Origin of the sequence: Persicitalea jodogahamensis (genome assembly GCF_014651615.1) — a bacterium.
GTDB classification, from domain to species: Bacteria; Bacteroidota; Bacteroidia; order Cytophagales; family Spirosomataceae; genus Persicitalea; species Persicitalea jodogahamensis.
This window is the reverse complement of record NZ_BMXF01000001.1, coordinates 1585132-1700474: the sequence shown is the minus strand read 5'-3', so window position 1 is coordinate 1700474 and position 115343 is coordinate 1585132. Positions and strand designations below refer to the sequence as shown.

Below are 115343 nucleotides of genomic sequence, written 5' to 3'. Positions count from 1 at the left end.
CCTCCGAGTCGTTGATTACCCGTAGCGCAGTCGTGCGGTTTTCTATGGCCCAGGTCACAGTCGTGGGTGCCCAGGCCCCCTCCACCAGCCGCTTGTAGCTGTTCACTGTGGGCGCGAACATTGGCAAAATGTGCGGCAAGCAATGCAACTGCCCGGCAATGAAGTGCTTCATCAGCGTGCTCATCTTATGGGTGTCCTGCGGGTCAAAAAACAGATTTTGACTCCGGTCGGGCGACCAGAGACTCTGGTGGATATGGCCGCTACAGCCAGGTAGTTCGGCATTCCATTTGGCCATGAAAGTGGCAGCGATACCATGGCGGTGGCCAATTTCCTTCACGGACGATTTGAAAAGTGTCGCTTTATCGGCAGCTTTCAGAATTTCATCGTGGATAATAGCCGCTTCGTACACGCCTGGGCCCGTTTCGGTATGCAGCCCTTCCAGCGTTAGGTCAAAGTTGGCCAGCAGATCAAAAAGATCATTGTTGAAATCGCTCTCCTGTGAAGGCCGCAGAATGGAATAGCCGAACATTCCCGGCGTGAGCGGCTCCATGTCCCGAAACCCCTTTTCCTGCAGACTTTGGGGCGTTTCCCGAAAGTTAAACCACTCAAACTCCTGAGCATATTCGGCATGAAAGCCCAGTCCGGCACATTGCTCCACCACACGCTTTAGAAGACTACGCGGACAGGCGGCCAGATCATCGCCGTCAGGATTGCTGAAATCTGCCAAAAAAAACGGCAGATCACCCTCCCAGGGGATCTGCCGAAAAGTGTCAAGGTCAATGCGGGCGGTGGCATCGGGGTAGCCCGAGTGCCAGCCCGTGATTTTTACGTTGTCGTACAGTTCGTCCGAACTATCCCACCCAAACGTAACGTCACAAAAGCCGTAGCCGTTTTCCAGGCCGTCCAGAAACTTCCGGCGGTGAATGACTTTACCTCGCAGAATGCCGTCGATGTCGGCAAAAGCGAACTTTATTTTTTGAATATCATGCTGGTCGAGAAAGTCGGTGATTTGTTGCTTGTTCATCGCAAGATTGAGGTTGACGGGGCAAAACTACCAAACATATCTCGCTATTGCTATGTCCGCTATTGCACCGCCAGTACTTTAAACTCCGTCCGGCGATTCATCTGATATTGACTTTCCGTGCAGTTTTCGCCATCCACACAATCATTCACGGGCTGGCTTTCCCCATAGCCCCGTGCCACCAAACGCATCGGGCTGACGCCCCGGCGCACCAGATAATCGTACGCTGCGCGGGCCCGGCGTTCGGACAGTTTTTCGTTGTATTGATCGCTGGCCCGGCTGTCGGTATGCGAGCGTAGTTCCACGGTCATTTCAGGGTACTTTGCCAAAAGAGCTACGACGCGGTCGAGTTCTTTCGCGGCATCGGGACGGATGAAAAACTTATCGAGGTCGTAGTAGATATTGTCCAGCCGGAACACATCGCCTTCGCCGTAGATTCCGACATTGTTCTCAACCACTTCGCCCTTGCGGCGGGTCTTGATTTGGTTCTGGTCGCGCGTATACTTGTCCTTTTCCGTGGTGATCGTATAATTCGAGTTAGGGTCCATGTCGAACTCGTACCCCCCATCGGGTCCTGTCGTTACGGTTTCTTCGGAATTGTTTTTATCGTTGCGCAGCGTTACACGGACGCCATCGGCGGGTTTCAGGTCCACCTCCTTCCGGATGGTACCTTTCACGATGGAGGTATTCTCACTCCGATCCAGGTAAATTGACAGACCCATGCTTGGGTTTGACGACTGGGTCAGGGTAGAGAAGCGAACGCTGTTGGCGGCGTACCCTTCTTTAATTGCTTTAAACTCGTACTCTTTGGAGGTTTCAAGACACATTCTGACGCTGCCGTCCATACCCGTCTGCTGGAGTTGCTGATTGACACCACTCTTCACCACCCGTACGTCAGCAGCTTCGATCGGCTCCTTGGTTTTGGCGTCGTACACAAAAATGTTGAGTTGCTTGCACACGCGTCGGAAGCTATAAATATTGTCGTCGGAGGCACCACGCTTGCGATTTGAACTGAAATAGCCCGACATCCGGTTGGCATCAGCGATAAAACCGAAATCATCGTTGGCTGAGTTGATGGGAGCGCCAAGGTTTTCTACACCCTTCAGGGCAATATCTCCCCGCATTTCCGCCGAAAATACGTCGAGTCCGCCCAAGCCCTCGTGGCCGTCGGACGAGAAATACAGTGTACCGTTGGTATCCATATAAGGGAACATCTCGTTACCTTCGGTATTGACTTCCCGCCCCATATTTACCGGCGTACCCCATTCACCATTATTGAAATCCACCACATAAAGATCGGTCGAGCCGTATCCACCGGGCATGTCAGACACGAAATACAGCTTGGAGTCATCAGGTGAGAGGGCTGGATGTCCGCAAGAATAATCTTTACTATTGAAAGGCAGCTCTTTGATATTCACCCATTTGCCTTTGGAGTCTTGTTCAGCGTAGTAGAGTTTCAGTTTCCTGATTCCTTCACTACTGCTTTTTCCGGATTTGCCCTTATCATCATTGTTACGGGTAAAAATAATCCGCTTCTGATCTTTAAAAAAAGTCATCGGCCCCTCATGGTACTTGGTGTTGAGAGTACGGCTGAAAATTTCGGATTTAGTCAAATTCACCTCGGTGGGAGTTGCCGCATTGCGGTCGTCCTCGGCTGAGTTGATGTCTCCGCCACCTAAGGTAGAGGTAGTAGTTGAGATTGTTGCCTGGCGAAACTGATTGGTGTCCGGCTGAAAGTAAATGTCCAGGAAGGGGGTCTGATTAAAGTTAAAGACCCTCTTTACCACTCCGGATTCATTGCGGGCCGACACAAACGTCAAACCGCCCTGATAGTACATCGGACTGAAGTCAGCCTGGCGGGAGTTGAATGGCAGGTACTCTACCTTATAGGAGGATGAGTCCTCGTAGAATCGGTTCATATCCATGTATGAAACCGTAAACTTCTTACCCCGTAAATCCTCCGTTTGCTTTTCGCCATACTTGGCGTACATTTTCTGGGAGTCCCGGTACTTTTTGTTTTTTGCCAGTTCCTGAGCGTAATATAGATAGGTTTCGCTGGGCAGATCGGTGTACTTATCGACCAGTTCACCATAGACCCGCTCGGCATTCCTCGAATCCTGCAAACGACGGTAGCTGTAGCCCAGTTTGATCAGGGCTTCGCGGCGTTCCAGCGGATCGCCGCGCTTGTCGAGCCGCAGAAAGTCCTCGTAAGAACGCACCGCATTGAGGTAACTCATGTCTTCAAATTGCTTGTTGGCCGACCGAAGCCGGGCACTCTGGGCCATAGCACCTACCGAAAGAAGGGTTAGGGAAATCGCCAGTAGCAATGTTTTACGGCAGATTTTCATAGGTATTTTTCTTTTCTATTAGTATTGATTCAGTAGTAATGACTAGGGATTAGCAAAGAAAATGCCAGTTTTCTCGCCAAGTAGAAAAATAATGTCTGGCAATAAGTTTTTCGAAGTAAACTATTGAAAATAAGGTACTTTAAATCAAAAGGTTACAATTCTATATTGGAGTATATCGGTGGTGTCAGGTTTTACACCGAACCGGTCATCGGTTCTTAGGCCCAGTACCCAAAGTATATTCTGCGCGTTGTCTGTCAGCACCAGGCATTCTTTTTTTTGATTCACCGGTACTTTGGCATCAACGAGCAGATCGCTGACTTTCTTACTTTTTCCGCCCATCCCGAAAGGCTGAAACCGATCGCCCGGCCGCCAGGAACGTACTTTGAGCGGAAACTGAAGACAGGTGGCATCGAAGTAAGCCGTTTGTGCATTCGCAGACAGTTTCAGTTCGGGTGAGCGTGGCATCCGCCTCGCTACTAAAAATGAATTTTCGCGCAGAGCAACTTTGTCGGTGTCCTCCCGGAGAGGAATTGGGTCGAATGCCTCGGCTTCGCGTATTGGCTCGACGATCAATTCTTCCCGATCCTTAAGCAAGGAATGAGTGGCCGAAAAAAATTCTTTACCGCTGATTCCTTTAAGGGAAGCGACGATTTGCTTCGTCTGGGCGTAATTAAAATGGTACTTTTCCAGCACTCCGTGCAATACGGAAGTCGGCTCCTCGGCCATCAGAATCATCGGTATGGAAATATAAACCTTACCTTCTCCCGAACGTACAGCCCTGTTGCTCCATTTGGAGAGTTGTCGGTCAACGACCGAACTGACCGCTCGTAACCGCTCCAGATTTTGTTCAAAAGTCTTATGTAACGAGGGATTCATCTCCTGCAACACGGGAAGCACCTTATGACGCAGCAGGTTTCGGCGGTAGGCGTCGCTGGTGTTAGAACTGTCTTCCCGCCAGGTGAGTTTTTCCTTTTGGGCAAATTCCAGTATATCATTTTTCGGAACAAAAAGCAGCGGGCGGATGGTGTGTCCTTTGACAGGCGCAATCCCCAAGAGCCCCGGCAGTCCCGTTCCCCGGACCAGATTCAGCAGGACGGTTTCGATGTTATCGTCGGCGTGGTGCGCAGTGGCAAGGTAATCGTACCGGAACGCCTCAATTAGTTCTTCAAACCACGCATAGCGCAGATCCCGCGCCGCCATTTGGATTGAAATGCCTTGTTCCTCGGCCACGTGAGCCGTTTCAAATTTTCGGGTATGGAAAGTCACTCCTTGCTTATCTGCCCAGTGACGCACCGCAGCTTCATCACCATCAGACTCCGCACCGCGCAAACCGAAATTGCAATGAGCAATGGCAAATGAAAAGTCCGCTCGCCGGAAAAGCTCAGCCATAACCATCGAATCTACGCCACCGCTCACTGCCACCAGCGTTTTTTTTTCGGTAATGCCGGGAACATTGTCGTTAATAAAAGTTAAAAGAGCATGTACCATGGGATGAAGCGATGCTTTAACTGTAATTTTGATCCTGATTTTAGTATCAAAGATAGCGACAATGGGCCGTGGCCAGAATTTGTTTTAGAAATATTGCCAGCCTGAGGCAACCTTTTTAAACGGAACGAGGTCTATCCTATCGAAGAAGCCATGAAAAATATTCTATTGATGTGTTTTTTGTTAATATCTACCTGGGTAGCTGGGCAGGTTCGTCCGCCGGGCTTACCCAACGCAGCTTCCGGCGGGCAACAGGATATCGTTGAATTGCTGCCGGGTTCGGATAGTCTTACCTACAGCACCGAAAATGGGATAGAAATCCGACGGGTGGTCAACAATGTCCGCTTTAAGCACAAGGGCTCTATCCTTTATTGTGATCTGGCAATTCAAAATGTCGCCAGCAACCTGATTCAGGCCTATGGTCATGTGAAGGTTGTGCAGGGCGACACCATAACAGTCACCGGCGACACGCTTCTGTATTACGGCAATACGAGGTTTGCAATTGTGAGCGGGAAGAAAGCTGTTCTGACAGACAAAAACAGAACGCTCACTTCTAAAAAGCTTGAGTATGACATGGCCAATGGGCTGGCTTACTACCGGCTGCCGGGCCGTACGGTGGATTCCGCCAATGTTCTGACCAGTAAAGAAGGGATTTACAATACGCGCTCCAAGGTGTTCGATTACTACGGCGATGTGAAGCTTGTAAATAAGAAATACGTCTTGACGACCGATACGCTGATTTACAATTCGGTCACCAAGTGGTCGTACTTCAACGGACCGACCAAAATCGTCAATAGTGACGGGACACTTGTTGCCAAGCGCGGACAGTACAACACTGAAACCGAGGAGTCCAGTTTCAGCACCCGTACGATGGTTGAAAATGATAGTTACACGCTCACAGGGGATTCGCTCTTTTATGATAGTCAGAAACAGCTCGGCTTTGCGAAGGGAAATGTCGAGATTTTGGCAAAGGAAGACAAGACGATACTCACCGGCGATGAAGGTATCTACCGGGGTACGGAAGGTTTTTCCAAAGTGTTTGGCCACGCCCTGGTAAAGAGCCTAGTATCAGAGGACACCCTGTACATCCGGGCTGACACGCTTTATTCCGTTGAAAATAAGGCCGATAGCACCAGAAGATTAATTGGCGACAAAAACGTTTACATCTTCAAATCCGATTTCCAGGGCCGTTGTGATTCGGTACTTTACAACACTGCCGATTCTACCGTGTTCTTCTTCCGCGATCCGATCCTTTGGGGTCAGAACTACCAAATGGAAGCGGATTCGATTAGTGCTTTTTTGGTGAACAATAAAATTGATCGGATGCTCTTGCGAAGTAATTCATTTGTCATTTCGGAAGATACCCTGGTTGCGCAATTTAATCAGGTTAAGGGACGAACCATTAACGCCTACTTTAACAAAGAAAGTAACTTGAAAAGAGTTTTTGTGGATGGCAATGGTCAAAGCGCCTACTATGCATTGGACGAGGATGAAAAACTAATTGGTCTGAACCGTGTAGAGTGTGGGAAAATGAATCTACAATTTGAGGCCAATCGTGTGAATCGAATCGCGTTTTTGGGCCAACCTGTGGGTAGCTTGATTCCTCCGCAAAATATAAAAGCACCCCAACGGCAACTTGAGGGATTCAATTGGCGTATAGGTGAAAAACCCACTCTGAAACAAACAATTTGGGCCGAAGATACTCCCGCAAAACAGGCAGTCGAAAAGGCGAAAGAGGTAGAAACGGCTCGTTTACCAAAGAATTCGAAATAATCTTGGTGGTTCTAGCATAGTTTTTGTAAAACGTTTATGTACGAAATCAACCGATCAATAAATTTATATCACCTGTTGCACAATAATCTTTGATTCTCTGATTATAAATGTATATTTTTGTAGATCAATGGGATAATACGTTTCCCGGCGATCCCAACTTTGCCCCTTGCCATGAAAAAAACTATACTTTTTGTTTATACTTTTCTCATACTGGGTTGCTTTGCCACTCAGGCTCAGGTACCTGCCAACAGCAGCCGGTTAAATCTGCCAAATAAAACAAAGACGATGTCTTTTGACCGTCCACTTGTGCAGAAGCCTACCGTACTTTCGTACAAGCCGCTGGCCCTGGAAAAACCCCAGGCATTGAATGACTACTACCGTGCTTTGCTGTTTGCCAAGCCCGCCAGCAGTAGTGTCAACAACACGGTGGCCGTTGCAGAGAGCCTTGCGGTAAACCCCAATGTTCAGTTGGCTAAAGCGGATCGCCGGGCCAGCAATCTGGACCGTATTTCTGATGACCATCTTTTCTCGAACGAATGGCTGACGATCTCGAATATCTATCCTAATCCGGCCAGTGACTACGCAGAATTTGACTACTCTCTGAAAAGCTCAGATCGTGAGGCTAAAATTGTGATTTGTAATGTTCTAGGTAATCCGATTTCCGAATATAGCCTGGATAAAAACGATCGGAAGCTTCGCATCAACACACGTGATATGCCTACAAGCGTGTACTTTTATCGTCTGGCTATTGACGGCAATTCCGTAGCGACCAAAAAACTGCTTGTTCGCCATCAGCAATAGTCTGCCACCCGATACTTTCAAGGCTACCGGTTCGTTATGAATCGAGTAGCTTTTTTTATTACCTTTGCCGCCTTATGCAAAAAACACCCTTCGCGAATTATTTCTTTTTTCTAATAATCGCACTTTTCCTTACGACATCCTGCAGTAAGTTTGCCAAGCTGCAAAAGACCGGTACAGATAAGGAAAAGTACGCCGCCGCTCTGGATTATTACCAGGAAGGTGATTGGTACCGTGCCGGGCTTCTTTTTGAGGAGCTTATTCCTTTGTTAAAGGGTAGTACAGAGTCCGAGATGGCGCAGTTTTACTATGCCTACACGCAGTACCATCAGGAACAGTACAATATGGCACAGTTCCTGTTCAAGAAATTTTATGATACCTATGCCCGCAGCGATTACGCGCAGGAAGCACTGTACATGCACGCCTACTCGCTGTATAAGGATTCTGCTCCGCACACGTTGGACCAAACCAGCACTCTGACTGCCATTTCGGCCTTGCAGGATTTCATTAACTCTTACCCCGCAAGCCCTTTCAGGAACGAGTGCACGGGCTACATTCTGGAACTACGCCGCAAGCTGGAACTGAAAGCCTACGAAAAGGCCAAACTTTATTATAAAATCAGCGATTTCAATCTTGCCTCCCTAAAATCGGCGGTTATTTCCGTTGAAAACTTCCGGCGGGATTTTCCCGATTCGGAGTTCAATGAAGAACTGGCCTATTTGAAAGTGGACGCGCAATACACGCTTGCTAAAAGCAGTATTTTCAGCAAGCAGAAAGAGCGTTACGAAGATGCGGTGAAATTTTATAAAGCATTCATTGATAAGTACCCCAGCAGTGCCTATCTGAAAGATGCCGAGAAGCTTTATGCAAGCAGCGAGGACGAACTCGAACGCATCGCCACCCTGGAAAAAGCACAGAAAGACAGGCTGGATAAACTACCTGACCCTGCGCAGCCTGCTAAGGTAACCACATCGTCGATCAACAATTAATTACCCCAAAATTTAACCAGATAATTGTAACATGTCAGCCAACACGAATCCATCCATCATTACCCGCAATACAGATGATATTGCCGCAGTGACAGGGAATCTATACGAATCGGTTTCGATCATTTCCAAGCGTGCCCGCCAGATTTCGAGCAAGATGAAAGAAGAACTGAACAACAAGTTAGCGGAATTTGCTTCTGGGGTAGATAACCTGGAAGAAGTTTTCGAAAACCGCGAACAGATCGAAATTTCCAAGTTCTACGAACGGATGCCCAAGCCCGGCAGCATTTCCATTGACGAGTTCATGGAAGGCAAAACATACAATGCTTATCGTGAAGTGGAAGAGGGGAAGTAACCTACTTTTTGCGAGTCTTTTCTATCAGCCATACCAACGCCCGCCGCTGGTATGGCTGATTTCGTATCTGCCAGTCTACTTGAAACCATTTTGAATTTGAAAGGCAAAAAAATTATCCTCGGCGTGTCCGGCAGCATCGCGGCTTATAAGTCGGCCTTGTTGGCGCGGTTGTTGGTAAAAGCGGGAGCCGAAGTGCAGGTGATCATGACTGAGACTGCGGCTGACTTTATCACGCCGCTCACCCTGGCTACTCTATCAAAACGCCCTGCCCTATCTGCATACGTTCGAAATGAAGAAGGTGTCTGGAACAACCATATCGAGCTAGGACTTTGGGCAGATGTAGTATTGATCGCCCCCGCCACGGCACGCACGCTGGCCAAATGCGCACACGGCTTGTGCGACGACTTGCTGACGGCGGTCTATCTGTCGGCACGCTGCCCGGTTTTTTTTGCCCCGGCTATGGATGTAGATATGTATCACCACGGTTCTACCAGGGCTAATATTGAACGGCTGCAGTCTTATGGCAACCAGATAATCGAGGCTGAACACGGCGAATTGGCCAGCGGTCTCGTAGGCGAAGGCCGGTTAGCCGAGCCAGAGGAAATCGTCCGGTACCTGGAAAGTCACTTTTCCCGTCGTTCGGTGGCCACCGGTAAGCGAGTACTCATCACCGCTGGCCCTACCCAGGAGGCAATCGATCCCGTACGCTATATCAGTAACCACTCATCCGGCAAAATGGGATACGCTATTGCCCATGCCTTTGCCGGGGCCGGGGCACAGGTAACGGTGGTGAGTGGTCCCGTGAGCCTGGAAGTGACCGACCGGAGTATCAAAAGAGTCAATGTCCGTTCGGCGCAGGAAATGTTCCTGGCTACGGAAGCCCAATTCGACGGTAGCGATCTCGTGATATTTGCCGCGGCGGTGGCTGATTACGCTCCCGCCGAAGTAGCGGCGAACAAGATGAAGAAAAAGGAACAAGAATTTGGCCTGAGAATGACCCAAACCGTGGATATAGCCGGAACGTTGGGGGCACGCAAAAAGTCGGGTCAGCTGCTCATAGGGTTTGCTCTGGAGACTAATGATGAGGTGGAAAACGCCAGCAAAAAACTACAAACCAAACAACTTGACTATATTGTCCTGAACTCCCTGAATGATCCCGGCGCAGGTTTTGCGTACGATACCAACAAAATCACCGTTATTGATCGGGAAGGCGTGGAACGTCGTTTTGAACTAAAGTCCAAACAAGAGGTAGCGCAGGATATTCTCGAACTTATACTTGAAAAATGGAGCGAGGCATGAAAAAAAATCTTGCAGGAATCTTGGCTGTTCTCTTCCTGGCTATGCTGCTTGCACCCGGCCTTTCGGCACAGGAACTGAATTGTACCGTCACGCTAAACTACGATCAACTTGTAGCCCAGCAAAAAACCGACGAGCAGGCCATGGCTCAACTCCGAACTTACATCAGTGAGTTCATGAATAATACGCGCTGGACCAATGATCAATTCACTCAGGAGGAGCGTATCGGTTGTAAGCTTAACATCAATTTGGTCCGTTCGCTGAGTCAGGGGATTTACGAGGCCAATGCTCAGCTGATTGTCACACGGCCGATATTCAACTCCACTTACGAGTCAGTACTGTTCAGCTTTGTGGATCGCAATTTCAGCTTCAAGTTTCTACCCAATACACCGATGTTCTTCAACGAGAACAACTACACCGACGAATTGCCGTTCACCCTGGCGTTTTTTGCCAACATTGTCCTTACACTGGATTATGATTCATTTAGCAAATTAGGCGGTAGTCCCTACCTGCAGAAAGCTTTCAATCTGGCCAACATTGCCACCAACTCTTCGACTTTCAGTAAAGCCTGGCGCTCAAACGGCGACTCCCGCAACCGTTACGCTTTGGTAGAAAACCTGATGAGCCAGCAGTTTTTGCCTTTCCGTGAGGGAATCTATAACTACCATCGTCTGGGGCTCGATACTGCCACCGAGACGCCCGGTCTTGCCCGGAAGAAGGGGCTGGAGATGCTTACGACGGCTAAGCAGGTCGCTCAATTGCGCCCTGGCGCAGTACTTTTAAATTCGTTCTTCGATGCCAAGTCCGAGGAGTTCTACAACCTGATGCGCGAGGCATCCCCCGACGACCGCCAGCAGGCCTTCACGCTGCTCTCGGCGCTTGATCCCACCAAAACGGAACTTTATCGCAGGTTGATTCAGTAATTTTAGAAAGTACCTTCGAATACTTTTACGGCCGGGCCGATCAGGTAAATGTCATCAAACTGCGTAGCGGCAACTTCACGAAAAGCTACCTGCAGCTCCCCTCCGACCGTGTCGATTCTGACGGGGCTTTCCCAACCAAAATGCGCACGGGAGGATAAAGCGCATGCCGTGACGCCCGTACCACAGGAGTAAGTCTCATCTTCGACACCGCGTTCGTAAGTCCTTACTTTCAAGTGATTGGGCGATTTCACTTCCACAAAATTGACATTCGTACCACCAAGAGGGCCATAAGTTTCGTTATTTCGAACGGCCCGGCCGATGCTCACCACTTCGGTTTGGTCCACATTGTCGACGTAAGCAATGTAGTGAGGTGACCCGGTGTCGATAAAATCGTAGGTGTCGTGTTTTTCCAAATCTTTCACCGGACTCATTTTCAAATGAATAAGGTCAGGCGTGGCCGTAGCCTCGTGTGGTCCGTCTACGGCAAGAAAGATCGCCTTTTCTTTGAAAATGCCTAGGTCGTGCGCGAAGCGAACGGTGCAACGTCCGCCATTGCCACACATGCTACCCTCCCCCCCGTCGGCGTTGAAGTACACCATCTTAAAATCATAACCTGGCTCGTTGCGTAACAGGATCAGGCCATCTGCCCCGATTCCGAAGCGGCGATGACACAACTGCGCTATCTCCTTTCTGGACAAAGAAAAAATCCCGGCGCGGTCATCGATTAAAATGAAGTCGTTGCCAGTGCCCTGGTATTTGTGGAAGGGGGTTGATGAGTTCAAAATCTGTGAGTTTATGAACGCGTAAGACTACAAACAACGTACTCAGCGGTTCTCTGTTTTTGGAGTTTTTTGCCTTGGCAATTTAAACAAAAAGCCCCGCTGGAAAAATTCCGGCGGGGCTGCTGATATCAAAGCTCAAAAACTACTTTGAAGTTTTAAGCTCTTTAATCCGGGCAGCTTTACCCTGACGGCCGCGCAGATAGAACAGGCGGGCGCGGCGGACTTTACCACGACGGAGAAGTTCGATTTTGGCAATGCTGGGGGACAAAATCGGGAAAATACGTTCGACGGCGATGCCGTTGGATATCTTACGGACTGTGAATGTTTCACCGGCACTGTTGGGATTGCGGCGCTGCATCACGGTTCCTTGGTACAATTGGAGACGCTCTTTGCCGCCTTCGCGGATTTTTACGTGTACCACAATGGTGTCGCCCGATTTGAAATCGGGATACTCAGACTTACGGTTTTCATTCGTAGCCTCAACGAGTTTAATCAGTTCGCTCATGACGATTTTTGAAAAATAAATTAGGTAAAGAACTGTTCCCAGCGGACGGGGTGACGCCCCTTCATTCAAAACAGCCCCGCGAAAAACGAGTGCAAAAATAGACCTATTTTTTGTGATATGAAAGGTTTTGCTAGATTTACCAGATGAATATACTCAACGCTTCCCAAATCCGGAACCTGGACGCGCACACCATTCAAAATGAACCCATTAGTTCGCTCGATCTGATGGAGCGGGCGTCTCGCGCTTTTGTGCGCTGGCTCTGTGCCCGTTTTGACAACCGTCGACCGCTCGTATTCTTCTGTGGTAAAGGTAACAATGGCGGTGATGGCCTGGCGATTGCCCGAATACTTTCGGCCAAGGGCTACGGCGTAACAGTGTACGTAGTGGATTACACGGAGAAATCTTCTGACGATTTTTCTAAGAACCTGCAACGGCTGCAAGAACACCTAACGGTCCATTACATAAAGGAAGAAAAAGATCTTCCTAAGCTAACGGGTGAAGAAATCCTGATCGACGCCCTCTTGGGTTCGGGACTTACGCGTCCGGCGGAGGGTTTGCTGGCGGCCACAATCGAAACGATGAATGAGAGCCCGGCGCGGGTCATTTCGGTAGACATCGCCAGCGGTTTGTATATGGATAAGGTCAATGGTGACGACGATGCCATCGTACGGCCTGATTATACGGTAAGCTTTCAGCTCCCTAAGCTAGCCTTCATGATTCCGCAAAACGGGCCTTTTGCGGGCGACTGGCTGGTCGTGGACATTGGTTTGAACGAGACGTATATTGAGAAAACGAAGACACCCTATTTTTTTACGGACAAAAGAAGCGCCAGGAAACTAATCCGCGACCGGGAAAAATTTTCGCACAAGGGTACTTTTGGCCATGCGCTGCTGTTGGCAGGGAGCTTTGGCAAAATGGGTGCGGCTCAGCTTTGCGGCGGAGCCTGCCTGAGGTCGGGTGTAGGGTTGCTGACGTTACACGTGGCGGGCTGCGGCTACGAAATCATTCAAATCGCTCTTCCTGAGGCAATGTGCTCGGTAGATATCCACGAGAAGATGCTGACGACTTTGCCCGACTTAAACGCCTACTCAGCGATTGGCGTCGGACCGGGATTGGGTAAAGAGCCCCAGACACTGCAAATGCTGGAGAACCTGATCGGGGAAGCCAAAGTACCCATGGTCTGGGATGCCGACGCGCTTAACCTGCTTTCTGAAAATCCTGACTTACTCAAAAAACTACCCGAACACACTATCATCACGCCACACCCCAAGGAATTCGAGCGGCTTGCCGGGAAGAGTAAGGACGACTACGCCCGGCTGGAACTGGCCCGGAGTTTTGCCGGGGAACACAAACTGATCGTTGTTTTGAAAGGTGCCCATACTTCTGTAATATTCCCTGATGGCACTGTACACTTTAATGCGACAGGTAATGCCGGCATGGCTACGGGCGGCGCAGGTGATGTCCTCACGGGCATTCTTACTTCTCTGCTCGCTCAGAAATACTCCCCTCAGGACGCCGCACGATTGGGCGTGTATCAGCACGGCATTGCCGGCGACCGGGCCGCCAAAGCCCGTACCAAAACTGCTATGATTGCTTCGGATATTGTGGAAAATATGGGCTGGTAATCGGGGAAATCCTCAGGTGAAACGACCGTTCGATAAGTATTGGGGAATTTTTGGTTCTGTTTCCAACCATTTTGCAACTGGAATGGTCTTGTTTACGTAGATTCGAAAACAGGTAGCAATACCCATCCACTCGTCATAACAGGAACCACCACCATGAAGCAGACCATTTCCCGTAACTGGAGCGGACTAAACTCCGAAAAAAAAGACCACAAGTTCTCCCTCGACCAGGCATTTGTAGTAGGCGGACTTGCCGTCCTCATTTTTGCCTACATTATCTTCCGCTTTATCTTTCCTTTGATTGACAAAGGCGTCCTCTGGTAGGATCAACTCAACAGTTGAAAAGTGGCCCAGGCAGACACGTAAGCCAGTACCATCGTGTAAACGAGTTGTACCATCGGCCATTTCCAGCCATGGGTTTCGCGATAGACAATCGCCAGCGTGCTCATGCACATCATGGCGAATACGTAGAACATCAGCAACGAAAATGAAACCGCCGGGGTGTACATAGGGCCGCCCGTTTGGGGGTTTCTTTCTTTTTCCAGTCGCTGCCGGATCGTCACAGCATCCTCACTTGCTTCTCCGCCAATACTATAGATGGTCGACATCGTGCCTACGAACACCTCTCGCGCGGCAAAAGATGTAATGAGCGCAATTCCAATTTTCCAGTCGTATCCCAAGGGCGCAATAGCGGGTTCGATGAACTTGCCGAATCGCCCGGCATAGGATGTTTCCAGCTGGGCCGAGGCCACGGCGGCCTCACGTACTTGCTCCGGTGCATCGGACATTTCTTTCATCGTCTGCGCTTCTGCCTGTTCCATACTGTCGCCGGGACCATAGCTGGCCAACACCCACAGGACGATCGAAATGGCAACAATGATCTTACCTGCCTCAAGCACAAACGACTTTACACTATCGTACATCGTGATACCGAGGTGGCTCCAGCGGGGCCACTTGTAGGTAGGCATTTCCAGGATAAAATAACTAGGCTCGCGGCGTGGGACAAAGATTGAAAACAGCCAGGCCGACCCTAATGCACCGATTAATCCCAGCAAATACAACCCCAGCAAAACCAATCCCTGCAGATTCAGAATGCCCAAAACCGTATCGTCCGGCACGACCAGCGCGATCAGGATGGTGTAAATTGGCAGCCGGGCTGAGCAGCTCATGAGCGGCGTAACCAGAATCGTGAGCAACCGCTCGTAAGGATTGTTAATGCTGCGGGTAGTCATGATGGCAGGAACCGCGCAGGCCACACCTGAAATCAGCGGTACCACACTCCGACCGTTCAGGCCGAATTTTCGCATCAGTTTATCCATAATCACCATTACCCGAGCCATGTAGCCCGATTCTTCCAGCAATCCCACTAAGCCGAAAAGAAAGGCAATCTGGGGAATGAAAATAATGACTCCCCCGATGCCCGCCATGAGGCCGTCGGTCAGCAGATCGTTCAGGACACCTTGCGGTAGTGTAGTCTTCGTCCACTGAATAGCATTCGCCGTGGCTTGATCGATCCAGTCCATGGGATATTCGGCCCAGGCGAAGACTGCCTGAAATATCACCAGAAGTACCATTAGAAAAGCCACGTATCCCCATACGGGATGAAGCAGAATTTTGTCGAGTCGCCGCGTCCAGGCGGGTTGCTCGCTGTCGCCCTGGGAAGTGACTGTTTTCTGCACCAAAGGCCGTAGTCTTTCGTAACGGGTAATCGTTTCGTTGGCCAGAAAGTCAGTTTTATCGAATGCGTATTTAGTAATTAACCCATCCAGTTGCTCACGCTGACCTTGATTCAGAAAGGTGAAGGAATCGTGTTGGCACAGGTACTGAAGCGCCAGATAATTGTTTTCAAGCTGGTAGCGCGTTTTGACTTCCTCTATTATTTCCGGCTGCTTTTCAGCGGGATCCAGAAAATAAGCAGGAACAAGCCTTTCGGTGACCGCAACGCGCTGGATTGCCTCGCGTAGTAGGTCAACGCCATCACCGCTGCGGGCATTGATTTTTATCACCGGAACCTGCAATTGCATGGCCAGCTGTACGGCATTGACTTTCAGCTTCATGCTTTCGGCCACATCCAGCATATTGAGGGCCAGTACGGTAGGTAAGCCCAAATCAGCGATTTGGGTGAATAGCAACAGGTTCCGTTGCAGATTGGAGGCATCGGCCACCACTACCACCGCGTCAGGGTGATCGGGATGCTGCGGGTTGGCCAGGATGTCCATCGCCACCTGTTCGTCCCGCGACTTGGGATAAATACTGTAAATCCCCGGAAGGTCGATCAATATCGCCTCGGCGACAACCAGAGTTTCGTCAGAAGCAGAGGAATGGGCAGGAAAAGGCAGACGGAGCGTTCCGGATTTCTTCTCGACTGTGACACCGGGGAAGTTGCCGGTTTTTTGGCGCAGCCCCGTCAATTGATTAAATAACGTGGATTTACCAGAGTTGGGGTTGCCGATGAGGGCAATTTTACGGGGAGCGGGTTTCAATTCAAGTCGTCACCAAATAAATGCAGGAAATCATATTTACTCAACCACAATACTGGCGGCTTCGTTGCGGCGCAGCGAAAGACAGTAGCAGCCGCCTACACGCACACAAATCGGATCTCCGAAAGGAGCTATGGCATCCAACCTCACTTCGCAACCAGGCAGGCAGCCCATTTCAAGCAGTTTCAAAGACATATCACGGTCACTGAACGACTTGATGACGGCTCTTTCTCCCTTTTTAAGATCGGCGACGTTTCGGGTCAGTAGCATAGCTTATTTAGATTTAATATAATTAAATACAAAGAAAGGGTACAGCCGCGATATTCGCAAATGATTTTTATCATGTTTTTTATTTGGCAGGAGTTTATGCCGTAGTTTTGCGGGCAGATGCACGAATTAAGAACCCTCATCTGGAAAGAGATAACCCTCGAATGGCGGCAGCGTTACGCTTTGAGCGGAATGCTGCTCTACGTAGTGAGTACGGTCTTTGTCTGTTACCTGAGTTTCAACTTGAAGCGCAATGAACTGACACCAATCGTATGGAACACGGTATTTTGGATTATTCTGCTTTTTACTGCCGTGAACGCCATTGCCAAGAGTTTCATACAAGAGCGGCATAGCCGCTTGCTATACTACTACACGCTGGCAAATCCACAGGCGGTCATTATTTCCAAAATAATTTACAACAGTTTGCTGATGCTGGTGTTGGCGGGAATCGGTTTTGGATTTTACGTGTTTGTAATGGGAAATCCGGTTGCTGATTTGACGTTATACATTGCAGGAATTGCGCTTGGCTCAATAGGATTCGCCTCAGTGCTTACCCTGGTAGCTGGGATTGCTTCAAAAGCGGAAAACAGTAGTATGCTGATGGCCGTATTGAGTTTTCCAATGATCCTGCCGATGTTGTTAATGAACATTCGATTAGCAAAAAACGCGCTTGACGGTTTGGACAGGAGCGTTAGCCTTGACGAAATATCCACGCTCCTGGCCATCGATCTTATCGTTATAGCACTTTCGTATTTATTGTTTCCTTATTTGTGGAGAAGTTAAACTCAATCTGGAATAACGACATTCACTAAATGTTTTTTATGAAAAAAGCCTGGTGGAAAATACTGACGGTCATAATCCTTTACTACGTCATTTTTCAGGGATTGCTCGGGACGGTGCCCCGGCAGCCGATTTTGAACGAGACGATACGAAACTTATACTTTCATGTCGCGATGTGGCCTACCATGATTACGTTATTGTTGGTGTCAATGGTGTTCGCGATTCGGTATCTGCGCTCCAGCAACACAGTTGATGACGACAAATCAGCTGCCTTTGCCAAAGCGGGCATCCTATTCGGAATCCTTGGATGTTTGTCGGGCTCCTTATGGGCAAATTATACGTGGGGGGATTTTTGGCCCAACGACCCCAAACTGAATGGTGCCGCGGTGGGGATGTTGATTTATTTTGCCTACCTTTTATTGCGGAGTTCCTTTGAAGACGAGCAACGCCGCGCCCGCATCTCGGCAGTTTATAATATCTTTGCCTTCTTCGTGTTCATTCCGTTGATCTACGTCTTACCCCGACTAACCGACTCACTGCACCCTGGCAATGGAGGCAACGCGACTTTCAGCTCACTGGATATAGATAATAATTTAAGAATGGTCTTTTACCCGGCCTGCATTGGCTGGATTCTGCTCGGAACCTGGATTACGAGTATCCGTTACCGGTTAAATGTCATCAAGAGAGTTCAAGAGGAACGTGTGGCGGAATTGTCTGTAAATCATCATGGAGCCGCCCGCGCAGTTAATGATTAATGAATATTAAATTTATGAAACGTCTGTCTTTTTTCATTCTGGCTTTTGCCTTGATTTCCATAAACCTCTTTGCCCAGTCAGGCGTTAACTCTGAGGTGGCGATGGCCGACCAGATGCGCAATGATGGGAAAATTTGGGTGGTTGTGGGCGTGATTGCGCTTATCTTTGCCGGAATAATTGTCTACCTCATTCGTTTGGATAATAAACTGACCAAAGTAGAAAAAGAACTCAATATCAAATAATTGCTATGAAAAAGTCTCATATCTTCGGAATCGGTATTATCGCAGTGGCGATTGCTATCATTGTATCTACGGCAGGAGATGCCAGCACGTACGTTAATTTCACACAAGCCGAGCAGTTGGCTATGAATGGCAATGATGGCAGCATCCACGTGGTGGGAGTGCTCAAGAAAGACGCTGCGGGCGAAATTCAGGAAATGGCCTATCAGCCGGAGGTTGATCCCAACTACTTCATGTTTACGTTGCTGGATAACGATGGCCGGGAGCAGAAGGTAGTGTATCGTAGCCCCAAACCACAGGATTTTGACAAATCCGAGCAGGTGGTAGTTATCGGCAAGATGGAAAAAGATCACTTCGAAGCAGAGAAAATCCTGTTAAAATGCCCTTCAAAGTACAATAACGATAAGCTGGAAACGACTGAATATCAAGCCGCCCAATTATGATTCATACCATTTATGGCGACGCGGGTCGCTTGTTAGTGATTATAGCTTTTGTCTCGGCTCTGGTCGCGACATTCGCTTATTTTAAGTCCGTAGTTTCCTCCACCAGCCTGAACGACGTTCCGGTTTGGAAACGTTTCGCGCGGACGGCTTTTTTCGTCCACGCAGCGGCGGTGGCCGGGGTAGTTTTTTGTCTGTACTGGATCATCGGCAATCACTATTTTGAGTACCATTATGCTTGGGATAACTCATCTCTTTCATTGCCCACCGAGTACGTCATTTCCAGTTTCTGGCAGGATCAGGAAGGTAGTTTTCTGCTCTGGATTTTCTGGAATGTAGTGCTGGGCCTGGTCCTGATCGTCACGAATCGCTCCTGGGAGGGGCCAGTCATGGCCATTTTTGCTCTGGTTCAGGCTTTTTTGGCATCCATGATACTGGGCGTTGTCATCCCCGGTCTGGATTTAAAAATTGGCTCGACACCTTTCCTGTTACTGCGCGAGGCGCTGCCTGATATTGCAGTCTGGAAAACTAATCCTGACTTTATTCCCAAAGACGGCAACGGCCTTAACCCGCTACTGCAGAACTACTGGATGGTGATCCACCCTCCTACCCTGTTTTTGGGTTTCGCTACCACTTTGATCCCTTTCTCCTTCGCTATGGCTGGACTTTGGACCAAAAAGGTGAAGGAATGGATCCGTCCGGCTTTGCCCTGGGCTTTGTTCTCGGCCATGATCCTGGGTGTGGGCATCCTGATGGGCGCCTACTGGGCGTATGAAACACTCAATTTTGGCGGTTACTGGAACTGGGATCCGGTCGAAAACACCTCGTTTGTGCCGTGGCTGGTACTAGTCGGGACGATTCATGTCATGATTATTGGCCGCAAAAACGCCACTGCCCTCAAAACTTCGTTTATCCTGGCAATTGCCACGTTCGTGATGATTCTCTATTCGACGTTTATGACGCGGAGCGGGGTTTTGGGCAATGCTTCGGTTCACTCGTTTACGGACTTGGGCTTATCGGGACAACTACTCATCTACCTGATGACCTTTGTCGTACTTTCGGTCGGTCTGCTGATCTACCGCTGGAAACTACTACCCTCCGATGATAAAGAGGTTTCCACCTATTCACCCGAATTCTGGATTTTCATCGGTGCAACACTGCTGTGTTTATCTGGTTTCCAGATTCTGGCAACTACGTCCATTCCGGTATACAATGCTATCGCCGAAGGTTTTGGCAAGATTCTGAACCTGGCCTTACCGACCGATCCTATTGAGCACTATAACAAATTCCAAATCTGGTTTTTTGCCCTGATTACCATCCTGACGGGCGTCGGGCAGTACTTCTGGTGGAAGCGTACAGGCGAAGGACGGTTGAACACGCTTTACCCGCCCCTACTCATCAGTCTGATTCTTAGCGCAGTGTTCATCACTTTGGGCGAAGTCCGCACGATTTCCTACATCGTACTGCTGACGGCCGCGGTCTTTTCCATAGTAGCCAACGGTACTATATTGTTGAATATTATCGGTGGAAACTATAAGCTCTCGGGCGGTGCCGTGACTCACATCGGCGTGGCTTTGATGCTGATCGGCATCCTCTTTTCTTCGGGCTACACGCGGGTGGTATCGCTGAATAACTCCGGTCTGATGATTTCGCGTTCGGAGGAATTCACCAAAAACGATAATAAGGAAAACAAGGAGAACGTCACGCTTTGGCTCAACAAGCCTTCCCAGATGGGCAAGTTCATGCTGACCTGGCGTGATGTGCGCATAGAACCTCGCTATGTTCCCGGCTATATTCCCAAAGGCTGGGTGGAAATCATCGAAAACGACTTTCACGCAGTAGCCTTGCGCGACATTGTTGTTGAGGACAAAACCTACTACAAAACAGGCGACACGTTGGAAATCTACCCCGAGAATTTCTATTACGAAATTGAGTATCGCGAACCATCCGGTAAGATTTTCACGCTCTACCCGCGGGCCCAAATCAACCCGCGCATGGGGTTGATCTCCTCCCCCGACATCCAGCGCAAATACAATAAAGACCTTTACACCTATGTTTCGATGGTCACGAATCCGCTGGACGAAGGAAAATGGAGCCCAACGGAGGAATTTACCATCGCGATGAAAGATACTTTCTTTGTCAATGACTACGTCGCAATTCTCGACAATGTCGTCCGCACCGATCAGGTGGAAGGCGTCGAGTTGGGCGAAAATGACGCGGCGGTGAAGGCTATCATCCGGGTACTGGACACCGATCAAGAGTACATAATCGACCCCTCATTCGTCATTCGCGACCGCACGGTGGCACGGAAGGCGCAGGTCAACAACGAGTTGGGATTACGTATCCAATTCAACGAGATCAACCCTCAGACAGGCGAATTCACTTTTGCGGTAAACACTAAACAGCGCGATTTCATCGTGATGAAGGCTTTGGAGAAGCCACTTATCAATGTACTGTGGCTGGGTACTTTCGTCCTGGTCATCGGCTTCCTGATGGCCACTATTCGACGCTTCCGGGACTTCTTCAAATTCCAAAACCGGGAGGTAGTTACCACCTCGGTGAAGCCCAAGACAAGAAAGCCTGAGTTGCAGGGGTGATTTGGATGCAGCCATTGCTGTGTAATCCATAGCTCAGCTCTATCAGAAACGGGCCTGACGTTAATCGTCAGGCCACGATTTCCACGCGATTTCCATCAGGGTCGAGGATGACACTTTCGTAGTAGCCATCGCCGGTGGTTCTTGGTTCGCCGACTACCCGGTAGTTTTCGGCCCGCAACCTGTCGGTTAGCGCGTCGACTTCTTCCTTACTCCCTACTGACAGGGCGAAGTGCGTCAAGCCCAGGTACTCCGCGCCTTCGGGATTTGCCCCGTTTGCTACATTCACTTTTTGCATGATTTCCAGGCGAGCCCCACCGGCAAAGCTCAAAAAATACGATTCAAATCCTTTACGTGGGTTGATATACTTTTCGTTGGCATTCGCGCCGAAGTATTTTTCATAAAATTGCCGGATCACTTCAATTTGAGATGAATAGAGCGCGACGTGGTCGAGTCGGATCATTATCGTTTTTTTGGAGAAACAGAGGAACAGGCCCGTAGGGGTTTTGCTTGCATTTGAATGCTAGTGAGTAAGTACCTATTCTGTAAGAATATACTTCTTATTTCTGCTCTATACGTACTTTTTTCAAATTCCTCGGTTTGTTGCTGGGTATGCTCGCGAGAGTTTTGCTTTGAAACACCCTCCGGTATAAATCGGGGCAATTCACCGCCGTGCCGTCTATCTCAAAGATCGTGTTGGTCGGCTCAGCCATAAAAATTAACGACAGCCAACCTATGACGAAGCGGCTAGTATGCAAATGATCGTCGAACCTCCCATTATGCAGTTGGGCGTAACAGTTAATCTTCTTCCCATCGACGCTAAAGCCATTGTCAACTGTGGGTACTTACACTACCTGTGAGTCAAATTTAGTTTGTCGGCAAAAAACTTCTCAAAATGAGTATCATACAATTAATTTTTAACTTTTGTTTAGTGAAAATAGGTTTTTACTAAACAAAATTGTATCATTGGGCGAAATTTCAATTCAGGAATTATTTCTGCTTATTAAATAATATTTTTAATACTACGTGTGACGATTGACGGCTGATTCAGTCTCACTACTGGCACTACGATATTCAGCATACTATACACACACTGCTGTCATTAGTTGCTGAAATACTGGAAGCACCTCATCGCAAGATGGGGTGCTTTTCAGGTTAAAAAAACCTCCGATGAAAGGCCTGACTGACATCCTCCTGCTTGGTGATGCACGACTTTATCAAAGCTGCGAACCCCTGTCGCCTGATGACTCTGACCTCATTGCCAGCATGACACGCGACCTGCACAATGCCCTGGTAGAGTTCAGGGACAAATATCGGGCGGGCAGGGCAATCGCCGCCCCTCAGTTGGGTTATATGAAACGGCTCGTCTATATGTATGTCGATGGCAAATCAACCATTTTTATCAATCCCAACATTATCGGCCGCAGTGAGGAAACCATAGTCCTTTGGGATGATTGCATGAGCCTGCCTAACCTTTTGGTACAGCTCCGGCGTCATCGCTCCATCCGACTGCAGTTTTATGATGAAAACTGGCAAGTCCAGGAATGGGAGCTTACCGACGACCTTTCTGAATTACTGCAGCATGAACTCGATCATCTGGATGGAATTCTCTGTACCATGCGGGCTATCGATGAGCGGTCTTTTCGCTGGAAACCTACGCCACACATGATGGAGTAAAGCCAAAGAGCGCCTACCTTTACCTCCTACATTCAATCCTCATCCACGTGTGTCGCTTTATATCAGTCTTATTTTTGATTTTAGGAATTTCGGGCTCGCTGCTGGCCCAGAAGCCAAATCAAAAGTACCAGTACCGCATTTACCCCACCCAATCAGAAGTAAAGATTGACGGCGTAGCCGACGAAGCGGTCTGGCAGGATGCGCAGGTGGCCACCGATTTTTTCATGGTACAGCCCATTGACACCAGCTTTGCGCGAACGCGGACGGAGGTGCAAATGACCTATGACCAGCAGAATATTTACATACTGGTCAAAAATTTCAAACCCGTCCCGGGATCGCTGGTGGTGGAGTCGCTGCGGCGTGACTTCAGCTTCAATAATAACGATAACTTCCTGCTGTTCATGGACACGTTCGGCGACCGCACCAATGGGTTCTCCTTCGGCTCCAACGCAGCGGGTGCACCCTGGGACGGACAACAGTACGACGGGGCATCGGTGAACCTAAGCTGGGACAACCGCTGGTTTACCGCCGTAAAAAACGACGACGAAAAGTGGGTGTGGGAAGCGGCCATCCCCTTTAAAAGTATCCGCTACAAGCCGGGTATTACCGAATGGGGCATCAATTTCAGTCGGCTGGAACTTACCGTAGCCGAAAAATCGGCCTGGGCTCCGGTACCCAGGCAGTTTCCGACTGCCTCGCTGGCGTATACGGGCGTGCTGGTGTGGGATCAACCCCCTCCCAAGCCAGGTGCCAACGTTTCGGTGATACCCTATGCCGCTGCCCGCCTTACCCGGGATTTCAGGAAAGAAGGTGGGTACAACCGGAGTTATGATGTAGGCGGCGATGTAAAGATCGGCATTACGCCCTCGCTTAACCTCGACCTCACTGTGAACCCCGATTTTTCACAGGTCGATGTGGACGTACAACAAACCAACCTGGATCGTTTTGAGTTATTTTTCCCCGAGCGACGGCAGTTTTTTCTGGAAAACGCTGACCTTTTCGCCAATTTTGGCTACGCTTCCATCCGCCCTTTCTTTTCGCGGCGCATCGGCCTCGGTGTGCCGATTCTGTACGGAGCGCGGCTGAGCGGTAAATTAAATCAAAACTGGCGCGTGGGTGTGCTTAATGTCCAGACTGCTGCCCAGGATAGCCTTCCCGGTAACAATTTTTCGGTCGTAGCCGTGCAAAGGCAGGTTTTTGCCCGCTCCAACGTGCGGCTTATGATGGTTAATAAGGATGCCATCCGGTATACTCCCGAGGCGAACGGTGCTTTCAGTCGGTATAACCGCAATATTGGCGGCGAGTTCAATCTACTGTCGGTCAACAACCGCTGGTTGGGAAAGGCAATGATCTTAAAATCGTTCAGCCCAAACCGGAAAGGCGATGATTTCGCCCAGGCCGCCGACCTGAGCTACGACAATACCAACCTGTCGGTTCAATGGCAGCACGAATACGTAGGCAGCAACTACAATGCGGAGGTGGGCTACGTACCCAACGCTATCCGAAATGGATATTTTAAAATTAATCCGGGCGTCAAGTATTTGTTTTTTGTGAAGTCGAATTCGCTCATCAGCCACGGCCCTCGCCTGCAAACCACGCTTTTTTGGAATAAAAAGCTGGAATTGACCGACAACGAGACTTTCATCTCCTACAACCTTAACTTTAAGAGCCGCGCCACGGCTTTTGTGTGGGCCGCTACCAACTACGTGAGACTTCTCCGCCCCTTCGACCCTACCAACTCGGGGCGTGAGCAATTGGCCACTGGCACCGAGCACCGCTGGAAATCCACTGGCTTCGAGTTTAATTCGAGTCCCAAGCGCACTTTCACCTACTCGCTCTCCGGGCGGTTTGGCGGCTATTATCAGAATGGTGAACGCACTAACTTTTCTACCACTCTGGGCTACCGTTTTCAGCCTTATGTAGCTCTGACATTGAGCAGTAACTATAACAATATCCAACTACCTGCGCCCTGGAACCGGGTGGAATACTGGCTGATTGGCCCACGCGTAGATGTGACTTTTCGCAACAACCTGTTCCTGACTACCTTCCTGCAATACAACAATCAGGCAGATAACGTGAACCTGAACACGCGCCTGCAATGGCGCTACAAGCCCGCGTCGGATTTATTCATCGTATACACCGACAATTACCTGCCCGAAAACTTCCACGTCAAGACGCGGGCTTTGGTCATCAAGTTCACTTATTGGTGGAACGTATGACCTCCGGTTCGGGCTTAGCACGGATTTTTTAAGGCAATTCAACCATTCAGTAATTCAGCTTAACTTTCCGTCCTCTATGAATCCCAGAATATCCCTGTTATCCTTCTTCACGGCATTTTCCTTAATGCTTGTGTTGAACAGTTGTCAGAAAAAAGACCCGTTCAGCGTTACCGAAGCCGAAATGGTGACGGACATGAAAGAGAATCAGAACTACCAGAAAATAATCGCTTACGGGCAAAGCATCGGGCTGGGGCGGGATTCCACCCTGTACCGCGAGCGCGGTATGTTGAATTTTCTGGAAGAAATAGGGTATGGACACAAGCCCGCCCACATTCGCCATTTCGAGAAAGTACTCCCTGCTGACACGACCAGGATTCATATGGCGGGTTGGGAATTAGCGCAGGGAAGGGACATAGAAAAGGCAATGGAAAACCTTGAACCGCCTTACGAAGCTTATAAAGTTCTTAAAAAACACTATAAGCGTTTGGTGGATGCCAACCAGCCCGATAGTGCTGCCATGGTGGCCGAATCGCTCAATGCCTACCGCTGGATGCACCGGCAATCGAGGGGTTCGGAGCGCATGGTGCTGGTCAATATCAATGGAGCCTACCTGAAGGGGCTGGACTCGCTTGGGAATGAAGAGCTGTATATGAATGTAATCGTCGGTAAAGCAAATACCAAGACACCCGGTCTGGACACTTACGCAACAAACGTCATAACCTTTCCCTACTGGAACATTCCTACCAGCATTGCTCTGGGAGAGATGCTGCCGCGCATTCGCGAAAATGTATATTATCTGGAACGAAACGGTATTGAGGTACTTGATCGCAAGGGCCAGATCGTGGATCCCACCACGATCGACTGGGAAGACATTTCGGAGGATAATTTCCCCTACCGTTTTCGGCAGGATACAGGGGAAGGCAATTCGCTTGGCTTTATGAAGGTGAACATTCAGAATCCTTACGCCATTTACCTGCATGATACCGATGTACGCACACTTTTCGGAACCGATCAACGCTGGCGCAGCCACGGATGTGTCAGGTTAGAGAACCCCGCCGAACTTGCCAACTACATAGCTGGAGAAAAAATTGTGGAGGATAATTTTATAGAGGATGCCCTCGCCACTCCTGAAACGGACCGTAAGCCCAAGACTCATCCTTTGAAGAATAAAGTACCGACGTTCCTGTATTTCCTGCCTGCCGATGTGGACAAAGCCGGAAATCTGATTTACTACAAGGATGTCTACGATTTAAGGAAAGGAACGGTGTGAGTCGTGGAATCGGCCGCTGGAGTCTGGATGGCCGCTACGGCTGCCCGCTGCAGAATTCTTGACTGCGTAAGATAGGTCTCATCGGGATAGTACAAAAACAGGCCTGCCCCGTCATGCAATAATCGTATCAGACTTTCATGATCGGCCTGTGAAACAGCAGGGCAGCCAAGGCTGCGGCCCAGTCGACCCGTCTGCCGGATGAAGTCCTCACTAACGTAGTCTGCACCATGCATCACGATGGCTCTTGCCAGAGCCTGATCGTTGATGTTTTTTTCCAAACCCTGCAAGCGCAGCGAGAGGCCATGCTTGCCTTGATAAGTATTCATAGCGCGATAAAAGCCCAGGCTCGATTGATAAGAGGAGTTGATATTGGAGAATTTACTCGCAAATTCCTGGCCCGAATTGCGCCCATGGGCAACGTATGTGTTTAGTACTACCTGATTGGCGCTAAAATCGATGACGTAAAGCCGTTTATTTCGGGAAGACTGGCTAAAATCAGCGATGGCGAGAATGGGCTTGGAAAATCCGGCCTCCCGAAACCCGTACCAGGCATAGCGGAAGGCTTCGCGGGAAAGTCCGGCAGCTTCGAGCCGGAGCGAATCATAGAGATTGGCGCAAATTTGCTCGGTTTGCTCAGTCTCGCTCAGCTGTACTATTTGCACTTTCTTATTCGTGACAACCTGCTGGTTTATAGTATTCCCAACCTTCTTGAATCCGGCCAAAACGCCCAATGCAATCACTCCTGCCAACAGCACTCCCCCAATTTTCCGCATATTGTTTTCTTTCTTATTTCACATTTCTAAATCACTTACTTATACGCAGGTACTCACCTGAATAGTTCCATTGGCTCCTTCCCTTTCCCAAACGATTCCGGGGAAACCTTAATATCTTTGCCCAAAAAAAAATCGTATTTAATATTAAATGGGCACCTCTACTGCAACAATAAGTCCGTCGATTCTTGGCGCACTGTCTGCCTTTTTTGGTAACCCGCTGGCCCGGGCAGTCGGCCTGGTTTTTGCGGCAGACAGCTTCCTGTTCGGCAGTTGGGTAGCACGGATTCCGTACGTAAAGTACAATCTTGACATCAATGATGCCCAACTGGGATTTGCGCTTTTCCTATTGCCTATCGGTTCCATTGTGATGAATCCCTTCACGGGAAAGATCATTCAGCGCATTGGCTCAGCACGGGGCTGTCTCATCGGCGGACTCGGTTTTTTTGCCAGTGTGATGCTACCCATCATGGCCCCAAACTTACTCATTCTCAGCTTCGGGCTGTTCGTCATGGGCTTTTTTACTGCACTTTTGAACGTATCCATGAATACCTGCGCGGCCAATCTGGAGAAGGAGCAGAATCTCACCATCATGTCTACCTGCCACGGGATGTGGAGCTTAGGCGGAATGGCCGGCAGTGCGCTGGCGGGAGCATTGATCTGGATGGAGGTTCCCGCATCACTCCACTTGTTGGGGGTAGCCGTTTTCCTGATTATATTTCTCATTCTTATTCAGCAAACGCTGAAAAAAATCCACGAGGAGAAATCACCCAACAGTACCTCACTGGCCCGACCGACCAAAGCCCTGCTGATACTGATTTTTATAGGTATCGCCGTTTCCATGGGCGAAGGTGTGTCTTTTGACTGGAGCGCCATTTATTTGCGAGAGATCGCCCAATCTTCTGCGTCCTTTTCAGCTTTGGGGTTTGCCTTTTTCTCGCTGGCCATGACGATCGGACGGTTCGTTGGTGATACCGTTATTCCGCGATTCGGCCAAAAACGGCTACTGGCATTCGGAGGAATGCTTGCAGCGGCGGGATTGCTCATTGCAATTTTATTCCCTCATCCGTACGTCGTACTACTGGGATTTTTGGTGCTGGGCTTCGGCTGTTCGCTCGGAGCACCTATTTTATACGCTGCCTCCATGCGGTTGCCTGACACTACCCCTGCGGCGGGGTTAGCAACCTTTGCAACGCTGAGCTTTATCGGCTTCATGGCTGGCCCGCCCATTGTTGGCTTTATTGCCGAGGGGTTCGGACTTCCTTCCGGATTTCTTTTTGTAATGGTACTTTTGGCAATCAGCGGTATAGCCAGTCGCTGGGCAAAGATTTGACGAAGTACCTGAGTGCGGAAATCACTTTTCACAAGCGAAGTACCCCACTTGGTGGCCAGGTGCGGTGAGACCTGGAAGCAGACTGGTCTAAACATGCAAATCCTGAACGCCCCTACCCTCTCCTCTTGCCGAAAGATATCAGTACTACGCCCGCGAGGATGATTAGGGCGGAAACCAGCGATTGTCCAGTGAGTGCTTCCCCGGCAAAAGCCCAGCCCAGCAGCATGGCCACTACGGGATTGACGTAGGCATAGGTTGAGAGTATCTGAGGTGGCGCATTCCGGGCTAACCATGAGAAAGAAGAAAAGCCTATCAGGGATCCAAAAATGATGAGGTAGATCAAAGCGCCAATTGCCTTGGTGGGGGCTTGCCCAATGCTGGTGAGCGTAACGGGTTCGACGACCAGACTGACCAATAGCAGCAGGCCGCCTCCGACCAGCATTTGGACAGCAATGGAAACCATCTGGGTTGGTAGTTTCATCCGACCAGAAAGTAAAGTACCCGTGGCCCAGGCAAGGTTGCAAACCATGATCAGGCCGATCCCCACCCAGCTTTCGGTGGTGGTCGTCCTGAAGCCGCCCGGCTTGACCAGCAAAGCTATACCAACCAGCCCCACTGCCAACCCTGCCATCACCAGCTTGGTTGGCCTCACTTTACTGAAAGTGAGCCAGTTCAGTATCACGATAAACAGCGGCAACATTCCGGCCAGCAAAGCCGCAACACCCGTGGGGATATAGTGCACTGCCACGGTCATGCCACCGTTTGCCACGGACAACAGCAATATTCCGATAAGCCCTGCCGCCAGCCATTCCTGCTTGTTGGGTCGGGCGTGTCCGGTGAAACGGGCGAAAGGGTATAGGATAAGTCCGGCGGTAAGTAAACGACAGCCCGCCATGTAAAGTGGCGGCATGCGTTCGGTCATAAAGTGCATGAAGAGGTACGTCGACCCCCACAAAATATACACCGAGATAAGGTTCAGCACCAGTTTAGTGCGCTGAGGCGTAACTTTGGAAAGTTCAGCTTCACCAGAATTTTCAAGGCGAAACTTATCGTCGGACAAAGAAACCAGTGCCATGCCGTTTTGAGTTTATTCGGGATAAGTCTCCCGAACGATAACAATCTGGCGTAAAGTTCCGGCTTAAACTTCTATTATTCAAAGGTTTGCCAGAGCAATATCCATAGCCTGATATTTGTACTATTATTAGTTTTCAAAATGCTAAAATAGCGCAATCAACCGCGCTTCCGGATTAGGCCTTCCTGCACTACTGAGGCTACCAGCTGACCTTCCCGGTTGAAAATATTCCCCCGGGTGAACCCGCGCTCATTGGAAGCACTCGGACTATCGAGGGCATAAAGCAACCACTCGTCGACGCGGAAGTTCCGGTGGAACCACATGCCGTGATCGAGGCTGGCTAAAAACAATTCGTTGGGCATGACCTGATTCCAGTGCGGCAGCGTGGCCGTAGTCAGCAAATTGTAGTCCGAGGCGTAGGCTAGTACGGCCTGATGCAGCCGGAGATCGTCGGGCATGGGCCCGTTTGCTTTGAGCCAAACGTGCCGCATGGGTGCATATTCAGTTCCCGACAACGGGTTGAGTTGCTCAACCGGCCGGAATTCCAGAGGCCTCGGGAAGGTCAGGCTGCGGTAAATTTCGGGCGCAGCTTCTTTAAAAACCTCAGCCAGCTTTTCGTCCGAAACCAGTACATCGGGCGACGGCACATTCGGCATACTGATCTGGTGATCCAGACCATCATGTACTTCCTGAAACGATGCTCCCATGCTGAAAATGGGCGTTCCTTTCTGGATCGCCACCACGCGGCGGGTCGAAAAACTGCCACCGTCCCGGATACGGTCTACGTCGTAAATAATGGGCTGACCAATATCCCCGGCTAAAATAAAATAGGCGTGCATGGAATGCACCAGCCGCTCCTCAGGGACAGTGCGCTGGCAGGCGTGAAGAGCCTGGGCAAGTACCTGTCCGCCGAATACACGTTTCCAGGGCGCTTTGTAGTTTTGGCCCCGGTAGATGTTTTCTTCTATTTTTTCGAGATTGAGGAGGTCGAGGAGTTCTTGGATGTTTGTCATATCTGGTTTTCAGCGCTCTGGTTTTGGTAGTACTTGATGAATGATACGGTTATCAGTCATTATCAAGGTAGGAACCTTCTTCGGTTTTGGTGGAGTGAGCGATTAGTTGGTTGATGGTTTTCATTTCTTCTGAGGTCAGATTGCGCCATTTTCCGGTGGGCAAATTGGCGAGCGTGACGTTCATGATGCGGGTTCTTCTCAGGCGGGTCACGGAATAGTCGAGGTAGCTGCACATTCGTCGTATCTGGCGGTTAAGGCCTTGCGTCAGGATAATCGTAAACGTATAGCGACCCGTCTGCCTGACCAGGCATTTCTGCGTGACTGTATCGAGAATCGGCACACCGTTCTGCATTTTCCTGACAAATTCAGCAGTAACGGGCCGATCTACGGCCACCTCGTATTCCTTCTCATGCTGGTTGCCCGCGCGAAGGATTTTATTGACGATGTCGCCGTTACTGGTCAGGAAAATCAAGCCCTCCGACGGCTTGTCGAGTCGTCCTACCGGAAATATACGCTCGGGATGACCGATGTAGTCGATGATATTTCCCTTGATGTGCCGCTCCGTCGTGCAGGTAATCCCAACGGGTTTATTGAAAGCAAGATACACGTCAGCCTTTTCCTTGGAGGAAATAGCTTTCCCGTCAACCCTGACTTCATCTTCCGCCCTTGCCTGGTCACCCAGCCCCGCCACGCGGCCATTGATCGTGACCAATCCCTGGGCAATGAGCTTGTCAGCCTCCCGACGCGAGCAAAAGCCCGTCTGACTGATAAATTTATTTAGTCTTGTTGCAGAACTATCATTCATAATTCATCATTCACGACTCACTGCTTCCCAATCCCCTGCCATGTTTCCACATCGTGCAAAAAAACATTAAAATCCACGAATCCCCTAACTCCGTCGGCATAGCCCCGCTCGCTATGCTGCCAGAAAAGGACATTGGGACTATCGGCCAGATCGCCCAGATGGGCGCGCGTGTACCCCGCCAGCCAAAGAGGGTATTCGTCAAAATTACCGACAATGTATTTTTCGTAAAAATTGGGGTTAACGTAAATAATCGGTCGAACTCCATAGTGCTTTTCGATAAGTGCCAGCCAGTTCCCCACGCCTTTTATGATTATCTCCGGTGGCTTTCCGGCAGAAACTTCAAGGTCAAGTACCGGTGGCAAGTCGCCTTTTTGCATCTTCACCTGCCTGATAAAATTATCGGCCTGCCTGCTGGACAAAACCCGCGGATTGTAAAAGTGGTACGCTCCGCGCCGAATGCCCACGCGCCCGGCTTCGCGCCAGTTACGCGCAAACTCACGGTCGAGGTGAGTGGCGCCTTCGGTGGCTTTGAGATACACGAAGTCGATGCGGACATTTTCGCCTTTGGCCTTTTTCAGCTTGTTCCAGTCTACACGGGTGTTGTGATGCGAGAGATCGATGCCATGGATCGCGTAGCGCAGTGGTAGTCTGATACCAAACCGCCGAATGTACGTCCATTCATTTTCGTTTCGGCCATTCAACCACCAAATTCCCAGAAGGATACTTGCTACGACAGCCCCGAGAATGACCCAGCCTTTGCGGGGCAAAGGCTGTCTGGCATCACTTTTCACAGGAGTTGTCTTTCTTCTTTTTTGCGCCATAGCGCGGCAAAACTAACGAAAAAAGCCACTCCTTCCGGAGTGGCTCCCACGTTGAGAGATCAACCAAATCACTTGTTTGGCTGTGGCGTGTATCGCAGGTAAGGTTTTACCTCCGTTACGCCTTTGTTGAATTTCTTCTTCGCGTCCTCAGTGGTAATTGAAGGCACCACGATCACATCGTCACCATCTTCCCAGTTAGCCGGGGTGGCCACTGAGTAGTCGGCAGTCAGTTGGAGCGAATCCACTACGCGCAGCAATTCGTTAAAATTCCGGCCTGTAGAAGCAGGGTACGTCAGCATCAGCTTGATTTTCTTATCAGGGCCGATGATGAACACCGAGCGCACGGTGGATTTCTCACTGGCATTGGGGTGAATCATATCATACAACTCAGCCACTTTGCGGCCTTCGTCAGCGATGATGGGGAAATTCACTTCGGTTCCAGTGACGTCCTTAATGTCGGGCAACCAGCGGTTATGCGAGTCCAGATCGTCCACACTCACAGCCAGTACTTTGACACCGCGTTTCTCAAAATCACCTTTCAACAAAGCGGTTTTGCCCAATTCGGTGGTGCACACGGGCGTAAAATCGGCGGGGTGCGAAAACAGCATTCCCCAGCCATCACCCAGCCATTCGTGAAATTTAATGGGGCCTTGGGTAGTTTCAGCTTCAAAATCGGGGGCAACATCTCCTAATCTTAGTGACATGGTTGTTTTGGTTTAAGGTTTCTTACATTCATTATTTTCTGATCGCATGATCTGTTCATTTCAGAAACATGTGATTTCACAAATCTACCAAAGCGATAGACTATTTAAACAGTCAGTCTGTTCTTAACATTCCCCAGGGTAGTTTTTTTTTGAAAAATCCGGGGCTGAATGTGTGGCATTAGAGTGGACCAAGAAAGTAGAACCCATCAGCTCCAAATCATTTTCTACCGAAGGAAAAGTTTCGTGTCAGGCTCACAACAAGTGCCCTGCGCTGGTACTTGAAGCCTTCGAAACTACCCACCACCGGACCCGAGATTTCCATTTTGTTCTTAATGGCAAACGCCTCTGTGCCGTTTTTGCAATCCAGGTTCTGAGAGGTGGTTTCGTAGTAGCCGGGTTTCAGGTCCAGCCGGTACTTGCTTTCCTCGTTGCCGATGGCGCCGATGCTGGCCCCTCACACTAGGATGGCAGCGGTTCACCCAGGTAGTATTGACGGTTCCTTTTGACCCGGTCCCGGATTTTTGTGTTTGGGCAAAATAGGGAGGGAAATAAAAAAGAGTATCAAAAGGTAAAACCGGTCCATCATGGCTAAGCGAACGATAGGGAAAATATCCTGCAACCAAAGACCTGTTACAAGAAGTGAGCAATTTATCCCAAATGAGTAAAGTCGGATTACACAGTTGAGGTCTTTTTTCCCAATATACGTCGGCAGAATCAATAAATAAGTTTAGTATATATAATAATTATCATATACTATATAACTGATTTTTTATATAAAAGACACGAAAATCACCCGATTGGCGTACTCATTTCAGTATTGGCAAATCCTGGCATAGTTATGATGAAATAGCGGCAAAACTCATTCAATTTAATGACCGGCTATCCGCTTCCATACCTATGAAAGATCTACCCGAAAACCTGCTTTGTTTCTCCCACCTCCGATGGGATTTTGTCTATCAACGCCCCCAACATTTGCTCACCCGGCTTTCGGAATTCACTACGGTTTATTTCCTGGAAGAACCCGTATTCGATTCCTCCGAAACGGCTTGGGTGAGTTACTCCCAACGCCTGCCTAACCTATGGGTTTGCGTACCGCACCTGCCGCATGGTCTCGACAGGCAACAGATCAATGACTGTCTTCGGGAGTTGCTTGACGGCCTTTTGGTTGGAAAAGATTTGAAAGATTTCACTTTTTGGTACTACACGCCGATGGCCCTTGAATTTTCAGATCACCTGGTTCCCCGGCATACCGTTTATGACTGCATGGACGAACTCTCTGCTTTCAAATTTGCGCCTCAAGAACTGAAAGAATTGGAAGAAAAGCTTTTTAGCAAAGCCCATGTAGTTTTCACGGGCGGGCATTCCCTCTATGAATTCAAGAAAAAGCAGCATCTCAACACGCACTTTTTTCCCAGCAGCATCGACAAATCTCACTTTGTCAAAGCGCGGAAGCCGGGCAGCGAACCGGCCGATCAGGCCATTATCGCTGGACCCAAAATTGGGTTTTATGGTGTGATCGACGAGCGCTTCGACATTGAGTTGATCCGGGGTATCGCGGAGGCGCGTCCCGACTGGCACATCGTGTTGATCGGCCCGATCGTTAAGATCGATCCTGCGCACTTGCCTCAGTTGCCCAACATTCATTACCTGGGGTCAAAATCATATGACGAATTACCTGGGTATCTTTCGGGCTGGGAAGTAGCCCTCATTCCATTCCTTCGGAATGAATCTACCCGCTTCATAAGCCCTACCAAGACCCCGGAGTACCTGGCTGGCGGCAAGCCGGTAGTTTCGACTCCTATCCGCGACGTGGTCCATCCCTATGGCGTAAATCAATTGGTGGCCATCGGTGAAACTACCGAGGATTTTGTAACTATAATTGACAAATGGATGATGCCTGAGGACAGAACCGCCTGGTTACGGGGAGTGGATGAATTCCTGGACAATTATTCGTGGGATCTGACCGTCCGGGCCATGATCGACATCATGCACAAAGCACTCAATACGCATTACTCCATCCGACCCCTGTCTACCAAACTGCCCGAGCTGCAGGTCGGGGCGTAAATATAGCGTCCCATGCAGGAGATCACCAACCCTTTCGCATCGTTTTGGATGGGCGGCTACGAGTGTACCGATCAGCTCAATACCCACGGCGACCGCGTCGATTTTTTACATTTGACGGGCCATCTCGACCGGATTCGGGATGACTATGCCCTGCTGGACCGGTTCGGTATCAAAACGGTGCGTGAGGGACTACGGTGGAGCCGGGTGGAATTACGTCCTTATGAATATGATTTCCGAACATTGGGAATCATGCTGGAGGCAGGTCGCGATTGCGGCATTCAGCAGGTATGGGACTTATGCCACTTCGGCTATCCCGACGACCTGAGCCCGCTTCATCCCCATTTTACACGTCGCTTTGAAGCCTTATGCAGGGCTTTCGCCACCTATCACGCCACTCTTTTGCCCCATGAAACACTGATTGTCACTCCGATTAACGAGGTAAGTTTCATGTCGTGGCTGGGCGGCGATGTGGCTGGCACATCGCCCTACTGCCGCCATAATGGCTGGGAGGTGAAGTATGCACTCATGCGGGCCTACATTGCGGGTATCCGTGCCTTGCGGGAGATAAATCCCGGTATCCGCATCCTCACTACCGAGCCGCTGGTGAACGTCGTCCCAACCTTTGATGCCACCGACGAGCAGATTGCTGAAGCCGCCCATCATCATGATCTGCAGTATCAATCACTGGATATTCTTTGCGGACGGATTTGTCCTGAATTGGGAGGAACACCCGACTGCATGGATATGCTGGGATTTAACTTTTATTATGACAATCAGTGGGAATTAGGCACCAATCACACCCTTCACTGGAACGATTTGGTGCCGGATGAGCGCTGGCGTACTCTCGACGATCTGCTGGGGGAAGCCCATCGTCGTTACAATCTCCCTGTGGTACTTTCCGAGACCAGCCATCCCGGCATAGATCGCCCGATTTGGATTGAACGGATTGCGCAGGAATGCCACCGCGCCATCAGACTGGGCGTGCCCCTCTGGGGCGTTTGTCTCTACCCCATCATCGACCGCCCCAATTGGGACAATCCGGACGACTGGCATGAAGCCGGGCTATGGGATATAGATGACCCAGGCGGCCAAAAGGATAGAATTCTCCACGAGCCTTCCGCGCTGGCTCTGCGGATGGCGCAGCAAGTCACGGCTGATGCCATTGGGAATGCCGGGTAGGGGAATACCCGTTTTCTGCCTAATTTTGGACTGTGGTCGCTCCTACCAGCAAGTCCAACGCACGAATGAAGCTCATTGAACGATTCCTGACCAATCAGAAGGCCCAGCTGATTCTCCTTGCCGTTCTGGCACTATTTGCCGCTGCCCAGTCGTATTTCGGCTCGCTGATCACCATTGCTAATAGCGCTGATCTGTACACAAAGTACAACAACTATGTCATTTTCAAGCAGTCCTTCTTCCATTTAATCCAGGATCGGGACCTGTATATATTGTATCCAACCGAGCATTGGGATTTATTCAAGTACAGCCCAACGTTCGCGCTATTGTTCGGCACGCTGGCCTTTCTACCCGATCTATTGGGACTGACACTCTGGAACCTGCTCAACGCTGTCGTTTTCTTCTCCGGGCTTTATTATTTACCCAAAATAGACCTGCGCACCAAGGGACTTATCTTCGTTTTCATCGCCAGTGAACTGATGGGAGCTATGCAAAATGAGCAAAGCAATGGCCTGATTGCCGGGCTCCTGCTCTTTACTTTTGGGTTTCTGGAACGCGAAAAATACTGGTTGGCTGCCTTCTGCGTAGTAGCCAGCATTTTCATAAAACTGTTCGGAATCGTTGCCCTGGCGCTCTATCTTTTATACCCAAACAAATGGAAACTGGTCTACACCACGGCGGCCTGGGCGGCCATTTTCACGCTGCTACCCCTACTGGTAGTAAGTGCAGACCAGTTGATTTTTTTATACCAAAGCTGGGGAGATTTGCTGGCCAATGATCATGCTGATTCGAACGGATTGTCGGTGATTGGCTGGCTGAAGACCTGGTTCGGCTGGGAGCCGAACAAAATGGCGGTGGCGGCCATCGGTGTCGTGCTTTTCTGTCTGCCGCTGCTGAAAAGTAAGTCGTACAGCAACTACCCTTTCCGGGTCATGTTGCTGGCGTCGGTATTGGTGTGGGTTATCATCTTCAACCATCGCGCCGAGTCGCCCACTTTTATCATTGCCGTGAGCGGGGTAGCGCTTTGGTATTTCGTTCAGGCCCCCAAAACAGAAAACCTCGTTTTGTTGCTGCTGACTCTGGTGTTCAGCATACTTTCGCCGACCGACCTTTTTCCGCCTTTTGTCCGGCGTGAGTGGATGGAACCCTACGTAGTGAAAGCCGTGCCCTGTATTCTGGTCTGGGCGAAACTCACCTACGATCTGCTGGCTGGCCCTATCGAGCCCAGAATAAGGGGCGATGCGATTCAGACGTAAGGTTTTTCAGTAAGATTTCCTCTTTCTAATGCTTTACTGATTTTAATCAGAAAACAATGAAAAAGAGAGACTTCCTCAGAATCACCGGACTGGCCGGAATGGGCGGCATGGGTATGGGCTTCAAATCGGCTCGGTCGCCACGACCCGCCCCCCTGCCCCGCCGCCAAACTTTCAATATGTCAGGCTATGCCGCCCCGAAAATTGATACTGTCCGGATCGGCTACATTGGGTTGGGCAACCGGGGCAGTGGCGCAGTCAAACGGATTGTTCACCTTGAAAATGTGGACGTGAAGGCCATTTGCGACATCCGCCCTGAACAAGCTGCTGCCGCCGCCAAAACGTTTGCCGGTACTTCGCACAGCCCGCAGGTTTATTCCGGTTCGCCCGATGCCTGGAAGCAAGTCTGCGAACGCGACGATATCGACCTTATTTATATCTGCACGCCGTGGAGCCTGCACACGCCCATGGCCCTTTACGCCATGGAGCAGGGCAAGCATGTGGTCACGGAAATTCCGGCTGCCACTACCCTGGCCGACTGCTGGAAACTGGTCGAGACTTCGGAACGCACCCGGAAGCACTGCATGATGCTGGAAAACTGTTGCTACGATTTCTTCGAACTACTTACGCTCAACATGGCCCGCCAGGGGTACTTCGGCGAAATCGTCCACGTCGAAGGCGCCTATACCCACGATATTCTGGATTCATTTCTTGATAAAGACCGCCGTTACGACCTGTGGCGGCTACGCGAAAACGAGCGCAACGGCAACCTCTATCCTACCCACGGCCTGGGGCCAATCGCCCAGATTCTCAACATCAACCGCGGTGACAAAATGGAGTACCTGGTATCGGTATCCACCAACGATTTCATGCTTGCCCCGCGCGCCCACGCACTGGCCGCCAAAGATCCGGACTTTAAGGAATTCGCCGGAAAATCCTTCCGGGGTAACATGAACACAACCACGATTCGTACCAAAAAAGGCAAGACGATCATGCTGCAGCACGATGTCAGTTCGCCCCGCCCCTACTCCCGCATTCACCTCGTGAGCGGCACGAAGGGCGTCGCCCAAAAGTACCCTCTGGACGGGGAACGCGGGCGCATTTCACAAGGCCATGAATGGGTTTCCGACGCGGAGTACCTGGAACTTGAGAAAAAGTACCAGCCCGAAATCGTGAAGCGAATCGGCGAGCTGGCGAAAAAGGTTGGAGGTCATGGAGGCATGGATTTCCTTATGGATTGGCGGCTGATCGACTGCCTGCGCAATGGCCTGCCGCTGGATCAGGACGTGTATGATGCTGCCGCGTGGAGTTCCATCGTGCCGTTAAGCATCGAGTCGGTAGCCAATCGCTCCAACTCGGTGGACATTCCCGATTTCACGGATGGTGCCTGGAAAAACAACAAGCCCGTGGACATCTCGATGGTCAAAGGCGGAAATACGGGCGTGAAATCTTAACAAAATGGAACAAAAATCTCCTCCTGTCGCTATTATCAAGCCCGCCCGCCTGGCCTCCATCGACGCGCTGCGGGGCTTCGACATGCTGATGATTGCGGGCGGTGGCACGTTCATTCAGCTTATGGGCGGCAAAACCGGACTGGCCTGGCTAGATGCCGTGGCGGCCCAGTTTGAGCATCCCGAGTGGCACGGATTTGCTTTCTATGATTTTATCTTTCCGCTGTTCCTGTTTCTGGCGGGTACTTCCCTGCCATTCAGTTTACAGTCCGGACTCGCCAAAGGCTTTTCCAAAAGTACTCTGCTTCGTAAGGTTTTCCGGCGAATGCTGGTGTTGATCCTGTTGGGAATCCTGTACAAAAATGCCCCGGTCGATATTTTCGATCCCGCCCACATCCGATACGGTTCCGTGCTGGGTCGCATCGGCATTGGCACTTTCCTGACGGCGGTGCTGTACCTGAATTTTTCCCAAAATCAGCGCCTGTACATAGCTATCGGAATTCTGATTTCGTACTTTCTGGCTTTAAGGTTTATTCCCGTTCCGGGCTACGGGGCGGGCGATTTTTCGTTTGAAGGCAACCTGGTTGGCTGGTTCGACCGCCACTTCATGCCGGGGCGTCTTTTGCAGAAAACCTACGACGAACTGGCCCTGTTCACCCAACTTCCGGCGGTCTGCCTGGTTATTTTCGGCACCCTGGCGGGCGAGACGCTCCGCAGCCACATCACCCCTTCGGCTAAGCTACAGCGGTTGCTTATTTTTGGAGCCATCGGAATCGCCGCCGGGGTACTTTGGAATTTTATTTTCCCCATCAACAAACACCTCTGGTCCAGCTCATTTATTTTGCTGACTGCCGGGTTGGCTTTCTGGTCACTGGCGCTTTTCTACGCTATTATCGATGTGCTCGGGTTTATAAAGTGGTCTTTCTTCTTCCGGGTTATTGGCATGAATTCCCTGGTGATGTACCTGGGTTACCGCTTCATCGACTTCGACGATACCGCCCGGTTGTTATTTTCAGGAATTTACGGACATTTGGCCGATGACTGGCACGGGGTGTTCAATGCGCTGGGTGGATTGCTGGTAGCGTGGCTTTTCCTTTATTTTTTATGGAGAAAAAAAGTGTTCGTGAAGGTGTAGATGATTAATTGATCCGGTTACTCATTAATTTCTACGAACAGAATTTGGACACCAGGCGTTTGATCCTATGTACCCAAATTATGCAATCGTGAAAATAAGCTTTCTTGGTCTAATTGCGGCTTTATTCATCCTGACTACCAGCTTGGCAAATGCATCCAAAATGCACCTGGCGCTGGTGGATACGGTAAGGGTTTCTCCGTTTATACGGCAGATTGACAAGCCTATACAGCAAGTGATCCCGCAGGAAAATTTTCAACTGTCCAGCGTAGTCCTTCTCACTCCCGATGCTGCCCAGCTGGCTCAATTTTCGGAGGGCGACGGATCAAAATCTTTTATTTTCAGTCTGCCCGTAGCTGACAAAAAATCGCTTGAAATTTATCTGGAGCCCGCTCCTGCTACTGGTGGCTCGTTTGAGGTGATCACAAGTTCCGGCACACGCGGGGCGACGCCGAATGTACGAACGTACCGGGGAAAGGTACTTGGCGAAGCAGGTTCGACGGTGTCACTGACAAGTACCGCAGACGGGCTGGAAGGAATGATTTACGGAAAAGATTTTTCCTATACGCTCGGAAAAGTCAATGGAAACAATTCCGGTCAAACGCATGTGATCTACCGCAGCGGTGAGTATCCCGAAAAAAGAATTTTCAACTGCGAGGTTGACCAGGTTCTCACAATCGACACAGTTACTAATCCCGTAAAACCTTCCGGTGGACGACTGGCCGTGAACGACTGCCGGAAAGTGGAAATCTATTTTGAAGCGGACTATCAACTCTACCAGGATTGGGGAAACGACATTCCCTATATCACCAGCCGGATCACCAGTATTTTCAATAACGTGGCGACCATTTATGCAAACGAAGGGGTAAAAATAGCGTTGAGCGGACTGCTGATCTGGGACACGCCGGACCCGTATAGCGGAGCCGGCAACACAACTGCCGCTTTGAGCGCATTCAAAACGCGCTGGAACAATATGGGCAATGCGTTCAATGGTGACATCGCCCATCTTGTTTCGGCCCGCAACCTGGGCGGAGGGCAGTCTTCTCTGGCAATCAGAAAGAGTCCCGTACAGACTGTGTACGATCTGGGTTCGGTATTTGACAAGCCCTCGGGCCGCAGCATAGCCTACGGGGTGAGCGGAAATTTTAGCGATACCAACACGCCTCTCCCCGGTTTTTCCTATGAGGTGTACATCCTGGCCCACGAGTTGGGTCATAATTTTGGTTTACCGCACACGCATTCCTGCATTTGGGAGGGCGGAGCGATCGACAATTGCGCCACGAGAGAAAACGGTCCTTGTGCCGTGGCGCCGACACCTGCCAACGGCGGCACGATCATGAGTTATTGCGCTAATCTGGCCAATGGCTTCGGGCCACAGCCCGGTGCCAAGCTGAAATACGAAGTACTGGTAGCCGACAATTTGAGAAATCCGGGCGTGAATCCGCCTGCCATTGCACCCGCCCAAAGTACCATAGTGCAGGGAGAAAGCATTACGTTGAACGTTTCGAACTGCTCCGGTTCAGTAGTTTGGAACGACGGGGTCACAACGGGACTCAGCCGGACTATCACTCCAACTACTTCGTACACCTACGAAGCGGCCTGCTCGGTAAGCAACTGCCTGAGCGCACCCGCGACGGCTGTGGTTACGGTCACCTGCGCTACCCCCGTTGCCTGTGCGGTTGCGGCCTCCAAAGGACTGAGCTCTTTCTTTGGCATTGGCTCCTTTTCGCTGGATGCCATATCCACGAGCAATACCTATGGCTCCCCGGCCAACCTGGGCACGAACTACGAGGATTTGAGTTGTCAGCAATCGGCAGCACTGGTGGCTGGCACCACGTATGGGTTCAGCCTGGCAGGTACTTTTGGCAACAGCGCCTACGCCAGGATTTATATCGACTACAACGGCAATGGCCAGTTCGCAGATGCGGGTGAGCTCGTTTACAGCGGTGGAAATGCCTATTCTCATTCCGGCACCATCACGATACCCAACACCGCGGTGTCGGATTCCCCGCTTCGGATGCGGGTGATATTCGACCCCAACCCTTCCTCTTCCGCCTGCAACTTACTGGGAACCAACAATGGGTCAGGAAAAGCCAACGACTACGCCGTGACCATCACCGGAACTACCTGTCCGCCGGGGGTACGCGAAACCGTTCAATCCGGCGACTGGAACGATCCTGCGGTGTGGAGTTGTGGTACTTTGCCCATCTCCACTGACCTCGTAAAGATCAATCCAAACCATGTTGTTTCGCTGCCTTCGGACTACGTGGCGGATGCGGCATCGATAGAACTACTGGGAACGATTCAGTATGGGGCGAATGCAGTGGTGCGGCTGAATCAGCCGTGAGGTAGTTTTACAGAAAGACTTGGTAACCTTCGGCGCATTTTACCAACTTCTGGCTGACTGGTTTGACAGGGAAATTTTAATCGACTTTGGAAGCTCCATGCTCCGGCACTTTCAATTAGCGGGGAAGGCTTTGGAAAATCAAGTATTGCCGGGTCAGCCATTGCTGTGATGTCGAATAATCGGCAGTGTTCGCATTGCAAACGCGAGCAGATTTAGCTCTGATTTGACATTAAGGCAAGGGCAGAGGTTCAATAAATAAAAGTCAACAAATAACTGAAATACACTCATCTGAATTTATCTCTTATTATATCTTAACATTCCTCATTTTATTGAAAAAGCTTAAAACTAAACTAGCTTTGCTTTAAATATTCGGAATATTTACGATTGTACAAAAGTTATATGCAGATGCAGAAACCTGTTGATGTAAACATTGCATTTTACGGAAAGCCATACCAAGCTATTGTTACCATTGAAAGCCTGATGCGGCACAGCGGTCAGCATATCGACAAAATATACCTTTCCCGAGAACGCATCCAACCGCACGGTGATTGGGTCGGCATATTCAAAATCATTGATTTGTTTCGGGATCGAACCATCAACGGTCATAAAGTAAACCTGGTGGTGAGCTATCCTCATCATTTCCTTGGGCTGGGAGTGAATGATTACGAGCGAGCCCAGACCGATCATCGTTTCCGGCAAAGCATAATGTACCAGTACGCCCTGGAAACGACCGACAAAAAGTACATGTGCGTTATGCATAACGACATGCTTTTTCACGGCGACATGATTGGCGAAATGCTCAGAAAGTTTTCGAATGCGCCGTCCAATCTGGCGGGCATCGGCTCTATCGGGCAGTGCTGGAGTTGTCCGGCGGGACCTGATTGGGGGAATTTGTGCCATTCGGAGAAGTATGAACAGTACAAACCCACCATGGAGGAAGCCGTTATGTTACAGGAATCCCAGCCGACCCCGCGCCAAGCTATCAACCTGCGGGTATTGAAAAACAACCGGGTGCATCCGCTTCCCGAATGTCGGCTCAATGAATATTGTGCGCTGATCGACGTGGAAAAGTACCGCAAAAACACACTTCCTGATGGAACAATCGGCTGTTACGGCGGGGGGTGGAATGGTACCGACACCGCTACGGTGTGGTCGCATGATATGTACCAGCGCGGCTACACTTTCCAGCACCTAACGCTCGAAAACTACGTTCAGCACGCTGCCTTCGACGAAACGGGCAGCGGGACCAGTTCTAACTCAAATTCCGAGAACTATTTTCTGGCGGAAAAAAATGCCGAGAAATTTATAAAAGAAAATTATTACCCTCTCAATTTCAGCCCTTACGTGCGTATGGCCACTTTCTGGGATAGTGTCAAGCGCGACGGGTGGTTGACTATTATCCATGCCTACGGAGCTTTGAAAAGGGTAGCAGGAAAAAGCTGAATTGGCCACTAAAACAATTCAGTCCGGAAACCCAGACCGATCCAACCCCGGAATAATTTTCAAGGCATTCTTGTAATACAGTTTCTTAAGTACCTCATCCGATAATCCCAGGCCGTACATGCGCCAGAAAGCGTGGTACTTTTTGTGGTAGGGGAAGTACTCGTCCTCGGTTTCCAGCACGCGGAAGTAGGTCACGTACTCGGCGGGTACCCAGCTGTCCTTGCCGAAAAGTACCCTGTCCTGGTACTTATCAAAAAACTTTTTGGCTGCGCGGGGCTGGCGTCCCAGTTCGGCGATCACCGCGCCTATTTCCACGTAGGTATTCGGGAAAGCAATCATCAGACTGTCCAGCTTGCGGAGGTTGTTGGCGTACCAACCCATGTGGGCGTTGATGAAGGTAGTTTTGGGGTGCTTGCGGAAGATATCGTGCTGCTCGCCGATGAGTTCCTCGAACGAAACCCTGTCTTTGGCGCGGTTGCGGTTGGGGTGGGTTTTGATTTCCAGCCAGCGCTCGTTATAACGGTCGAGCGGATCCCAGAATGAAGGTACGTCGGCGGTATGGATCAGCACCGGAATGCCCAGTTCGCCGCATTTGGCCCATACAGGATCGAGCCGCACATCGTTCACGGCCACGCGCTCCCCTTTTTCGTCTACGATACCACTGAATCCAAGACTTTTGTAAATTTTTAGGCCCTTCGCTCCCATTTTCACGTCGGTGGCGAGTTGGGCCACGGCTCGGTCGGTCCAGTCGGGTTGGCCGAAGTCTTTGAATTGCAGATTGGTAAAGACCGCGATACGCTTGGGTTCGTTTTTCATCACGTTGGCCAGCGCGCCTTTCAGCTGGGCCGTGCCTTCGTCCCACTCCTGAAACCAGCCGCGCCCACTAAGGTTGACCATGATTTGCATATTCATCGTATCCATCACCGAAACCAATTCGTGCAGGTCCTGATCCGGCATCCGGTACTGGTGGTTATGGACATCGATAAAGGGGTACTTGGCGCGGGTCGGAATGTGCTCCTCTACTTTCAGCGTCGAAATCGGGTCGTATTCCTCGAAGCCAAGCGGGGCTTCCACGACCTGGCTATGGGCAGTAGTGAAAATAAAGAGCAGGCCGGGAATGAGCAGAATGTGTTTCATCTAAAAGTATTTGAGGCAAGGTTCAATATGGGTTCAAAGTCATCAAAACAAAAGTAGGTCATTTGCGGGGTTTTCGAGAGAACATATCGTAAAACCTGCCAACAATAGCTACAATAAAAGCAATTACTGGATTACGATCAATCTAAGCAGAATTGAGAAAAGTCAGTTTTCGGAATGATCTCGCGCATAAGTCATCCGGGATATCCTGGGTAGCTTTGAAAAATGCAATGCAGAAATGCTGCTTAATCAACTAAATCAACCCGACTCATCCATGAAAAACATCATCGTCCCCACTGACCTGAGCGCCGCAACCGACATCGCCCTTTCGGTTGCCGCCGACATTGCCCAAGCCCAAAACGCCACCGTCCTGCTGTTGCATATGGTAGTGCAACCCATCCGCTCGTTTGCTTATACCGGCACCGGTTCAACGGCCCCCGACGATCTGGTACGCCGTTATTATGACGCCAACAAGGAAGCCGAAGCGGCCATCGCTAAGCTAGTGGCCCAGGAAAAATACCGTGATAAGGACATCAAATATCTATTGGTGGAGGACAGTGAGGGATTAATTAAGGAATTGACCGAACGTGAGGCCGACCTGATCGTGATGCACACCAGGGGTTCATCGGGATGGGAAGAGTTCCTGCTGGGATCGAACGCCGAGGCGATTGTCCGTAATGCCACCTGTCCAGTGCTGGTCGTGCGGGAGCGGGTGGAGAATTTCAAGCCCGAAAAAGTGGTGAGGGCACTAGATCTGGATGAGCGCATGAAGGCCCGTTACGACTATCCTTTCCCGCTGAGCAACCAGGAAGTTCCGCAATGGCTCTACGTGATGACGCCAGACAACAGCCGGGTACCTGACGGAATCCGTAACTGGGTTCACACTTTTGCCACCGAACACGGAATCGATGAGTATAAATTCAACATTCACGAAGCAAAAACAGTCCCGGAAGGCATCATCGAATACGCCGAAGACAACGGGGCCGACCTGATCGTGCTGTATACCCACGGCCGTAAGGGTTTGCGCCACCTGTTCGCTGGCAGCGTGGCCGAAGACGTGCTGAACCACTCTAAAATCCCTGTGCTGGTGATGCGGCTGTAAGGCCACCTCCTGCCTCTGCTACGTTTTCGGCTGGTAGATTAAAGCCACGCAATGTGCGGCGATGCCTTCCTGCCGCCCCACAAAACCGATATGTTCGGAAGTGGTGGCTTTGATAGAAATAGCGTCTTCCCCGATATTCATTACCCGCACCAGGCATTCCTTCATGGCCGGAATATGGGGATTGAGCTTGGGTAGTTGCAGCACCACGGTCACGTCCACGTTGCCCACTTCATAGCCCTTTTCCCGAATCATCTCCAGTACTTTGGCGAGCAGAATCTTGCTGTCTACCCCTTTCCATTGCGGATCTTTATCGGAAAAATGGTAGCCGATGTTCCGCAGATTGGCCGCCCCCAATAGGGCATCGCAAAGTACGTGGCACACGATGTCGGCGTCGGAATGGCCCTTGGCCCCGTGGCTATGCGGAATCAGTATTCCGCCCAGCCAGAAGGGTCGGCCTTCTTCCAGCTGATGTACATCATAGCCCTGGCCAATGCGAAAAGGAAAAGTCATTCAATGGGTAGTTGACAATGGATAATGAACCACGCGGCGGAATGAGACAAAAAAAACGACTCATAGCGGAATGGACAACAACGGTTATTGTCCATTATCCCCTATTCACTGTTCATTGACTAAGGCGTGATAATACAGCGTGGAGCAATTTTCCGGCCGTAGCACCTGCCGCGCTACCCGCTGAATGTCGTCGGGCTGAATAACGCGGATTTTTTCCTCGTCTTCGTTGACCCACTCGGCGTTACCCGCATTAGCGGCATAGGCAAGGTTCATGGCGCGATTAAGCAACTCGACCTGTGAGAAAGCTAATGAAGCTTCCGCCTGGTTTTTGACTTTCTCCAATTCTTCGGCGGTCGTACCGTTCTCTACAAAATCCTGCAACAGATTTTCGATGGCTTCGTCGGCGGCTTCCATTGTCACACCGGGATTAAGATTCCCTTTGATGATAAGTAAGCCAGGATCGAGCGAGGGAATTACGCTGGCCGTTATGCTATTGAACAGTGGGATATTTTTCAGCAAAGCCTGATAAAGTCGTGAGGATTTTCCGCGCCCCAGAATATCGCTGATCAAGTCAGCCTCGTGAAAGTCGGTGCCATAACGGGCGGGAATATGGTAGGTTTTAATCAAAGAATTCAGCGGCACGGCGGCAGAAGTTTCCAACTTGCGAGGGGTAGTTTGTGTGGGTTCCTGCGGTACATTGCGCACGTACGGCTCGCCCGCCGGAATGGGCGCAAACCACTTGTCGGCCAATTGTCGTACCTGCGCCACCGTCACGGCTCCGGCCACTACCAGCACGGCGTTATTGGGGCGATAGTATTTGAAGAAAAAATCCTTCACGTCGTCGAGCGTGGCGCGTTCAATATGTTCGATATCCTTACCGATGGTAGCCCAGCGGTAAGGGTGCGTGGTATACGCCAGCGGGCGCAGCTTCAACCACAGATCGCCGTAGGGCTGGTTGAGATACCGCTGCTTAAACTCCTCGATGACCACTTTCCGCTGCACTTCCAGTACATTCGGGTCAAAGGAAAGGCTCAGCATCCGGTCTGATTCCAGCCAGAAGGCCGTTTCGACGTTTTCGGCCGGGAGCGTGAGGTAATAATTGGTAATGTCGGGCGAAGTGAAGGCATTGTTCTCGCCGCCCACCGACTGTACGGGCTCGTCATAAACGGGAATGTGTTTCGATCCGCCGAACATCAGGTGTTCGAAGAGGTGGGCGAAACCGGTCCGCTGCTCGTCTTCGTCGCGCGAGCCGACGTTGTACACGATGTTTACAGCGGCCATCGGCGTGGAAAAATCCTCGTGGACGAGTACCTTTAAGCCGTTATCGAGGGTGAATTGTTCGTAGTGGATCATTAGTGGCTTTAAGCAATAGGCCGTACGCTGTATGCTTTTTTCTTTTGAATAGTAAGTATCAGATGCTATAAACAAAACTACTGCTACGATAGCATACAAGCAAACTACCCTTTCAAAGCCATTCCATATGCCCGTCCGCTACGTACTTTTTTTTCTGGTTATCTTCTTGACTGGCATTGGCTTCCCGGCTAGAACCCAGATTCTGGACGACAAGGCGACGATGAGGGTAGTTCAGCAAGGCATCGACCATATTTACAACTACGAGTTCGGGGAGGCTGACGCGGTGCGGCGGCAATTGCAGAGCCGCTATCCCGGCCATCCGGTCACTTATTTTATTACTGCCTTTCAGATGTACTGGCAATACCTGCCCATCAAAGACAACAAAGCGAAAGTCGGCGAATACATCAGGCAGCTCGACCAATGTCTGGCGGCGGTGGAAAAGCAGTACGGCAAGAACAGCGAACACCCCGAAGCGGTCTTTTTCCGGCTGGCGGCGCGGGGCTATCTGGCTTTGATGTACAACTACCAGAACGAACTACTAAAAGCCGCCGGGGAAGGCCAAAAAGCGTACGGCAACCTCACCGAAGCCCTGAAACTGACCGACCAAAATCCGGAGTTTCTGTTCGTGGCGGGTACTTACAACTACTACGTGGAAGCTTATCCCGAAGACCACGCCATCGTGCGGCCGCTGATGATTTTCTTTAAAGATGGCAACAAAAGTCTCGGTCTGAGGCAGTTGGATTTAGCCACCAGGAAAGCGGTCATCACAAAAGTGGAAGCCGCCTATTTCCTGGCTCAAACCTACCTCGACCACGAATCAAGGCCCGACTTGGCCGTAAAATATACTACCCAGCTGACCTCGGCTTATCCCAAAAATCCCATTTTTCGGATGATTCATGTCCAGTCGCTACTATTGGCCGGACGCTATGCGGAAGCCGAACGGGAATTGCCCGAACTCAGGAAACTAACCAACGGATTCTTTCCCATCACCTGGCATTTCTTCGACGGCTATTTGCAGGAAAAAAAACACCGAAACGATATCGCCGCTCAAAACCAGTATCTTGCGGCCCTGAAAATCCCGCACGACGCCCAGTACACGAAGGAATACCACGCCATGGCCTACGCCGGCCTTGCCCGCATCGCCGACCGCAGCGGCAATCAGAAAAAAGCCAGAGAGTACTATAAAAAGTGTCTGGATTTGGCCCAATACAAAAGCGTGATCAGGGAGGCGAAGGAGTATTTGAAGTAAAGTACCTGAGTTCGCCACCGAGCGCCTGGCTGAGTTCCTGAGTTCCTGAGTTCCTGAGTTCCTGAGTTCCTGAGTTCCTGAGTTCCTGAGTAAAAATGATAGCCGGCTTTGCTTACTCATCAATTCGCAAAAACTTTGGCACTCTGGAACTTTGTCCCTTTGCCACTTTGTCCCTCTTAAAATGACCAAACAAGAAAAAATTATCGCCGCCCGAATGAAGCTACGGGCCCGATTTGAGGAAAAGATGCGGAACACGCCATCGGTGGCCGACGATCAGCCGCAGGGCAGCGGACCGACGAATCGCCACGGAATGCCCAAACTACCCGTTGGGCAGTTCGAAACTGAGAAGTGGCCCGTGCTGGATTTGGGTTATAAACCCGATATTTCGCCGGAACGCTGGCGACTATACATAGATGGTGAAGTAGAAAATCCGGTGACGCTGAAATGGGGTGAATTTATGGAACTTCCTCAAACCGAAGATGTCAGCGATTTTCATTGCGTCACTACCTGGTCGCGGATGGATGTACCGTGGGTGGGTGTCAGGATGCTGGATTTGGCCTCATTGGTCCAACCGAAGGAAACGGCCACGCACGTGATGTTTTACGGCTACGATACCTACGCCACCAACCTGTCGCTGGAAGAAGCACTGAAACCGGATGTGCTGGTAGTTCATACCGCCGACGGTGAGCCGCTGGCCCGCGATCACGGCGGCCCCGCCCGGGTCATCACGCCGCAGCTTTACGCCTGGAAAGGCGCGAAATGGATCAAGCGGATTCATTTCATGGCGCAGGATAAGCTCGGTTTTTGGGAAGGGCGCGGCTATTCAAACACGGCCTATCCGTGGCGGAATGATCGCTATGAAGACGAATGAGAGAATTTAATGTGATTTTCGGCGGTAAAAAAGTCATTTTGAATGAATAAATCCTTACTTCTCGACGAATTGGAACAGAAGGGTTTGCTCGAATCGGAGCGGCGGGTTCTGATTGAAGAATATGAAAAGCGTAAGCCCGTTTCGCTTTTTGTCTTCCTGCGGACATTGCTGTATGTTTCCATCTCAGCCTTTGTGGGCGGAGTGGGTGTTTTGATTTATCAGAACATCGATACCATTGGCCATTCGGTATTAATCGGTCTGATCGCCCTGGCCACGGCGGGTAGTTTTTTTTACGTTTTCAAAAACGGTGTAGGCTACCGACCCGAAAAAGTAGAACAGTCTGCGCCCTATTTCGATGTCGTGCTATTGCTGGGCTGTTTGCTTTTTCTGGCCTTAGAAGGGTACCTGCAGTATCAGTACGAGCTATTTGGCACCCGCTACGGACTGGCCGTCATGATTCCGGCGATTTATTTTTTCTTCCTCGCGTACCGATTCGACCACCAAGGGGTACTTTCGCTGGCTATCACCGCCCTGGCTTCGTGGGTTGGCCTTACTGCTACGCCCAGCAAACTGTTGGTTGAAAACGATTTCTCCGATCCGGAGGTGATTCGCAACGCCATCATTTTTGGCGTGGTGATGTTAGTGGGATCGTGGCTCCTCAAAAAGCAGGGAATCAAGGCGCATTTTATGTATACTTATGTGCTGCTAGCCGGAACGCTATACCTGCTGGCTTGCCTGGGCGGCATGTTCAATCAGGAGCGCTGGGAATTAGCATTCGGACTGCTTCTGGGGGTAGGTTGCTGGTACTTTTATAAAAACGCCCTTGAAGAAAAGTCACTGTTATTTCTCCTTCTGAGCACTGTTTTTGCCTACACGGGAATTACCTACCTGCTTTTCAATACTATGTTTGATGGCCTCATAGATGCAATCGCCTCGCTGTATTTCCTGGCTACCGCTGCTGGTATCGTCTGGTTTTTCCTGACCTACAAGAAAATCCTGGGCAAAAAATAAGTCCCCCCCCTTTTTCAAATACACTTTCTTGCCTTTTGTCCTTTCCTCCATCAACAGAATGAAAGCCTACAACGAAACCTTACTGAAAAACGAATGGGTGCAGAAACTGGCGCAGGACTGGACGCAAAAAAAACTCATCACCCAGCCGCAGCGGGAAAATATCGACAAAGTCTATTCCCCACTCCCCTACCGGCCCAATTGGTTCATTTGGATCGGCTTATTCATCTTTACAATACTTGGCCTTTCGGCAGCCACGGTGATTTTCCTGCCCATAATCGACACGCAGTTTGCCGAAACATTCCTGGGACCAATCTACGGCTTGGGGGTACTTTTCTTTCTGAATTTTTTGATCAAAGATCGCCGTCTGCACTTCTCGGGCATTGATAATGCCATGCTCTACGCCATAGTGCTATCCTTTGCTCCGCTGATTATGCAAATCGCTGATCTAAACTACCAAGCGCCCTGGCTTCTGGGCCTTGCTTATCTGCCGCTGCTGCTTTTCCTTATTTATTATTACGGGGAGCCACTCATCACCGTGGGTACTTTCCTGACCGGACTCTTCATCGTGGCTTCACTGGCGATGGAATTTGTCTGGGGAAAGCTCCTGCTACCCTTTATCGCTATGCTTTACGCCGGCGCTGTCTGGTACTTCGTGCACCAATTTTTGAAAAAAGAGCAATCGTTTTATTGGAAAACTGCGCTCGAATGGACTCATATCGCGGCTTTGTCCGTTTTTTACGCTGCGGGCAATTACTTTGTCGTCAGGGAAGGCAACGCTGCCCTGAACGACCTGCCCGATCCCTCGCCCGAAGTAGCTTTGGCGGGCATTTTCTGGCTTTTGACCTTCGTTATTCCCTTGCTTTATCTTTACGCGGCTATTCACTGGAAAAGTCTGACATTCCTGGTTTTGGGTAGCATTGCCTTGCTGGCTTCATTGATCACGCTGCATTACTACTACCCATTTATTCCCGGCGATTGGGCTACGGCTCTGCTGGGATTGGCGGGAGTTGTGCTGGTAGTTTGGCTGATGAGGTACTTGAAAGAAATCAAGAATGGATTTATCTACAAGCCAGAAGCAGACTCCGAATTGGCTATCTTAGCGGGCAATATCATCGCCACGGAAATCGGCCAGTCCGCTACCGACAGTCCGCAGGGGCCGAAATTCGGGGGAGGTGATTTTGGCGGTGGCGGAAGTGGAGAAGGATATTGAAAAGTCAAACTTTTTTACTGGTGATGGTGACTTATTTTCTCATTCATCACCAATAACTCACCATTCAAACAAGCTTACATGAAACACTTTACCTGGATTGCATTTGCCCTTATCGCCAGCTTCGCGCTTGGCTCATTCGTCACTACCAAAGCCCCCGAAATCACCACCGATATGGTGCAGCAGGCATCGCAGATCTTCGGCATTGACTTCACCGAGGCCGAGCGCGATTCCATGCTGGGTAACTTGGAGAGGGCACGGGAGGGTTACGAGAAAGTGCGAGCCATTCCGCTTACCAACGATGTAGCCCCGGCTTTGTACTTCAATCCGCTACCTACAGGTTTCATGCTCGACTCGGTGCAGAAGCCTTTCAAGTACAGCACGTTGATAAAATCCACTTTGCCAAAAAACAAAGACGACCTGGCTTTTTACACCATTTCGGAACTGGCCTCACTACTGCGTTCGCGGCAAATTACTTCCGTCGAACTAACAGAGTTTTTTTTGGCAAGACTAAAAAAGTACGACCCTCAGCTTCACTGTGTCATCACCTTCACCGACGAACTCGCTCTGGCGCAGGCCCGCAAGGCCGATGAGGAAATCAAAGCCGGAAAGTACCGGGGATTGCTGCATGGCATTCCTTACGGTGCCAAGGATTTGCTGGCTCGCAAAGGCTACAAAACTACCTGGGGAGCCGGACCGTACAAAGATCAGACGCTGGATCTGAACGCGACCGTAATCCAGAAACTGGAAGCTGCCAGGGCGGTACTTTGCGCCAAGCTGACGATGGGTGCCCTGGCCATGGGCGATGTATGGTACGGCGAAAAAACCCGCAATCCCTGGGATACGGAAAGTGGATCGAGCGGCTCTTCGGCGGGTTCGGCGTCGTCGGTTTCGGCGGGGCTACTGCCCTTCGCCATCGGCACCGAAACGCTGGGTAGCATTGTGTCGCCGTCCACTGTCTGCGGCACCACGGGCTTACGCCCTACCTACGGCCGGGTGAGCCGCCACGGAGCCATGGCCCTGAGCTGGAGCATGGACAAAATCGGGCCGATCTGCCGCTCGGTGGAAGACTGCGCGTTGGTTTTCAATGCCATCTACGGCCCTGATGACCTCGATCCGACCATTATCGACGCACCTTTCAACTACGCCCCCCTGAAATCGCTGAAAGGAATGCGGATTGGGTATTTGAAAAAAGCTTTCGAAACTGATTACAATAACAAAACGAACGATTCGCTGACGCTGGTTGAGCTCAAAAAACTGGGTGCGGAACTCGTGCCCATGGAACTACCCGACTACCCGCTCAGTGCCATGACGTCCATTATTTCTGTCGAAGGAGCGGCGGGTTTTGACGAGATGACCCGCTCTAATCGCGACGATTTACTGGTGCGCCAGACCAAAAATGCCTGGCCCAATTCCTTCCGGGCGGCCCGTTTCGTTCCGGCGGTAGAGTACCTGCAGGCCAACCGGCTGCGCACCAAACTCATTCAGGACGTTTACGATGTTCTTAAAAAAGCCAATGTGGAAGTCTACATTTCACCTTCTTATGGTGGCGGCAACCTTGGCACCACCAACCTTACGGGACATCCCTGCGTGGTACTTCCCAATGGGTTCAGCAGTCGGGGCACGCCGACGAGCATCACGTTCATGGGGCAGTTGTTCCAGGAGGGTAAGGTACTTGGCGTTGCCAAAGCATACCAGGACGCCACGGATTTCCACCGCAAGCATCCTACGTTATAGTGGAAAGTGGAGAATTGAAAGTTGAAAGTTATCCAAAAGCAGTAGTTATTCGAGGGTAACATCTTCAATGTCAATTAAGTTTTACAAAAAAAACCTAAACCCTCCCCGATGAAAAAGCGAACTTTCCTTAAACTATCCTCAGCACTTATGACCGCACCACTGTATTCTCCTCTGGTGAGCTGCCAAGCCGAAAGTAAAGCCGAAGTACTCAAAAACTGGGCGGGCAATATCATGTATAGTACTACCAAGTTGGATAAGGGTCAGTCGCTGGAAGAGGCTAAGTACTACCTTGGGAAATACGACAAGTTTAAAGTACTGGGTACCCGCCATTGCTTCAACACCATTGCCGATTCCGACAGTCGCTTTATGCAGATGGAAAATCGTCCTTCCTGGGGTATTCCCAGCGACGGAAAGTCTGTAACCGTCAATGCCAACAGCAGGTACGGTGATCTGAGTCCGTACATTCACGAGCAGGGGTATGCGCTACACAACCTGGCTTCGCTGCCGCATATTTCGGTAGCGGGGGCCATTGCCACGGCCACTCACGGTTCGGGTGAGAAGAATGGCAATCTGGCTTCGGCGGTGTCAGAGTTGGAAATGCTGACAGCCGACGGCGAGACCGTGAGGCTCTCGCGGGAAAAAGATGGAGAAAAGTTCAACGCCGCCGTAGTTCATCTGGGTGCGCTGGGCGTGCTGACCAAGGTCACCCTCGACCTTCAACCTACTTTTGAGATGACGCAGTATGTCTACGAAAATATGCCTCTCGCTCAGTTGCAGGATCATTTTGACGAAATTCAGGCCAGCGGGTACAGTGTGAGTCTATTCACCAACTGGCAAAGCCAGAACATCGCCGAAGTATGGGTAAAGCAGCGCGCCGATGCGCCCCAAATGAACCAGAAAGAATGGTTGGGGGCCACGCTCGCCACCAAAAACCTGCACCCCATCCCCGAACTTTCTGCCGAAAACTGCACCGCCCAAATGGGCGTTCCCGGTCCGTGGTACGAACGGATGCCACACTTCAAAATGGGCTTTACGCCCAGCAGCGGCGACGAGTTGCAGTCTGAGTACTTTGTACCGCGCCAGAACGCCGTGGATGCCATTATGGCCATCGCCCGCCTCGGCGACCAGGTAGGGCCGTACCTGCTCACTTCCGAAGTCCGCGCCATCGCGGCGGACAACTTATGGATGAGCCCGTGCTACCAGCAGGACTGCATCACGATTCACTTCACCTGGAAGCCCGACTGGCCCGGCGTGAGCAAACTACTACCGATCGTGGAGCGGGAACTGGCCCCCTACAAAGCCCGGCCGCACTGGGGCAAGTTGTTTACGATGCCTCCCGGGGAGTTGGAAAAGCATTATCCCAAACTACCTGAGTTCAGGGAAGTGGTAAAGCAATATGATCCAAAGGGAAAGTTTCGGAATGCATTTTTGGAGAAAAATGTGCTGGGAGTGTGATTGGATTAGAAAGCATTAACTTGAATTCATTGAATGATTGATTAAATTGAACTACTCAATAAAATAGCAACGATGCTATGAGGCCAACCCTCCACCCAAGAGTAAAAATTTGTTGCATCAGTAGCGTTGAAGAAGCTAAACTAGCTATTGACTGCGGAGCATCCGCACTGGGGTTGGTGGGGAACATGCCGAGCGGGCCGGGGATTATTGAGGATTCTTTGATTAAAGAAATCGCGCGTGCTGTACCACCACCCATAGCCACGTTTCTGCTGACCAGCGAAACAAATGCCGACGGGATCATCGACCATTACCGAAGAGTACATACTTCAACAATACAGCTTGTCGATGCCCTGACGGACAACGGCTATGAAAAGATACGAACGGCCTTACCCGGCGTCAAGCTGGTGCAGGTAATACACGTAATTGACGATGATTCCATTAAGGAAGCTATACGCATAGCCCCCTTTGTACATGCGATTTTGCTGGATAGCGGCAACCCGAATCTTGAAATAAAGGAACTTGGCGGTACGGGTCGGACGCACGACTGGGAGCTGAGCAAAAAAATACGGGAGCAGGTCGATATCCCGGTTTTCCTGGCGGGCGGGTTGCAAGCCAACAATGTGAGGGCTGCCATTGATGTTGTTCACCCCTTTGGCTTGGATTTATGCAGTGGGGTAAGAACCAATGGCAAGCTGGACAGAAAAAAATTAGTTGATTTTTTTGAGGCTGTTGATGGTTGAATAATTAAGGTGGCAGCCGACCCTTTTACCGCGATAAAACAGCAGGCAATCAGCATAAAACAAATTAACTTTCGCCCATAAACACAGTTTCCACAAAAATAAAAAACGGACCCGGACGGGGGTCAGGACCGAAATTCTGCGTCTATTCTATGGTAAAGACAAGTAAGAAATCACCGTCTCTGACCTTTTACCCCGAACCCCACTAGCTATCAACCTACTGCTTAATGGCCCAACTCGCTGAACCGAAAACCAAGACCTACCGCTGGACGGTCGTCATCCTTCTATTCTTTGCCACTACCATCAACTACCTCGATCGACAGGTAATCGGTCTCTTGAAACCGGCCCTGGCCGATGACTTTAATTGGAGCGAATCCGACTATGCCAACATCGTGATGGCCTTTACGGCTTCCTACGCGCTGGGTTACGTTATTTTCGGGCGAATTATCGATAAGATTGGTACCAAATTAGGACTAGGCTTATCACTGGTAGTCTGGAGTATTGCAGCCATGGGCCATGCCTTGGCCAAAAGCACAATGGGCTTTGCTTTCTGGCGGGCCACGCTGGGCCTGGGCGAAGCGGGCAACTTCCCGGCTTCTATCAAAGCAGTGGCGGAATGGTTTCCCAAGCGCGAACGGGCATTTGCCACAGGTCTTTTCAACTCCGGCACTAACATTGGCGCTGTTGTCGCCCCCATTTTGGTTCCCTGGATTTTGGGATTATATGGCTGGCAGGAAGCATTCATCATCACGGGAGCCATCGGGTTTATCTGGCTGATTTTCTGGTGGCTGATCTACGAAATCCCTACCCGTAAAAAAGGAATTTCGAAAGCTGAGCTTGAACTCATCAACAGCGACGCCGATGATGATTCAGAGGAGGCAGCGATCCCTTGGCTCAAGCTTTTCCAGGTGCGCCAAACCTGGGCTTATGTCTTTGGCAAGTTTCTTACGGATCCTATTTGGTGGTTTTTTCTCTTCTGGCTTCCCTCCTACTTCGCCCAGATCTTTGATCTGGATCTGAAAAAACCCAGCCTGCCACTGGTAGTGGTGTACACCGCCAGTACAGTCGGGAGCATCGGGGGCGGGTACTTGTCGGGATGGCTCATCAAACGGGGCTGGCCGGTATTTAAGGCCCGGAAGTCGGCCATGCTACTTTATGCTTTCATGGTCATACCTATCGTCTTTGCTACCTCTGCCACCAATATCTGGACGGCCGTAGGCTTTATCAGCCTGGCTTGCGCAGCGCACCAGGCCTGGAGTGCCAATATTTTCACGACCGCATCGGATATGTTCCCCCGCCGGGCAGTGAGTTCCATTGTGGGCATTGGCGGTATGGCAGGTTCGCTGGGCGGTGTTCTTTTCCCCTATATCGTGGGCCAGATCCTGGATACCTTCAGCGCACGGGGCGATATCAGCAGCGGCTACAACATCATCTTTATTATGTGCGGCTCTGCCTACCTGATTGCCTGGGTGGTCATGCACTTCTTCGTGCCAAGAATGGAGCGGGTAAAGGTGTAGTTTAGGAGTTTAGGAGTTTAGGAGTTTAGGAGTTTAGGAGTTTAGGAGTTTAGGAGTTTAGGATAAATTGGCCTTCGCAGCAATCTACTCTAATCAAAAAAAACACTCTGGCACTCAGGAACTTTGGTACTTGAAAACTCTTAGAATTCACTTGAACAGCAGTCTCCCCTCCGTCTGCACGGCTTTACCCAGGCAGAAAGCGGAGACTGCTACCAGCAAATGGTAGGGATCATGAGCAGCGGAGGGGCTGAGGCCAAGCCGAAGTTTGGCAGATAATGCCAGAATGGTCATGGCAATGACTACCCAGAGTGCGCTCTTTTGTCTCTGAAGCAGGCCATAGCAGGCAATCAGCAAGGCGATAACTATGCAGAGTGGCTGCACCACCTGAACGAGGGGATTCAGCCGGAACCAGGCTAGTCCCAGAAATAGCCCTGTCCCGGTGCCGATGGTTGCCCAAAAGGTGAAGCGCGTTGCTATGAGGTGGCTGACCAACAGCCACGTCCCTACAAGCATACACAGGGGCCCCAGCGTATCTTCAAGCCTACGTAATGACCCTACCACCGGCGATAGTACTTCCAGGCCCAGATACCAGAAAACGGTTAACAGCGAGGTGATAGAAATCGTGATCAGAAAAACACCCCAGATCAGGCGTCCGTAGATGGGTTGTTTTTGAAAAAAAATGAGGAATACGGCAAAGGCCGTTACGCTGAGTATCAGTTCGGATAAGCTGTGCAGGATCATGAAAAAAGCAGGATATTCGGGGACGGGACTGCGGAAGGGCAATTTACAAATTATCGCTACATTTTGCTACTTAGGGCTTTTCCTTCTACTTTTACCGAGCAGGTTGTTGATGCGCTGATACTTTCATTTGCTGATTTGGATGTAAGTTGCTTTTTGACCGGGGGCGGCATCCAATCCCGATCACAGCAGTACTCACCTCAACCCTGGCATTTTTCCAAAGTCTCGAATCCTATCTCTAATTTCCAGTATCAATTTTATGAGCGTTTTAGTCAATAAGAATTCCAAAATCATTGTTCAAGGTTTCACGGGTTCTGAAGGGTCTTTTCATGCCCAGCAGATGATCGAGTATGGCACGTCCGTAGTGGGCGGCGTAACCCCAGGCAAAGGCGGCATGAGCCACCTCGACCGTCCGGTTTTCAATACAGTCGCTCAGGCCGTAGGTGATACTGGGGCCGACGTTTCCATCATCTTTGTGCCACCGGCTTTTGCTGCCGACGCCATAATGGAAGCGGCCGACGCCGGTATTGGCGTGATCGTCTGTATCACGGAGGGTATCCCAACCAAGGATATGATGATGGCTAAGAAATACATTTCCGATAAAAACTGCCGCCTCATAGGTCCGAACTGTCCCGGCATCATTACCGCCGAAGAATGTAAGGTAGGCATTATGCCCGGCTTTATTTTCAAAAAAGGCACCGTGGGTATCGTATCCAAATCAGGTACTTTGACCTACGAAGCGGTAGATCAATTGACCCGTGCGGGCCTCGGCCAAACTACGGCTATCGGCATCGGCGGCGACCCTATTATTGGTACCACTACCAAAGAGGCCGTCGAACTTCTGATGAACGACCCCGAGACAGAAGCCATTGTAATGATCGGCGAAATCGGCGGCAGCATGGAAGCCGAAGCAGCTTACTATGTGCAGAATTCAGGTATCAAGAAGCCTGTTGTGGGCTTCATAGCCGGACAGACCGCCCCCAAGGGTCGCCGCATGGGTCATGCCGGCGCCATCATCGGCGGAGCCGACGATACTGCCGAAGCCAAGATGCGCATTATGCGTGAGTGTGGAATTCACGTAGCCGAATCGCCGGCTGTAATTGGCGAAACGATGCTGATTGCATTGGGCAAAAAATAATTGTAGTTAGAAGAAGCTGAATGCGAAAGGGCTGGGGAAACCCCGCCCTTTTTGGCTATTATGAAAAAAAGTCTGAGGCTGTTCAAAGCGATTTCCCTATTCTGGCTGGCGGGTTCTCTCTTTTCTGCTGCCTTGGCCGAAGGCGAGGTGGGGCCTGACGGTCGCTACTACCTGGTACGCGACCTCAAGAACGATTGGTTGGCTTACAGCCAGAAATACCAAAATTACGTACCATTTTCCAGAGGGGTCAACGAAACGGAAATGTCCGCCAGCCTGTTGATCGACCTGCTGCAAAACCGCCGATACGATCTCCTCATTTCTTCCACCCGGCAAAACTACCTTTTTATCGAAGGCGCTTTGCAAAGCAAACTTACGCCCAACACTTGGCTGACCCTCGACATTGACAGCCTGCAGCGGGTGTACCGTAAGACCGAGATACTCATCACCCTCTATGGATCGCCCGGAATTGAAGACAAAACGGCACTGATCGGCCATGCGAGGCGAGTAGACAATACCAGTGCAGAAACAAAGCAGAACCTGCCTATTATTAACATTAAGCCCCTGCGCACTACCCCTTTTGAAGACTTCTCGATTGTAGTGCTGCTTTTTCTCTTAATCTTTACCTTATTCACTTACAGTAGTTCTCCCTCAGTGTTTCGTCGGTTTGTGCGTCCCAACGATTTTTTCGATAAAAGCCCGCGCAACGATTTTTACAATTTCACCAAGCCCTACACGCCATTTTCGGTGATGATTGCCATGTTTGTCTCTACGGGCATGGCATACCTGATTCTCTTTCTCATCCATTTTGACCTCGAGATTTTCTACGCTGCCGGCTTGCTCTCGGAGGGTGACACCCTGGCCGACCTCTTGCTGGATCAGGTGAAACTTATGTTTGCGTGTCTGGGCCTCTTTTTTCTAAAATATCTATGGATGAGTTTAGTCGGAAGTGTGTTGAATTTGGGGAAAACGGTTAACACCCACTACGTTAAAGCACTGCAGATCTCGTATATGTTTTATGCTTTTAACATTTTGGCATTTTTCGCCCTGTTGCTTCCCAATCCTCAGTGGCTCGAATTAGCACGCCCTTACCTGATTTACGGGTTCGTATTTTACTATTCCGTACGCGTTCTGGTACTTTACCTGTTCAGCGACAACACGGGCAAGGTTATAAATCTGTATTTATTTTCATACCTTTGTGTCGTGGAAATCGTCCCCATCATCATTGGCGTGAAGTTCGCCATATGACCAACCAAGGCCGATTTTAATCGTAAATTAACTAGGTAATAATTAATGAGTGAGACCATCGAATTCGATCAGGATCGGCTCAACAAAGTGGCCAGTATCCTGGTGAGCCAATCGCGACCTGCCGACGAAAATTCCCCCTATTTCGAGTTAGCCAGAAAGTATGATATCAAAGTCGATTTCCGCCCCTTCATTCAGGTGGATGGGGTGTCGTTCAAGGAGTTCCGCAAGCAGAAAGTCAATATTCTGAGCCACACGGCGATCATCTTTACCAGCCGGAATGCCATTGACCATTTTTTTCGGATTTGTGAGGAGGCGCGCATCGAAATGCCCGCCAGCATGAAGTACTTCTGCATTTCAGAGCAGACTGCCAATTACCTGCAAAAGTACATCCTCGTTCGCAAGCGGAAAATCTTCAACGGCACCAAAACTGCCAGTGAGCTCATTGAGCTCATGAGGAAACACAAGAACGAGAAGTTTCTTTATCCCTGCTCCGATGTCCGAAAGAACGATATTCCGGAATTTGCCGACGCAGAAGACCTTCACTTCAACGAGGCTGTGATGTATCAGACCGTTTCTGCGGATCTGTCGGATCTGGAAGATGTATTCTACGACATCATTGCATTTTTCAGCCCGTCGGGTATCAAATCACTTTTCGACAATTTTCCTGATTTCAAGCAGAATAAAACGCGCATCGCCGCCTTCGGAACCACCACCGCCCAGGCCGTGGAAGAGGCAGGGATGCAGGTCGATATTCTGGCTCCAATGCCCAACGCGCCTTCTATGAATGGTGCGCTGGAATTGTACATCAGAAAAGCCAACGACATTTGATCGCTGTCGGAAGGTTGAAAATAAAGCCGGCCTCCCGTTATATTTTCAATTTTTTTACGGAATATGCGTTATTGTTCAAACTTTCTGAGGGGAAGTTTGAACTATTAAATGATTGTGGTTATTACCGAACCCGTATGTTACGTAGAATTTTTACTTTTTCCTTTGTTTTGGCTGGTGTACTGCTTTTTTCGTGTACCTATGCACAGCAGCCAACCCAATTCAGCCAGTTTCAGCTTAATCAACTCTACTTCAACCCTGCGGCTGCCGGGGCTGATGCCGTTACCCGGCTTCAGGTGATTCACCGCACGCAGTACGCAGGCTACCAGGGTACTTTTGATGCAGGTGGGGCACCCAGCACTCAGCTGTTTTCGGCCAGTACCGCTATCAAAAATTGGGGCGTGGGCTTCACGGCCTTCAATGATAAGATTGGTGCCTGGTCGAATCAGAGTTTTCAACTGGCAGGGGCCTATCGACTGGCACTTAATAGCGGAAATTTGGCAATAGGAGCCAGTGCGGGTCTGTATCGGTCGGCCATCGACTACAACATACTCCGGGCAAGGGACGATGGGGATCCCATTATCGGAACGGGCGTAGTTGGTGAAATCCATCCGGATGTAAGTATTGGGGTACGCTACGAAACTGCGGCTTATTATGTTGGATTATCGGCTAATCATCTGCTCAAGTCAGAATACAAATTAGGGTCCGACCTGGCCACTAACCCTCTGATCCCGGTTTACTACCTCAATGGTGGAGTGAATCTGGAAATCGGCTACCTGTTCGAAGTGCAGCCGTTCGCCATTGTCAAGTCTGACTTTTCTTCTCCAATCGCTATTGAGGGTGGTGTAATGGGCACCTACAATCAGCGGTATTGGGCTGGTATTTCCTACCGTTCTCAGGATGCCCTCATTTTCATGGGAGGCATCAACCTGATGTCGAATCAGTCGCTTCGGCTTTCCGCGGCGTATGATCTGGTAATCGGCTCCCCTACGCTGAAAACGCCCACATCGTATGAGGTAATGTTGTCCTATCGCCTGCCAGCCCCGAAATTTGGTAAAAAGACGATCGTCCGTACCCCCAGATTCCGGTTTTAAGAAATATCGACTCAAAAAAAACGTTTATTTGATTTTTGGCGTAGTTGTTGTTATTCTTTACCAAAACCAAGCCCTATATTTGGCCGATCTATCAAATTAGGGTTCATTTCATACCAATCGGATACGGAATTCGTTAGGAAAAAAGCAGCAGGCCCAAATCTGAAACCGACCTTGTCAATGAGATTTTTAACATATACTATACTTGCCTCAGGCAACGTTTTCAAACCAATATTCAACAAATACATAGCACAAAGCCCTATGAATCTTAAAGCGTTCTATCAAAATGGCGCTAAATTCCTGCTTTTTGCGGCCACCATTATGCTCATGCAGAGCTGCGGCTTCATTAAGGAGAAATTTGGCAAGGGGGGAAAGGAAGAGGCAGGCGTAGCCAACGGAGAGATCGTGGCAACCGCCCGGAAAGGTTACCGTCAGACGACCCCGGCGGGGATGGTAGCTATACCTTCGGGTTCGTTCACAATGGGTCAGGCGGACGAAGATCTTGCCGCCACAATGGTCAACATGAACAAGCGTGTGACGATTAGTGCGTTTTATATGGATGACACCGAAATCACGAACAACGAGTACCGCCAGTTCGTGGATGCGCTGTTGATGGATTCCATATCGGTACTCGGGGAAGAGGAGATAATGACCAAGTATTACCCCGACACTACGGTTTGGAAAAAAGACTTTGCTTACACCAATGGTGACCCAATGGTGGAGTATTATTACATGCACCCGTCGTTTGACACCTACCCTGTGGTAGGCGTTAGCTGGACCGCCGCCCAGTATTTCTCTAAATGGCGCACCAACATTTACAACGACTACCGTGACCAGGAAGGGATGTTCCGTTCGCAATCGTTCCGCCTTCCAACAGAAGCTGAATGGGAATGGGCTGCCCGGGGCGGACGTCAGGGCGCTAAGTACCCCTGGGGTAATCCATACACTATGAATGGCAAAGGCTGCTTTCTGGCTAACTTCAAGCCACAGCGCGGCAACTATGATGCTGACGGCTACCCCTATACAGGCCCGGCCAACGCTTATAACCCCAACGAATATGGCCTGTATAATATGGCAGGCAACGTGTCGGAGTGGACACTGGACGCCTTCGCTGACAACGCTACTACCATACTTTGGGATATGAACCCCATGAATGATGACGCTAACGAACCGCGTAAGGTCATCAAAGGCGGTTCCTGGAAGGACGTAGCTTATTACCTTCAGACAGGTACCCGTGCTTACGAGTTTGAAACCCAGCAACGCGCATTCATTGGTTTCCGTTGTATCATGGATAATCTAGACGGGCGCAGGGGGGCCACCGGAAGGCGTCGCTAATCAAAACATTCAAGCCGGAAGCAGCGATAACGCTGCTTCTTTTTTACCAGAGAGTTTCCTTTAACACCCCAATTTTCCTTCAACCAATTTAATTTTTAACAATCGGATTTTTTATGGCTAAGAAAAACGAGTCTAATTTTTTCTTCGATAGAGTGCTGCCTACCCTCTTTGCAGCTGGTGCGGTTCCGGTAATTCTGGGCGCTTTATTTAAGATTCAGCACTGGGATGGTGGTAGCGAAATGCTTACTATCGGACTGGGCACCGAAGCAGTTATCTTCCTGCTGTATGCTGTCCAATCCTTTGTACAACCCATCGAAAGGCAGCCTGCGTGGGATCGGGTATACCCTGAACTAGCCGACGATTATGACGGTCCACTTGCTGTCGCTCGCACCAATTCTCCCCAGGCAAACGGCCTGACGGCTAACATGGACGCCATGATGGCTAATGCCAAGATAACCCCGGACATCTTTGACAATTTAGGCAAAGGGTTCCGTAACCTTTCAGACAGTGTCAGCAAAATCGGCGACTTGACCGATGCTACCGTGGCGACCAACGATTACGCCAAGAATGTAAAGAATGCCTCGAATGCTATCAATGATATGAACAAGTCATATGGCGTGGCGATTACGGCGATGTCCTCCATGGCCGATGCTACCAAAGATGCCCAGGCATATCGTGAGCAGTTTCAGACAATCACCAAAAACATGGGTGCCCTGAATGCTGTCTATGAGATGGAATTGCAGGATACCACTAAGCACCTGAAAGCGATGAACGCCTTCTATGGTAACCTGACCACCGCGATGGCCAATATGTCGGAAGCAACGAAAGAATCTCAGGCTTTCAAGTCGCAAATGTCGCAGCTGACCAATAACATTACTTCTCTCAACAGTGTATACGGCAGCATGCTTACCGCCATGCGGGGCAATGCCTGAACTGAACAACTCAATTAATTATCCTCACGTAATAACCGATCAATAAATTCATGGCAGGTGTAAAAGAAACACCCCGTCAGAAGATGATTGGAATGATGTACCTCGTGCTGACCGCCATGCTTGCCTTGCAGGTAAGCTCGGCGATCATCGAGAAATTCATTCTCTTGAATAATTCACTCGAATTATCTTCCGGGGCAGCCAATAAAATAAATCAGGAAACGGTTTTGAAGATCAAGGCCGCAGTAGAAAAATCGGGCAACAGAGCCGCTGACGTGGCTGTAATGAAGCAAGCTGATGAAGTACGTCAAATCACGACGGGCATCATTGGTGAGCTGAGTGCCCTCAAACAGGAGATCATTAATGTGGCGGGTGATGGTCTTAAGGAAGACGGTAGCATCAAAAATCCACAGGAAGAAGAAAAAGTAGCCAACCTGATGATTGGCGGTGGAGACCAAAAAAACGGTAAGGCCTATGCTTTGAAGCAGAAGATGAACGAGTACTCGCAGCAGCTTAGTAAGTATAGCCCTCAGAAGTTCCAACCCCTGGCTCTGGATGCCAATGATGATCCTATTGCCCAAGGCAAGGCTGATCAGAAAAATAAGGACTTTGCGCAGTTGAACTTCGCCCAAACTCCCGTCGCCGCTGCACTCGCAGTATTAAGCCAGAAGCAGACCGATATCCGCCGCATGGAAGGCGAGGTACTGAACTACCTCGCTGGTAAGGTAGGTGCTGCCGACATCAAGTTTGACCGCATTTTGGCCCGCATCAGTGCTGACAACAAAACTGTCGTGGCTGGTACCAAGTACAAAGGCGAGATGTTTATTGCGGCTTCTGCTTCGGGCATTACGCCTCGCATGAGTCTCAATGGTTCTCCGGTACGGGTAGAAAATGGAATTGGTATTATTGACTTCACCGCTCAGGGTGGCCAGTACGGAAAAGACGGCCTCGTCCGCAAAGTATTGCAGGGCGTTATCTCTTTCCCAACTCCATCGGGACGTGATACGACGGTGCGCCTGGAACAGGAATACTTCGTAGCGAAACCTACCTATCAGATCGAAACAGGAACGCTCCCTCCGCTGTACCTGGGGTGTGCCAATAAGTTAAGTGTACAAAGCCCTGCGCTTGGACCTCTTTGGGATCCCTCCTTTTCAGCTGATGGCGCTGATATAATAAGGGGCAGTCAGAAAGGTAGAATTACCATTGTTCCTAACAGGAGTGAAGTACTGCTGAAAGTGAGCAATCAAGGAAACCTTTTGGGCAGTGAGCCTTTCCGGGTGACTCGTGTTCCCAAACCTTCGCTTGAACTCCGAATCAACGGTGGAGCCTACGATGACAGACGGGGTGTTTCAGCGTCAAGTGCGCGCTCCATTCAGGTTGTAGCCATTGCTGACGAAAGTTTCAAAAATTTCAATCCAGAGGACGCAGTTTACAGGGTTTCTCAAATTCAGGTTTCCCTGGCTCGCGGTACCCGCCGAATTGCTGGTCCGTTGACCCTTCCTGGCGGCGGTTCCATATCATCGTTGGCTTCAAGTGCCGAACCTGGCGATCGTTATGTAGTCGAAATCTTAGGTGTTCAGCGCCGGAATTTCCAAGGGAAAACCAGCGAAGTCGAAATGGGAAAGCCAACACTTCCGGTTAACCTCAACTGATTTTGTTGAGGTTATACTGATTCATTGACAGGATCGTTATAAAAGAAAAAACGCAGAAAAATAGAAAACGCTATGAGGATAAATGGAAAAGTGGTGGCCCTGTCCATCGTGTCGCTGGCCCTTGGTGCCACGGCGGCACAGGCCCAGGAGCGCGACGAAACGAAAATGAACCAGCTGTCGGCTCGTCCGATCGACGATCAGGATATTCTGATGAAAAAGGCGCTCTGGCGTCGGGTGGACTTGAATGAAAAGCAGAATCTGCCGATGTTCTCAAAGAACAACGAGATCACGCGTTATCTGCTTGAGGCTGCCAAAGCGGGTTTACTCGATGCGTATGTAAATGACTCCTGCGTCACCAAGCTTACCCCTGAGGAACTCCATAAAAAGCTATTGATCCCCAACCAGGTCGCTGGCCTTTCTGCCGAAGAAATTGCGGCGGGTTTTGGTCAACCTGCTGCCAGTGATGGGGGGTGGGGCGATGCACCCAAAAAAGAGGAGATCAAAAAGGAAGAAACAGTCGATGATGGCTGGGGAACTCCTGTAAAGAAAGACACGAAAAAAACTGCCGTTGTAGAAGACGACGGTTGGGGAACGCCCGTTAAAAAGGCGCCGAAAAAAGGCGCCAAAGCGGCGGCGGCACCCGCCGAGGCTCCTGTGGACACCGTCGTAGCTCCTGATCCTTTTGATCAACAATTGGCGGCTATTACTACCGAGGAAGAGTTTTTTCCCGATCAGTTGAGTTTACTGGAAATTAAGGAAGACTGGATTTTCGATAAAAAGCGTTCGCGCCCCTATTTCGACATACAGACGGTCACCATCATGCTTCCCGCTGATCAAAACACTTCTACGGGCCTGGAAATCCCCATCGCATCTTTCAAGTATAAGGATTTGGATCGGTTGTTCCGCAGTGACCCCAAGAAGTATATCTGGTATAACACCGTCAATTCTGCCCAGCACAAAAACCTCGCGGATGCCTTCGATCTTCGCCTGTTCTATGGCCGGATCACCAAGTATTCCAACCCTATGGATAAGTCGTTCATTGACATCTATAAAGGTGAGAAGCAGGGTTTGATCAAATCGCTTCAATACGAGCAGGAATTGCTGGAATTGGAAAGCAGCATGTGGGAATACTAACAAAGGTTGGATAGTATGGCAGTGGAAAATCGTCCATTGCAGCCACCGATTAACAAAAAAGGGACGCTTTGACGTCCCTTTTTTGTTAATCGGTGGTTGTGCTTTCTTGAATTCATCTTCCACGGACAATGCTAAGATTACCTTTATCAAGTGAAACTAAGCACTACCCGAAATCGCTTTATCTGGGCTTTTCAAAACTCCTTTTCCCCAAACTCATTACCAGGTAGTTTAGCCCGTTTGCTGAGTTGTCTCAGGGCGTAGCTTATATTAATAAGAAAGATGTCTTTTTCCTGAATGTAGTTGGTCGTTGTGAAGAAATCACGCCCCCGCGTTGTGATACGCTGCTCGTTGGTTGGCAGGAATCCTAAGCCGATATTTTGCCACTGAGCTAAAATGGTCAGGCGGTTTTCAAGAAAAGATTTCTTCAAAGACAGATTGGGGATTAGAAAGCGTGAGTCCTCTCCCTGCGCTGTTATGCGCCGTGACAGGTAGTTGACATTGGCTTGCAGCGAAGTCGTTGGATTCAGCTGGACGGTTGTATTGGCGTTGATCGAATATATCCAGGCCGCGCGATCGAAAACTACCCCGTTGTCAAATAGTTGCCCCGCCTGTGTGTACCGATAGACCGTGCCGCCAGCATAAAATTTCCAGGCTTTGGTCAGTTTCAAATCCGCCGCCACTTCCAGACCTACGCGTTGCGCCAGTCCGGCGTTGGTAAAAATTCGGTTCAAAATCGTATCGGCATACACGCTGTTCACACGATTGATCACATTCTGGATGCCCTGATAATAAGCTGTAGCCAGCAATGTACTGTTCCCAACAGCTTTACTCACTCCTATTTCTGCCAGATTTACGAATTCAGGCCGTAGTGCCGGGTCCCCCTGTTCCAGAGTTTCGGAGTGTTCCCGTTCAGGTAAAGGGTTAAGGGCAAAATTGTTGTTCCGCTGCACCCTGCGACTGAACCCCGCCCGCCACGAAAGCCCTTCCTGAGGCCTAAACAGCAAATTGAAAGAAGGGAAAAGATTATTGAGCGTCAGGTCGTAGGTTTGGTTCTTAGCATTGTTGACCAACTCACGAATAGCATACTCATAACGGAGTCCGAAGGTGTAATCTAATTTTGGCTTTGAGGAGGCAAACTGAGTGTAAAGACTATGGATGCGATTGGTAATAACGATCAGGCCCGAAAATTCGGGAATAGTAAGTAATGGCATCCTGTTCCCATACTGTTCTTGGTAGCGGTAGTCGCCCCGGTCTTCCTGGAATCGATACTGATAGCCTGCCTCCAACTTGCCCCCCCAAAGCGGTGAACTACCATCCACATTGGCGCGAAAATTCCGAATGGGGCGGTCAGTTGTGGTAAGGGTATACTGAAGCGTATCCTGATAATCAGTACGATTGAGATTACGGTTTTTAGTAAAGCCCCCGATCTCGTCATATTCGTAGAGTACGCCCGCACTAAGTGTGGCTTTATTGTCATAAGTATGCGTGTAGTCGAGATTAGCGGTATAAAACTCGCCTTGCTTGCGTACCAGATTGCTATTGAAGTAGTTGGTGCGTCCGATTACCTGCCCCGTTGTTGTATTTGTGGTGGTATTGTTGTAAAATATATCCGCCAGGCGATCTTCCGTACGGCGGCTTTGGTACAACCCCAGGTTCCAAAGATTATTCTTATCAGGCACAAAGGCCACGGCCAGCCGGTTGGTGAACGTGTAGCGGTCAAAGCTCCGCTCTCCTGCCGACGGAAACCGAGTATTACGATTGCCAATCGTGGTGCTGACATCTCCCACACGCTGCCCGGCAATGTCGTTTCGAATGTATGCTGAACTCAGCGTGAAGTCCCACAACTTCGAGCGGTAGTTGAGGGTCGCGTCCAGAGCATGGCGCTGGGGCTTCCCGGCATTGTCAAAATCACTAACGCTCGGAAGCCCCAGCAACCCGTTAGCCACTGCTGACCACCCCCTATCGGCTCCGGCGCGGGTAATGATTGCAATGATGCCTGCCTTACCATCAGGATCGTACCGGGCATTTGGTGTCGTAATCACCTCGATGGATTCAATTGTATTTGCCGGAAGCTGGTTGAGCAAAGTACCCAGGCTAGCCTGTACGGGCTTACCGTTGAGCAGTACCAGGAACCCATTGCTTCCGCGCAAACTCACTTCACCCTCAGCGTCGATGGTTAATCCTGGCAGATTACGCAACACATCGGTGGCTGTGCCTCCTGTCGCCGACTGAAACTGAGCAGCACGGTAGGTTTGGCGGTCGGCCTTCATGATTACCTCGGCCCGTTGCCCCGTCACGCGTACTTCTTCCAGCAGCTTCGAGTCCGCTTCGATAAGCAACGTACCTATATCTCCGCCCCGACCCCTGTCGACATCGGTTTCAGTTTCAGCGGATTGGTAGCCCACAAAAAAAGTTTTTATTCGGTACTTTCCTGGCTTGGGGCTGGCTATCAGGAAGCGCCCCGTCGTATCGGTGACGGCCCCGCCAACAGCGACCGAGTCCCCCATTGCGTATAGAGCTACGCTGACAAAGGCGATTGGTTGCCGCGTAGTTTTGTCCAGTATTTGCCCGGTTATCTGAGCATGACACTGAGTGCAAAAAAGTAAAAAGAGAGAAATGGCTGTAATTTTTTCTCTGGAAAAGAAGAGCCTGTTTGAGACTTGACGGCTAAGTTGTGTAAAATTCATTCTACTTTGGACAGATTCATAGTATCGAACCAAAGTAAGCACCGCCACCCACGTCAACCGTAGTACATTTGAAAAATATCCGGTATTAACGATTCGCAGTGCGGAACAATTGCGGGGTAGTTCCGGTAGTTTTTTTAAAGTGTTTGACGAAGTGTGAAGAATCGGAAAATTCCAGAGAAAAAGCAATTTCTGAGACCGTCTTGTCCGTGTACAGCAGAAGCCGCTTCGACTCAGCCATGACAAATTCAGCGATTACACCGGAAGCACTTTTAGAAGCTGAAGTTCGGGAAACCGCATTGAGATTTTGGGGAGATACGGCCAATAGATCGGCATAGTAACTAACCTTCCTTTTTAGCCCGTTGTCTTCTTCAAGCAGATGCAAAAATGACTTAAATAGCCCAACAGAATCGTCTGCGGTACTGGGAGTAAGCGGAATTGAAACCCTTAATATTTTGGCAAGAAGTGCTTTCAGCAACCCTTCCACCACCGGAAAAGAGTACTCCTCTTCAATTGAGTTCTCTTCTACCAGCAGCTTAAAAAATTTCTCCAGGCTTTCGTGATTGTCTACCCTAAAGCCAGGTTGGCGACTGATTTTTTCAATCAGCGACTTCAATTCTTTATCGAGGCTTTTCTCAACAAAATCTCTTTTCAGGATCACCACAAAGCCCTCTGGTTCAGACTCAAGTTGCCAATAATGCACTTGCTCTTGCCTTACGATGTGGATCAGAGGTGGATTGATGGGGTATTCAAATGAATCAATTGAATGAAACCCCGACCCGCCGGACAGATAGATTATTTCAAGGTACTTGTTGTGCTTGTGGGGAGCTGTTTTCCGAACGTGTTTTCTAAAGGGAGCGATCTTGATTGACTTCCCAAGTTCAATTTTATCTTTTACTGGTAGGTGGGTGGACAACTTGGCCATAATCAAGAAAAATACCTCATCCGCTTTCCAATAAAAGATGAAAAGCAAAGAGTAAAATCACGTAGAAGACTATGCAGGTTCGAGGTTTACCTGGCTATAGAAAGCAATAGAAGTGGTCAGATGATCAACCTTACCCCTCCCAAATCCGACACGCGGTGCGTAAAACGATCGCTGGGAGAACTGATGAACATGAAGTTGATAGGAATGTCCCATTCTTTGCTCAACCGCTCTATTATTTCGGGTCCGAAAGTACCACGCAGCTGCACGTATTCGATCTTGATGTCGGGATAGGCGCGGTCAAGTACTTCAAGATCTTTAAAAAACGCCTGATGTACCTCTTCGCCTTCTTTCAGAATGGTTACGATTTTTATTTTTTTGGTGATCTCGTTTTCCTGAACATACATCATCACCTTGTTAAGAATCGAGATATCGTCGCCCTTGGTGAAATAGACAAACTCCTGTTCCGTTAGTTTGCGGATATGGCGGGAGATTTCCAGACGGCTGGCAGCAGCTATATGCTTAAGCGTGGTGAAGAAGCTATTGACTACCGCCAGCAGCAACGTAAGTATTATATTGCGGTTCAGCAGCAAAATGATGACAATGATCGAAGGAACAAAATACTGCAAAAAGACGATCAGGTAGTCAGGGTGCATGATGATGTTGCCATACAGGGCCACCACCACGGCAAAGATCGCCAGCGAGACAGAGAATACCGTAGCCCGCTCGGGACGCGGCAACCGCGCCCGCTTGCTTTTCAGCAGAAAATTACCAAAGCCAAAATAGACCATCACCAGCAGAAACGAGATGGTGTAAACCCCCGCCAGCGGCCCCAACTCGCCGTTGGTGATAAAGAGTACTGACAGGCAAAGCAGGTAAAAAACGATCAGGATACGCGGTGAACTTCCCCGCTTGTTTTCTTTCAATAGCAACTGTGGCAGAATCCGGTCGAGGGCCATGCGCTTAATGAGACCGTTGACGCCTACGTAGGAAGTAAGCAATGCTCCACTCAACACCAGCACGGCATCCACAGAGATAAAGGTAGCCAGCCAGCTTCCTCCGGTATTCTCCCCCAAGTGCGAGAGCAGCGCCTCCTGATGACTGGCTACGTCCGCCAGCGGCAATACCATGACAGCACAAAGTGCCATCAGCGGGTTGATGACCGACACGGCGATCCACATATTACGAAGCGTTTTAGGAAAGACACCCTGCTTTTGTTCTTCCACGAAGTTAGCAGAACTCTCAAAACCACTGATACCCAGCATGGCCGTGCTGAATCCCAGGAACAGGGCTGTACCGAAGCCTCCCGTGAGCGGTGCATCAAAATTCAGCGACGCAACTTGCAAACCATTTTGCGACACATACCATACTCCGCTGATGATCAGGGTAAGCATGGCTGTGATATGCAGCACAAAAATAATGATAGCCACTATCGACGATTCGCTGATTCCCGACATCACCAGCAGCATAAAGAGCGTGATAAGCACGGCCGTGGACAGTATGATGTTGATGCTTGGCATAATGTCGTGCAGGTAGTGCATGGCTTCACTGGCCGAAATTACGGCCGTAGCCATGTACGACAGGATAGTCAGACAGGCAGCGACCGAAGCGTTGCTTTTGGTAGTCGTGTTGAGCAGCACGTTGTAAGCCCCGCCATTGAGCGGCAGCGCCCCTACCACTTCACCATATATTTTACGGAAAAGAAAAAGTACCGCCGCCACGATCAACAGCGCGATCCAGGCATACTGGCCGGCATAGGCGATGGAAAGCGCCGAAACGTACAGGCAGGATGAGGTGATATCGTTGCCGCAAATTGCCGTGGCAGCGAGTTCATTTAATTTTTTGTGGGTAGTGGTGGTTTCCATTGTGGAAATTCTGGTGGGCTAAGTAGTTCTATCCAAGCCGCAAATGTACTGAATAAGGCAAATGAACCACGAAAAAGTTTACGGCAGGGCCGTGCGGGCGGCATCCGGCTCCTCCACCTGCCGATGTTCTCTGGCACGGTACCAATTCTTGATTCGGCTGATGGCAGGATCCTCGACGAAAACAGTCACCAGGTAGGACAGAAGAACGATGATGCCGACGGTCAGAAACTCCGCCACATAGATATTCAAACCCAGAGTTTCGTTAAATGTTGCGATTAAATGCAATCCGACATATTGATGCAAAAGGTAAAGGCTGTACGAGATTTTGCCCAGGAACAGCAGAGTGGGATTGACCAGGAAAGACAATTTCCCGAACACAAACATCAGAAACAAAAGGTGGTAGAACGCAATAAGTAAATCGTGTTCAATTACGGAGGTATGATACATCGACCGGCCCCCTTTATCGTGCAAATAGAATGCGGCCACCATACCCACGCAAATAAGCGCCAAGTATCGCCAGGAGAACGACCGGAATTTTAACTGATAAAATAAGATTCCGGTATAAAAAAGGGGAAAGTGGTTGAGAAACTGCACTTTCAAGGTCAGGAAATGGTACACCGTCGGATAATGGTGGCCAAGGGCGTGAAAAAATACTACTCCGACCAGAAACAGAAAGCCAATCGTTACGATGTGCCGCATCCCCCCCGCCAACCACACGGCCAGAATCCACAGGTAGAAAACCATCTCCACCAACAGTGTCCAATAGACCTGATCGATATTTTCGATACCAAAGTACACCGGGAACATGGTCAGGTTTGCCAGGAATTGACTAACACTGAGCGAAGCAGGTTCGTAGAAAAGGATAGCGAGGGTAGTGATTAGCACACACGCCCAGAAGGTCGGGTACAGGCGGGCGAAGCGAAAAACGGCGAAGTCCTGCCATTTTTTGATCTTCTGAATACTCAGCGTAATTACGAAGCCGCTAATCATGAAAAACAGGTCGACTCCCGTTACGCCGTACCTGAACTCCCATCCCAGTTTTCCGGCATTCTCATTAATGGAGTAATGGAAGATCATCACGCTCACCGCCGCAATGCCCCGCAGGGCGTCCAATTCAAGCAATCTGTTCTTTTGAGTCATCGGCAAATCAACTGGCAGGCGGAGATTCTGTAAGTACCATGCAGCACAAAGATAGTACTTTGGAGAAACTGACTCTCTTTGATCTGAGGCACAGCTATGGCACCTCGCCTGATCACAGAATAGCCATACCGAAGCATACCTCAGGGCTAGTTCGGAAGAGGTACTCTACCTCGGTAAATTCGTAAGAAGATCTTTCTGGAAACAGAGGAGAGATTTATCGCATAGTTGGTGCGCTGCCCGGCTTTCGTCTATTTCTTCTCGATTACTATGGTCATGAACATTGACCATTGAGGCGACAGGCTTGACAACCATCCGTCGACATTTTTGAATAGCGAATAACTGCTTTGCGGAGCCAGACCACGCTCAAACCGACTATTCCCTCCTACAAAATAGCGAAACGGAGTGTGGTAGGTTTTGCTTGCTAATGAGAGGCCCGGAAATTCCTGATGGAACTGCTCAAGGTCGCGCTCGAAGACAATCCAGGCCATGGCACTATTCACTTTTCCGGTGGATAATGAACAGGCGCAGGTCCAGTCCGCCGAGCGATCGAAGTTCTTTTCAGAGAACCACTTACTGGCCAGCCTTCCCCAAACACTGCTCGCGGGTTCAATCATGATGATTTTGCCACCGGGCTTCAGGACTCGCTGTGCCTCCGTCAGGAAAGCACGGGTACCCGGTATCCGGCTGAATGTATCAATCATAAAAATCCCGCTGACTGAATCAGTATTGAAGGGCAAACTAGTAGGCAGAAAAGTTAAATCGTTGGTAGGAAAAGGAATGCTGTCCGTGCTGACGACAGACGGGGCCACCTCCCTTAAAAATCCTACGCCCGCGCCTAATTCAATTTTTGTGCCACGGGGAAGTTGTTCCATTTCGGTTACGAACCGATCATACCACTCTCTGTAGAGCCGTCGGAGAAAAGGAGTAGTCATGACCCTTTTCCTTTGAAGAAGGGCCTTTTCAATTGTATCGGAGGGGATATTATATTGGCAGTGTGCTGTCATTATATCATATTCTGGGCGCATTCTTTTCTTGGTAGCTCACATACCGTGCCAACTTTTCTCTTTGTCCTTCTTTATGCCTATTTATAACTCATAATAATTTCAAAAAGTCCTCCTGATGCCACCTTAAATTTATTTTCTGGACCGAAATCAGGACAAAACACCGTATTATTGATAAATAATTTCATTTGACATGAATGTACTACAAAAAAAATCGGCCCTTGTGGCAGGTGCCACGGGGCTCATCGGCAAGCAACTGGTCGACGAACTTCTGCAGTCAGATTCCTATGCGGAAGTACGGGTGCTGGTACGGGGCCCGATTGATATACAGCATCCGAAACTGACCAAAGTCCATTTTGATTTCGATCATCCCGACACCAGCCTGATACGAGGAGACGATGTATTTTGCTGCATTGGCACCACCATGAAAAAAGCAGGATCGAAGGAAGCTTTTATCAAAGTCGATCACGATTATCCCCTGCAAATTGCGCGGGCAGCCATCCAGAACGGAAGCGACCAGTTCCTGATCGTCACCGCCATGGGAGCTGATCCTGACTCCTCGTTTTTCTACAACCGGGTGAAGGGCAATGTTGAGGAAGATCTGAAAAAAGTTGGTTTTTCTGCGCTCCATATATTTCGCCCCTCATTACTCCTTGGCAACCGGGAGGAAAAAAGAGTGGGTGAAAAAATCGGAGAAGTGCTCATGAACATCTTCGGCCCGCTCATGGTTGGTCCGCTCAAAAAGTACCGCGCCATCGACTCTGCCAAGGTAGCCAAGGCTATGGTAGTAGCCGCTCAGGACCCAATAGTGGATCAGGTGCCGCAGGGGGCCTTTGTTCACGAATCTGAAAAGATGCAACGTTTTTAGCATGGAAGTGACGATCCGTTCTGCTCGCCCTGCTGATGTCGGTATCCTGTACGGCATGCTTTGCGAGTTGGAAAATGAAAAGTTGGATAGGGAAGCTTTTGACACGGTCTTCCAGAGGAACTTGAACAATGAAAATATCGCCTATCTCATCGCCGAAATAGAAGGGGTATCGGTCGGTATGGCAGGGTGTCATGTCCAGCTGCTTCTTCATCATGCCGCGGCGATTGCCGAAATCCAGGAAATGTATGTGAATCCAACCTTCCGATCGAAGGGTATTGGCCGGAAACTAATAGTAGCCATCCGGCAATTTGCCGAACGACTGGGAGCCAATCAAATCGAAGTCACCTCGAATCTGATCCGCCTCGATACTCATCGTTTTTACGAGCGCGAGGGCTTTCGGAAAACTCACGCGAAACTGGTTCTGAAATTTTGAACGTGTCACCCCCCGCTCCTTCTTTTTAACACACGCCTCGATCAGTGCTTAGACCTGAATGAAGCGGATGCCCACTGCGCGGAAAACAAAAAAGGATGCCTCAAAATGAAGCACCCTTTCCAACTACCCTAAACCTTCAACTAACTATGGTCTTTAATATCTTCGAACCGTGTACCGATCGTTTTCACGCTGTGCATCCCGGTTCTCGTATCGGATTCCCTTGATCAGATTTTCCAGATCGCGCGTCAGTTCGCGGGTTTCACGATTGGTGAGGTCGTGGTTGGCCAGGTACCGGCGTTCCTTATTGTTGATATTCTCGAATTCATTCAGGAGCCGAATGGCCTCGCGGGAAGTGAGCGTGCCCTGGGCGATCCCATCGGCAATTCTAGTCCGCGTTTCGCGTTGCAGATCATTGATACGGGCCGCTTCGCGGCGGTCGTTAGCAGGCAATCGCGCCACATCGGTTCGCTGATTGTAGGTCCGGTTGGTGCGGGGCGGATCCTGGCGGTCGTTGTTGCGCCGGTCGTTACCGTAGTTTCCGTATCCCTGGGCAAATGCGCTCGTGGCGAATAGCACAAAAAAGGCGGCAAGCGTGGTTTTGTTTTTCATGGCTCTCTATTTTATGGTTTTCGGGGGTTAGAGAGCAAGCCGGGAGGGTCGTTTAAGCAGAGAGTTGTTAACAAATGTTAATGGTTTTTTTTCAACTACCCACATCACTCTCTGCCCCTCCCGACAGGGGATTTCAAGGCTCTTGCTTCAAAATTTCCTGAATAGAAGCTTTTGCCAGGGCAGCTATTTCATCAAGCGTTTTTCCAGATGGCTCGATACCAGGCAGCACTGTCCAAGACATCTTTGTGAATGAAATAAGAGGAAAGAGACCTTTCGGGTTAAATTTTCCGGTTCCCTGTATAGCAACGGGTACCACCAGTGCATCGGGTGCCTTTTTGAGCAGGGCCATTAACCCTCCAACGGCAAAGGCCTTCATGACTCCGGAGGAAGAGCGGGTACCTTCCGGAAAAATCGCCGCCGAACCTTTGGCATCATGAATTCGCTTACCGAGTTTGGCGATTTCAACCACGGCCTTCTTGCCGTCTTTGCGGTCAATCAGAGCCGCTCCCCCCACCCGCAGGTTGTACGATATGCCAGGTATGCCGTGCGCCAATTCAATTTTAGATACGAATAGGGGATAATATTTTCGTAAAAACCAGATCAGCCCGGGAATATCGAACATGCTTTGGTGGTTGGCCACGAAGATGATCGGCCGGTCGTCGGGCAGGCTAGTTCTTTGCTCGAAATGCACGTGGCTACCCGTAAGGTACCAGCCGTGCACCAGGCAGAAGTTGAACCAGACCACTGTCTTTTTATGCGCTTCTTTGCCAAAGATGTTATAGGCAATGAGTTGTGTGACGTGGAAAATGAGCAGCATTAAGCCAAAAAATAGCAGATAGACCACGCTCAGCAAATAATCCAAAACTTTTTTCACAGACGGGAGTTTTTTGGCAAAATTACGGTAAAGGCATTTAGATTGCGAAATTCGCAGGATATTGCGTATCTTAAATCGTAATTACGACCTTTGTCATCTGCACTCTAACTACACTAATCATGCAAACCGAAATTACCGCCCTCCGCAAGGAAGTCATGCAGTTTGTGGGCCAGAAACTGGACTCGCTGCTGGGCGAATATCTCAAACCCGTCGATGAGAATTGGCAGCCATCGGACTTTCTGCCCGATTCGGCAAACGAAAGTTTCATCTCCGACGTAAAATTATTGCAGGAAAGCTGCCGCGAGTTGCCCTACGACTATGTCGCAGTGCTGATCGGGGACACCATTACCGAAGAAGCTCTGCCAACCTACGAATCGTGGCTCATGGATGTCGTGGGCGTCGACCAGCTTAACGAACCCCACGGCTGGGCCCAATGGGTACGCTCCTGGACGGCTGAGGAGAACCGTCACGGCGATTTGCTTAACAAGTACCTCTACCTGTCGGGCCGGGTTAATATGCGAGCCATGGAAGTCTCCACACAGTACCTCATTGCCGATGGATTCGATATCGGGACAGGTCGTGACCCCTACCGGAATTTTATCTACACGTCTTTTCAGGAACTGGCCACCAACGTTTCGCACCGCCGGACGGCCACCTTGGCAAAGCAGTTTGGCAATACGCACCTGTCCAAAATTTGCGGCGTAATTGCTTCTGACGAAATGCGCCACGCCAAAGCGTACAAAGCCTTTGTCAGCCGAATTTTTGAGGTGGATCCTTCTGAGATGATGCTGGCTCTGGAAGACATGATGCGGAAGAAAATCGTGATGCCCGCTCACTTTTTGCGCGAGACAGGGGTGAAAATGGGTGATACCTTCTCCCATTTTTCCGATGCTGCCCAGCGCCTGGGTGTGTACACGACCAACGACTACATCGACATCCTTGATGCCCTGCTGGACGAATGGAAAGTGGAGCACCTCCGCGACCTTAACGAACAGGCAGAGAAGGCACGGGATTATCTGCTGGCCCTGCCTACCCGGCTGCGCCGCATCGCGGATCGCACCAAAGTACCGGAGCTGGCTTACGAATTCAGTTGGATCGACTGATCGCCCATGCACTGGACAATTATCGAAGCTTCGAAGGCGGCTGATTACGCGGCCGCCTTCGAACTTTTCAAAGAATATGTGGCTTCACTGGATTTTGACCTCGGTTTCCAGAACATTGATCATGAACTCACCATTCTGCCCACAATGTACGGCCCGCCACGGGGGCGTCTTTTTCTGGTGAAAGTCGAGGAGGGTTTCGTGGGCTGCGCTGCGCTGCGGCAAATTGAAAACGAAACTACCTGCGAGCTGAAGCGGATGTACCTTCGTCCCGATTTCCGGGGTCTGGGAATTGGGAAAGCTTTCATGGAAAAATCGATAACCGTGGCCCGCCAGCTGGGCTACACCACCATGAAGCTCGACACGATCGGGTACAAAATGCCCTGGGCCGTGGGGCTCTACAAATCCTACGGATTTCGGGAAACTACGGCATACAACCACAACCCTCACGCCGGGGTGCTGTACTTCGAGCGACAATTGAACTGATCCTGTTGGCAGCTGGACGGGTGCGTTTTACAAACTGCTGAGCAACCGATGTCCTTACTACGGAGAACACTTTATTTCCTTCTGCTTTTTTGCGCGACTTCACTCATTGTCCTCACGCTTGCATCCCTTACTTACGAGAGTAGCCTGTGGTATTTTAAAGTACTTGATTTTCCCCGCCTGCTGGTACTACTCGCCTTGTTGATATGCCTGACAATTTTTATTTTTTGGGCCCACCAGCGGAAAAGATCATCCTGGCTACTGCTGGCGGGGCTATTGTCCGCTACGGCTATTCAGGCCTATTTCCTGTACCCATATACCCCTTTGGGCGCAGAGTCAGTAACAACAGCCGTCGATAGCCCGGCCGAAGATGCCTCTTTTAGTATTATGGTGGCCAATGTTTTCATGCACAACCGCGAGGCGAAAGAATTCCTGAAAATCGCCAAAGACAAAAACCCCACATTTCTGCTGGTTATGGAAGTAGATGAGTGGTGGATGGAACAGTTGAGCGAATTAGATAAAGTGTACCCCTACCGGATGGAGCAGCCAAACGACAATACTTATGGCATGGCACTTTACTCAAAAGTACCCTTGGCTGGTGGGGAGGTACAGTATCTCAATGAAGAAGGCGTCCCTTCGTTTCGTACGAAAGCTACCCTGGCTAACGGGTCAGCTTTCCAACTCTTCACCATCCACCCTGTACCACCCAAGCCCAGCGAATACCCCGACAATATTGATGAGGAGGAGGTAGCGTTAATGAAGGCAGGACGTCAGATCGCGGACAGCGGTTCCTTGCCTACGCTAATGGCGGGTGACCTGAACGATGTGGGCTGGTCGTACAACTCCCGGCGTTTCGAAAAACTGAGTGGCTTGCGCGACCTTCGCTGTGGTCGGGGATTGTTTAATACGTTCGACGCCAAGTCGCTGCTGCTTCGCTGGCCACTGGACTACATCTACGTATCGCCGGAATTCAAAGTACTGGAAGTAGAAAGGCTCGATGATTTTGGCTCGGACCACTTTCCTTACTACGCCAGGCTGGTATTGGAGACTAAGAACTAATTCCAGAAAGATTTATCAGGCGCTAACCTGCTATGATGCTTTCCGCAAATAGGCCGCCCAAACTTTTGGTTCGAGCGTAAAAAAATGAAAGCATGATTCCGTTTTTCAGCTGGAGACTGAAAGAAAGGTTATCATTCCTTCCTGATTTACAACAACAGCCCTGCCCCAAACAGCACCACAAACAGAAGCGTAGACAGCGCCATTTGTTTCAGGTAGGGATCGAGTTGAGCGGCTTTCTTCAACCGACTCACGGCCAGACCATTCCAAATAAACAAAGGAAAACTCAATACATAAAGCCACTGGGAATAGTGAGAGTATTCGGTGAAGGTATAGACCGTTACGCAAGCCATACCCGTGAGCAGGATGAGCCAATGGTACTTTACCGCTCTCTCACGACCCAGCCGCACCGGGATGGAGTTTTTGCCCGTAGCGCGATCGGATTCAATATCGCGGATGTTGTTGATGTTCAATACGGCCACCGCAAACAAGCCGCAGCTCGTGGCGGGAAGCAGCAGGTCCCAGTTCCAACTTAACGTGTGCAGATAGTAAGTCCCAAGTACCCCGACCCAGCCGAAGAAAATCAGCACCGATAAGTCACCCAACCCTACATAGCCGTAAGGGCGCTTACCAGCCGTGTACGTAATCGCCGCCGCAATACAAGCCAGGCCAATCCCCAGAAACACCCAGAAAACTTCGGTGGACGCATTTTGTAATGCCACATAGAGTAAGGCAATTCCGGCGATGAGAGACAGCGCCGAAAATAAAATAATGGCTCGTTGCATAGCTCTAGCCGTAATTTGGCCACCGTGGACAGCCCGGCGCGGCCCCTCGCGCAGGTCGCTGTCTTTACCGCTGACCGCGTCGCCGTAGTCATTGGCGAAGTTGGAAAGTACCTGCAAAAGAATTGTGGTTAGGATACTCAGACCAGCTATCCAACCATTGAATTCTCCATCCGAATAGGCAAGAAAACAGCCCATCAGAATACAGGACAGGGCAAGGGGCAGCGTACGCGGGCGGGCCGCTTCGATCCAGGCTTTCATAATAGGCGCTTTAAATTTTCAACTTTTCTCCACCAAATTATGCGCAAATAGCAAAATCCCCCGGACTGTACGAAGACAGCCCGGGGGATTCGACTTTTTCACCATTAATTTTGAGAATATATAATAGCTGAATAAGGGGCAAGGCCCATTTGGACGAATTGTGGTTTTCCGTCGTATTCGCCCTCCTGCGTGGAAACCGTTACGACTGTTTTATCCGAAAACTCGCCGTCGTAGCCCTTCCAGTCGCTGTTGAAGCGAGGTACCCACTCGCCTGCCGCCGGAAAGCCTACACCATAGTCATCGTGCGTTTCTGCTGAAAAGTTGATAGCCACCACCACGCTGTCGCCGGGGCCGCCTTCTTTCCAGCGGTGAAACACCACTACCTTTTTCTCATCGTCCACGCGGAGTAATTCTATGTTCTGTCCGCTCAGGCCTTTTGTCTGGTCGTTGAAGTTGCGGCGCAACTGAATCAGATCACGGTGCAGATCCACGAAACCTTTGAAAGTATCGAGCCGCGACCAGTCAAGTGGATCAGTGTCCGAAAACCATTTGTCTTCCAGTAGTGGTTGTCCCTGAAAAATCATGGGAATGCCAGGAACAGTAAGTACAAGCACCACGCCTAAGGCAGCCCTTTTCTTGGAGTAATAATTATTTACGTCCGAATGCGCGATTTCCTCAGCCACACGGGCCTGTCCATTAGCGACCTCATCGTGTGACTCCGTGTAAACGATTCGCTCAAAGGCATCGTCGTTGTAGCGGTGCATGATTGCCTTTGCCACTGCTTCCATGTCGCGGTCGGCATCCTCCTGAGTGATAATCGCCTTTCTGACCGGATGCACAAATTGCGCATCCCACTGCGCTCCGTAGCCCCAGCCATCGTTTTCCAGTTCGTTGGTAATCGAATCCAGACTGTGCATATCCTCCGCGATCGTGATTTTATAAGGGTACTTTTCCTTGATCTCGGAGTGAATCCAGCGAATGAGGGTTTTTCCCTCGGGAATATCGTCACCGGGGTTTCCATTGGCCTTTACATTACGAATATAGGGTACCATGTCCATCCGCAGACCGTCCACGTGGTAGTCTTCCAACCACATGAGTGCATTGTCACGGATGTAGCGCCGTACTTCTTCACGACCGAAATCAGGACGGGTGTTGCCCCAGGGGGTTTCCGAACGCCAGTCATTATAAAAGTAAATGCCGCCACCGTCGTTCTCATGCCAGCCGTCAAATTGCCACAAATCCATGTCCTGGGGGCCAAAGTGATTGTAAACCACATCCAGGATTACCGCCATCCCGTGTTCATGGGCAGCTTTCACGAAATTTTTGAAACCGTCCGGCCCGCCGTAATCCGCCTCGATAGCGAAAGGGAAAGCCGGGTTGTACCCCCAGGATGTATCGCCCGGGAATTCGAATACCGGCATCAGTTCAATAGCATTGATACCCAGATCACGCAGATAGGGAAGACGCTCGATGGCCGTGTAAAAATCGCCGGGGTGGTTGGGGTCTGTTTTGTTGAAAGTGCCCAAATGCATTTCATAAATCACCAGTTCGTTCCAAGCGGGTGTTCTGTAGGAATCCCCCTGCCAGTCGAAAGCCGATTGATCGTAAATAATGCCGTTGCCAATTGAATTGGTTAGCTGATTCGCATAAGGATCATTACGGAATAACTCTCCGGAGGGCGTGCGGAGTACGAATTTGTATTCTTGCCCCGCTTTTGCTTTTTCAACGTTTCCACCCCAGTACCCTTTTCCCTCGCTATCGAGGAAGTCGGCATCATTATTCCAGTCGTTAAAATCACCGATCACCGATACCGATTCGGCATGGGGCGCCCAAACTCTGAAAAATACACCCTCGTCGTGGCATACCGCCCCCATGCCTCCTACATTTATATCTACTTCCTCAACTTCTTTCTCAATATTCATTCATATACATTTTAAATAGTGTATTTCATACAAAGGAAGGGATGATCGGCCGATCATCCCTTGTAAAATATAGTAAACTATAATGTGTTGCCAATGTTTCAGTCAGCCTGTGCATGCAAAGCACCAATCCGACTCTTGGCGGAGCGAAGCTCCTCAAGCTGTTTGCGAATCACGCCTTCGAGTGCATCCGGAAGCCGGGTATCATCGTCATCATAATCCAGCGCGTCTTCGTAACCGGCGACAATCGTCTGCTCGCCAAATTCGCAAGAGCTGAGCACTGAGTCACGGTCTTTACCCGTCACAGCAGCTTTCAGATCCATCCAGGCCTGGTGGATATCACTCAGGAATGATTGATCGTCCGGTATGTCACCACCGTATTTCACGATCTCAGAGTTGAGATCCGAACGGAACTGGCTGCTTTGCTTTTCGTAAAAGCTGAATAGAGCGAGCAAATCAGCATCTTTGGTATCTTCTTTGGCATTCTGATAGCCCTTTATGCGGTCAAAATTCAACTTTGACAATGATTCCAGTACGTCCTGGGCTTTTTCTGTTCTATCTTTCATAATTCTGTTTATTTTGTTAGCGAAAATTCGTATTTACCCTTTGAGGGAAAAAGAACCTTACCACACATCAGAAAGATCGTCTTTGGGGAAATGTAGGAACGGAAGAAGACAAAAGGGAAGGTTTCGCTGTGAAGAATAATCCACAGGTCGGCATTCGTACCCGATGCAGGTCGTTTAGTGAAAGTCCAGGAAGCCTGAACTGGGTGTTTTTAGAACAGTTTTTTGCCAGATGCCCGGTTACAGAGCCGGCAAGTGAATCTCTGCCATCATGCACCGCGCCGAGCCTCCGCCGTTGCCTTCAATCACTGATAGATCGGTGGATAGTATTTGAGCGTAGCTTTCAAGCGTAGCGCATTGTACTTTGGTCAGCGCCCGGAAAGCACTTTCCGACATGACTAGCAGTTGAGCTCCTTCGGCACTTTGTACCAGCAGCATATTGCCCGCAAAGTTTTTCATCTGATCGAGGGATATTTCCACCACTTCCTTTCCGGTTTCCCGTAGTCGCTCACATACATGAAGCCTTTCTTTTTCATTCTTAATGGCTTCCAGGCAGATAACAGCAAAAAAGTCCCCTACGCACATCAGGACGTTGGTATGGTAAATGACCACGCCGTTGTCATCTGAGGCCGAAAAACTGACTACTTCGTAACCCGTAGCTTCCGCGAAGGCCGAAAGTACCTCAGGGTGCGTGCGTGCCGACAGGCAAGCATAGGCAATTTTGTAGCGGCGGTCGAGTACCATGCTGCCCGTGGCCTCAAGAAACTTTTCCTCTTGCTCGAAATGGGTAAGATCGATAACCTCCTCCACTTTGAAATTTCGCTTCAAGTCTTCCACGATATCCTGCCGACGCTCCACCCGGCGGTTGGGGGCCATCATCGGAAACAGCACCAGTTTTCCGTCCCGATGGGTAGTGATCCAGTTATTGGGGAAAATCGAGTCAGGGGAATACGGGTCGAGCGTATCTTCATAAACGCGCAGATCTACGCCGGCGGCGCTCAGCTTAGCCACCATTTGCTCGAACTCTTCCAGCGCTTTTTCCTGCGCAACAAGGCGGGTTTCCTCCGCAAACTCGGCATCCATAAATTCGTTACTCTCAGAAGTCTGCTCATTGTAAGCAAAGCGCACCGGGCGCACCATGAAAATATGCGGGGTAGTTTGGGGATGGGTAGTCAGAGCACGGACGGGAGGCATGGCGAGTCTTGTTTAGTTGTGTAATCGAATTTCAAAAAATTTTAAATCACTTGCTGTCAAATGTCCCAACAACCAAACTCCTAACGCTAGATAAAAATGGAATCATGCCTCATCCCGCAGCATCGGCATGCTCATGCAGTGCGAGCCGCCTCGGGCGCGGGACAGCTCCGCTGAGGGCAGCATAATGAAGGTGTCAGTGATCGTATCGGGCGACAGGCTACCGGCTTCGAATTCGGCCAGCAGGTCGGCGGCTTTGATAGTGCGGAATCCTGCGGCACGAAATGCTTCCAGCGTTTTGTCGTTCCGGTCGTAGCCAATCACCACGCCATCTTTCAGAGCCAGCAGGTTACAGGAGTCGGTCCATTGTTCACGCTCGCCGAATGGAAACTCTTTATTGCCGGAATAGATAAACTTCACATCCTCTGTACTACCCAGATCATTCCTGCTGATGTCAGCCAGGAGGTCTTCCAGGTTTTCTATCTCAATCGGCTTCTGTTCCAGCCCTTTGTAGAATTGCATAATCTTCATCTTTTGACCCAACACCTCAGGTCCGAAGAAATGCAGTACGTCCTTCTTACGACTGTCGTCGCCCTGCCGCGCCAGTGAGCCGAGAAGTACCCACACGTTTTTCTTGACCTGGGTGAAAACCGTGTCAATGTGCATGTAGTCGCGCTTCTTGGGAATCTGCACGATAGTGATGGTGTCCACCACATTTTTTTTGAAGAGTATCTTCATGGTTTGCTGCGCGGCGTAGAGCGTCGTGCGCTCACTGCATCCAATGAGCAGGTGCCGTGGCGCGACCATCATCACGTCACCGCCTTCCAGCGTGGAGCGGTTGAAGTCGCTCAGCTGCTCGTCTTCCGGAATCAGAAAATGGCGCGCATTGTCGGGAATTTCGATGATCTTGTCACGGTAGTCGGCAAAAAGCGGGTGGTGAAAGAAAATGTACTGCGCCAGCAGCGACTCCCGCGTCCGGGCGGCTTTGGCGGGTCGGTTGAGCAGAATATGATCATTGATGACGATGCCGATGTCACGGGTAAAAATCAGGTTGGGCAACGGTGAAAACAGCATTCGCTCGTCCGACTGTGATCCGGAAATGAATATCCTGGCAAGTTCCTCCGGCTCATGCTGTGCCAATTCGAGTTGAGTGGCATGAGAGCATTTTTCAATACCGCAAATGGACGCAATGAGTTTGGTGCGCACGACCTCATCTTTTAAGATATCCGTCAGCAGGCTTTGCAGATCGATTACCTTCTTGGAATTGAAGTAGCCTGCATTTCCCGGTTTATAGAATGCCCGCGTCGTGTCAGCGTCTATCTCCGCAATTTTGCCTTTCACTTTTTCCGGATCGAGGAAATACAGCAGTAGTTTGACATAGTAGTCATACTCCTCGCGCCGCATGGTGTCCAGGTGCACGATGTCCTCGAATAGCCAGTCCTGTGCTTTGGAAGGTACTACTTTCCCTAGACCCCGGTCGGGGCTATGGATCAATAACCGACGCAAGCGCCCTACTTCGGACGTCACTTTTATTTCTTCAGAGTTGGGTTTATTCATTTTCATGAGATATGTGATCCATTCCGGAAATTTGCCTTTCGCAAATTACGAGGGATTATTTTTCAATAAAAAGTCGGTTAAATCCAACCGAATCTGTTGCTTCCCAACAAAGGTGCCACACGGGGAACATCCCGCCGGACTTATGGGTTATAATGACTGCCGGAGTTGTTTAGAAACATTCTAATCGCGGTTTCTTTTCCCGCCCCCGGCTGCGTACCTTTGCATTTACGCACAAAATATCGATACGAAAAACCCATTATGCTTAAAATTAAAGATTTGCACGCCTCGATCGAAGGCAAAGAAATATTGCGAGGCATCAATTTGCAGGTGAATCCAGGTGAAGTCCATGCTATCATGGGGCCCAATGGATCAGGTAAAAGTACCCTGGCGTCCGTACTGGCAGGCCGGGAAGAATACGAAATATCCGGCGGTAGTGTAGATTTTGACGGAAAAGACCTGCTCGACTTAGCCCCCGAAGAGCGTGCAGCCGAGGGGATTTTCCTGGCTTTCCAGTATCCCGTGGAAATCCCCGGAGTGACTACCATCAATTTTTTGAAGACCGCCGTCAACGAGATGCGCAAGTACCGGGGCGAAGATCCGCTGGATGCCGCTCAGTTTCTGCGTATGGTACGCGAAAAGGCCAAACTCGTCAAAATGAACGACTCGCTTCTGAAGCGGTCGCTCAACGAAGGCTTTTCAGGCGGTGAAAAGAAGCGCAATGAGATTTTTCAGATGGCCGTTCTGGAACCCAAACTGGCTATTCTGGATGAAACTGATTCCGGGTTGGATATCGATGCCCTGCGCATCGTGGCCGAAGGTGTCAATTCACTCCGCTCACCCGAAAAGGCTACTATCGTCGTAACCCACTACCAGCGACTGCTCGACTACATCGTTCCTGACTTTGTTCATGTGCTGTACAAAGGACGAATCGTGAAGTCCGGCACTAAGGAGCTGGCTATGGAACTGGAAGAGAAAGGATACGACTGGATCAAGGCCGAGGTAGAATTAGTTTAGAATCAGTGGTTGAGTGAATGAGAGCATATAGAGTTCTATTTCTTATTTATTCACTCAATCTCTCATTCTCTCATTCAAAATTGAAATAATGGTAGATTTAAAAGAGAAATTGGTCGCTGACTTTCGTAGCCGGGAGGCAGCGATGAATGGGGAAGCACAGTCGCCGCTGCATCAGACCCGGCAAAAGGCCCTTGCCCGATTCGAGGAATTGGGGTTTCCAACCCCCAGAAATGAGGAGTGGAAGTACAGCAATGTGCGCAACTTGACAAATCAGGATTTTGATTTCGGGGGCACTCATGCGATAACGGTGGAGGATATAGAGAAATTCAAGATTCCGAACCTCAGCGGCAATATCCTGTATTTCATTAATGGAAAATACGAAGCCGGGCTATCCACCATTGTTTCGCCCGCTTCGCAGGTTTCTATTCGACCTTTGCGCGAAGCTCTGGCCACTCAGCCGGAATTGGTAAGTACCTACTTCGGAAACTTAGCTGACACGCAGGATGAAGCTTTCACAGCTCTGAATGCTGCTTTTGCGGGCGATGGCGTTTTCATTCACGTGCCGAAGGGTAAAGTTGTGGAGGAGTCCATAGTTCTGTACTTCATCAATGATGCCCGCTCGGCCAACGTGGGGGCGCAGCCGCGCAACCTGTTTGTGATTGAGCAGAACGCACAGGTGCAACTGACCGAGACCTTCCTGACGCTGGGTGAGTCGTCGGCATTCACCAATGCCGTCACCGAAATCCACGTCGCTCAGGATGCGCACGTGCAGTACTACAAAGTACAGAACGACAGCGACGCGACCTACCATGTCGGCACTACGGAAGTACGCATGGCGGATAATTCGCACTTTTACGCTGCTACGGTTTCGCTGAATGGCGGATTTATCCGGAACAATCTCAACATCGCTCTTGACGGCGAGCATTGCGATGCGCACATGTACGGTCTGTATTTTCCCGATGGCAAGCAACACATCGACAACCATACTGTCGCCGATCACCGGAAGCCCAATTCGGAAAGCAACGAGTTGTATAAAGGCGTGTTACGAGGTCAGTCGACTGGCGTGTTCAATGGCAAAATATTCGTTCGCGAAGATGCCCAGAAAACCAACGCCTTCCAGTCTTGCAAGAACGTAGTGTTGTCGCCTCAGGCGACCATGAACACGAAACCCCAATTGGAAATATGGGCGGATGACGTCAAATGTTCACACGGTACCACCACCGGACAACTGGACGATGAAGCGCTTTTTTACCTCCGCTCGCGCGGAATCAGCAAGCCCGAGGCCATGAGTCTACTCATGTTCGCCTTTTGTGAAGACGTCATTACGCAAATCAAGATCGAGCCAATCCGCGCGTATCTGGAGGAAATAATTGCTAAAAAGTTGGCGTAGTCTTCGGGGTTCCCGATATGGGAAAACCCACACTCCAAAACAGGCATCAGCCATGCAGTACCAAGCACGTGAGAATATGATTTCAGAAACATACACCATCCCGCAACTGGACATGGGCCAGATCAGGTCGGACTTCCCGATTTTGGATCAGATCGTGAATGGCAAGCCGCTGGTATACTTCGATAATGCCGCCACCACTCAGAAACCACGACAAGTGATTGAGGCACTGGCGGGATATTACGAACGTACCAATGCCAATATTCACCGGGGCATCCATCACCTGGCGGAAAAGGCAACGGCCGAGTTTGAGGCATCGCGTCGCCGGATTCAGAATTTCATCAATGCCCGGTTGCCGGAGGAGGTCATTTTTACCTACGGCACTACGGACGGCATCAACCTGGTGGCTCAGAGCTACGGACGCACGTTTCTTCAAGAGGGCGATGAGATCATCATCAGCACGATGGAGCACCACTCCAATATCGTTCCCTGGCAGATGCTTTGTGAGGAGAAGGGATGCGTCCTGCGCATCATTCCTATCAATGACGCGGGAGAGCTTCTTATGGATGAGTATGAGAAAATGCTCTCGGAAAAGACCAAGTTCGTTTCCGTCGTACATGTGTCCAATGCGTTGGGTACGATCAACCCGGTGGCTGAAATCATTAAAAAAGCCCACGAGGTAGGTGCCAAGGTACTGATTGACGGAGCGCAGGCAACGTCGCATATTGATATCGATGTGCAGGCGCTGGATTGCGATTTCTACGCGTTTTCTTTACACAAGCTTTACGGCCCGACGGGCATGGGTGTTCTGTATGGAAAAGAAGCAATTCTGAACGCCATGCCGCCTTACCGGGGAGGCGGAGAAATGATTAAGGAAGTCACATTCGAGAAAACGACCTATAACGAACTACCCTACAAGTTTGAAGCTGGCACGCCCAATATCGCTGATGTAGTTGCGGCCAAGACGGCCATCAACTATGTCGAAAATCTTGGAAAAGAAGCCATTGCCGATTACGAGCATCACTTGCTGCGCTATGCCACCGAGGCATTGTCCAGTATCGAAGGACTAAAAATAGTGGGGACCGCCAAAGAAAAAGTGAGTGTCATTTCATTTCTCATGGACGGCATCCACCATCAGGATATTGGCGTTTTGCTCGACCAGCAGGGTATTGCCATTCGTACCGGTCACCACTGCACGCAACCCTTGATGCACCGCTTCGGCATACCCGGAACCTCCCGCGCCTCATTCGCTGTTTACAACACAACCGAAGAAATCGACCACCTGGTAGCAGGATTGCTGAAGGTAAAAAAGATGTTGGGATAAGATGACTATAAACGAGACACAGGACGAACTCATTGAAGACTTTGCTCTTTTTGACGACTGGGAGAGTAAATACGAATATATAATAGACATGGGCAAGCAGTTGGCGCCATTGCCCGAAGAATTCAAGACCGAGGAAAACATTATAAAGGGCTGCCAGTCGCGAGTGTGGCTGCATGCTGAAACCGACGGAGAAAACGTAAATTTCGAGGCTGATAGTGATGCGATTATCGTGAAAGGGCTGGTGAGTATGCTGGTCAAAGTACTGTCTGGCCATACCGCCGAGCAAATCGCCCAGGCCGACCTTTATTTTATGGAAAGAATCGGCCTGCACCAGCACCTGGCCCAGACCCGATCCAACGGCCTGGCCAGCATGGTGAAGCAAATGAAAACGTACGGATTGGCCTATCAAAGCTTAAATAGCTAAGCTGTCAGCCGCCACGGGGCGCCCCGATCGGCTCTCAGCTTGTATTTCAGATATTCTTCATAAGAACTACCCTGTCATGGAAACTACCACCCTAACTGAAGCAGAATTGAAAGAGGAGATCGTGAAGGCGATCAAGCGCGTATACGATCCGGAGATTCCGGTGGATGTCTACGAGTTAGGCTTGATTTACGACCTTAAGATATTTCCGGTGAACAACGTCTATGTTTCCATGACTCTGACCTCGCCTTCCTGTCCTTCGGCAGGTACTTTGCCGGGCGAAGTCGAGCAGCGCATCCGGGAAGTGGAAGGTGTGAACGATGTCAGTCTGGAACTCACGTTCGATCCGCCCTACACCACCGAAATGATGTCTGAAGAGGCAAGGCTCGAACTGGGCTTTATGTAAGTCAAGCGCGAAGCGAAAAAGCCAGACTAAGTACCTGGTACTTTGAACTCAAAAACTTTTACTCATAAACTTAAAAGAAACACTATGTATCCTCCACATTTAGTTGCCCCCATGAAAGCCGATCTCACGAGTGTTGGTTTTCAGGAGCTTTTGACCGCTGAGGCGGTAGATAATTTCATGACCAATGCCGAAGGCGTCACGCTGGTGATGATCAACTCGGTCTGTGGCTGTGCAGCGGGCGCTGCCCGTCCGGGCGTGAAGGCCGCTCTGGCCAAGAGCGAAATCAAGCCGGACAACCTGGTGACGGTATTCGCCGGTGTCGATACCGATGCTGTTAACAAAATGCGCGAATACACGCTCCCCTACCCTCCCTCATCACCTGCCATTGCCATGTTCCGCGATGACGAACTGATTCATTTCATCGAGCGCCACCACATCGAAGGCCGCTCCGCTGAGATGATTGCTCAGCACTTAGTGATGGCATTTGAAGAGTTTTGCGGCGAAAAAGCATAATTCGTTCCGATGAGGCCGTCTGAGCGCTTCATTACTTTATCATGCAGATTTTGGTTGAGGCGGCCCCTGGGGCCGCCTCTGCTTTTTTCAACCTTTTTACTTTCCTCACGGAAAGACTTGCTTTCACTGAAAAACCAAAACCCCGGATATTGCGTTAGAAAAGGTATATCCACATCCGTGTTCTCCCATTTATTCAAAATCCCATACTGATATGCAGGGCCATCATTTTTCCAGATTCATTCCCGAGGAGCAAGGGCCGAATAGTAAGTTTGACCAATTGCTCAATATTTTTCAGCAGTTATTATTGATGACTTCCGGCAATGTTTCCGAAGCCATGCAGTGGCTCAGCGAGTTGGATCGTCGGTATAGCCTAACCAACGATAAGTATGGTATCGGCGATTTCTATGAAGACTTGAAGAAAAAGGGATACATCACTGAAAAAGACGGAGATGGGCAAGTCGTGATGACTCCCAAGGGCGAGCAAAGTATTCGGAAAAGTGCCCTGGACGAGATTTTCGGCAAACTGAAGCGCTCCAAATCCGGGGGGAATCACCATACTCCCTACTCAGGAACTGGCGATGAACTGAGCAGCGATGTGCGTCCCTATCAGTTTGGCGATTCGCTCGAGCAGATTTCGATGACTGAGTCTATCAAAAATGCCCAGGTAAACCACGGGATCGGCGACTTTACTCTTATGGAGCAGGATCTGGAAGTAGTGGAAAAGGAGCAAAAGACGACGACATCGACCGTCATGATGATCGACATCAGCCATTCCATGATCCTTTACGGCGAAGACCGCATTACGCCCGCCAAGAAAGTGGCGCTGGCGATGGCTGAACTGATAAAGACAAAGTACCCCAAAGATTCGCTGGACATCATTGTTTTCGGAAATGACGCCTGGCAGATACAAATCAAGGATTTACCGTACCTGGAAGTTGGTCCGTACCACACCAACACCGTTGCCGGGCTGGAACTTGCCATGGACTTGCTGCGTCGCCGTAAAACCCGCAATAAGCAGATTTTCATGATTACAGATGGCAAGCCTACCTGTCTTAAAGAGGGGATAAAGTATTACAAGAATAGTTTTGGTCTGGATCGAAAAATCGTGAGCAAGACGCTCACACTAGCCGCCCAATGCCGCCGGCTCGACATTCCGGTCACCACGTTCATGATTGCTTCCGACCCCTATCTGAAGCAATTCGTCCAGAATTTCACCCAGGTCAACAATGGCCGTGCCTATTACAGCAATCTGGATGGACTGGGCAGCTTCGTATTGGAAGATTTTCAGCGCAACCGCCGGAAGAATATCAAATAATTGGCGGCCAGCCTTGTTTAGTCAGAAAAGAAAAAGGCACCCGCTGAAATTCAGCGGGTGCCTTTTTGTAAAAACCTGAAGTACCTATTCTTTGGGAATACGCAGTACCTGTCCCGGATAAATCTTATCGGGGTCAGACAACATTGGTTTATTCGCTTCAAAAATCTGGGGGTACTTTTTCATATCACCGTACACTTCCTTGGCTATTTTGGAGAGTGAGTCACCACTTTTCACCGTGTAATATGTAGCTTCGGGGGCAGATTCGGCAACTTTCATATTGTTGTCCACTTCCGACACACCTTCCACGTTGCCCACGGCCAGCGCGATGCGCTCGGCGTCAGCCTGTTTTTCCACTTCACCTTCCAGTGTCACCTTATCACCGGAAGTTTTGACCTGAATGGTCTTATAGGTTAATCCCAAAGCCTTCACGTGCGCCAGCAAGGCACTCGCGCGGAGGGGTTCGGCTTCGGCAGCAGGAGTGGCAGCTTCTTCTTTTTTGAAGACTTTCTCTCCAACTCCTTTTAAAAATGACATCAATCCCATGTTTTTCTTTTGGTTAAATGAATAATAAAACTCGAATAGCCCAAATCTATAATTTTTGGCCAATCCGACAAGCTTTATACGTAAAATAATTGTGCCCGTCACATTGCATTTCGCTTATTCAGGCCGCTTCCAATCCGGCGGCGAAAGTGCAGAACTGATTTCTGAATTGATGGTAGTTCTGCTCAAAATAAAATATTTCTTCCCTGATATACCGGCACTCCTGTTTCGTGTTTTGCCAACTACCTCTGTTGGTACCTAAAGCAGCCTTATCGGTGCAATGAATGCTGTCAGCCGCAATTTCCTCCAACAGCTTGTTAACTGATTGAAGGTAGTCATGAAGCTGGCTCATAAGCTCCGAAAGCCTGTGAGGAAGAATTTTTCCCTCTAAGTTGAGAAGGTAACTTTCAAAAATAGCCAGCTCGCGGCGGTTGAATTCCAGTTCGTTCTTCCAGAGAAGTAGTTCGAACCTGAGGTTAGGGGGACTAGGTGAGTTATTCATGGGCGGCAGAGTTTAGGAGTAGGCAAAATGGGTTTGAAAATACAAAATTTTCCTTACAAAATCCATTCCTGCTTCAATTTGTAAGCGGATGGATGTCCCTCCTGAACGCAGACTTCCACGAAAGATGCTAGTTTTGCAAACCCTCTTCAACTCTACTGCCCATGAACCGCTCCGAGAACCTTGCCCGGCTGAAAACTGAAAATTTCGACATCTGCATTATCGGTGGCGGTGCCAGCGGTGCGGGCTGCGCCCTGGATGCCGCCTTGCGTGGGTATAAAGTAGCAATGATCGACAAGCAGGACTTTGCTTCCGAAACATCTTCCCGTTCCACCAAGCTTATCCACGGTGGTGTCCGGTACCTTGAGCAGGCTTTTACCAAGCTCGATTTCGCCCAGTTGAAGCAGGTTCGTCACGGACTGGAAGAGCGAAGGATCGTTATCAAAAATGCGCCGCATCTGGCCCGCCCGCTGGCGCTCCTGACGCCCGTTTTTTCCCTATTTGAAGGTCTGTATTACAGTATCGGGCTTAAGATGTACGATTGGTTTGCTAATGACAACACACTACCCAAGGGCAAATGGCTTTCTAAAAAAGAGGTTCTGGCGCGAATGCCTACGCTGGATAAAAATAAACTTCACAGCGCAGTTCTGTACTACGACGGCCAGCACGACGACGCCCGCTATTGCCTGGCTATAGTGCAGTCGGCCCAGGAACAGGGTGTGGCCGTGGCAAACTACGTGGGAATAGCGGGTTTCGAAAAAGACGAGGACGGAAAACTGACGGCAGCGAACGTCCATGACGAATTGACCGGGGAAGGTTTTTCGATTCAGGCCAAAATATTTCTTAATTGTACCGGTACTTTTGCCGATCAGATTCGGCATTGGGCCAATCCAAAGCTCCCCTCCCGCATCCGCCCCAGCAAGGGCGTGCATGTAGTTTTACCTTACGCAACTCTGAACAGCACAGATGCCATGCTGATCCCCAAGACCAGCGATGGCCGGGTAGTTTTTGCCATTCCGTTCGAAGGGCAACTGGTTGTGGGCACTACCGATACCGAGTTCAAGGATGGAACGCAGGAGCCTTTTTTAGAAAAAAATGAGGTCGATTTCCTGCTCGGGACATTGCGCCCTTATTTAAAAAAATCGCCACAACCTGAGGACGTCACGGCAGGCTTTGGCGGGTTGCGTCCGTTGCTGGCCGCCGACCCGACCAAATCCACCAAGGGCCTTACCCGCGACCACGAGGTGGAACACGACCCAGATTCCAACTTGGTAAGTCTGCTGGGGGGCAAATGGACTACCTACCGCCTGATGGCAAAGGATGCCGTGGAAAAAGTGGAGGAGCTATTGGGAAAAGAAAGTACCTGCCTGACCGCCGACCATTTGCTGGCAGGCGGCGAAAATTTTGATTATGAAGCCTGGAAAACCATTCATGAAAAGTACGATTTGGGCGAGGACACCTGCAAGCACCTGATTCTGAAATACGGGTCACGGGCTGACAACGTCGTAAATCTCATTCAGGGTGACGCTTCGTTGGCTGACCGGCTGGTGGCTCGTCTTCCTTACATCAGAGCCGAAGTGGTGTACGCCGCCCGCCACGAAATGACCGTCACACCGCGTGATTTTCTAGCCCGGCGCATCCGCATGGAAATCACCGATTGGGACGCTACACTCGAATGTCTTCCTACTGTCTGCGACCTGATGGCGGCGGAGCTAGGCTGGGACGCCGAGACCGAGCGCCGCATGATGAATGACTACACAACGATGGTTCGCAAATTCCAGCGGGAAGCGGGGGGATAATTACGCTACTTTTCTTGCATGAACACATGCACGCCCCGTTTATTTCCCGTCACGATGTCGGGCAGGCCATCTTTGTTTATGTCCACCACCGTAACATGCAGCCCGGAGCCGGAATCGTTATCGATTTCGTGAGGGGTCCATACCGGAGTCTTACCCTCTAGCTTATATTCAAACCAATACATTAGCGGCGGGTCGAGGCCACCGGGATCTTTGCCTTGATGCGCCAGGTGACGCTTTCCCGTAATAAAATCCAGATCGCCATCGCCGTCAAGATCGGCGATGGCCAGGCTATGGGTTTGGGAAAAAGCCTTAAAGATCTCGTGTTCAGTCCATGTTTCGCGGCCATCGGCGTCACGGCCCTGCTCGTGCCACCAGATGCCATAATTATGGGCGGATGAACTCAGAATGTCGTTCAGACCATCACCGTTCAGGTCAAGGACGTACATTTGGGCGCAGTCCTGGCCGAGATCAGCCGGGTGGAACTGCCAATTTTCCTCTTTTGGATTTCCGGTACCTTCCCACCAGCCAAGTTTAGTGACAATGTCCTTCTTACCGTCCCCATTGACATCGCCATAGCCGATGCCATGGGTATACTGGTGCGTGGCCAGTTTCTCGTCGTTACTGATGACGTATTTCGTCCATTCCGTAGCGCCTTTTTTGGTAGGCGGGCTAATCCAGATTACTTGCTTGGCTGTGGGATCATTGCCGAGGATGTCGAGCCGACCGTCGCCATCCACATCCACCAGCATCGGCGACTCGTTGCCCAGGTGGTCGTGAATCGGATGCATTTTCCAATGGCCGGGCTTATTTTTGGGATTTTCATGCCAGGCAGCGGCCTTGCCGGGCCAGTCGATGCGGATCAAATCTACCCAGCCATCCTGATTGACATCCATGGCAAAGTCTAGGAATGAGTCACTGTACCCTTCCATTTTTTTGAAAGTTTGTGGCGCGGCCAACTCATGAGCTGTCCAATTGGGTGCCTCGAACCAGTAGGCACCGGACATGACGTCTATCTTTCCGTCTTTGTTTACGTCGCCGACTGCCGCACCTTCGGCAATGAAGTCGCGGGTCAGGGTTTGTTTGGTGAAAGAAACCGGGTGAGGTTTTCGGGTCTGGGCGAAACCATCAGAGATTGCCACAGCCAGAATTAAAATCAAAGGAAAACCCAAAATTTGCTTCATTTCATTCGAAGATTATAGTTATCGTTAGAACCCGCAGTGGCAGGAATTATACTGATAAAAAATCCAGGAACTGTCTTGCTCAGTGTCGGCCTGCTTTTTTCAACGCATCCAGCAGTAGTTCAGGCTCATCAGTCTGCACGATATTAGCCCCGAATCGCAGTAAATCGCTCAATGCCTCCTCCACCTTTCCCGACCTGAGTTTCTGATCGGGTTCCCCCAGGGCATTGATCCAGATCCGGGCCTTGTTCCCTTTGATAAGTCTGGTAACTTCGGGTGTGTAGAATTTTGAATCGATATGGACGACCTCCGGACCAAAACGAATGATAGCAGAATCAGCCATCGCCTCGGAATACGCGCGGGGCATGAGCATATAGTCAGCATCGGCCTGCTCGACCTCCGCCAACGCCTCGTAGTCGCTATCGAAAAAAAAGGCGATATTCTGTGTCCCGGTTTTCTTTACCACAGCCATGATAGCGTCAAGCCGATCGGTTTTCAGGTCCAGATCGATCATGATATGCCCCTTCGCAAGGTTCAGGACATCTTGCAAAGCAGGAATCTTTTCGTTCGTTTCCTTGCCATTTGCCACCAGACGAAGCTTTTGTAGTTCGATGAAAGTAAACTCTTCAGGATCACCTTTCCCTGTCGTAGTACGATCCATCGTACGGTCATGCATCAGGAATGGAACGCCATCTTTGCTCACTTTTACGTCGATCTCAACGATATCGATTCCCAAACGAATGGCTTCTCGTACAGCCGGGAGTGAATTTTCGGGGAAATAGTGATGCACGGCCCGGTGCGATGCCACCAGCACCACTCTGGAGTCAGTATCCAAAAACTCTCTTCTAATCTCCTCAACATTGCGCTGGCCAAAAGCAGTCAGCGTTCCAACTGCCATCCATACCGCAACAATCATTCTCCCGGTTACTCGCATTTACTTGTTATTTCGTTTTAACAATTTATCCAAATCATTTCCTTTTCAGAATCCAGGTGATTCGGATTAAATACGCGGGCTGCCCCGAAAGATACTAGTTGACTACGGCTTAAAACTTCCGGCTATAACCGACTCGCACGACCTGTGTTTCGTTATAGTCAGTGCTCGTGTAGCCGAATCCCTGCCCCTGAATTTCGCGCTTAATAATCATCGTGTTCAGCAGATCGGTAGCATTCAGGAAGAGTTCGTCCTTACCGCCACGCAGTGTTTTCTTCACGCCCGCATCCAGCGAGAAACGGCTGCCGATGCGGCCCTGTGGAATCAGATCGGGAGCCAGATAGATAGCCGTGAGCTGCAAATCAAGGTTTTTCGGCAAATGCATGAGCGTGTTCAATTTCACATTTCCCGAAAACATTTCCTGCTTTGCCACCGTGAAAGTATTGACCACAGGATACAGATTCCGCACCGTAAAGGCATCGATTTGATTACGGTACCCGTTGAGGTTCAGGTTGAAAGACAAGGCCGGCGAAAGAGTTTGGGAAAACACCAACTCCACGCCCGCATTGTAACTACGCCCCGCATTCTGAAAAATGTTATAGATCAGATTACCAGCCCGGGCCGGGTTTGTCGGATCACCGGGTACTACGCTGGCGATTCGGGTGATGGTACCATCCACACGGCGGTGATACAGGGCGGTATAGAAATACCCTTTGTTCAGGTTGGTTCGGTAGCCCAGCTCCACACTACTGGTAAACTGAGGCTGCAAGGCCGGATTTCCTACTTTGATGATCTCGGCGTCGTCGTATTTAGGAAAAATGCGGATATCCACCTCATTGGGGCGGTCCACTCGGCGGTTGTAAAAAAGCGAAAGCTTATTTCGGTCGTTAAATTTATAAGCCAACCGCACATTCGGAAAGGGCTGGGTGTAATTGTAGCCATCGCTCTTATAGGTCGGATGATTCGGGTTTACGGTGTATTTCAAGCCCACGTACTCCACCCGCAAACCGACTTCGGCCTCGATTTTTTTATTCTCAAAAACGTAGTTGCCATACACCGCCGGAATGGTTTCGGCGTAGGTCGCCTTGCCGCCTGCCAGGCTGTCGATGGGCGAGTTCAGTCCTGGGAAAAACTGCATGTTGGTGGGAATCACCCGGCGGCGGAATTTGAAACCACTCTCGAAGCGACCATACCTCAGCGGTCGCACATAGTCGAGATTCAGGTCGGCTACGTTTTCGTCCGACAACAATTTGAAGGAATCTTTGCCCGTAAAAGTGGGGCGAATATTGGTAAAAAAGTACTTTTCGTCTTCACGGTGGAAGGTATAATTGAAGCCCAGATTCAACACATGGCCCGGCTGGCTATATTTGTGCTGGTACGTCGCCGAAGCAACCACGGTAGTTTTCAGTTCGTCTTCCAGAAACTGCCATAGCCGATAGCGTTCCGAAAGATTTCCGTTAAAAAAAGGTTCATCACCATTGTCGAGAATTTTCTCGCTGCCAAACAATCCTGACACGGTCAGCACATCGGATGAAGAAAGATTCCAGTCAATGCCTGCTTTGGTAGTAATGAAAGTCGTGTTGCGGTTGCGCTTGGTTTGCTGCTCAATGACGGTACCGTCGTCGTAAGTACGCGTCACAAATTCATTCTTATTCAGCGTTTCGGTATAAAGGTAATCGCCCTGAAAAAAGGCATTGACCTTGCCTTTGCGGTAGTTAAGTGACAACGACGGGTTTACCTTGGGAGTCGCCTGGTACTGCGGTCGAATGGTTGGCAGATTTTCGCGCCGCACCCAAAGCGCTCCAAGTCCGGTAGTGAAACCCGCTTTGCCGTTAAAACCTTCCTGCTTGTTTTTCTTGTAAATGATGTTGATAATACCTGCGTTGCCATTGGCGTCGTAGCGCGCCGAGGGATTATTGATGATCTCGATGCGTTCAATGGCCGAAGCAGGAATATTATCCAGTCCCTGCTGGTTGCCGAAGCCCGTGATGGCCGTTTGCTTGCCGTCCATCAGCACCGCCACACGATCACTGCCGCGCAGAAGTACCTTGCCGTCCTGAACAGCCACGCCCGGCAGGTTCTGCATGGCCTGAAGTACGGAGCCACCTGCCTGGCTGATGTTGTCGGCGACGGCGAACGTCTTCTTATCCATCTTATCGCTCAACCCTTCCTGCTGGCCGGTGACTACGACTTCATTCAGCATTTGCGTATTTTCGGCGAGTTCTATCGTACCGACATCCAGAAAGTTCGTCAGACTACCTACGTATAGAGGCTGTCGTTGGGTAGCGTAGCCTATCAGCGAGTATTCCAGCCGGTAGCTGCCCGGTGTCACGGGAGCCAGCGTGAACCGTCCCGTCTCGTCGGTAACCGTTCCGGTAACGAAAGCCGAGTCCTTTTCGGTTTTCAGGATCACATTGACGTAGGGCATCGGAGCCTTTGTCGTTTGTTCCCCGACAGCTCCGGAAATGGTAACGACCGGGGTTTGAGCAGACGTCGTTGATATTCTGAGAATGAAGTAGATGCTTAGAAAAGAAAATATATAGCGCATAAAGAAAGGTCTGGATTTAACATAATAACAGATAGCAAAGGTACCCCTCCAATTATGGAGAAAAACTGGATTTATCCCGTAATAGTCAGCTTTTACCCATGCTTTGAGAAAGATTGGAAACTCAGTACGAATTGATTTTTTCGGCTTTCACTCCCTTCCAGAATAAATTTGATTCCAAGAATTTGATTTTGTCCATTTTTTAATAAACTTTTGAATAATAATTAGTCCAAACCTTCAAAAAATACTCAATCCGTTATGAAAAAAGTTCTGAAAGTAATCGGCCTCATCCTTGGTGTAGCTGTTGTTGGTGTCATTGGTGCAATGGCTTATGTCAAACTAGCACTACCCGACGTAGGCGCAGCACCCGAAATGAAAATTGAAATTACGCCAGCCCGACTGGAACGGGGCGAGTACCTGGCCCAGCACGTAGCCCTTTGTGCCGACTGCCACGGCACCCGTGATTTTTCCCGGTTTTCGGGTCCTATGGTACCTGGTACAGTGGGTAAAGGCGGTGAGCTTTTCGACCAGAAGATGGGTTTTCCGGGATCGTTCACATCAAAAAACATCACCCCATATGGTATAGGCGACTGGACCGATGGCGAAATTTACCGGGCCATCACTACGGGCGTCAGCCGGGATGGACATGCTTTTTTCCCGGTCATGCCCTATCCCTATTATGGCCGGATGAACGAAGAGGATGTCAAGAGCATCGTGGCTTATCTTCGGTCCCTCAAACCCATCGAGAGCCAACCTGCCGACTCCCGGCCTGATTTCCCAATGAATTTCATTCTCAACACCATTCCCAAAGAGGCAGACCCCATGCCCCTACCCTCGCCCGGTGACGAACTGGCCACGGGCAAATATCTGACTACTTTGGCCGGCTGTGCCGAGTGCCATACCCCCGTCCAGCAAGGACAGATCATTCCTGAAAAGATGTTCTCTGGCGGCAGGGCATTCGATCTGCCGACGGGCACTGTCTACACGGCGAATATTACACCCGACAAGGCAACGGGCATCGGCAGCTGGACGAAGGAGGCCTTTGTGGCGCGGTTCAGGGCCTATGCCGATAGCGGGTATGTGCCGCCGAAAGTCGGCCCCAACGAAATGCAGACCATCATGCCCTGGACAATGTACGGCGGTATGAAACCCGAAGACCTGGGGGCTATCTACACCTACCTGATGTCGGTACAGCCGATTGACAATCCGGTACCGCAAAAATTCAAGCCCAGGGAGCCAGAGGTAGCTTCGCGGTAGGTACTGTGTCAATTCAATTTCGCAGGTTTCCCATCGGCATCGAACAATAGGTCCCTGCCACCGACTTCGGCTTCGTAGTACGTTTTGCCGGCGCGCGTGATTACAGCGACCTCCTTTATTTTTTTGCCTTTCAGAGGAGCCTGAACAGCAGCAGGTAGTTCAGTGGTTTTTATTTCCTTTTCTGTTTCGAGCAGGTTGCCCTGCGCATCGAAAACAACGGAATATTCCTCTTTACCCTGTTCAAAGCCTACTTCGTAGTCGCCGTCTTCTTTTTCCCAGTCAGCATCCTTTACGTTGGGATAGGCCTTGGCAAAAGCAGTTCTTACGGCCTGGGGTACTTTATCGGCTTTCATTTTCTGGGCCATTGCGCCACAGGAAATCGTCGCGGCCAATGCAGTCAGCATTATGATCTTTTTCATTGTTTTGGCTTTTTAAGTTTTCAACTAGTGCAAGTGTAAGGCAAAAGTTTGGAGAGAATCTGGAATCAAAATACAACCTCCAGACTATGCCAGTCCCCTTCGAAACTATAGTTGGCCCGGAAACCGCTGGTTTCGCAGACTTTGGCGACCAAAGCCAGCCCCAGCCCCAAAGAATCGGGGTTGGGGCTATCTTTTCGAAAACGCTCCCATAGCTGCTCAACGGGGACGGTGGGTGGGCGCCCCGTATTACGGATTGCCAATTTTTTGGAAGAAAGCTCTATGTCGATTTTTCCTTCCGGCAGATTGTGCTTGATCGTATTGGTGAGCAGGTTGTTGAGAAGCACATCGGCCAGGTATGGATTTACCAGAATCTCCACACCTGAGGAGATTCTGTGGGTCAGGGAAAGTCCCTTGTACTGAATAAGAGTTTCCCAGAGCATCAGCTTCTCGTGCAGCAACTGTCCAAAATCGATCCTTTCCCGGGTCGCAAACTGCTGGTTTTCGATCTTCGTCAGCAACAATAAAGTTTGGTTGAGTTTGGCTAATCTTGCGGTTGTGTCTAGCAAACCACCAATTTGCTCAAATTGAAGGGGCGTAAGATTAGGAGCCTGCAAAAGTTGTTCGAGATTCGCGCTGATCACCGCCAGCGGCGTCTGTAATTCATGTGAGGCATTTTCGGTGAATGTTTTCAGGCTGGCGTATTCCTGCCGGACCATACTCGTCATTTGATCGAGGTTTTTCTGCAAAGTCTGAAACTCGGTGGTGCTGCTCGTGGGAAATTCCAGTGGCTCCACTTCACTGATTTTGAAAGTTCCGAGTTTGGCGAGAGTCTGGTAAAAAGGCTGCCAAAGACGGTTGGACAGCCAATAGTTGACCATGAGCAAGGCCACCATCAGGGCGGCGATCAACCCGGCAAAAATCAGGAATACAGCCCGGCTGAGGTCTTCTGTTTCGTATAGCGGATTCTGGATGGTTACTTTGTAATATTGCGGCCGGTCGGGCGGCACCAAATTGGGTGAGTCGATGCCCGCAGAAGTTGAAACTCCGAAAACCAGAATCCGGTAGTCGAGCATCTCCCCGGGTTCAAGGGGATTGGCCAGCACGGTATCGGTCAGTACTTCAATGACCGGGCCGTTCACTTTCTCCACAACCAGACTATCGGTGAGCGAGTACCAGTTTTCGGGCACCTGCCGGGTTTCGTGCAGATGAGCGGTTAGTTTTTCTTTTTGGGCATAAAGCTGTTCGGTAGCTTCTTCGCTGAATATCTTTTTCAATAAAAAAAAGCAGAACACACCTCCCAGCCCGGCCACGAGAAGGCTGGCGAGCAAAAATGAGCGGGTAGCCTTGTGAATCAGCTTCATGCCGTCAGTTTATAACCCACACCATAGATCGTCTGAATGTAATCCGGACTGCCATTTTCAGCAAGTTTCTTCCGTAGGTTCTTCATCTGCGAGTACAGAAAATCGAAGCAGTCCACCTGGTCGATGTCATCGCCGTAGAGGTGTTCCGAAATGGCGCCTTTGGTCAGTACCCGCCCCGGATTGGCCAGCAGATAGGTTAGCAGGTCGTACTCCTTGCGGGTGAGTGTCACCCGATTTTGGCCCACCCACACTTCCTTCGCATCGGGCAGGACTTTGATCTGGTCGAAAATAATCTCAGGATTGCCGTCGAACTGCCGACGCCGCTGCACGGAATTGAGCCGGGCGTTGAGTTCGGAAAGATGGAAGGGCTTGGTCAGATAATCGTCGGCGCCCAGGTTGAGGCCTGAAATCTTATCATTGACCGAGTTCTTGGCCGAAATAATGATAATGCCCGCCCGCGACCTGGCTTCTTTCATTTTCTTGATCAGATCCAATCCCGAGCCGTCGGGCAGCATGATATCCACCAGAGCGCAATCGTATTCGTACACGCCGATCTTCTCGTCGGCGGTTATTGAATCCTCCGCCCATTCGCATACATGGCCTTCGCTCCGGAGAAAATCCAGGACGGCGGCAGCCAGTTTTTTCTCGTCTTCAACCAGTAATATTTTCATGGTCCGAAGGTAGTATGGGTTTCTGGAAGAAAACTGGAAACCGTCGATTCAGTTCAAGACGCCATCTATGAGGTGATACCTGGTGGTGAAAGGCTTATCCGACAAGAAAACAACGGGCCTGGTAGTGTCTGGTTTCCTCAAATTTCAGGATGGATTATAAAAAAAGCAGCCGGTACTTTGTCCGGCTGCACGAAAGGGGTAGAAGGGATAAGGGTGATCAGAACAGCTTTTCATTAGGTGGTTTGATGCCCTTCATGCGAATATAAATGGTAGCTTGCCCCCGGTGGTGGGTCTGGTGCTCAAAAGCTTTGGCATACGCTACACCACGAGACATGTCACGGCCAAACAGCTTGATGTTGGCATTCATGTCAGCGTCTGAGGTACCGGAAAGCGCGGCGATGGCAAAGTCGTAGCTTTCCAGCACCACCTTGGTCACGGCTCCTTTGGTATTGAATTCCTCCATTTTTTCCAGATTCTTGCCTTTATAAGGATTCTCTTTGCCAGAGGCAGCCGAAGAAAAATTGAAGTTACCGTTGGCAAGATGCAGCATTTGTTCTTTGAAAGAACGGATCTCAGGCGTGGGCTTGTAGTCCAGGCCATCTTCGGGCATAGCTTCAAGATATTCCTGGGTGAATTCTTTGGCCCGTTGCCAGTCGGCCACCAGATTGGCTACCGAATCGTCAGGCTGAAAGCTGCTGAGGCCCAGCCAGGCTACGAAAAATAACAGAGGAGTTAATATTCTTTTCATGATAGAACGGATTAGTTTACCGACAAGATAATCAAATACCCGATTAACTGAAATTTGAATTCAGTTTTACAATAAGAACAGGAACTCGTAACAGCCTGACATCAGGGCCGCATCGCTGACAAATCCAGCTTGTCGTCGTACTGCTTTTGCAACCTGGTCAACTCCGCAAATAGTGTTTTCTTTTTTCCCTGAAACCCCGGTTGGTCGGCCAGGTTGTTCATTTCTTCGGGATCTTTTTTCAGATCAAAAAGCAGGAATTTATTCGCTTTCGGATAAACGATCAGCTTAAAACCATCCTGCCTGACCATCCGCTGCAAGTTTACGTAGGCCCCATACACGGCTTCGTAAGATTTTCCCTTTTGGGTACCTTTGGCAAGAGGCAACAGGCTTTTGAATTCCACAAAACCGGGCTTTGCAATTCCGGCAAGTTCCAGTGTGGTGGGCATAATATCCTGGTAGTACACATCTTGCGTCACCGTTTTCCCTGCCGGCACGCCCGGTCCGGCCATCAACAAGGGCGTCCGCAAACTATGATCGTACATGCTCTGCTTGCCCAGCAAGCCGTGCATTCCCACGGCCAGCCCATGGTCGGCGGCAAAGAATATATAGGTGTTTTCCAGCAGCCCTTTGGCTTCCAGATCGTCCAGGATTTTGCCAATCTGGGCATCGAGGTGGCTGATGATGGCGTAGTATTCCTGCAAATGCGTTTTGATGGCCAGTTCGGTGCGGGGAAAGGGCGCAAGAGCTTCGTCGCGCAGCTTGGGGCCAACGCCGATTTCGTCGTGGAAAGGATAGTCGGGCTGAAAGCTTTTCGGAATCTTGATGTCTTTCAGCGGGTACATGTCAATGAATTCCTGGGGCGATTGCCGGGGGTCATGCGCGGCGTTGAACGCCAGGTACATGAAAAAAGGTCGCTCCGACTGGCTTGCCTGCCGGGCAAAATCCGCCGCGTCGTCGGCAACTACCTCAGTCCAATGTTTGCCACCTTCCCAAAAACCGCCTTTGCTACTGTCGGTCGGCGACCAGGATTTATCATCCACCGATAGGGGGCGATTGTAGCCATTGGGCATAGCCTCCGCCCATGTCAACTCACCCGCCCTCGCCTGGGCAAAAGCAGCTTGCGCTTCGGGGCTTGAGTAGGTGTCTTTGGGCATGCCCGCACGTATGTGCTCAGCCCGACCGAAAATTTTGGAAGCCGACGCATCCACATGCCACTTACCCGTCATGTAAGTGTCGTAGCCCGCTTTTTCCAATAGTTTCGGCCAGGTAGTGTTCAGGGCGGCAGCGTCGCCCGCCGACCATTTTTCCCGGTGCTGGTTGACGTGCCAGACTGACATTCCCGATACCAGCATGGAGCGGGAAGCCGTGCAGATAGCCCCGTTCCAGCCGCCCATGTTGTAAGAGTGGGTGAAGTTGGCTCCCCGCGCGGCTAACCGATCTAGGTTTGGTGTCCTGACCTGCTCATTACCCATGTAATGCAAGGCGCGGTAAGTCAGGTCATCGGCAAAAAAGAACACAAAATTGGGTTTGGCTGGTACTTTGGGGTCGGAGGCGAAGGAAAAGCACAGAGCGGCCAACCCGGCCGATCCAACCATGAGCGCTATACTTCTGAATGAAAATTTGGTCATGAGCAAGTACCGATTTCTTGTTTGGTGATAGACCATGGTAAGTAATTATCGGCCTTCATTTACTTGTTTAAATAGGCCTGTTTGTACCCGGAGCCAGTGACACCTGCAAACCTCACACTAAGCTCTATTCCTATACTCAGTCTCAAAAAATCAAAAGCAATACCAATTTTCCATTTTCGATAAACAATGCCCCGTTACTGCCTGGCCCTTGACCTGAAAGACGATCCTCAACTGATTGAAAAATACAAGCAGCACCACGCTCTCGAAAACTTTTGGCCGGAAATCAACCGCAATATCCGCCGAGCGGGTGTGTTGGACATGGAGATTTACCTGTTCGGCAACCGGATGTTCATGATTATGGAAGTGGACGACACCTTTTCATTCGAGCGCATGAACGAGATCAACCAGGACCCTAAATCGGTGGAATGGGAAGACCTGATGTGGGGCTTTCAGCAGGCCGTGCCGGGCACCAGGCCGGGTGAAAAATGGGCACCGATGGAGAGGGTATTCAAATTACCATAATATGACCAAATTTGTGGGGAAAATGACTCAATCCGACGGTCAGATCATCTCAGAAATTCGTGCGATCGGCTACCACTCACTTTTGTACTATCATTTTAGATAGCTTTGTCGGGGGAAGAGACCGGAATTAGCAGTCTATAGAAAGAAAACAACCATATAAACCTTCGAATGAACTCATTAAATAAACAAAACGCACCGGATCAGGAAATTTTCAACTACCCCGAAAAGGCCCTGTTCTTCGGAACGGGCGTACTGCTGCGGGGACTACCACTGTACTTTATCGACCAGGCCAACAAGCAGGGTGTCTTCAAAGGACGCGTGGTCGTGGTCAAATCTACCTCACGGGGCGACATTTCCGCTTACAGTGAGCAGGATGGATGCTTTACATCGGTTGTTCGGGGCATCGCGAATGGAAAAGAAGTAGAACAAAACATCATAAACTGCGCCATCAGCCGGGTACTTACTGCCTCCGACGAGTGGGACGAAATCCTGGCCGTGGCCCAAAGTCCCGACTTGGCGGTGGTCGTTTCCAATACCACCGAAGTCGGAATTACCTACGAGGAAGAATCTATTTTTGGCAATCCCCCTTCTTCGTTTCCGGCGAAGTTGCTCGCGATTCTGCACAAGCGCTACGAGACCTTCGGCGGCGACACGCAAAAGGGCCTGATCGTGGTGCCAACCGAGCTGATTTCTGAAAACGGCAAAATGCTGCACGGCATCGTCAACCAACTGGCGGCCTACAATCGGCTGGACGTGGCCTTTGTAAGCTGGCTCAACGAAGCCAACCGATTCTGCAATTCGCTGGTAGACCGCATTGTACCGGGCGAAATCAAGGGTGATTTGAAAACAGAACTGGAAGGCGAGTTCGGCTACCGCGACGATCTGATGCTCATGGCCGAACCCTACCGTCTTTGGGCCATTGAAGGTGATGGCAGCATCAAGTCGAAGCTATCCTTTCACGAAGTGGATGCAGGTGTCAAGATCGAATCGTCCATTGAAAAATACAAGGAATTAAAGCTGAGACTGCTCAACGCACCGCATACTTTTTGCACCGGTCTGGCGCATTTGGCGGGCTTCGAAATGGTAAAGGAAGCCATGCGCGACGAAGCATTCCTGGAATTCATTCGCGGCTTGATGTTCGACGAAATTGCGAAAAGTCTCGATCCGAACATTGATGCCGCCGAAATCAACGACTTTGCGGAAGCCGTGATCGACCGTTTCAGCAACTCGCATCTGGATCACAAGTGGCTATCCATCAGCCTAAACTACACGTCCAAGATTAAAATGCGTTGCGTCAAGTTGATCGAAAGCTGGTACGCTAAGTCACCCACCGAACGCTCGCATATGGCTTTCGGCTTCGCCAGCTACCTGCGGTTTATGAAAGTGGAGCGTGAAGAAAACGGCAAGTACTACGGGCACGCCAACGGGCAGGATTACGCATTGAATGATCCGGAAGCCGGGCAACTCATGGCGCTTTGGAATTCAACCGACGATGTACCAACTTTGGTTGCCAATGTTTTGAAGGCCGAAGAATTGTGGGAAACGGACCTGACCAGGCTGCAAGGTTTCCAGGCCGACGTGACCGCGTTTTTAAAGGATATTATGGAAAGCCCCAAATTCGGGCTGGAATTGTTTAATCAGACTGTTCGTGAATAAAATATTAAAAGTACACCCCTCCGACAACGTTATCGTCGCCCTCACCGACCTGAAAAAAGGTGAAGTGCTGGCGCTTGATGGTGAATCCTATACCCTGACCGAGGACATTGCCGCCAAGCATAAGTTTGCCGCCCGTGACTTCGCGCCAGGCGACGAAGTGCAGATGTACGGCGTCCTGGTCGGTAAGGCCCAAAACGCAATCAGTCGGGGTAGTTGGCTGAATGTTTTCAATACAAAGCACGCCGCCAACCCATTGACAGTCAAGGAAAGTACCTACCAATGGCTGGCTCCCGACGTTTCGAAATACGAAAATGCCACTTTCAAGGGCTTCCACCGAAGCGATGGGAGTGTAGGCACGGCCAATTACTGGCTGGTGGTGCCGTTGGTGTTTTGCGAAAATCACAATGTGGACACGCTGAAGAAGGCGCTCACCAAAGCTCTGGGCTACGAAACTACCACACCTTACCAGGATAAAGCGGAGAAAATTCTGGCGATGATCCAGGCCGGACAGGGGAGTGAGATCCTTCAAACGGAACTACCCTCCACCCCCAAGAAGAAAGCGGCTTCTGCCGTTTTTCCGAACGTAGACGGTATCAAATTCATCACCCACCAGTCGGGCTGCGGCGGAACGCGGCAGGATGCGCAGGCGCTGTGCGGTTTGCTGGCGGGCTACATCACGCATCCCAATGTAGCCGGAGCGACGGTACTCAGCCTGGGCTGCCAGAATGCCGAAGAAAGCATCCTGATCCAGGAAATCGAGAAGCGCGTACCCGGCTTCGACCGTCCCGTCCATATCCTCAACCACCAGACCCTGGGGGGAAAAGACGACATCATCGACCTGGCCTTGAAACAAACCTTACTGGGTTTGAAAGAAGCAAACGAGCTGCAACGGACCGATGCTCCCTTGTCGAAACTGTGTGTGGGGCTGGAATGTGGTGGTTCGGATGGGTTCTCGGGTATTTCGGCCAATCCAACCCTTGGGTACTTTTCCGATATGCTGGTGGCGTTGCAGGGAAAAGTAATGCTGGCCGAGTTTCCCGAGCTCTGCGGTGTAGAGCAGAACCTGGCCGACCGCTGCGTGGATCGCCCCACCGCCGAACGCTTCGCTCACCTCATGAGTACGTACAGCCAGCGCGCCACGGCAGCGGGTTCTGGCTTCGACATGAATCCATCGCCCGGCAACATCAAGGATGGCCTGATCACCGACGCCATCAAGTCGGCCGGAGCGGCTAAAAAAGGCGGCTCCTCCCCCGTCGTGGATGTGCTGGATTACCCCGAAAAAGCCACCAAACCCGGCCTGACATTGCTTTGCACGCCCGGCAACGACGTGGAGTCCACTACCGCCGAGGTAGGTTCGGGCGCTACGGTGGTGCTGTTTACTACTGGTTTGGGTACCCCTACGGGGAATCCCATTGCTCCCGTCGTGAAAGTGGCCAGCAACAGCAAGCTATTCAACAAGATGCACGACATCATGGATTTCAATACGGGGGGCATCATCGAAGGCAGCGAAAGCATTCCTGCCGCCGCCGAGCGGCTCATGGATTTCGTAATCTCGGTAGCAAGTGGCGAAACTACCGTAAAAGCGGTACTGAATACCCAGGATGACTTTATCCCATGGAAGCGGGGCGTTTCGCTCTAATCTTCTGATTTAAAGATATATATAACTACGAATATTTAAGGACATGATGTGAATTGTGTCCTTTTTTTGTGGATTATCATCATAGACCAGCCATAGGAGTCCGAATCATGCTGGTTGAACTTCACGATTCACGGACAAGGTTCGCCAGAGTAAATGGCGCAATCGGCTCTCTTTTGTAGATCAAACGCTTTACCAAAAACTCAAAATCCCACTATGAGAATTGATGCTCACCAGCACTTCTGGTACTTTGATCCCATCCGTGATGCCTGGATCGATGAACAAATGAAGGTCATCCGTCGTGATTTTCTACCCGAAGATTTAAAGCAGGTTTTAGCCCAAAACCAAATCGACGGCTGTGTGGCCGTGCAGGCATCACAGGATGATGCCGAAACTGAATTCCTGCTCAAGCTGGCCGGGGAAAATGATTTCATAAAGGGCGTTGTCGGCTGGATCGATTTGCAAGCTGATGATTTGGGGACGCAGTTGGAAAAGTACCAGGGACGCAAATTACTGAAAGGGTTCCGCCACGTGTTGCAAGGCGAATCGGAGGAGTTTATGCTGCGGCCTGCCTTCGTTCGCGGCGTTAAGCTGCTGCATCACTACGGATACACGTACGATATCCTGATTTTTCCCAACCAACTGCCGAATGCCGTCAAACTCGTAGCACAATGTCCCGAGCAACGCTTTGTCCTTGACCATCTGGCTAAACCCTACATTAAGGCCGGGAAAATAGCGGATTGGGAAAAAGATTTGAATGCTTTGGCTGCGCATGAAAACGTATCCTGCAAAATTTCGGGTATGATCACCGAGGCAGACTACCGAAGCTGGACTTACGAGCAATTGGTGCCTTACCTCGACGTCGCTTTCGAAGCCTTCGGGCCCAACCGCCTGATGTTCGGCTCCGACTGGCCCGTTTGCCTGGTGGCGGGAGAATACCAGGCGGTTAAAGATATCGTAGAAAAGTACACCGCTACTTTTTCAGCGGAAGAAAAAGCAAAAATTTTCGGCCTGAATGCCGAAAGGTTTTATAATTTATCCTAAGACCACTTCATCTCTAAACCCCTGCCCATGAAAACAATTATTCTTAAAGAACCTGGTAAGTTTCAGACGATTGAAAGAGCTGAGCCGGAAGTAGTTGGATCGGGCGAAGCCATTGTGAAAATCAGGAAAATCGGAATATGTGGTACAGACTACCACGCTTTCAGAGGGAACCAGCCTTTTTTTTCCTATCCGCGCGTTCTCGGACATGAATTGGGGGCCGAAGTAGTAGCACTTGGTGAAAAACAGACTGAATCCACCTTGATGATTGGGGATCGTGTTTCAGTGGAGCCTTACCTGAATTGCAACACATGTCAGGCATGCCGCAGAGGTTATTCCAATTGTTGCGAACGTCTTAATGTGCTGGGTGTGCATACCGATGGCGGTATGACGGAATACCTCAAAGTACCAATCCACAAGCTGCACAAATCCGGGGTGCTTTCCTACGATCAGCTCGCCCTTGTTGAAATGTTGAGCATTGGTCTCCACGCCACAAATCGGGCAACCGTCAATGCCGGGGACTTGGTGTTGGTAGTTGGAGCGGGGCCAATCGGGATTTCGGTCACGCAGTTCTGCAGGCTGAGGGGAGCCACGGTTGTCGTGGCCGACAGATTCGAAAGCCGGCTTAACTTTATAAATCGGCACGGCATTGCAGACCAAAGCATCAAGGTAGAAAAAACGCTGACGCCCGAACATTTGCGGGAGGTTTTTGACGGTGACCTGCCTACGCTAATCTTTGACGCTACGGGCAACCGCAACTCGATGCTAAGTACTTTCAACCTGATCGCACATGGTGGCAAAATTGTCTTTGTGGGATTATTTCAGGGTGAGGTCGAATTCCAGGATCCTGAATTCCATAAGCGGGAGGTAACGCTACTGAGCAGCCGAAATTCGCTCCCCGAAGATTTCAGTGAAATCGTCTCGCTGATGGAAGCCGGACGAATCGATACGACCTCATGGATTTCGCACCGCACTGACTTCGACCACCTTTCGGAAGAATTCCCGACTTTCATGCGCCCCGATCAGGAACTCATCAAAGCCATCGTTGACGTTTGAAAAAGCGACGCATGGAGCATGAAGCGCGGATCAAATCATGCCTTTTCGTGCCCGACTCCGGTACTCCCCTGCCGTTTGACCCGTGTGCTGCTTGAATACTTTGGCAAAATAGGTACGGTTGCCAAATCCCACGGCGTCAGCAATTTCGTCCTGCGAGGCGTCTGAAACGAGCAGCATGTTCTGCGCATTCTGTACCCTAAGCTGGTGAATATAGGGAATGGGGCGAAGCCCGACCATTTCCTGGAAGATGCGGCTAAAATAGTCGGCATTGAGGTGGGCAATCTCCGCTAGTATCCTTACACTCAGCTCGCCGCCAAGGTTTTCGTGGATGTGTTGCAAAGTTCCGGCGATCCGGCTGTAGGGTGCCCCACCGGCTTGGCCTGGCAGGATTTCGGACCCCAAGAACCTGGATAGCAATTGTTTCACTATGCCGTTCGTTTCCATTTGAACAGCTTGATCAGGGTATTTTTGCATACTCGCAGCCCTTTGCTTTTCTGCGCTGGGAATAACCTTGGGATTTGGATTAAGAAGCTGTCGGTCGGGATTTATTTCCAACAGTCGGTCGAAGAGGGCCGTATCCATTCTGGTAGCTGCCACCTGGTTTTTTAAATGGAATACGTACTTAATGGAAATGCCTTTGGGCATCGTCTCTTCAAAATGCAAATAGCTTTGGTGCAAAAAACCGTCACAGCGGTAATGAGAAAGCGTGAAACTAGGCACCATGTACAGGCCGCCGGGCTGTAAATCAAGCGACACATTGCCGAAAGCCACCGTCCCGGTGCCGGCATGAATGTAATAAAGTCGGTAAAATGGACTGATGACATTTTGGTAGTTCCAGCGTTCGTTTAATTGCACGCGGGCTACATTGAGCAATAAAAACTCGTTTTGATCTACCAGACCATACATAATATGCTTTTTTGTAAGTAGAAAACGTAACTAAAAAGTTTAAGAGGGAAGATAAAAGTCGGATTTGTGGACAAACATATCAATTTTGCATAATACTTACAATTTGTAGACCTTTATCTTTGAAGCTTCAAAAGCCCCCACGCCCAATGCCCGTCAGAATACTATCCCTTTTCCTGCTTGCCATTATCTCCTTTTCCTGTCAGCCCGACCTTCCTGAGGATGTCAGTGCGGCGATGGATTTGGTGCCGAAGGAACTAGACTATAACCGGGACGTCAAGCCGATTCTGTCGGACAAGTGCTTTGCCTGCCATGGCCCCGACATGGCCAAGCAAAAGGCTGGTCTCCGCCTCGACCTGGCCGCAAATGCTTACGATGAACTACCTGAATCGCCCGGAAAGGTAGCCATCGATCCCGGCAGCCTGCGCAACAGCGAGGTATTTCGCCGCATCATAGCGACCGACCCTGAGGTGGTGATGCCCACGCCCGAGTCTCACCTGAGCCTGACGGCATATGAGAAGGCTGTTTTGATTAAGTGGATCGACGATGGCGCTGTGTACAAGCCGCACTGGGCGTTTGAGAAACCCGTGATGCCCGAGATTCCCACCGTGCAACATGCCGATTGGGTCAAAAACCCAATCGACAACTTCGTGGCTTTCCGCCTGGAAGAGAAAAAGATGGTACCCAGCAAAGAAGCCGATAAGGAAACCCTTATTCGCCGGGTGACTTTCGACATCACAGGACTTCCTCCCACGCTGGATGAAATCGATGCCTTCAGGCGGGATAAAAGTACCAACGCATACGAAAAAGTGGTGGATCGACTGCTCAAATCACCGCACTACGGCGAGCGCATGGCCGCCGACTGGCTCGACCTGGCCCGTTTCGCCGACTCCCACGGCTATACGGTAGACCGGCTGCGCGATATGTCGCCCTACCGTGACTGGGTCATCAAAGCTTTTAACGAAAACCAGCCTTACGACCAGTTTATTCAGTGGCAGCTGGCCGGAGACCTGATGAAGGGCCCAAAGGGCGGCCCACCGACGAAAGAAATGCGTATCGCCACGGCCTTCAACCGCAACCACCAGCAGAATCTCGAAGGCGGGATTATTGAGAAAGAATACCAGACGGAGTATGTACTGGACCGCACCAATACTTTCGGCGATGCCTTTATTGGGCTTTCGGTGGGCTGCGCCAAGTGCCATGACCACAAGTACGACCCCATTTCCCAAAAAAACTACTACCAGTTATCCAGTTTTTTCAACAACATTGATGAAGCCGGGCAGATTTCCTGGGACG

Annotated in this window: 103 protein-coding genes (2 of these 103 only partly in view); 62 read left to right on the top strand and 41 right to left on the bottom strand. The window is 50.2% G+C overall.

Annotated features, from left to right (window positions below; genetic code table 11):
• From IE117_RS07045 to tilS, 3 genes are all read right to left on the bottom strand, one after another.
• Positions 1-1024: the 5' portion of a glutamine synthetase family protein gene (locus IE117_RS07045; protein ID WP_189563595.1), read on the bottom strand. Its footprint begins 335 nt before the window's first position; the window shows 1024 of its 1359 coding nt (coding positions 1-1024); its start codon is at positions 1022-1024; the stop codon falls past the left edge of the window.
• Between the two features lie 59 nt (positions 1025-1083).
• Positions 1084-3369, bottom strand: a complete 2286-nt coding sequence (locus tag IE117_RS07040; protein ID WP_189563594.1) for an OmpA family protein — start codon at positions 3367-3369, stop codon at positions 1084-1086.
• A gap of 144 nt (positions 3370-3513) precedes the next feature.
• Entirely contained in the window at positions 3514-4857 is a 1344-nt protein-coding gene (gene tilS, locus IE117_RS07035) for a tRNA lysidine(34) synthetase TilS (RefSeq protein ID WP_189563593.1), read from the bottom strand.
• Between the two features lie 150 nt (positions 4858-5007).
• Between tilS and IE117_RS07030 the strand changes: the two genes are divergently transcribed.
• The 6 genes from IE117_RS07030 (at position 5008) to porD (ending at position 10985) form a co-directional block, all read left to right on the top strand.
• Positions 5008-6627, top strand: coding sequence for an OstA-like protein (locus IE117_RS07030; protein WP_189563592.1), 1620 nt, complete (start codon positions 5008-5010; stop codon positions 6625-6627).
• Positions 6628-6798: 171 nt separating this feature from the next.
• A complete protein-coding gene (locus IE117_RS07025) occupies positions 6799-7428 on the top strand; it encodes a T9SS type A sorting domain-containing protein (RefSeq protein WP_189563591.1) in 630 nt (209 codons plus the stop codon).
• A gap of 74 nt (positions 7429-7502) precedes the next feature.
• Entirely contained in the window at positions 7503-8414 is a 912-nt protein-coding gene (locus tag IE117_RS07020; protein ID WP_189563590.1) for an outer membrane protein assembly factor BamD, read from the top strand.
• A 31-nt stretch (positions 8415-8445) separates the two neighbouring features.
• Positions 8446-8766, top strand: a complete 321-nt coding sequence (locus tag IE117_RS07015) for a DNA-directed RNA polymerase subunit omega (protein WP_189563589.1) — start codon at positions 8446-8448, stop codon at positions 8764-8766.
• A 51-nt stretch (positions 8767-8817) separates the two neighbouring features.
• A complete protein-coding gene (coaBC, locus tag IE117_RS07010) occupies positions 8818-10065 on the top strand; it encodes a bifunctional phosphopantothenoylcysteine decarboxylase/phosphopantothenate--cysteine ligase CoaBC (RefSeq protein WP_229580443.1) in 1248 nt (415 codons plus the stop codon).
• Positions 10062-10985 (top strand): type IX secretion system protein PorD, encoded by a 924-nt coding sequence (gene porD, locus IE117_RS07005; protein WP_229580441.1) that lies wholly within the window; start codon positions 10062-10064, stop codon positions 10983-10985. The genes coaBC and porD overlap by 4 nt, the downstream gene beginning before the upstream one ends.
• A 2-nt stretch (positions 10986-10987) precedes the next feature.
• On the opposite strand, the gene dapF is transcribed toward porD, so the two are convergent.
• Entirely contained in the window at positions 10988-11767 is a 780-nt protein-coding gene (gene dapF / locus IE117_RS07000; protein WP_189563587.1) for a diaminopimelate epimerase, read from the bottom strand.
• 142 nt (positions 11768-11909) lie between these two features.
• Positions 11910-12272: a 50S ribosomal protein L19 gene (gene rplS / locus IE117_RS06995; protein ID WP_189563586.1), complete on the bottom strand. Its 363-nt coding sequence runs from the start codon at positions 12270-12272 to the stop codon at positions 11910-11912.
• Positions 12273-12415: 143 nt separating this feature from the next.
• Here rplS and IE117_RS06990 point away from each other — a divergent pair, with 143 nt between their 5' ends.
• Positions 12416-13897: an NAD(P)H-hydrate dehydratase gene (locus tag IE117_RS06990; protein ID WP_189563585.1), complete on the top strand. Its 1482-nt coding sequence runs from the start codon at positions 12416-12418 to the stop codon at positions 13895-13897.
• A 153-nt stretch (positions 13898-14050) separates the two neighbouring features.
• Positions 14051-14218, top strand: a complete 168-nt coding sequence (locus IE117_RS06985) for a hypothetical protein (protein WP_189563584.1) — start codon at positions 14051-14053, stop codon at positions 14216-14218.
• Positions 14219-14220: 2 nt separating this feature from the next.
• Here the strand turns inward: IE117_RS06985 and feoB are convergent, their stop codons facing one another.
• Both feoB and IE117_RS06975 read right to left on the bottom strand, forming a co-directional pair.
• Complete coding sequence (gene feoB / locus IE117_RS06980; RefSeq protein WP_229580439.1) at positions 14221-16377, bottom strand: ferrous iron transport protein B; 2157 nt, start codon at positions 16375-16377, stop codon at positions 14221-14223.
• Positions 16378-16413: 36 nt separating this feature from the next.
• On the bottom strand, positions 16414-16644 hold the full coding sequence (locus tag IE117_RS06975) for a FeoA family protein (protein WP_189563583.1): 231 nt from the start codon (positions 16642-16644) through the stop codon (positions 16414-16416).
• A gap of 117 nt (positions 16645-16761) precedes the next feature.
• On the opposite strand from IE117_RS06975, the gene IE117_RS06970 reads away from it, so the two are divergent.
• The 5 genes from IE117_RS06970 to ccsA (IE117_RS06950) are packed head-to-tail and all read left to right on the top strand — an operon-like array spanning position 16762 to position 21452.
• Positions 16762-17424, top strand: coding sequence for a heme exporter protein CcmB (locus tag IE117_RS06970; protein ID WP_189563582.1), 663 nt, complete (start codon positions 16762-16764; stop codon positions 17422-17424).
• Positions 17425-17462: 38 nt separating this feature from the next.
• The gene (gene ccsA, locus IE117_RS06965) at positions 17463-18176 is read left to right on the top strand and encodes a cytochrome c biogenesis protein CcsA (RefSeq protein WP_189563581.1); all 714 of its coding nucleotides are present in this window, start codon (positions 17463-17465) and stop codon (positions 18174-18176) included.
• 14 nt (positions 18177-18190) lie between these two features.
• Positions 18191-18418 (top strand): CcmD family protein, encoded by a 228-nt coding sequence (locus tag IE117_RS06960; protein WP_189563580.1) that lies wholly within the window; start codon positions 18191-18193, stop codon positions 18416-18418.
• A 5-nt stretch (positions 18419-18423) separates the two neighbouring features.
• Positions 18424-18858 (top strand): cytochrome c maturation protein CcmE domain-containing protein, encoded by a 435-nt coding sequence (locus IE117_RS06955; protein ID WP_189563579.1) that lies wholly within the window; start codon positions 18424-18426, stop codon positions 18856-18858.
• Entirely contained in the window at positions 18855-21452 is a 2598-nt protein-coding gene (ccsA, locus tag IE117_RS06950; protein WP_189563578.1) for a cytochrome c biogenesis protein CcsA, read from the top strand. The genes IE117_RS06955 and ccsA (IE117_RS06950) overlap by 4 nt, the downstream gene beginning before the upstream one ends.
• A 67-nt stretch (positions 21453-21519) precedes the next feature.
• On the opposite strand, the gene IE117_RS06945 is transcribed toward ccsA (IE117_RS06950), so the two are convergent.
• Positions 21520-21912 (bottom strand): VOC family protein, encoded by a 393-nt coding sequence (locus IE117_RS06945; RefSeq protein WP_308439268.1) that lies wholly within the window; start codon positions 21910-21912, stop codon positions 21520-21522.
• A gap of 707 nt (positions 21913-22619) precedes the next feature.
• On the opposite strand from IE117_RS06945, the gene IE117_RS06940 reads away from it, so the two are divergent.
• The 3 genes from IE117_RS06940 to IE117_RS06930 all read left to right on the top strand — a co-directional run bounded on the left by IE117_RS06940 (position 22620) and on the right by IE117_RS06930 (position 26615).
• The gene (locus tag IE117_RS06940; protein ID WP_189563577.1) at positions 22620-23126 is read left to right on the top strand and encodes a peptide deformylase; all 507 of its coding nucleotides are present in this window, start codon (positions 22620-22622) and stop codon (positions 23124-23126) included.
• A gap of 74 nt (positions 23127-23200) precedes the next feature.
• Positions 23201-25345 (top strand): carbohydrate binding family 9 domain-containing protein, encoded by a 2145-nt coding sequence (locus IE117_RS06935; protein WP_229580436.1) that lies wholly within the window; start codon positions 23201-23203, stop codon positions 25343-25345.
• A gap of 76 nt (positions 25346-25421) precedes the next feature.
• Positions 25422-26615, top strand: coding sequence for a L,D-transpeptidase family protein (locus IE117_RS06930; protein WP_189563575.1), 1194 nt, complete (start codon positions 25422-25424; stop codon positions 26613-26615).
• Here IE117_RS06930 and IE117_RS06925 read toward each other — a convergent pair.
• Positions 26588-27388, bottom strand: coding sequence for a murein L,D-transpeptidase catalytic domain family protein (locus IE117_RS06925; RefSeq protein WP_189563574.1), 801 nt, complete (start codon positions 27386-27388; stop codon positions 26588-26590). The two genes, IE117_RS06930 and IE117_RS06925, sit on opposite strands and share 28 nt — an antisense overlap.
• A 148-nt stretch (positions 27389-27536) precedes the next feature.
• Between IE117_RS06925 and IE117_RS06920 the strand changes: the two genes are divergently transcribed.
• Complete coding sequence (locus IE117_RS06920; protein WP_189563573.1) at positions 27537-28718, top strand: MFS transporter; 1182 nt, start codon at positions 27537-27539, stop codon at positions 28716-28718.
• A 112-nt stretch (positions 28719-28830) separates the two neighbouring features.
• Here IE117_RS06920 and IE117_RS06915 read toward each other — a convergent pair whose 3' ends face one another.
• The 5 genes from IE117_RS06915 to IE117_RS06895 all read right to left on the bottom strand — a co-directional run bounded on the left by IE117_RS06915 (position 28831) and on the right by IE117_RS06895 (position 33133).
• Complete coding sequence (locus tag IE117_RS06915; RefSeq protein ID WP_189563572.1) at positions 28831-29793, bottom strand: EamA family transporter; 963 nt, start codon at positions 29791-29793, stop codon at positions 28831-28833.
• Positions 29794-29948: 155 nt separating this feature from the next.
• Entirely contained in the window at positions 29949-30803 is an 855-nt protein-coding gene (tesB, locus tag IE117_RS06910) for an acyl-CoA thioesterase II (protein WP_189563571.1), read from the bottom strand.
• Positions 30804-30855: 52 nt separating this feature from the next.
• Positions 30856-31608, bottom strand: coding sequence for a 23S rRNA pseudouridine(2604) synthase RluF (gene rluF / locus IE117_RS06905; RefSeq protein WP_189563570.1), 753 nt, complete (start codon positions 31606-31608; stop codon positions 30856-30858).
• 17 nt (positions 31609-31625) lie between these two features.
• Positions 31626-32399 carry a glycoside hydrolase family 25 protein gene (locus IE117_RS06900; RefSeq protein WP_229580434.1) on the bottom strand — a complete coding sequence of 258 codons (774 nt, stop codon included), beginning with the start codon at positions 32397-32399 and terminating at the stop codon, positions 31626-31628.
• A 98-nt stretch (positions 32400-32497) separates the two neighbouring features.
• On the bottom strand, positions 32498-33133 hold the full coding sequence (locus tag IE117_RS06895; RefSeq protein ID WP_189563568.1) for a peroxiredoxin: 636 nt from the start codon (positions 33131-33133) through the stop codon (positions 32498-32500).
• 172 nt (positions 33134-33305) lie between these two features.
• Between IE117_RS06895 and IE117_RS06890 the strand changes: the two genes are divergently transcribed.
• The 8 genes from IE117_RS06890 (at position 33306) to IE117_RS06855 (ending at position 43999) form a co-directional block, all read left to right on the top strand.
• Positions 33306-33596, top strand: coding sequence for a hypothetical protein (locus IE117_RS06890; RefSeq protein WP_189563567.1), 291 nt, complete (start codon positions 33306-33308; stop codon positions 33594-33596).
• A 434-nt stretch (positions 33597-34030) separates the two neighbouring features.
• Positions 34031-35197 (top strand): glycosyltransferase family 1 protein, encoded by a 1167-nt coding sequence (locus IE117_RS06885; protein WP_189563566.1) that lies wholly within the window; start codon positions 34031-34033, stop codon positions 35195-35197.
• Positions 35198-35209: 12 nt separating this feature from the next.
• Positions 35210-36376 carry a glycoside hydrolase family 1 protein gene (locus IE117_RS06880; protein WP_189563565.1) on the top strand — a complete coding sequence of 389 codons (1167 nt, stop codon included), beginning with the start codon at positions 35210-35212 and terminating at the stop codon, positions 36374-36376.
• Between the two features lie 65 nt (positions 36377-36441).
• Entirely contained in the window at positions 36442-37629 is a 1188-nt protein-coding gene (locus IE117_RS06875; protein ID WP_189563564.1) for a glycosyltransferase family 87 protein, read from the top strand.
• A 56-nt stretch (positions 37630-37685) separates the two neighbouring features.
• Positions 37686-39080, top strand: a complete 1395-nt coding sequence (locus IE117_RS06870) for a Gfo/Idh/MocA family protein (RefSeq protein WP_189563563.1) — start codon at positions 37686-37688, stop codon at positions 39078-39080.
• Between the two features lie 4 nt (positions 39081-39084).
• Entirely contained in the window at positions 39085-40212 is a 1128-nt protein-coding gene (locus IE117_RS06865) for an acyltransferase family protein (RefSeq protein ID WP_189563562.1), read from the top strand.
• Positions 40213-40300: 88 nt separating this feature from the next.
• Positions 40301-42556, top strand: coding sequence for a M12 family metallo-peptidase (locus IE117_RS06860; RefSeq protein WP_189563561.1), 2256 nt, complete (start codon positions 40301-40303; stop codon positions 42554-42556).
• A 405-nt stretch (positions 42557-42961) separates the two neighbouring features.
• Positions 42962-43999: a hypothetical protein gene (locus tag IE117_RS06855; RefSeq protein ID WP_189563560.1), complete on the top strand. Its 1038-nt coding sequence runs from the start codon at positions 42962-42964 to the stop codon at positions 43997-43999.
• 18 nt (positions 44000-44017) lie between these two features.
• Here IE117_RS06855 and IE117_RS06850 read toward each other — a convergent pair whose 3' ends face one another.
• Positions 44018-45136: an amidohydrolase family protein gene (locus IE117_RS06850; RefSeq protein WP_189563559.1), complete on the bottom strand. Its 1119-nt coding sequence runs from the start codon at positions 45134-45136 to the stop codon at positions 44018-44020.
• 271 nt (positions 45137-45407) lie between these two features.
• On the opposite strand from IE117_RS06850, the gene IE117_RS06845 reads away from it, so the two are divergent.
• On the top strand, positions 45408-46235 hold the full coding sequence (locus IE117_RS06845) for a universal stress protein (RefSeq protein WP_189563558.1): 828 nt from the start codon (positions 45408-45410) through the stop codon (positions 46233-46235).
• 18 nt (positions 46236-46253) lie between these two features.
• On the opposite strand, the gene ispF is transcribed toward IE117_RS06845, so the two are convergent.
• Both ispF and IE117_RS06835 read right to left on the bottom strand, forming a co-directional pair.
• The gene (gene ispF, locus IE117_RS06840; protein ID WP_189563557.1) at positions 46254-46745 is read right to left on the bottom strand and encodes a 2-C-methyl-D-erythritol 2,4-cyclodiphosphate synthase; all 492 of its coding nucleotides are present in this window, start codon (positions 46743-46745) and stop codon (positions 46254-46256) included.
• A 105-nt stretch (positions 46746-46850) separates the two neighbouring features.
• On the bottom strand, positions 46851-48098 hold the full coding sequence (locus IE117_RS06835) for a M16 family metallopeptidase (protein WP_189563556.1): 1248 nt from the start codon (positions 48096-48098) through the stop codon (positions 46851-46853).
• Positions 48099-48225: 127 nt separating this feature from the next.
• On the opposite strand from IE117_RS06835, the gene IE117_RS06830 reads away from it, so the two are divergent.
• The 8 genes from IE117_RS06830 (at position 48226) to IE117_RS06795 (ending at position 57882) form a co-directional block, all read left to right on the top strand.
• Positions 48226-49347 carry a tetratricopeptide repeat protein gene (locus tag IE117_RS06830; RefSeq protein WP_189563555.1) on the top strand — a complete coding sequence of 374 codons (1122 nt, stop codon included), beginning with the start codon at positions 48226-48228 and terminating at the stop codon, positions 49345-49347.
• A gap of 181 nt (positions 49348-49528) precedes the next feature.
• The gene (locus tag IE117_RS06825; RefSeq protein WP_189563554.1) at positions 49529-50218 is read left to right on the top strand and encodes a molybdopterin-dependent oxidoreductase; all 690 of its coding nucleotides are present in this window, start codon (positions 49529-49531) and stop codon (positions 50216-50218) included.
• A 42-nt stretch (positions 50219-50260) separates the two neighbouring features.
• Entirely contained in the window at positions 50261-51229 is a 969-nt protein-coding gene (locus IE117_RS06820) for a DUF2157 domain-containing protein (RefSeq protein WP_189563553.1), read from the top strand.
• Between the two features lie 58 nt (positions 51230-51287).
• On the top strand, positions 51288-52439 hold the full coding sequence (locus tag IE117_RS06815; RefSeq protein ID WP_189563552.1) for a hypothetical protein: 1152 nt from the start codon (positions 51288-51290) through the stop codon (positions 52437-52439).
• 78 nt (positions 52440-52517) lie between these two features.
• Positions 52518-54173 (top strand): amidase, encoded by a 1656-nt coding sequence (locus tag IE117_RS06810; protein WP_189563551.1) that lies wholly within the window; start codon positions 52518-52520, stop codon positions 54171-54173.
• A 108-nt stretch (positions 54174-54281) separates the two neighbouring features.
• A complete protein-coding gene (locus IE117_RS06805; protein ID WP_189563550.1) occupies positions 54282-55628 on the top strand; it encodes a D-arabinono-1,4-lactone oxidase in 1347 nt (448 codons plus the stop codon).
• A gap of 77 nt (positions 55629-55705) precedes the next feature.
• A complete protein-coding gene (locus IE117_RS06800) occupies positions 55706-56368 on the top strand; it encodes a phosphoribosylanthranilate isomerase (protein WP_189563549.1) in 663 nt (220 codons plus the stop codon).
• Between the two features lie 224 nt (positions 56369-56592).
• On the top strand, positions 56593-57882 hold the full coding sequence (locus tag IE117_RS06795; RefSeq protein WP_189563548.1) for an MFS transporter: 1290 nt from the start codon (positions 56593-56595) through the stop codon (positions 57880-57882).
• Positions 57883-58029: 147 nt separating this feature from the next.
• Here the strand turns inward: IE117_RS06795 and IE117_RS06790 are convergent, their stop codons facing one another.
• A complete protein-coding gene (locus IE117_RS06790) occupies positions 58030-58665 on the bottom strand; it encodes a hypothetical protein (RefSeq protein ID WP_189563547.1) in 636 nt (211 codons plus the stop codon).
• A 214-nt stretch (positions 58666-58879) separates the two neighbouring features.
• Between IE117_RS06790 and sucD the strand changes: the two genes are divergently transcribed.
• From sucD to porN, 8 genes are all read left to right on the top strand, one after another.
• Positions 58880-59758, top strand: coding sequence for a succinate--CoA ligase subunit alpha (sucD, locus tag IE117_RS06785; RefSeq protein ID WP_189563546.1), 879 nt, complete (start codon positions 58880-58882; stop codon positions 59756-59758).
• Positions 59759-59818: 60 nt separating this feature from the next.
• Positions 59819-61003 (top strand): DUF4271 domain-containing protein, encoded by a 1185-nt coding sequence (locus IE117_RS06780; protein ID WP_189563545.1) that lies wholly within the window; start codon positions 59819-59821, stop codon positions 61001-61003.
• Between the two features lie 45 nt (positions 61004-61048).
• Positions 61049-61831 (top strand): uroporphyrinogen-III synthase, encoded by a 783-nt coding sequence (locus IE117_RS06775; protein WP_189563544.1) that lies wholly within the window; start codon positions 61049-61051, stop codon positions 61829-61831.
• A gap of 134 nt (positions 61832-61965) precedes the next feature.
• On the top strand, positions 61966-62922 hold the full coding sequence (locus IE117_RS06770; protein WP_189563543.1) for a PorP/SprF family type IX secretion system membrane protein: 957 nt from the start codon (positions 61966-61968) through the stop codon (positions 62920-62922).
• Positions 62923-63180: 258 nt separating this feature from the next.
• On the top strand, positions 63181-64254 hold the full coding sequence (gene porK / locus IE117_RS06765; protein WP_189563542.1) for a T9SS ring complex lipoprotein PorK/GldK: 1074 nt from the start codon (positions 63181-63183) through the stop codon (positions 64252-64254).
• Positions 64255-64367: 113 nt separating this feature from the next.
• Entirely contained in the window at positions 64368-65186 is an 819-nt protein-coding gene (porL, locus tag IE117_RS06760) for a type IX secretion system motor protein PorL/GldL (RefSeq protein ID WP_189563541.1), read from the top strand.
• A 50-nt stretch (positions 65187-65236) separates the two neighbouring features.
• Positions 65237-66835, top strand: a complete 1599-nt coding sequence (porM, locus tag IE117_RS06755; RefSeq protein WP_189563540.1) for a type IX secretion system motor protein PorM/GldM — start codon at positions 65237-65239, stop codon at positions 66833-66835.
• Between the two features lie 72 nt (positions 66836-66907).
• Positions 66908-67969 carry a type IX secretion system ring subunit PorN/GldN gene (gene porN, locus IE117_RS06750; RefSeq protein WP_189563539.1) on the top strand — a complete coding sequence of 354 codons (1062 nt, stop codon included), beginning with the start codon at positions 66908-66910 and terminating at the stop codon, positions 67967-67969.
• Positions 67970-68160: 191 nt separating this feature from the next.
• Here porN and IE117_RS06745 read toward each other — a convergent pair whose 3' ends face one another.
• The 5 genes from IE117_RS06745 to IE117_RS06725 all read right to left on the bottom strand — a co-directional run bounded on the left by IE117_RS06745 (position 68161) and on the right by IE117_RS06725 (position 75452).
• Positions 68161-70530 carry a TonB-dependent receptor gene (locus IE117_RS06745; RefSeq protein WP_229580656.1) on the bottom strand — a complete coding sequence of 790 codons (2370 nt, stop codon included), beginning with the start codon at positions 70528-70530 and terminating at the stop codon, positions 68161-68163.
• A gap of 211 nt (positions 70531-70741) precedes the next feature.
• Complete coding sequence (locus IE117_RS06740) at positions 70742-71626, bottom strand: AraC family transcriptional regulator (RefSeq protein WP_229580420.1); 885 nt, start codon at positions 71624-71626, stop codon at positions 70742-70744.
• Between the two features lie 68 nt (positions 71627-71694).
• Positions 71695-73440 (bottom strand): APC family permease, encoded by a 1746-nt coding sequence (locus IE117_RS06735; RefSeq protein WP_189563537.1) that lies wholly within the window; start codon positions 73438-73440, stop codon positions 71695-71697.
• Between the two features lie 78 nt (positions 73441-73518).
• A complete protein-coding gene (locus IE117_RS06730; RefSeq protein ID WP_189563536.1) occupies positions 73519-74580 on the bottom strand; it encodes an acyltransferase family protein in 1062 nt (353 codons plus the stop codon).
• A gap of 248 nt (positions 74581-74828) precedes the next feature.
• Complete coding sequence (locus IE117_RS06725) at positions 74829-75452, bottom strand: class I SAM-dependent methyltransferase (RefSeq protein ID WP_189563535.1); 624 nt, start codon at positions 75450-75452, stop codon at positions 74829-74831.
• Between the two features lie 322 nt (positions 75453-75774).
• Here IE117_RS06725 and IE117_RS06720 point away from each other — a divergent pair, with 322 nt between their 5' ends.
• Positions 75775-76449: an oxidoreductase gene (locus IE117_RS06720; RefSeq protein ID WP_189563534.1), complete on the top strand. Its 675-nt coding sequence runs from the start codon at positions 75775-75777 to the stop codon at positions 76447-76449.
• Between the two features lies 1 nt (position 76450).
• A complete protein-coding gene (locus IE117_RS06715) occupies positions 76451-76882 on the top strand; it encodes a GNAT family N-acetyltransferase (RefSeq protein WP_189563533.1) in 432 nt (143 codons plus the stop codon).
• A gap of 153 nt (positions 76883-77035) precedes the next feature.
• On the opposite strand, the gene IE117_RS06710 is transcribed toward IE117_RS06715, so the two are convergent.
• A complete protein-coding gene (locus IE117_RS06710) occupies positions 77036-77491 on the bottom strand; it encodes a hypothetical protein (protein ID WP_189563532.1) in 456 nt (151 codons plus the stop codon).
• A 133-nt stretch (positions 77492-77624) separates the two neighbouring features.
• The gene (locus IE117_RS06705) at positions 77625-78365 is read right to left on the bottom strand and encodes a lysophospholipid acyltransferase family protein (RefSeq protein ID WP_189563531.1); all 741 of its coding nucleotides are present in this window, start codon (positions 78363-78365) and stop codon (positions 77625-77627) included.
• A 155-nt stretch (positions 78366-78520) separates the two neighbouring features.
• Here IE117_RS06705 and IE117_RS06700 point away from each other — a divergent pair, with 155 nt between their 5' ends.
• The 3 genes from IE117_RS06700 to IE117_RS06690 are packed head-to-tail and all read left to right on the top strand — an operon-like array spanning position 78521 to position 81007.
• A complete protein-coding gene (locus IE117_RS06700; RefSeq protein ID WP_374757963.1) occupies positions 78521-79468 on the top strand; it encodes an acyl-ACP desaturase in 948 nt (315 codons plus the stop codon).
• Between the two features lie 6 nt (positions 79469-79474).
• Positions 79475-79951 carry a GNAT family N-acetyltransferase gene (locus tag IE117_RS06695; RefSeq protein ID WP_189563529.1) on the top strand — a complete coding sequence of 159 codons (477 nt, stop codon included), beginning with the start codon at positions 79475-79477 and terminating at the stop codon, positions 79949-79951.
• A 48-nt stretch (positions 79952-79999) separates the two neighbouring features.
• Positions 80000-81007: an endonuclease/exonuclease/phosphatase family protein gene (locus tag IE117_RS06690; RefSeq protein ID WP_189563528.1), complete on the top strand. Its 1008-nt coding sequence runs from the start codon at positions 80000-80002 to the stop codon at positions 81005-81007.
• Positions 81008-81153: 146 nt separating this feature from the next.
• On the opposite strand, the gene IE117_RS06685 is transcribed toward IE117_RS06690, so the two are convergent.
• From IE117_RS06685 to IE117_RS06665, 5 genes are all read right to left on the bottom strand, one after another.
• Positions 81154-82047 carry a 1,4-dihydroxy-2-naphthoate polyprenyltransferase gene (locus tag IE117_RS06685; RefSeq protein WP_189563527.1) on the bottom strand — a complete coding sequence of 298 codons (894 nt, stop codon included), beginning with the start codon at positions 82045-82047 and terminating at the stop codon, positions 81154-81156.
• 104 nt (positions 82048-82151) lie between these two features.
• On the bottom strand, positions 82152-83969 hold the full coding sequence (locus tag IE117_RS06680) for an alpha-amylase family glycosyl hydrolase (protein ID WP_229580418.1): 1818 nt from the start codon (positions 83967-83969) through the stop codon (positions 82152-82154).
• A gap of 98 nt (positions 83970-84067) precedes the next feature.
• Positions 84068-84532, bottom strand: a complete 465-nt coding sequence (locus IE117_RS06675; RefSeq protein ID WP_189563526.1) for a PA2169 family four-helix-bundle protein — start codon at positions 84530-84532, stop codon at positions 84068-84070.
• Positions 84533-84769: 237 nt separating this feature from the next.
• The gene (ctlX, locus tag IE117_RS06670; protein ID WP_229580416.1) at positions 84770-85723 is read right to left on the bottom strand and encodes a citrulline utilization hydrolase CtlX; all 954 of its coding nucleotides are present in this window, start codon (positions 85721-85723) and stop codon (positions 84770-84772) included.
• Between the two features lie 102 nt (positions 85724-85825).
• Positions 85826-87283, bottom strand: a complete 1458-nt coding sequence (locus IE117_RS06665; protein ID WP_189563525.1) for an arginine deiminase family protein — start codon at positions 87281-87283, stop codon at positions 85826-85828.
• Positions 87284-87535: 252 nt separating this feature from the next.
• Between IE117_RS06665 and sufC the strand changes: the two genes are divergently transcribed.
• From sufC to IE117_RS06630, 7 genes are all read left to right on the top strand, one after another.
• Positions 87536-88291: a Fe-S cluster assembly ATPase SufC gene (gene sufC / locus IE117_RS06660; protein WP_189563524.1), complete on the top strand. Its 756-nt coding sequence runs from the start codon at positions 87536-87538 to the stop codon at positions 88289-88291.
• Between the two features lie 88 nt (positions 88292-88379).
• On the top strand, positions 88380-89681 hold the full coding sequence (sufD, locus tag IE117_RS06655) for a Fe-S cluster assembly protein SufD (RefSeq protein ID WP_189563523.1): 1302 nt from the start codon (positions 88380-88382) through the stop codon (positions 89679-89681).
• 52 nt (positions 89682-89733) lie between these two features.
• A complete protein-coding gene (locus IE117_RS06650) occupies positions 89734-91002 on the top strand; it encodes a cysteine desulfurase (protein ID WP_308439267.1) in 1269 nt (422 codons plus the stop codon).
• A 1-nt stretch (position 91003) separates the two neighbouring features.
• Complete coding sequence (locus IE117_RS06645; RefSeq protein ID WP_189563522.1) at positions 91004-91426, top strand: SufE family protein; 423 nt, start codon at positions 91004-91006, stop codon at positions 91424-91426.
• Positions 91427-91502: 76 nt separating this feature from the next.
• Positions 91503-91829 carry an SUF system Fe-S cluster assembly protein gene (locus IE117_RS06640; RefSeq protein ID WP_189563521.1) on the top strand — a complete coding sequence of 109 codons (327 nt, stop codon included), beginning with the start codon at positions 91503-91505 and terminating at the stop codon, positions 91827-91829.
• An 84-nt stretch (positions 91830-91913) separates the two neighbouring features.
• Positions 91914-92342, top strand: a complete 429-nt coding sequence (locus IE117_RS06635; protein ID WP_189563520.1) for a BrxA/BrxB family bacilliredoxin — start codon at positions 91914-91916, stop codon at positions 92340-92342.
• A gap of 211 nt (positions 92343-92553) precedes the next feature.
• Positions 92554-93657, top strand: a complete 1104-nt coding sequence (locus IE117_RS06630; protein ID WP_189563519.1) for a vWA domain-containing protein — start codon at positions 92554-92556, stop codon at positions 93655-93657.
• Positions 93658-93741: 84 nt separating this feature from the next.
• Here the strand turns inward: IE117_RS06630 and lysM are convergent, their stop codons facing one another.
• Entirely contained in the window at positions 93742-94200 is a 459-nt protein-coding gene (gene lysM, locus IE117_RS06625; RefSeq protein WP_189563518.1) for a peptidoglycan-binding protein LysM, read from the bottom strand.
• A 118-nt stretch (positions 94201-94318) separates the two neighbouring features.
• The gene (locus tag IE117_RS06620) at positions 94319-94699 is read right to left on the bottom strand and encodes a hypothetical protein (RefSeq protein ID WP_189563517.1); all 381 of its coding nucleotides are present in this window, start codon (positions 94697-94699) and stop codon (positions 94319-94321) included.
• A 161-nt stretch (positions 94700-94860) separates the two neighbouring features.
• On the opposite strand from IE117_RS06620, the gene IE117_RS06615 reads away from it, so the two are divergent.
• Positions 94861-96495 carry a glycerol-3-phosphate dehydrogenase/oxidase gene (locus IE117_RS06615; protein ID WP_189563516.1) on the top strand — a complete coding sequence of 545 codons (1635 nt, stop codon included), beginning with the start codon at positions 94861-94863 and terminating at the stop codon, positions 96493-96495.
• Positions 96496-96500: 5 nt separating this feature from the next.
• Here IE117_RS06615 and IE117_RS06610 read toward each other — a convergent pair whose 3' ends face one another.
• From IE117_RS06610 to IE117_RS06600, 3 genes are all read right to left on the bottom strand, one after another.
• Positions 96501-97676, bottom strand: coding sequence for an FG-GAP repeat domain-containing protein (locus tag IE117_RS06610; RefSeq protein ID WP_189563515.1), 1176 nt, complete (start codon positions 97674-97676; stop codon positions 96501-96503).
• A gap of 79 nt (positions 97677-97755) precedes the next feature.
• The gene (locus IE117_RS06605; RefSeq protein WP_229580414.1) at positions 97756-98607 is read right to left on the bottom strand and encodes a glycerophosphodiester phosphodiesterase family protein; all 852 of its coding nucleotides are present in this window, start codon (positions 98605-98607) and stop codon (positions 97756-97758) included.
• Between the two features lie 109 nt (positions 98608-98716).
• Positions 98717-101152, bottom strand: coding sequence for a TonB-dependent receptor (locus tag IE117_RS06600; RefSeq protein WP_189563514.1), 2436 nt, complete (start codon positions 101150-101152; stop codon positions 98717-98719).
• A gap of 255 nt (positions 101153-101407) precedes the next feature.
• Here IE117_RS06600 and IE117_RS06595 point away from each other — a divergent pair, with 255 nt between their 5' ends.
• Positions 101408-102406, top strand: a complete 999-nt coding sequence (locus tag IE117_RS06595; protein WP_189563513.1) for a c-type cytochrome — start codon at positions 101408-101410, stop codon at positions 102404-102406.
• A gap of 8 nt (positions 102407-102414) precedes the next feature.
• Here IE117_RS06595 and IE117_RS06590 read toward each other — a convergent pair whose 3' ends face one another.
• The 5 genes from IE117_RS06590 to IE117_RS06570 form a co-directional block, all read right to left on the bottom strand.
• Positions 102415-102825 carry a PepSY-like domain-containing protein gene (locus tag IE117_RS06590; protein ID WP_189563512.1) on the bottom strand — a complete coding sequence of 137 codons (411 nt, stop codon included), beginning with the start codon at positions 102823-102825 and terminating at the stop codon, positions 102415-102417.
• A gap of 65 nt (positions 102826-102890) precedes the next feature.
• Complete coding sequence (locus IE117_RS06585; RefSeq protein WP_189563511.1) at positions 102891-104186, bottom strand: sensor histidine kinase; 1296 nt, start codon at positions 104184-104186, stop codon at positions 102891-102893.
• Entirely contained in the window at positions 104183-104857 is a 675-nt protein-coding gene (locus tag IE117_RS06580; protein WP_189563510.1) for a response regulator transcription factor, read from the bottom strand. The genes IE117_RS06585 and IE117_RS06580 overlap by 4 nt, the downstream gene beginning before the upstream one ends.
• 217 nt (positions 104858-105074) lie before the next feature.
• The gene (locus IE117_RS06575; protein WP_189563509.1) at positions 105075-105605 is read right to left on the bottom strand and encodes a DinB family protein; all 531 of its coding nucleotides are present in this window, start codon (positions 105603-105605) and stop codon (positions 105075-105077) included.
• Between the two features lie 101 nt (positions 105606-105706).
• Positions 105707-107233 (bottom strand): sulfatase family protein, encoded by a 1527-nt coding sequence (locus IE117_RS06570; RefSeq protein WP_189563508.1) that lies wholly within the window; start codon positions 107231-107233, stop codon positions 105707-105709.
• Positions 107234-107419: 186 nt separating this feature from the next.
• Between IE117_RS06570 and IE117_RS06565 the strand changes: the two genes are divergently transcribed.
• The 5 genes from IE117_RS06565 (at position 107420) to IE117_RS06545 (ending at position 113144) form a co-directional block, all read left to right on the top strand.
• The gene (locus IE117_RS06565) at positions 107420-107755 is read left to right on the top strand and encodes an L-rhamnose mutarotase (protein WP_189563507.1); all 336 of its coding nucleotides are present in this window, start codon (positions 107420-107422) and stop codon (positions 107753-107755) included.
• Between the two features lie 168 nt (positions 107756-107923).
• Complete coding sequence (locus IE117_RS06560; RefSeq protein WP_189563506.1) at positions 107924-109411, top strand: tagaturonate reductase; 1488 nt, start codon at positions 107924-107926, stop codon at positions 109409-109411.
• Positions 109404-111050, top strand: coding sequence for a UxaA family hydrolase (locus IE117_RS06555; protein WP_189563505.1), 1647 nt, complete (start codon positions 109404-109406; stop codon positions 111048-111050). Before IE117_RS06560 ends, IE117_RS06555 begins: the two co-directional genes overlap by 8 nt.
• 213 nt (positions 111051-111263) lie before the next feature.
• On the top strand, positions 111264-112091 hold the full coding sequence (locus tag IE117_RS06550) for an amidohydrolase family protein (RefSeq protein WP_189563504.1): 828 nt from the start codon (positions 111264-111266) through the stop codon (positions 112089-112091).
• 27 nt (positions 112092-112118) lie between these two features.
• Complete coding sequence (locus tag IE117_RS06545) at positions 112119-113144, top strand: zinc-binding alcohol dehydrogenase family protein (protein WP_189563503.1); 1026 nt, start codon at positions 112119-112121, stop codon at positions 113142-113144.
• A 30-nt stretch (positions 113145-113174) separates the two neighbouring features.
• On the opposite strand, the gene IE117_RS06540 is transcribed toward IE117_RS06545, so the two are convergent.
• Positions 113175-114050: a helix-turn-helix domain-containing protein gene (locus IE117_RS06540; protein ID WP_189563502.1), complete on the bottom strand. Its 876-nt coding sequence runs from the start codon at positions 114048-114050 to the stop codon at positions 113175-113177.
• 146 nt (positions 114051-114196) lie between these two features.
• Here IE117_RS06540 and IE117_RS06535 point away from each other — a divergent pair, with 146 nt between their 5' ends.
• Positions 114197-115343, top strand: partial view of a DUF1553 domain-containing protein gene (locus IE117_RS06535; RefSeq protein WP_189563501.1) — the beginning only. The gene runs 2123 nt beyond the window's last position; only the first 1147 of its 3270 coding nucleotides appear in the window; its start codon is at positions 114197-114199; the stop codon falls past the right edge of the window.

Bases quoted from the DNA above. Each gene is read 5' to 3' on its own strand.
- IE117_RS07040 (WP_189563594.1), bottom strand. From the start codon at position 3,369: ATGAAAATCTGCCGTAAAACATTGCTACTGGCGATTTCCCTAACCCTT.
- tilS (WP_189563593.1), bottom strand. From the start codon at position 4,857: ATGGTACATGCTCTTTTAACTTTTATTAACGACAATGTTCCCGGCATT.
- IE117_RS07030 (WP_189563592.1), top strand. From the start codon at position 5,008: ATGAAAAATATTCTATTGATGTGTTTTTTGTTAATATCTACCTGGGTA.
- IE117_RS07025 (WP_189563591.1), top strand. From the start codon at position 6,799: ATGAAAAAAACTATACTTTTTGTTTATACTTTTCTCATACTGGGTTGC.
- IE117_RS07020 (WP_189563590.1), top strand. From the start codon at position 7,503: ATGCAAAAAACACCCTTCGCGAATTATTTCTTTTTTCTAATAATCGCA.
- IE117_RS07015 (WP_189563589.1), top strand. From the start codon at position 8,446: ATGTCAGCCAACACGAATCCATCCATCATTACCCGCAATACAGATGAT.
- coaBC (WP_229580443.1), top strand. From the start codon at position 8,818: ATGGCTGATTTCGTATCTGCCAGTCTACTTGAAACCATTTTGAATTTG.
- porD (WP_229580441.1), top strand. From the start codon at position 10,062: ATGAAAAAAAATCTTGCAGGAATCTTGGCTGTTCTCTTCCTGGCTATG.
- rplS (WP_189563586.1), bottom strand. From the start codon at position 12,272: ATGAGCGAACTGATTAAACTCGTTGAGGCTACGAATGAAAACCGTAAG.
- IE117_RS06990 (WP_189563585.1), top strand. From the start codon at position 12,416: ATGAATATACTCAACGCTTCCCAAATCCGGAACCTGGACGCGCACACC.
- IE117_RS06985 (WP_189563584.1), top strand. From the start codon at position 14,051: ATGAAGCAGACCATTTCCCGTAACTGGAGCGGACTAAACTCCGAAAAA.
- IE117_RS06975 (WP_189563583.1), bottom strand. From the start codon at position 16,644: ATGCTACTGACCCGAAACGTCGCCGATCTTAAAAAGGGAGAAAGAGCC.
- IE117_RS06970 (WP_189563582.1), top strand. From the start codon at position 16,762: ATGCACGAATTAAGAACCCTCATCTGGAAAGAGATAACCCTCGAATGG.
- ccsA (WP_189563581.1), top strand. From the start codon at position 17,463: ATGAAAAAAGCCTGGTGGAAAATACTGACGGTCATAATCCTTTACTAC.
- IE117_RS06960 (WP_189563580.1), top strand. From the start codon at position 18,191: ATGAAACGTCTGTCTTTTTTCATTCTGGCTTTTGCCTTGATTTCCATA.
- IE117_RS06955 (WP_189563579.1), top strand. From the start codon at position 18,424: ATGAAAAAGTCTCATATCTTCGGAATCGGTATTATCGCAGTGGCGATT.
- ccsA (WP_189563578.1), top strand. From the start codon at position 18,855: ATGATTCATACCATTTATGGCGACGCGGGTCGCTTGTTAGTGATTATA.
- IE117_RS06945 (WP_308439268.1), bottom strand. From the start codon at position 21,912: ATGATCCGACTCGACCACGTCGCGCTCTATTCATCTCAAATTGAAGTG.
- IE117_RS06940 (WP_189563577.1), top strand. From the start codon at position 22,620: ATGAAAGGCCTGACTGACATCCTCCTGCTTGGTGATGCACGACTTTAT.
- IE117_RS06930 (WP_189563575.1), top strand. From the start codon at position 25,422: ATGAATCCCAGAATATCCCTGTTATCCTTCTTCACGGCATTTTCCTTA.
- IE117_RS06925 (WP_189563574.1), bottom strand. From the start codon at position 27,388: ATGCGGAAAATTGGGGGAGTGCTGTTGGCAGGAGTGATTGCATTGGGC.
- IE117_RS06920 (WP_189563573.1), top strand. From the start codon at position 27,537: ATGGGCACCTCTACTGCAACAATAAGTCCGTCGATTCTTGGCGCACTG.
- IE117_RS06915 (WP_189563572.1), bottom strand. From the start codon at position 29,793: ATGGCACTGGTTTCTTTGTCCGACGATAAGTTTCGCCTTGAAAATTCT.
- tesB (WP_189563571.1), bottom strand. From the start codon at position 30,803: ATGACAAACATCCAAGAACTCCTCGACCTCCTCAATCTCGAAAAAATA.
- rluF (WP_189563570.1), bottom strand. From the start codon at position 31,608: ATGAATGATAGTTCTGCAACAAGACTAAATAAATTTATCAGTCAGACG.
- IE117_RS06895 (WP_189563568.1), bottom strand. From the start codon at position 33,133: ATGTCACTAAGATTAGGAGATGTTGCCCCCGATTTTGAAGCTGAAACT.
- IE117_RS06885 (WP_189563566.1), top strand. From the start codon at position 34,031: ATGAAAGATCTACCCGAAAACCTGCTTTGTTTCTCCCACCTCCGATGG.
- IE117_RS06880 (WP_189563565.1), top strand. From the start codon at position 35,210: ATGCAGGAGATCACCAACCCTTTCGCATCGTTTTGGATGGGCGGCTAC.
- IE117_RS06875 (WP_189563564.1), top strand. From the start codon at position 36,442: ATGAAGCTCATTGAACGATTCCTGACCAATCAGAAGGCCCAGCTGATT.
- IE117_RS06870 (WP_189563563.1), top strand. From the start codon at position 37,686: ATGAAAAAGAGAGACTTCCTCAGAATCACCGGACTGGCCGGAATGGGC.
- IE117_RS06865 (WP_189563562.1), top strand. From the start codon at position 39,085: ATGGAACAAAAATCTCCTCCTGTCGCTATTATCAAGCCCGCCCGCCTG.
- IE117_RS06855 (WP_189563560.1), top strand. From the start codon at position 42,962: ATGCAGAAACCTGTTGATGTAAACATTGCATTTTACGGAAAGCCATAC.
- IE117_RS06850 (WP_189563559.1), bottom strand. From the start codon at position 45,136: ATGAAACACATTCTGCTCATTCCCGGCCTGCTCTTTATTTTCACTACT.
- IE117_RS06845 (WP_189563558.1), top strand. From the start codon at position 45,408: ATGAAAAACATCATCGTCCCCACTGACCTGAGCGCCGCAACCGACATC.
- ispF (WP_189563557.1), bottom strand. From the start codon at position 46,745: ATGACTTTTCCTTTTCGCATTGGCCAGGGCTATGATGTACATCAGCTG.
- IE117_RS06835 (WP_189563556.1), bottom strand. From the start codon at position 48,098: ATGATCCACTACGAACAATTCACCCTCGATAACGGCTTAAAGGTACTC.
- IE117_RS06830 (WP_189563555.1), top strand. From the start codon at position 48,226: ATGCCCGTCCGCTACGTACTTTTTTTTCTGGTTATCTTCTTGACTGGC.
- IE117_RS06825 (WP_189563554.1), top strand. From the start codon at position 49,529: ATGACCAAACAAGAAAAAATTATCGCCGCCCGAATGAAGCTACGGGCC.
- IE117_RS06820 (WP_189563553.1), top strand. From the start codon at position 50,261: ATGAATAAATCCTTACTTCTCGACGAATTGGAACAGAAGGGTTTGCTC.
- IE117_RS06815 (WP_189563552.1), top strand. From the start codon at position 51,288: ATGAAAGCCTACAACGAAACCTTACTGAAAAACGAATGGGTGCAGAAA.
- IE117_RS06810 (WP_189563551.1), top strand. From the start codon at position 52,518: ATGAAACACTTTACCTGGATTGCATTTGCCCTTATCGCCAGCTTCGCG.
- IE117_RS06805 (WP_189563550.1), top strand. From the start codon at position 54,282: ATGAAAAAGCGAACTTTCCTTAAACTATCCTCAGCACTTATGACCGCA.
- IE117_RS06800 (WP_189563549.1), top strand. From the start codon at position 55,706: ATGAGGCCAACCCTCCACCCAAGAGTAAAAATTTGTTGCATCAGTAGC.
- IE117_RS06795 (WP_189563548.1), top strand. From the start codon at position 56,593: ATGGCCCAACTCGCTGAACCGAAAACCAAGACCTACCGCTGGACGGTC.
- sucD (WP_189563546.1), top strand. From the start codon at position 58,880: ATGAGCGTTTTAGTCAATAAGAATTCCAAAATCATTGTTCAAGGTTTC.
- IE117_RS06780 (WP_189563545.1), top strand. From the start codon at position 59,819: ATGAAAAAAAGTCTGAGGCTGTTCAAAGCGATTTCCCTATTCTGGCTG.
- IE117_RS06775 (WP_189563544.1), top strand. From the start codon at position 61,049: ATGAGTGAGACCATCGAATTCGATCAGGATCGGCTCAACAAAGTGGCC.
- IE117_RS06770 (WP_189563543.1), top strand. From the start codon at position 61,966: ATGTTACGTAGAATTTTTACTTTTTCCTTTGTTTTGGCTGGTGTACTG.
- porK (WP_189563542.1), top strand. From the start codon at position 63,181: ATGAATCTTAAAGCGTTCTATCAAAATGGCGCTAAATTCCTGCTTTTT.
- porL (WP_189563541.1), top strand. From the start codon at position 64,368: ATGGCTAAGAAAAACGAGTCTAATTTTTTCTTCGATAGAGTGCTGCCT.
- porM (WP_189563540.1), top strand. From the start codon at position 65,237: ATGGCAGGTGTAAAAGAAACACCCCGTCAGAAGATGATTGGAATGATG.
- porN (WP_189563539.1), top strand. From the start codon at position 66,908: ATGAGGATAAATGGAAAAGTGGTGGCCCTGTCCATCGTGTCGCTGGCC.
- IE117_RS06735 (WP_189563537.1), bottom strand. From the start codon at position 73,440: ATGGAAACCACCACTACCCACAAAAAATTAAATGAACTCGCTGCCACG.
- IE117_RS06730 (WP_189563536.1), bottom strand. From the start codon at position 74,580: ATGACTCAAAAGAACAGATTGCTTGAATTGGACGCCCTGCGGGGCATT.
- IE117_RS06725 (WP_189563535.1), bottom strand. From the start codon at position 75,452: ATGGAACAACTTCCCCGTGGCACAAAAATTGAATTAGGCGCGGGCGTA.
- IE117_RS06720 (WP_189563534.1), top strand. From the start codon at position 75,775: ATGAATGTACTACAAAAAAAATCGGCCCTTGTGGCAGGTGCCACGGGG.
- IE117_RS06715 (WP_189563533.1), top strand. From the start codon at position 76,451: ATGGAAGTGACGATCCGTTCTGCTCGCCCTGCTGATGTCGGTATCCTG.
- IE117_RS06710 (WP_189563532.1), bottom strand. From the start codon at position 77,491: ATGAAAAACAAAACCACGCTTGCCGCCTTTTTTGTGCTATTCGCCACG.
- IE117_RS06700 (WP_374757963.1), top strand. From the start codon at position 78,521: ATGCAGTTTGTGGGCCAGAAACTGGACTCGCTGCTGGGCGAATATCTC.
- IE117_RS06695 (WP_189563529.1), top strand. From the start codon at position 79,475: ATGCACTGGACAATTATCGAAGCTTCGAAGGCGGCTGATTACGCGGCC.
- IE117_RS06690 (WP_189563528.1), top strand. From the start codon at position 80,000: ATGTCCTTACTACGGAGAACACTTTATTTCCTTCTGCTTTTTTGCGCG.
- IE117_RS06685 (WP_189563527.1), bottom strand. From the start codon at position 82,047: ATGAAAGCCTGGATCGAAGCGGCCCGCCCGCGTACGCTGCCCCTTGCC.
- IE117_RS06680 (WP_229580418.1), bottom strand. From the start codon at position 83,969: ATGAATATTGAGAAAGAAGTTGAGGAAGTAGATATAAATGTAGGAGGC.
- IE117_RS06675 (WP_189563526.1), bottom strand. From the start codon at position 84,532: ATGAAAGATAGAACAGAAAAAGCCCAGGACGTACTGGAATCATTGTCA.
- ctlX (WP_229580416.1), bottom strand. From the start codon at position 85,723: ATGCCTCCCGTCCGTGCTCTGACTACCCATCCCCAAACTACCCCGCAT.
- IE117_RS06665 (WP_189563525.1), bottom strand. From the start codon at position 87,283: ATGAAAATGAATAAACCCAACTCTGAAGAAATAAAAGTGACGTCCGAA.
- sufC (WP_189563524.1), top strand. From the start codon at position 87,536: ATGCTTAAAATTAAAGATTTGCACGCCTCGATCGAAGGCAAAGAAATA.
- sufD (WP_189563523.1), top strand. From the start codon at position 88,380: ATGGTAGATTTAAAAGAGAAATTGGTCGCTGACTTTCGTAGCCGGGAG.
- IE117_RS06650 (WP_308439267.1), top strand. From the start codon at position 89,734: ATGCAGTACCAAGCACGTGAGAATATGATTTCAGAAACATACACCATC.
- IE117_RS06645 (WP_189563522.1), top strand. From the start codon at position 91,004: ATGACTATAAACGAGACACAGGACGAACTCATTGAAGACTTTGCTCTT.
- IE117_RS06640 (WP_189563521.1), top strand. From the start codon at position 91,503: ATGGAAACTACCACCCTAACTGAAGCAGAATTGAAAGAGGAGATCGTG.
- IE117_RS06635 (WP_189563520.1), top strand. From the start codon at position 91,914: ATGTATCCTCCACATTTAGTTGCCCCCATGAAAGCCGATCTCACGAGT.
- IE117_RS06630 (WP_189563519.1), top strand. From the start codon at position 92,554: ATGCAGGGCCATCATTTTTCCAGATTCATTCCCGAGGAGCAAGGGCCG.
- lysM (WP_189563518.1), bottom strand. From the start codon at position 94,200: ATGGGATTGATGTCATTTTTAAAAGGAGTTGGAGAGAAAGTCTTCAAA.
- IE117_RS06620 (WP_189563517.1), bottom strand. From the start codon at position 94,699: ATGAATAACTCACCTAGTCCCCCTAACCTCAGGTTCGAACTACTTCTC.
- IE117_RS06615 (WP_189563516.1), top strand. From the start codon at position 94,861: ATGAACCGCTCCGAGAACCTTGCCCGGCTGAAAACTGAAAATTTCGAC.
- IE117_RS06610 (WP_189563515.1), bottom strand. From the start codon at position 97,676: ATGAAGCAAATTTTGGGTTTTCCTTTGATTTTAATTCTGGCTGTGGCA.
- IE117_RS06605 (WP_229580414.1), bottom strand. From the start codon at position 98,607: ATGCGAGTAACCGGGAGAATGATTGTTGCGGTATGGATGGCAGTTGGA.
- IE117_RS06600 (WP_189563514.1), bottom strand. From the start codon at position 101,152: ATGCGCTATATATTTTCTTTTCTAAGCATCTACTTCATTCTCAGAATA.
- IE117_RS06595 (WP_189563513.1), top strand. From the start codon at position 101,408: ATGAAAAAAGTTCTGAAAGTAATCGGCCTCATCCTTGGTGTAGCTGTT.
- IE117_RS06590 (WP_189563512.1), bottom strand. From the start codon at position 102,825: ATGAAAAAGATCATAATGCTGACTGCATTGGCCGCGACGATTTCCTGT.
- IE117_RS06585 (WP_189563511.1), bottom strand. From the start codon at position 104,186: ATGAAGCTGATTCACAAGGCTACCCGCTCATTTTTGCTCGCCAGCCTT.
- IE117_RS06580 (WP_189563510.1), bottom strand. From the start codon at position 104,857: ATGAAAATATTACTGGTTGAAGACGAGAAAAAACTGGCTGCCGCCGTC.
- IE117_RS06575 (WP_189563509.1), bottom strand. From the start codon at position 105,605: ATGAAAAGAATATTAACTCCTCTGTTATTTTTCGTAGCCTGGCTGGGC.
- IE117_RS06570 (WP_189563508.1), bottom strand. From the start codon at position 107,233: ATGACCAAATTTTCATTCAGAAGTATAGCGCTCATGGTTGGATCGGCC.
- IE117_RS06565 (WP_189563507.1), top strand. From the start codon at position 107,420: ATGCCCCGTTACTGCCTGGCCCTTGACCTGAAAGACGATCCTCAACTG.
- IE117_RS06560 (WP_189563506.1), top strand. From the start codon at position 107,924: ATGAACTCATTAAATAAACAAAACGCACCGGATCAGGAAATTTTCAAC.
- IE117_RS06550 (WP_189563504.1), top strand. From the start codon at position 111,264: ATGAGAATTGATGCTCACCAGCACTTCTGGTACTTTGATCCCATCCGT.
- IE117_RS06545 (WP_189563503.1), top strand. From the start codon at position 112,119: ATGAAAACAATTATTCTTAAAGAACCTGGTAAGTTTCAGACGATTGAA.
- IE117_RS06540 (WP_189563502.1), bottom strand. From the start codon at position 114,050: ATGTATGGTCTGGTAGATCAAAACGAGTTTTTATTGCTCAATGTAGCC.